General features: G+C 68.3%; 105 protein-coding genes and 2 pseudogenes (2 of these 107 cut by a window edge). 56 read left to right on the plus strand and 51 right to left on the minus strand.

The genetic code is table 11. The features are described from left to right. Positions 1–1353, minus strand: partial view of a phytoene desaturase family protein gene (locus tag ACAG26_RS07470; RefSeq protein ID WP_370480827.1) — the 5' portion only. 204 nt of this gene lie to the left of the window's left edge; 1353 of the gene's 1557 nt are visible here — the first part of the coding sequence; it begins with the start codon at positions 1351–1353; its stop codon lies off the left edge, out of view. Positions 1354–1404: 51 nt separating this feature from the next. Then, a complete protein-coding gene (locus ACAG26_RS07475) occupies positions 1405–2007 on the minus strand; it encodes a TetR/AcrR family transcriptional regulator (protein ID WP_370480830.1) in 603 nt (200 codons plus the stop codon). Between the two features lie 79 nt (positions 2008–2086). Between ACAG26_RS07475 and ACAG26_RS07480 the strand changes: the two genes are divergently transcribed. Further along, positions 2087–2575, plus strand: a complete 489-nt coding sequence (locus tag ACAG26_RS07480) for a DUF2834 domain-containing protein (RefSeq protein ID WP_370480832.1) — start codon at positions 2087–2089, stop codon at positions 2573–2575. A gap of 52 nt (positions 2576–2627) precedes the next feature. Here ACAG26_RS07480 and serS read toward each other — a convergent pair whose 3' ends face one another. Next, a complete protein-coding gene (gene serS, locus ACAG26_RS07485; RefSeq protein WP_370480834.1) occupies positions 2628–3887 on the minus strand; it encodes a serine--tRNA ligase in 1260 nt (419 codons plus the stop codon). 124 nt (positions 3888–4011) lie between these two features. On the opposite strand from serS, the gene ACAG26_RS07490 reads away from it, so the two are divergent. Genes ACAG26_RS07490 through ACAG26_RS07500 form a run of 3 tightly spaced genes read left to right on the plus strand, consistent with a single transcriptional unit; the run spans position 4012 to position 5928 of the window. Further along, positions 4012–5328, plus strand: coding sequence for a septum formation family protein (locus ACAG26_RS07490; protein WP_370480835.1), 1317 nt, complete (start codon positions 4012–4014; stop codon positions 5326–5328). A gap of 4 nt (positions 5329–5332) precedes the next feature. After that, positions 5333–5683, plus strand: coding sequence for a metallopeptidase family protein (locus ACAG26_RS07495; RefSeq protein WP_370480837.1), 351 nt, complete (start codon positions 5333–5335; stop codon positions 5681–5683). Between the two features lie 53 nt (positions 5684–5736). Then, on the plus strand, positions 5737–5928 hold the full coding sequence (locus ACAG26_RS07500) for a hypothetical protein (RefSeq protein WP_370480839.1): 192 nt from the start codon (positions 5737–5739) through the stop codon (positions 5926–5928). A 4-nt stretch (positions 5929–5932) separates the two neighbouring features. Here the strand turns inward: ACAG26_RS07500 and ACAG26_RS07505 are convergent, their stop codons facing one another. Both ACAG26_RS07505 and pheA read right to left on the minus strand, forming a co-directional pair. Then, positions 5933–6622, minus strand: coding sequence for a histidine phosphatase family protein (locus ACAG26_RS07505; protein WP_370480841.1), 690 nt, complete (start codon positions 6620–6622; stop codon positions 5933–5935). Then, the gene (gene pheA / locus ACAG26_RS07510) at positions 6619–7551 is read right to left on the minus strand and encodes a prephenate dehydratase (RefSeq protein ID WP_370480843.1); all 933 of its coding nucleotides are present in this window, start codon (positions 7549–7551) and stop codon (positions 6619–6621) included. Before pheA ends, ACAG26_RS07505 begins: the two co-directional genes overlap by 4 nt. Before the next feature lie 95 nt (positions 7552–7646). On the opposite strand from pheA, the gene ACAG26_RS07515 reads away from it, so the two are divergent. The 4 genes from ACAG26_RS07515 to ACAG26_RS07530 all read left to right on the plus strand — a co-directional run bounded on the left by ACAG26_RS07515 (position 7647) and on the right by ACAG26_RS07530 (position 11123). After that, positions 7647–8435, plus strand: a complete 789-nt coding sequence (locus ACAG26_RS07515; RefSeq protein WP_370480845.1) for a DUF2470 domain-containing protein — start codon at positions 7647–7649, stop codon at positions 8433–8435. Between the two features lie 84 nt (positions 8436–8519). Then, positions 8520–9275 (plus strand): CPBP family intramembrane glutamic endopeptidase, encoded by a 756-nt coding sequence (locus ACAG26_RS07520; RefSeq protein ID WP_370480847.1) that lies wholly within the window; start codon positions 8520–8522, stop codon positions 9273–9275. 10 nt (positions 9276–9285) lie between these two features. Further along, the gene (locus ACAG26_RS07525) at positions 9286–10413 is read left to right on the plus strand and encodes an LCP family protein (RefSeq protein WP_370480849.1); all 1128 of its coding nucleotides are present in this window, start codon (positions 9286–9288) and stop codon (positions 10411–10413) included. A 164-nt stretch (positions 10414–10577) separates the two neighbouring features. Next, a complete protein-coding gene (locus ACAG26_RS07530; RefSeq protein WP_370480850.1) occupies positions 10578–11123 on the plus strand; it encodes a ferritin in 546 nt (181 codons plus the stop codon). Between the two features lie 3 nt (positions 11124–11126). Here the strand turns inward: ACAG26_RS07530 and ACAG26_RS07535 are convergent, their stop codons facing one another. The 3 genes from ACAG26_RS07535 to ACAG26_RS07545 form a co-directional block, all read right to left on the minus strand. Next, on the minus strand, positions 11127–11945 hold the full coding sequence (locus ACAG26_RS07535; RefSeq protein ID WP_370480851.1) for a glycerophosphodiester phosphodiesterase: 819 nt from the start codon (positions 11943–11945) through the stop codon (positions 11127–11129). A gap of 5 nt (positions 11946–11950) precedes the next feature. Beyond that, positions 11951–12964 carry a DUF4328 domain-containing protein gene (locus tag ACAG26_RS07540; protein ID WP_370480853.1) on the minus strand — a complete coding sequence of 338 codons (1014 nt, stop codon included), beginning with the start codon at positions 12962–12964 and terminating at the stop codon, positions 11951–11953. A 150-nt stretch (positions 12965–13114) separates the two neighbouring features. Beyond that, positions 13115–13453: a rhodanese-like domain-containing protein gene (locus ACAG26_RS07545; RefSeq protein WP_370480855.1), complete on the minus strand. Its 339-nt coding sequence runs from the start codon at positions 13451–13453 to the stop codon at positions 13115–13117. A gap of 399 nt (positions 13454–13852) precedes the next feature. Here ACAG26_RS07545 and ACAG26_RS07550 point away from each other — a divergent pair, with 399 nt between their 5' ends. The 9 genes from ACAG26_RS07550 to rraA all read left to right on the plus strand — a co-directional run bounded on the left by ACAG26_RS07550 (position 13853) and on the right by rraA (position 19339). Further along, on the plus strand, positions 13853–14005 hold the full coding sequence (locus ACAG26_RS07550; RefSeq protein WP_370480856.1) for a hypothetical protein: 153 nt from the start codon (positions 13853–13855) through the stop codon (positions 14003–14005). Between the two features lie 148 nt (positions 14006–14153). Further along, entirely contained in the window at positions 14154–14777 is a 624-nt protein-coding gene (locus ACAG26_RS07555) for a superoxide dismutase (protein ID WP_370480858.1), read from the plus strand. A 150-nt stretch (positions 14778–14927) separates the two neighbouring features. Further along, positions 14928–15461: a peptidase gene (locus ACAG26_RS07560; protein WP_370480860.1), complete on the plus strand. Its 534-nt coding sequence runs from the start codon at positions 14928–14930 to the stop codon at positions 15459–15461. Between the two features lie 463 nt (positions 15462–15924). Further along, positions 15925–16323 carry a transcriptional regulator gene (locus ACAG26_RS07565; RefSeq protein WP_370480861.1) on the plus strand — a complete coding sequence of 133 codons (399 nt, stop codon included), beginning with the start codon at positions 15925–15927 and terminating at the stop codon, positions 16321–16323. Between the two features lie 109 nt (positions 16324–16432). Next, positions 16433–17086 carry a DUF6474 family protein gene (locus tag ACAG26_RS07570; protein WP_370480863.1) on the plus strand — a complete coding sequence of 218 codons (654 nt, stop codon included), beginning with the start codon at positions 16433–16435 and terminating at the stop codon, positions 17084–17086. A gap of 4 nt (positions 17087–17090) precedes the next feature. After that, positions 17091–17750, plus strand: a complete 660-nt coding sequence (locus ACAG26_RS07575) for a YcnI family protein (RefSeq protein WP_370480865.1) — start codon at positions 17091–17093, stop codon at positions 17748–17750. After that, the gene (locus tag ACAG26_RS07580) at positions 17747–18268 is read left to right on the plus strand and encodes a copper resistance protein CopC (protein WP_370480866.1); all 522 of its coding nucleotides are present in this window, start codon (positions 17747–17749) and stop codon (positions 18266–18268) included. The genes ACAG26_RS07575 and ACAG26_RS07580 overlap by 4 nt, the downstream gene beginning before the upstream one ends. Positions 18269–18385: 117 nt before the next feature. After that, entirely contained in the window at positions 18386–18853 is a 468-nt protein-coding gene (locus ACAG26_RS07585) for a nucleoid-structuring protein H-NS (protein WP_370480868.1), read from the plus strand. Between the two features lie 12 nt (positions 18854–18865). Continuing rightward, a complete protein-coding gene (rraA, locus tag ACAG26_RS07590; RefSeq protein WP_370480870.1) occupies positions 18866–19339 on the plus strand; it encodes a ribonuclease E activity regulator RraA in 474 nt (157 codons plus the stop codon). A 34-nt stretch (positions 19340–19373) separates the two neighbouring features. Here rraA and ACAG26_RS07595 read toward each other — a convergent pair whose 3' ends face one another. Together ACAG26_RS07595 and ACAG26_RS07600 are read right to left on the minus strand one after the other, a co-directional pair. Beyond that, entirely contained in the window at positions 19374–20291 is a 918-nt protein-coding gene (locus ACAG26_RS07595) for an endonuclease domain-containing protein (protein ID WP_370480872.1), read from the minus strand. Between the two features lie 121 nt (positions 20292–20412). Then, the gene (locus ACAG26_RS07600; RefSeq protein ID WP_370480873.1) at positions 20413–21882 is read right to left on the minus strand and encodes a flavin-containing monooxygenase; all 1470 of its coding nucleotides are present in this window, start codon (positions 21880–21882) and stop codon (positions 20413–20415) included. A gap of 77 nt (positions 21883–21959) precedes the next feature. Here ACAG26_RS07600 and ACAG26_RS07605 point away from each other — a divergent pair, with 77 nt between their 5' ends. Both ACAG26_RS07605 and dinB read left to right on the plus strand, forming a co-directional pair. Beyond that, complete coding sequence (locus tag ACAG26_RS07605; RefSeq protein WP_370480875.1) at positions 21960–22607, plus strand: TetR/AcrR family transcriptional regulator; 648 nt, start codon at positions 21960–21962, stop codon at positions 22605–22607. A gap of 31 nt (positions 22608–22638) precedes the next feature. Next, positions 22639–23841 (plus strand): DNA polymerase IV, encoded by a 1203-nt coding sequence (dinB, locus tag ACAG26_RS07610; RefSeq protein WP_370480877.1) that lies wholly within the window; start codon positions 22639–22641, stop codon positions 23839–23841. Between the two features lie 16 nt (positions 23842–23857). Here the strand turns inward: dinB and ACAG26_RS07615 are convergent, their stop codons facing one another. Further along, the gene (locus tag ACAG26_RS07615) at positions 23858–24289 is read right to left on the minus strand and encodes a hypothetical protein (protein WP_370480880.1); all 432 of its coding nucleotides are present in this window, start codon (positions 24287–24289) and stop codon (positions 23858–23860) included. A gap of 11 nt (positions 24290–24300) precedes the next feature. Continuing rightward, on the minus strand, positions 24301–25305 hold the full coding sequence (locus ACAG26_RS07620; RefSeq protein WP_370480882.1) for a PHP domain-containing protein: 1005 nt from the start codon (positions 25303–25305) through the stop codon (positions 24301–24303). A gap of 38 nt (positions 25306–25343) precedes the next feature. Between ACAG26_RS07620 and ACAG26_RS07625 the strand changes: the two genes are divergently transcribed. After that, a complete protein-coding gene (locus tag ACAG26_RS07625; protein ID WP_370480884.1) occupies positions 25344–26186 on the plus strand; it encodes an LLM class F420-dependent oxidoreductase in 843 nt (280 codons plus the stop codon). Positions 26187–26702: 516 nt separating this feature from the next. On the opposite strand, the gene ACAG26_RS07630 is transcribed toward ACAG26_RS07625, so the two are convergent. The 3 genes from ACAG26_RS07630 to ACAG26_RS07640 form a co-directional block, all read right to left on the minus strand. Then, positions 26703–28169, minus strand: coding sequence for a glutamate synthase subunit beta (locus tag ACAG26_RS07630; protein WP_370480886.1), 1467 nt, complete (start codon positions 28167–28169; stop codon positions 26703–26705). Then, a complete protein-coding gene (gltB, locus tag ACAG26_RS07635; protein WP_370480887.1) occupies positions 28162–32748 on the minus strand; it encodes a glutamate synthase large subunit in 4587 nt (1528 codons plus the stop codon). The genes ACAG26_RS07630 and gltB overlap by 8 nt, the downstream gene beginning before the upstream one ends. Before the next feature lie 655 nt (positions 32749–33403). Further along, positions 33404–33715, minus strand: a complete 312-nt coding sequence (locus tag ACAG26_RS07640; RefSeq protein WP_071029150.1) for a WhiB family transcriptional regulator — start codon at positions 33713–33715, stop codon at positions 33404–33406. Positions 33716–34049: 334 nt separating this feature from the next. Between ACAG26_RS07640 and ACAG26_RS07645 the strand changes: the two genes are divergently transcribed. From ACAG26_RS07645 to ACAG26_RS07655, 3 genes are all read left to right on the plus strand, one after another. Further along, on the plus strand, positions 34050–34430 hold the full coding sequence (locus ACAG26_RS07645) for a nuclear transport factor 2 family protein (RefSeq protein ID WP_370480888.1): 381 nt from the start codon (positions 34050–34052) through the stop codon (positions 34428–34430). 131 nt (positions 34431–34561) lie between these two features. After that, positions 34562–35674 carry a MinD/ParA family protein gene (locus tag ACAG26_RS07650; RefSeq protein WP_370480890.1) on the plus strand — a complete coding sequence of 371 codons (1113 nt, stop codon included), beginning with the start codon at positions 34562–34564 and terminating at the stop codon, positions 35672–35674. Between the two features lie 37 nt (positions 35675–35711). Next, complete coding sequence (locus ACAG26_RS07655; RefSeq protein ID WP_370480892.1) at positions 35712–36776, plus strand: FHA domain-containing protein; 1065 nt, start codon at positions 35712–35714, stop codon at positions 36774–36776. On the opposite strand, the pseudogene ACAG26_RS07660 reads toward ACAG26_RS07655, so the two are convergent. Together ACAG26_RS07660 and eccA (ACAG26_RS07665) are read right to left on the minus strand one after the other, a co-directional pair. After that, positions 36773–38077: pseudogene (locus ACAG26_RS07660) on the minus strand (MinD/ParA family protein); the annotation flags it as partial. The gene ACAG26_RS07655 and the pseudogene ACAG26_RS07660 sit on opposite strands and share 4 nt — an antisense overlap. A gap of 39 nt (positions 38078–38116) precedes the next feature. Then, positions 38117–39934 carry a type VII secretion AAA-ATPase EccA gene (gene eccA / locus ACAG26_RS07665; protein WP_370480894.1) on the minus strand — a complete coding sequence of 606 codons (1818 nt, stop codon included), beginning with the start codon at positions 39932–39934 and terminating at the stop codon, positions 38117–38119. Between the two features lie 240 nt (positions 39935–40174). On the opposite strand from eccA (ACAG26_RS07665), the gene ACAG26_RS07670 reads away from it, so the two are divergent. From ACAG26_RS07670 to ACAG26_RS07730, 13 genes are all read left to right on the plus strand, one after another. Beyond that, a complete protein-coding gene (locus ACAG26_RS07670; protein ID WP_370480895.1) occupies positions 40175–40447 on the plus strand; it encodes a hypothetical protein in 273 nt (90 codons plus the stop codon). A gap of 31 nt (positions 40448–40478) precedes the next feature. Further along, on the plus strand, positions 40479–40910 hold the full coding sequence (locus ACAG26_RS07675) for a YbaB/EbfC family nucleoid-associated protein (protein ID WP_370480897.1): 432 nt from the start codon (positions 40479–40481) through the stop codon (positions 40908–40910). An 83-nt stretch (positions 40911–40993) separates the two neighbouring features. Continuing rightward, a complete protein-coding gene (locus ACAG26_RS07680) occupies positions 40994–41248 on the plus strand; it encodes a hypothetical protein (protein ID WP_370480901.1) in 255 nt (84 codons plus the stop codon). A 6-nt stretch (positions 41249–41254) separates the two neighbouring features. Next, positions 41255–42646 carry a hypothetical protein gene (locus tag ACAG26_RS07685; protein ID WP_370480903.1) on the plus strand — a complete coding sequence of 464 codons (1392 nt, stop codon included), beginning with the start codon at positions 41255–41257 and terminating at the stop codon, positions 42644–42646. Positions 42647–42657: 11 nt separating this feature from the next. Continuing rightward, a complete protein-coding gene (locus tag ACAG26_RS07690) occupies positions 42658–42945 on the plus strand; it encodes a PE family protein (protein ID WP_370480906.1) in 288 nt (95 codons plus the stop codon). A gap of 67 nt (positions 42946–43012) precedes the next feature. Beyond that, on the plus strand, positions 43013–44095 hold the full coding sequence (locus ACAG26_RS07695) for a PPE domain-containing protein (RefSeq protein WP_370480909.1): 1083 nt from the start codon (positions 43013–43015) through the stop codon (positions 44093–44095). Then, a complete protein-coding gene (locus ACAG26_RS07700) occupies positions 44092–44904 on the plus strand; it encodes an ESX secretion-associated protein EspG (protein WP_370480910.1) in 813 nt (270 codons plus the stop codon). The genes ACAG26_RS07695 and ACAG26_RS07700 overlap by 4 nt, the downstream gene beginning before the upstream one ends. 71 nt (positions 44905–44975) lie before the next feature. Beyond that, positions 44976–45248, plus strand: a complete 273-nt coding sequence (locus ACAG26_RS07705) for a WXG100 family type VII secretion target (RefSeq protein ID WP_370480912.1) — start codon at positions 44976–44978, stop codon at positions 45246–45248. 36 nt (positions 45249–45284) lie between these two features. Then, the gene (locus ACAG26_RS07710; RefSeq protein ID WP_370480913.1) at positions 45285–45578 is read left to right on the plus strand and encodes a hypothetical protein; all 294 of its coding nucleotides are present in this window, start codon (positions 45285–45287) and stop codon (positions 45576–45578) included. Between the two features lie 303 nt (positions 45579–45881). After that, positions 45882–46205, plus strand: coding sequence for a hypothetical protein (locus ACAG26_RS07715; protein WP_370480914.1), 324 nt, complete (start codon positions 45882–45884; stop codon positions 46203–46205). Between the two features lie 89 nt (positions 46206–46294). Then, on the plus strand, positions 46295–47635 hold the full coding sequence (locus ACAG26_RS07720) for a hypothetical protein (protein WP_370480915.1): 1341 nt from the start codon (positions 46295–46297) through the stop codon (positions 47633–47635). A 119-nt stretch (positions 47636–47754) separates the two neighbouring features. Continuing rightward, on the plus strand, positions 47755–48627 hold the full coding sequence (locus tag ACAG26_RS07725) for a hypothetical protein (protein WP_370480916.1): 873 nt from the start codon (positions 47755–47757) through the stop codon (positions 48625–48627). Positions 48628–48725: 98 nt separating this feature from the next. Then, positions 48726–49409 (plus strand): ESX secretion-associated protein EspG, encoded by a 684-nt coding sequence (locus ACAG26_RS07730; RefSeq protein ID WP_370481198.1) that lies wholly within the window; start codon positions 48726–48728, stop codon positions 49407–49409. Between the two features lie 10 nt (positions 49410–49419). Here the strand turns inward: ACAG26_RS07730 and ACAG26_RS07735 are convergent, their stop codons facing one another. From ACAG26_RS07735 to ACAG26_RS07770, 8 genes are all read right to left on the minus strand, one after another. Further along, entirely contained in the window at positions 49420–50958 is a 1539-nt protein-coding gene (locus tag ACAG26_RS07735) for a hypothetical protein (RefSeq protein WP_370480918.1), read from the minus strand. Between the two features lie 38 nt (positions 50959–50996). Beyond that, positions 50997–51392: a hypothetical protein gene (locus tag ACAG26_RS07740; RefSeq protein WP_370480920.1), complete on the minus strand. Its 396-nt coding sequence runs from the start codon at positions 51390–51392 to the stop codon at positions 50997–50999. A 126-nt stretch (positions 51393–51518) separates the two neighbouring features. Beyond that, a complete protein-coding gene (locus ACAG26_RS07745; protein WP_370480922.1) occupies positions 51519–52364 on the minus strand; it encodes a hypothetical protein in 846 nt (281 codons plus the stop codon). Between the two features lie 25 nt (positions 52365–52389). After that, positions 52390–53064: a hypothetical protein gene (locus tag ACAG26_RS07750; protein ID WP_370480925.1), complete on the minus strand. Its 675-nt coding sequence runs from the start codon at positions 53062–53064 to the stop codon at positions 52390–52392. Positions 53065–53102: 38 nt separating this feature from the next. Further along, a complete protein-coding gene (locus ACAG26_RS07755) occupies positions 53103–53747 on the minus strand; it encodes a hypothetical protein (RefSeq protein ID WP_370480927.1) in 645 nt (214 codons plus the stop codon). A 38-nt stretch (positions 53748–53785) separates the two neighbouring features. Beyond that, entirely contained in the window at positions 53786–55303 is a 1518-nt protein-coding gene (locus ACAG26_RS07760) for a hypothetical protein (protein WP_370480929.1), read from the minus strand. Positions 55304–55306: 3 nt separating this feature from the next. Beyond that, positions 55307–56383 (minus strand): Imm61 family immunity protein, encoded by a 1077-nt coding sequence (locus tag ACAG26_RS07765; protein WP_370480931.1) that lies wholly within the window; start codon positions 56381–56383, stop codon positions 55307–55309. Next, positions 56383–59613 carry an alpha/beta hydrolase gene (locus tag ACAG26_RS07770; RefSeq protein ID WP_370480933.1) on the minus strand — a complete coding sequence of 1077 codons (3231 nt, stop codon included), beginning with the start codon at positions 59611–59613 and terminating at the stop codon, positions 56383–56385. The genes ACAG26_RS07765 and ACAG26_RS07770 overlap by 1 nt, the downstream gene beginning before the upstream one ends. 1797 nt (positions 59614–61410) lie before the next feature. Between ACAG26_RS07770 and ACAG26_RS07775 the strand changes: the two genes are divergently transcribed. Continuing rightward, a complete protein-coding gene (locus tag ACAG26_RS07775) occupies positions 61411–61986 on the plus strand; it encodes a hypothetical protein (protein ID WP_370480934.1) in 576 nt (191 codons plus the stop codon). Positions 61987–62157: 171 nt separating this feature from the next. Here ACAG26_RS07775 and ACAG26_RS07780 read toward each other — a convergent pair whose 3' ends face one another. The 6 genes and pseudogenes from ACAG26_RS07780 to eccCa all read right to left on the minus strand — a co-directional run bounded on the left by ACAG26_RS07780 (position 62158) and on the right by eccCa (position 74171). Continuing rightward, on the minus strand, positions 62158–62445 hold the full coding sequence (locus tag ACAG26_RS07780) for a WXG100 family type VII secretion target (RefSeq protein ID WP_370480936.1): 288 nt from the start codon (positions 62443–62445) through the stop codon (positions 62158–62160). 3 nt (positions 62446–62448) lie between these two features. Beyond that, a complete protein-coding gene (locus ACAG26_RS07785) occupies positions 62449–62883 on the minus strand; it encodes a YbaB/EbfC family nucleoid-associated protein (RefSeq protein WP_370480937.1) in 435 nt (144 codons plus the stop codon). 384 nt (positions 62884–63267) lie between these two features. Then, positions 63268–64668: pseudogene (locus tag ACAG26_RS07790) on the minus strand (AAA family ATPase); the annotation flags it as partial. A gap of 2542 nt (positions 64669–67210) precedes the next feature. Further along, complete coding sequence (gene mycP / locus ACAG26_RS07795; RefSeq protein WP_370481200.1) at positions 67211–68647, minus strand: type VII secretion-associated serine protease mycosin; 1437 nt, start codon at positions 68645–68647, stop codon at positions 67211–67213. After that, a complete protein-coding gene (gene eccD, locus ACAG26_RS07800; RefSeq protein WP_370480939.1) occupies positions 68644–70137 on the minus strand; it encodes a type VII secretion integral membrane protein EccD in 1494 nt (497 codons plus the stop codon). Before eccD (ACAG26_RS07800) ends, mycP begins: the two co-directional genes overlap by 4 nt. After that, the gene (gene eccCa / locus ACAG26_RS07805) at positions 70134–74171 is read right to left on the minus strand and encodes a type VII secretion protein EccCa (RefSeq protein WP_370480941.1); all 4038 of its coding nucleotides are present in this window, start codon (positions 74169–74171) and stop codon (positions 70134–70136) included. Before eccCa ends, eccD (ACAG26_RS07800) begins: the two co-directional genes overlap by 4 nt. A 93-nt stretch (positions 74172–74264) precedes the next feature. Between eccCa and eccD (ACAG26_RS07810) the strand changes: the two genes are divergently transcribed. Next, positions 74265–75749, plus strand: coding sequence for a type VII secretion integral membrane protein EccD (gene eccD / locus ACAG26_RS07810; protein ID WP_370480944.1), 1485 nt, complete (start codon positions 74265–74267; stop codon positions 75747–75749). Between the two features lie 10 nt (positions 75750–75759). Here eccD (ACAG26_RS07810) and eccB read toward each other — a convergent pair whose 3' ends face one another. Beyond that, positions 75760–77265 carry a type VII secretion protein EccB gene (gene eccB / locus ACAG26_RS07815; RefSeq protein WP_370480946.1) on the minus strand — a complete coding sequence of 502 codons (1506 nt, stop codon included), beginning with the start codon at positions 77263–77265 and terminating at the stop codon, positions 75760–75762. A gap of 113 nt (positions 77266–77378) precedes the next feature. On the opposite strand from eccB, the gene eccE (ACAG26_RS07820) reads away from it, so the two are divergent. The 6 genes from eccE (ACAG26_RS07820) to ACAG26_RS07845 all read left to right on the plus strand — a co-directional run bounded on the left by eccE (ACAG26_RS07820) (position 77379) and on the right by ACAG26_RS07845 (position 83542). Then, positions 77379–79085 carry a type VII secretion protein EccE gene (gene eccE, locus ACAG26_RS07820; RefSeq protein WP_370480948.1) on the plus strand — a complete coding sequence of 569 codons (1707 nt, stop codon included), beginning with the start codon at positions 77379–77381 and terminating at the stop codon, positions 79083–79085. Between the two features lie 6 nt (positions 79086–79091). Then, the gene (locus ACAG26_RS07825; protein WP_370480949.1) at positions 79092–80807 is read left to right on the plus strand and encodes a sensor domain-containing protein; all 1716 of its coding nucleotides are present in this window, start codon (positions 79092–79094) and stop codon (positions 80805–80807) included. Continuing rightward, positions 80804–81595 carry a sensor domain-containing protein gene (locus tag ACAG26_RS07830; protein WP_370480951.1) on the plus strand — a complete coding sequence of 264 codons (792 nt, stop codon included), beginning with the start codon at positions 80804–80806 and terminating at the stop codon, positions 81593–81595. Before ACAG26_RS07825 ends, ACAG26_RS07830 begins: the two co-directional genes overlap by 4 nt. Before the next feature lie 94 nt (positions 81596–81689). Further along, positions 81690–82508, plus strand: a complete 819-nt coding sequence (locus ACAG26_RS07835; protein ID WP_370480953.1) for a DUF5336 domain-containing protein — start codon at positions 81690–81692, stop codon at positions 82506–82508. Positions 82509–82871: 363 nt separating this feature from the next. Continuing rightward, on the plus strand, positions 82872–83180 hold the full coding sequence (locus ACAG26_RS07840; RefSeq protein WP_071027449.1) for a hypothetical protein: 309 nt from the start codon (positions 82872–82874) through the stop codon (positions 83178–83180). A gap of 35 nt (positions 83181–83215) precedes the next feature. Beyond that, complete coding sequence (locus ACAG26_RS07845; RefSeq protein WP_370480955.1) at positions 83216–83542, plus strand: hypothetical protein; 327 nt, start codon at positions 83216–83218, stop codon at positions 83540–83542. Positions 83543–83621: 79 nt separating this feature from the next. On the opposite strand, the gene ACAG26_RS07850 is transcribed toward ACAG26_RS07845, so the two are convergent. From ACAG26_RS07850 to ACAG26_RS07905, 12 genes are all read right to left on the minus strand, one after another. Then, on the minus strand, positions 83622–84188 hold the full coding sequence (locus tag ACAG26_RS07850) for a hypothetical protein (protein ID WP_370480957.1): 567 nt from the start codon (positions 84186–84188) through the stop codon (positions 83622–83624). Positions 84189–84232: 44 nt separating this feature from the next. Continuing rightward, entirely contained in the window at positions 84233–86269 is a 2037-nt protein-coding gene (locus ACAG26_RS07855) for a protein kinase (RefSeq protein WP_370480959.1), read from the minus strand. A 217-nt stretch (positions 86270–86486) separates the two neighbouring features. Beyond that, entirely contained in the window at positions 86487–88349 is a 1863-nt protein-coding gene (gene eccA, locus ACAG26_RS07860; RefSeq protein ID WP_370480961.1) for a type VII secretion AAA-ATPase EccA, read from the minus strand. An 8-nt stretch (positions 88350–88357) separates the two neighbouring features. Continuing rightward, positions 88358–89899 carry a type VII secretion protein EccE gene (gene eccE / locus ACAG26_RS07865; RefSeq protein WP_370480963.1) on the minus strand — a complete coding sequence of 514 codons (1542 nt, stop codon included), beginning with the start codon at positions 89897–89899 and terminating at the stop codon, positions 88358–88360. Continuing rightward, positions 89896–91545 carry a S8 family serine peptidase gene (locus ACAG26_RS07870; protein WP_370480965.1) on the minus strand — a complete coding sequence of 550 codons (1650 nt, stop codon included), beginning with the start codon at positions 91543–91545 and terminating at the stop codon, positions 89896–89898. Before ACAG26_RS07870 ends, eccE (ACAG26_RS07865) begins: the two co-directional genes overlap by 4 nt. After that, a complete protein-coding gene (gene eccD / locus ACAG26_RS07875; protein WP_370480966.1) occupies positions 91542–93020 on the minus strand; it encodes a type VII secretion integral membrane protein EccD in 1479 nt (492 codons plus the stop codon). The genes ACAG26_RS07870 and eccD (ACAG26_RS07875) overlap by 4 nt, the downstream gene beginning before the upstream one ends. Then, positions 93017–94018 carry a CpaE family protein gene (locus ACAG26_RS07880; protein ID WP_370480968.1) on the minus strand — a complete coding sequence of 334 codons (1002 nt, stop codon included), beginning with the start codon at positions 94016–94018 and terminating at the stop codon, positions 93017–93019. Before ACAG26_RS07880 ends, eccD (ACAG26_RS07875) begins: the two co-directional genes overlap by 4 nt. 69 nt (positions 94019–94087) lie before the next feature. Further along, positions 94088–94921 (minus strand): ESX secretion-associated protein EspG, encoded by an 834-nt coding sequence (locus ACAG26_RS07885; RefSeq protein ID WP_370480970.1) that lies wholly within the window; start codon positions 94919–94921, stop codon positions 94088–94090. 63 nt (positions 94922–94984) lie between these two features. Continuing rightward, positions 94985–95287 (minus strand): WXG100 family type VII secretion target, encoded by a 303-nt coding sequence (locus tag ACAG26_RS07890; protein ID WP_071029028.1) that lies wholly within the window; start codon positions 95285–95287, stop codon positions 94985–94987. A gap of 35 nt (positions 95288–95322) precedes the next feature. Beyond that, complete coding sequence (locus ACAG26_RS07895; protein ID WP_071029029.1) at positions 95323–95637, minus strand: hypothetical protein; 315 nt, start codon at positions 95635–95637, stop codon at positions 95323–95325. A 170-nt stretch (positions 95638–95807) separates the two neighbouring features. Beyond that, positions 95808–97076 (minus strand): amidohydrolase, encoded by a 1269-nt coding sequence (locus ACAG26_RS07900; RefSeq protein WP_370480973.1) that lies wholly within the window; start codon positions 97074–97076, stop codon positions 95808–95810. Positions 97077–97170: 94 nt separating this feature from the next. Next, the gene (locus ACAG26_RS07905; RefSeq protein WP_370481202.1) at positions 97171–98169 is read right to left on the minus strand and encodes a phosphotransferase family protein; all 999 of its coding nucleotides are present in this window, start codon (positions 98167–98169) and stop codon (positions 97171–97173) included. Between the two features lie 130 nt (positions 98170–98299). Between ACAG26_RS07905 and ACAG26_RS07910 the strand changes: the two genes are divergently transcribed. From ACAG26_RS07910 to ACAG26_RS07945, 8 genes are all read left to right on the plus strand, one after another. Beyond that, positions 98300–98797 carry a metallophosphoesterase gene (locus tag ACAG26_RS07910; protein ID WP_370480976.1) on the plus strand — a complete coding sequence of 166 codons (498 nt, stop codon included), beginning with the start codon at positions 98300–98302 and terminating at the stop codon, positions 98795–98797. 58 nt (positions 98798–98855) lie between these two features. Further along, on the plus strand, positions 98856–98984 hold the full coding sequence (locus ACAG26_RS07915) for a hypothetical protein (protein WP_370480977.1): 129 nt from the start codon (positions 98856–98858) through the stop codon (positions 98982–98984). 32 nt (positions 98985–99016) lie between these two features. Beyond that, the gene (locus ACAG26_RS07920; protein WP_370480980.1) at positions 99017–99151 is read left to right on the plus strand and encodes a hypothetical protein; all 135 of its coding nucleotides are present in this window, start codon (positions 99017–99019) and stop codon (positions 99149–99151) included. Between the two features lie 114 nt (positions 99152–99265). Next, entirely contained in the window at positions 99266–99970 is a 705-nt protein-coding gene (locus tag ACAG26_RS07925) for a response regulator transcription factor (RefSeq protein WP_370481204.1), read from the plus strand. Further along, positions 99948–101456: an ATP-binding protein gene (locus ACAG26_RS07930; protein ID WP_370480982.1), complete on the plus strand. Its 1509-nt coding sequence runs from the start codon at positions 99948–99950 to the stop codon at positions 101454–101456. Before ACAG26_RS07925 ends, ACAG26_RS07930 begins: the two co-directional genes overlap by 23 nt. 44 nt (positions 101457–101500) lie before the next feature. Next, on the plus strand, positions 101501–103372 hold the full coding sequence (locus tag ACAG26_RS07935; protein WP_370480985.1) for an ArnT family glycosyltransferase: 1872 nt from the start codon (positions 101501–101503) through the stop codon (positions 103370–103372). A gap of 44 nt (positions 103373–103416) precedes the next feature. Beyond that, positions 103417–104679, plus strand: coding sequence for a glycosyltransferase (locus ACAG26_RS07940; RefSeq protein WP_370480986.1), 1263 nt, complete (start codon positions 103417–103419; stop codon positions 104677–104679). After that, positions 104676–106568 (plus strand): ArnT family glycosyltransferase, encoded by a 1893-nt coding sequence (locus tag ACAG26_RS07945; protein ID WP_370480989.1) that lies wholly within the window; start codon positions 104676–104678, stop codon positions 106566–106568. The genes ACAG26_RS07940 and ACAG26_RS07945 overlap by 4 nt, the downstream gene beginning before the upstream one ends. A 184-nt stretch (positions 106569–106752) precedes the next feature. Here ACAG26_RS07945 and ACAG26_RS07950 read toward each other — a convergent pair whose 3' ends face one another. From ACAG26_RS07950 to ACAG26_RS07970, 5 genes are read right to left on the minus strand one after another with little or no spacing between them, the layout of a single operon-like run. Then, the gene (locus tag ACAG26_RS07950; RefSeq protein WP_370480990.1) at positions 106753–107724 is read right to left on the minus strand and encodes an NADPH:quinone oxidoreductase family protein; all 972 of its coding nucleotides are present in this window, start codon (positions 107722–107724) and stop codon (positions 106753–106755) included. Beyond that, on the minus strand, positions 107724–108323 hold the full coding sequence (locus ACAG26_RS07955; RefSeq protein ID WP_370480992.1) for a TetR/AcrR family transcriptional regulator: 600 nt from the start codon (positions 108321–108323) through the stop codon (positions 107724–107726). Before ACAG26_RS07955 ends, ACAG26_RS07950 begins: the two co-directional genes overlap by 1 nt. Beyond that, the gene (locus ACAG26_RS07960) at positions 108320–109618 is read right to left on the minus strand and encodes an acyl-CoA dehydrogenase family protein (RefSeq protein WP_370480994.1); all 1299 of its coding nucleotides are present in this window, start codon (positions 109616–109618) and stop codon (positions 108320–108322) included. The genes ACAG26_RS07955 and ACAG26_RS07960 overlap by 4 nt, the downstream gene beginning before the upstream one ends. An 11-nt stretch (positions 109619–109629) precedes the next feature. Continuing rightward, positions 109630–110391 carry an SDR family NAD(P)-dependent oxidoreductase gene (locus ACAG26_RS07965; protein WP_370480996.1) on the minus strand — a complete coding sequence of 254 codons (762 nt, stop codon included), beginning with the start codon at positions 110389–110391 and terminating at the stop codon, positions 109630–109632. 1 nt (position 110392) lies between these two features. After that, positions 110393–111442, minus strand: coding sequence for a phosphotransferase family protein (locus ACAG26_RS07970; protein WP_370480998.1), 1050 nt, complete (start codon positions 111440–111442; stop codon positions 110393–110395). A gap of 90 nt (positions 111443–111532) precedes the next feature. On the opposite strand from ACAG26_RS07970, the gene ACAG26_RS07975 reads away from it, so the two are divergent. Then, positions 111533–112174 (plus strand): histidine phosphatase family protein, encoded by a 642-nt coding sequence (locus tag ACAG26_RS07975; protein ID WP_370480999.1) that lies wholly within the window; start codon positions 111533–111535, stop codon positions 112172–112174. Further along, positions 112171–113226 carry a phosphotransferase family protein gene (locus ACAG26_RS07980; RefSeq protein WP_370481001.1) on the plus strand — a complete coding sequence of 352 codons (1056 nt, stop codon included), beginning with the start codon at positions 112171–112173 and terminating at the stop codon, positions 113224–113226. The genes ACAG26_RS07975 and ACAG26_RS07980 overlap by 4 nt, the downstream gene beginning before the upstream one ends. A 3-nt stretch (positions 113227–113229) precedes the next feature. Here ACAG26_RS07980 and ACAG26_RS07985 read toward each other — a convergent pair whose 3' ends face one another. Beyond that, positions 113230–113559: a lipopolysaccharide assembly LapA domain-containing protein gene (locus tag ACAG26_RS07985; protein ID WP_370481002.1), complete on the minus strand. Its 330-nt coding sequence runs from the start codon at positions 113557–113559 to the stop codon at positions 113230–113232. A 204-nt stretch (positions 113560–113763) separates the two neighbouring features. On the opposite strand from ACAG26_RS07985, the gene ACAG26_RS07990 reads away from it, so the two are divergent. Further along, positions 113764–114285, plus strand: coding sequence for a putative glycolipid-binding domain-containing protein (locus ACAG26_RS07990; RefSeq protein ID WP_370481206.1), 522 nt, complete (start codon positions 113764–113766; stop codon positions 114283–114285). Here the strand turns inward: ACAG26_RS07990 and ACAG26_RS07995 are convergent. Beyond that, on the minus strand, positions 114248–115192 hold the full coding sequence (locus ACAG26_RS07995) for a prephenate dehydrogenase (protein WP_370481209.1): 945 nt from the start codon (positions 115190–115192) through the stop codon (positions 114248–114250). The two genes, ACAG26_RS07990 and ACAG26_RS07995, sit on opposite strands and share 38 nt — an antisense overlap. Positions 115193–115311: 119 nt before the next feature. Here ACAG26_RS07995 and ACAG26_RS08000 point away from each other — a divergent pair, with 119 nt between their 5' ends. Next, positions 115312–115343, plus strand: the 5' portion of a protein-coding gene (locus tag ACAG26_RS08000) for a tRNA adenosine deaminase-associated protein (RefSeq protein WP_370481003.1). It continues 490 nt past the right edge of the window; only the first 32 of its 522 coding nucleotides appear in the window; the start codon lies at positions 115312–115314; the stop codon falls past the right edge of the window.

The following is a 115343-nucleotide window of genomic DNA, read 5'->3' on the forward strand; positions in this document are numbered from 1 at the left end:
GAACATGGTGCCCATGTGCTTCGGCGTGAATGTGGTGTGCCGGATGATGCTGCGCTCGAAATTGGGTGCCAGCCGGGTGATCTTGTCGATCACCCGCTGACCCATCTCCGTTTTCATCTGGCCGTAGGAGCCGGCCTCGATCGGAAACCAGAGCGCGAACGCCGACGCGGCATGCTTCCCCTGGGGTGCCAGGTCCGGGTCGTGCAGGGAGGGGATCTGCAGCACGACGGTGGGGTCGGCCGGCACGATCCCGCGCCGCGCACCCTCCCACTGGTGTTGCACTTCCTCGGGTGTGCAGAAGATCCCCAGCGAGGCCTGCAGGTCGGGGTCGTTGAGCGCCGTATACGGCGGCGCGAAGGCTGGAGGCTCGTCCAGCGCAAAGTGCATCTGTAGATAGCTGCCGCGGTGGTCGATACTCGCGTAGCGGGCGCGGATGTCGGCGGGCAGCGCGTCGGGATCGATCAAACCGGTAACCGTGACATCGGGGGCGATCGCGGACACCACCACCGGCGCGGTCTCGTTCTGCTCGGATTCGGTGCGCACTCCACGCACCCGACCCTCATCGACGACGATCTCGGCCACGTGGGTGCGCAACCGCAGTTCTCCGCCGGCATCCTCGAACTGCCGATGCAGATGCGCGGTGAGCGCACCGATGCCGCCGCGCAGCTTCTTCATCAGCACCGTGTTCGCGTCAGGGACACCGAGGCCGAAGGCCAACGCGGCGGCGCTGCCGGGTGTGGCAGGCCCGCGATAAATAGTGTTGACGGCCAGCACGGTGAACGAGCCGCGGATCGCCGCGTGCTTGTCCCGGTCGGGGAAGTAGCGGTCCAACACGTCGGTGACCGAACCGAACAGCATGTCGTCGATGCTGGAGCGCTCGAATTCGTTGGTGGCGCAGGCGTACATCTCGTCGAGGGTCTTGGGCGGGCTGCCGGCCTCGAAGCGGCCCAGTGCTCGGGTGGGCGCTTGGCTCCAGGCCAGCAGTCCGGCCATACCGTTGACGGCGTCGGCGCCGTGCACCTCGTTGAGGTGTGTCAACAGTTTCATGGGGTCGGTGTACTGGATCAGCGGGTCGTCGCCGACACCGCGCAGCGCCACCGACATGACGTCCAGGTCGATGCTGTCCAGGGTGTCCAGCCCCAACTCGGCGCTGACCGCCGCCGAGGTCGGGAATTGCACCGAGCCGGCGATCTCGAACCGGTAGCCATCGAATAGCTCCACGGTCGAGGCCATTCCCCCGGCATAGCGTTTGGATTCCAGGCACAGGGTGCGCAACCCAGCGCGCTGCAGGATGAGCGCCGCGGCCAGCCCGTTGTGTCCGGCGCCAATGACGATCGCGTCGTAGTCGGTCATCGCTTCACCCTTTCCCGGATGGGGGCAGGCTGGCACGGAACCAACAGTTTGTCAATTGTGACGAAACTGCTGGGGGTCTCGCAGGGAGTCGAGCGCGGTCCGGCACATCCGGGCCAGTTCGGCCAGTGAGCGGTCTTCGCCGAGCATCCAAACCTCCATCGCGCCGAACACCGCGGCCGCGATGCAACGGGCCGTCACCGTCACGCGCAATCGGTCGTCGGCCGTCGGCGGTGCCTGCCTGCGTAAGCGTTCGGCCACCGCGTCGGCGAAGTCGGCTTCGACCTGTCGGATGTGCCGCACGATCCGGTCGGGGTCGAGTTCCTCGGCGCGCAATGCGGCGATGCGGGTCACGGCCTCAACGTCGTAGGGGAACGCGAAGATCGCCGCCTGCACCGACTCGGTGATCGACTCGCTGGAGGGTCGTGCGGCCAGCGCGGTGCGGAACCATTGCAGGCCGGCATCGTAGTCGGCGAACAGCAGGTCGTGTTTGGAGGTGAAATGCCGGTAGAACGTCCGCAGCGAGACGCCGGCGTCAGCGGCGATCTGCTCGGCGGAGGTGTCCTCGACACCCTGGGCCAAGAACCGAACCAGGGCCGCTTGGCGCAGTGCTTCGCGGGTGCGTTCGCTGCGTGCGGTCTGCGGCGGTCGGGCCATGCGGGTAAACGTACCGCAGCCCCGCCGTTCCCAGAATGACAATATTGACAAAACAAGGGCGGTCGACGACACTGCGCAGATGGTTTCGCTTCTCGTGCATGCAGTGCTGGGAGTGGCGGTGATCGGCTGGATCGTCGCGTCCAACCCGGGCGTTTTCGCCCGACCGTCGCGGGGGGCGGCGTTCTCGCCGCTGGAATGCGTGTACTACCTGGTCGGTATCGCCTCGATCGTGCTGGGCTGGTACTTCAACATCCGCTTTGTGCGCGAATACGCCACCGGGGCCGGCAATCCGATCTGGGGGCCGGGCAGCTGGTCGGATTACATCCGGCTGATGTTCACCAATCCGGCGGCCGGGTCGGCCAGCCAGGACTACACGATCATCAACGTCGTTCTGCTACCGCTGTTTAGCATCGTCGACGGGTATCGGCGTGGGCTGCGACGGCCGTGGCTGTATTTCGTGTCCAGCCTGTTCACCAGCTGCGCCTTTGCGTTCGCGTTCTATTTCGCGACGATCGAACGGCAGCATCGGCACGCCCAGTCCCCCAAGGCCGCGGTGCCGAACCGCTAACGGGTCAACCGCGCGGCCGGCGGGTCAAGGAGTTGAACCCGCCCCACCCACATCAGCGCGCCGGCTCCAATACCTCTACCCCCACGTACGGCACCAGTGCCGCCGGCACCCGCACACTGCCGTCGGGCTGCTGGTGGTTCTCCAGAATCGCCACCAGCCAGCGGGTGGTGGCCAGCGTGCCGTTCAATGTCGCCGCGATCTGCGGTTTGCCGTTGGTGTCCCGATACCGGGTGGCCAGCCGCCGGGCCTGAAACGTGGTGCAGTTCGACGTCGAGGTCAGCTCCCGGTAGGTGCCCTGGGTGGGCACCCACGCCTCGCAGTCGAATTTGCGCGCCGCCGAGGAACCCAGATCCCCGGCCGCCACGTCGATCACCCGATACGGCACCTCGATGGCCGCCAGCATTTGGCGCTGCCAGCCCAACAGCCGGTCATGCTCGGCCTCGGCGTCGCCGGGCTCGCAGTAGATGAACGCCTCCACCTTGTCGAATTGGTGCACTCGGATGATGCCGCGGGTGTCCTTGCCGTGGCTGCCGGCCTCCCGGCGAAAACACGATGACCACCCGGCGTAGCGGCGCGGCCCGGCAGACAGGTCCAAGATCTCGTCGGCGTGATAGCCGGCCAGCGGCACCTCCGAGGTCCCCACCAGAAACAGGTCGTCGGCCTCCAGCCGGTACACCTCTTCGGCGTGCGCCCCCAAGAACCCGGTGCCGGACATGATCTCCGGGCGCACCAGCACCGGCGGGATCATCGGGGTGAAGTCGTTGTCTACCGCCAGCCGCACCGCCAGCTGCAGAAGCCCCAGCTGCAGCAGCGCGCCGCGGCCGGTTAGAAAGTAGAACCGGGCCCCGGACACCTTGGCGCCGCGCGCCATGTCGATCAGCCCCAGCGATTCGCCGAGTTCCAAGTGATCGCGCGGGTTGTCGATCGCGGCCGGTTCCCCGACCACGTCCAGCAGGGTGAAGTCGTCCTCGCCGCCGGCGGGCACCCCGTCGATGATGACGTTGCCGATCGCCATATGGGCGGCGGTGAACGCCGTCTCGGCCTCGGCCTGGGTCGCCTCGGCGGCCTTGACCTGGTCGGCCAACTCCTTGGCCCGCGCCAACAGCGCGGGCCGCTCCTCGGGCGAGGCCGCGCCCACCGCCTTACTGGCGGTCTTCTGCTCGGCGCGCAGCGCATCGGCCGTCGACACCGCGGACCGCCGGGCGGCATCGGCGGACAGCAACGCATCCACCAGTGCTGGGTCCTCGCCGCGGCTGATTTGAGAGCGGCGAACCAGGTCGGGGTCTTCGCGCAGCACTTTGAGGTCGATCACGGCTGCTAAACCTACCTTTGGGCGCACCCGGAAGCTGCCGCCAGGTAGTCGGCGCGGCCGCCGGACACAACCTCATCACGCTACATACGCATCAGTTGTCACACGACCCTGCGCGCCTGCCAGAATGGAAGCGATGTCGCAGGAAGCTGACCAGGAAGATCGACCGCCCGACCCGCCGCCACGGCGGTCGGCGCGGTTCGCTTGGCTGCACACCCTCCAGGCCACCTCGACCCGGCGGGCGCTGCTGCTGACCGCGCTGGGCGGGTTGTTGATCGCCGGTGTGGTCACCGCGGTGCCCATGGACGACTCGGGCCCGTTGGCGCCGGTGGCGCACACCGGCGGCAAGACCAGCGAGGCGTTCAAGCACGCCACCAGCGGCAACTGCCTGATGTGGCCGGATAACACGCTGGACGCGGCGACCGTCGTCAACTGCGCCGACGAGCACAAGTTCGAGGTCGCCGAATCGGTGGACATGCGGACCTTCCCCGGCTCGGAGTACGGGCCCAGCGCGGCCCCGCCGTCGGCCAACCGCATCGAACAGATCACCCAGGAGCAGTGCGAGCCCGCGGTGCGCCGCTACCTGGGTGCGCGGTTTGACCCGGTGGGCAAGTTCGTCACCAGCATGCTGTGGTCGGAGCCGGCGTGGCGTCAGCACGGCGAACGCCGGATGCTGTGCGGCCTGCAGCTGCCCGGACCCAACGGGCAGCAGGTCGCCTTTAAAGGCAAGGTGGCCGACCTGGACCAGTCCAAGGTGTGGCCGGCCGGCACCTGCCTGGGCATCGACGCGACCAGCAACCAGCCCACCGATGTCCCGGTCGACTGCGCCGCGCCGCACGCCATGGAGGTCACCGGCACGGTGAACCTCGCCGAGAAGTTCCCCGACGCGCTGCCGCCCGAGCAGGAGCAGGATGGCTTCATCAAGGACGCCTGCACCCAGATGACCGACGACTACCTGGCGCCGATCCAGCTGCGCAGCACCACGCTGACGTTGATCTACAACACCATCTCGCTGCCGAGCTGGTCGGCCGGCAGCCGCCAAGTCGCCTGCAGCATCGGCGCGACCCTGGGCAACGGCGGCTGGGCGGCGCTGCTCAACAGCGCCAAGGGGCCGCTGATGATCAACGGCCGCCCGCCGGTGCCGCCCCCGGACATCCCCGAGGAGCGGCTGAACCTGCCGCCGATCCCGATGCAGGGCAACGGCGGCGCGTCCTCATCGAACAGCTCGAACAGTTCGAACGGGTCGAACAGCTCGAACAACCAGGGCAACCAGCACCTGCCGCAGCGTCCCGCCCAGCCGGCGCCCCAGCCGGCCAATCCGCCGGCCGCGCCACCGCCGCCGGCCAACCCGCCGGACGGGCCACCGCCGGCCCCCGAGGCGCCACCAGCGGCGCCGGAGCCCCCACCGCCACCGCCGCCGGCCGAACCGCCACCGGGCGGATAAGCCGGTGGCCGTCCGGATGGACCCGCGCCGGTTCGACGAGCTGGTCGCCGATGCCCTGGACCTGATCCCGCCCGACCTGGCCGCCGCCATCGACAACGTCGTCGTCTTGGTCGAAGACCGCCACCCGGACGAACCGGACCTGCTGGGACTGTACGAGGGCGTGGCGTTGACCCACCGCGACTCCAACTATGCGGGGTCGCTGCCGGACGCCATCACGATCTACCGCGAGGCGCTGCTGGACGTGTGCGACTCCGATGAGGAGGTCGTCGACGAGGTGGCCATCACGGTGATCCACGAGATCGCCCACCACTTCGGCATCGACGACGACCGGCTGCACGAACTGGGCTGGGGCTAGCCGGCCGGGCGTGGCACCACCGGCGTGTCGGTGCCGGGTGCTACAAACGGGCCATGGACAACGGCTGCCGGGATTGTCGGGCGGGCCTGGAGCACTGCCACGGCACCATCATTCGTCACGCACTGCACCGCGCGGAGTGCACCGAACCGGACTGCGTCGCCCCCGAACTGATACCGCACACCTTCGTGGTGGACTGCGAGGCGGTGGGCTGCGGGTGCGGCGAGCCCTTCGCCGTGGCGGTCTGAGGGCTCAGCCCATCGGGTCGGTGCTGGACTGCACCGCGTCGGCGACCGGGGTGGCGCCGGGTTCCGGATAGAACGGCGGGGTCAACTGGCCCCACTGCACGCAGCTCCACCGGCCGTCGGTGATCGGGGCCAACACCACCGATTCGGCGTTGCCGAGGTGGTGGTCGACGACGAAGCTGCCGTCCACCCCGGCCAACACCGCCGCCGCCAGCCGGATCGCCGCCCCGTGGCTGACCACGACGATGTCGTCGGTCCAGTCGGCGTCGTCGAGGTAGCGCATCCGCAGATCGGTCAGCACCGGCACGTAGCGGTCCAGCACCTGGTTTCCGGTCTCCCCGCCGGGCAGCGGCGTGTCCAGCTCGCCCTCATGCCAGCGCTGATAGATGGCGTTGAATTCGGCGATGGCCGCGTCGTCGCTGCGGTCCTCCAGCTCGCCGACCTGCACCTCGTGGATGCCGGGCAGTTCGTGGACGGTCAGGTCCACGGCGGCGCCGATGTCCGCGGCGGTTTGCGCCGCGCGGGTGGCCGCCGAATGCGCCAGCAGCCCGGCCCGCACGTGGCCGTTGCGGGCGAACGCCCGGGCCTGATCGTGCCCCAACGGGGTCAGCTCGCTGCCCGGCGGGCGGGTGTCCAGCCGGCGGTCGACGTTGCCGTAGGACTGGCCGTGCCGCAGCAGCACCAGTCGCCCGCTCATTGCCCGACCTCCTCGGGCTTGCCGTCGCGCAGCCGCGCCAACCACCGCGCCGCCTCGTCCACCTGCGGCGGCAGCGCACCGGCGGCGGCGCCGGTCGGCCAGGAACCTAGATAACGCACATCGGCACAACGACGGTGCAACGCTTTTAGTGCCTCGGCGACCGCGCTGTCGTCGATGTGGCCCACACAGTCCAGGAAGAACAGGTAGGTGCCCAATTCGGTACGGGTGGGCCGCGATTCGATCCGAGTCAAATCGATGCCGCGCATCCCGAACTCGGTCAGCACCGCCACCAGCGCGCCCGGCGCGTTGTCGATCCGCAGCACCACCGACGTCCGATCCGCCCCGGTGCGCTCCGGGGGCGGGCCCGGCGCGCCGACCAGGACGAACCGGGTGCGGGCGGTGGACTCGTCGACGACGCCGTCGGCCAGGCTCACCAACCCGTACCGGGTGGCGGCCAGCGCGGTGCTCACCGCCGCGTCGACCCCGCCCTCGGCGACCCGCTGAGCCGCGGCGGCGTTGGAGTTGGCCGGCACCACCTCGGCGCCGGGCAGGTGGGCGGCCAGCCAGCGCCGCACCTGCGCGGCGGCCACCGGATGCGCGGCCACCGTGCCGATTTCGGCGGGGCCGCGGCCGGGGGCGGTGACGATGGAAAACACCACGTCCAGCGTGGTCTCGGCGAACACCTGCAGCGGTGAGCCCATCGCCAGGTTGTCCTGGGTGGGCAGCACACCGCCCTCGATGGAATTCTCGATCGGCACGCACGCATAGTCGGCGGCGCCGTCGCGGACGGCGTCCAGGGCGGCCGGGGTGCTGTCCAGCGGCACCGGCCGCACCGGCTCGGAGCCGGGGACCAGGCCGGCGGAGGTCAGCTGCGTCAGCGCCGCTTCGGTGAAGGTCCCCTCCGGGCCGAGATAGGCGATGCGAGCCACCCTGCAACCCTATCGGTCGTCGGCCCCGCAGAGCCCTTGCGCCGCTCCGCCAGCCCTAGTTAAGTTAGGCTTACCTCACTGACGAAAGGTGGCCGATGTCACTCTCCACGGGAACCGCCCCGACCACTGCCGAACGGATCCGCAGCGCGTGTGTCCGGGCCGACGGCGCGCTGCTGGCCATCGAGGGATACGAGCCGGTCGCCACGTCCGTGCATCACCTGTTGGGCGACGGGTCATATGCGGTGGCGGTTCCGGCCGACGGCGCGCTGGCCGCCAACATCGGCGACGTCGAGGTGCCGGCCATGTTGGAGCTCACCGACTATGCGCCGTTGCCGCTGCGGGAACCGGTGCGCGCGCTGGTGTGGCTGCGCGGCCGGTTGCGGCGGGTGCCGGCGCCGACGCTTCCGGCCCTGCTGGACCGGATCGCCGCCGAGCACCCGCACCCGGCGTTGCTGCAGGTGGTGACGCCGCGGTCGGGCACCGACCTGGATACCCCGCTGGCCCTGCTGCGCCTGGAGATGGATTCGGTGGTGGTGGCCGACGCCACCGGCGCGGAGTCGGTCGGGGTGGACGCGCTGCTGTCGGCCCGGCCCGACCCGTTCTGCGCGATGGAGACGTGCTGGCTGCAGCACCTGGAGCAGGTTCATCCGGACGTGATCGCCCGGTTGGCGTCCCGGCTGCCGGGGCGGTTGCGGCGCGGTCAAATCCGCCCGCTGGGGCTCGACCGCTACGGGGTGCGGCTGCGGGTGGAGGGCGCCGAGGGCGACCACGACGTGCGGCTGCCGTTTCCCGAACCCGTCGACGACATCACCGGCCTGGGCCGGGCCATCCGGGTGCTGATGGGCTGCCCGTTCCTCAACGGTCTACGCGCCCGGCGGTTGTGAATCAACGTTCATTCTGTGTGTAGGGCGCACTTGTGCGAGTAAGCGGCGCCGTGGACGCAAAGTCAACGACGCTACCGTGTCGGGGTGAGTACCCCGGCGGGCGCCGAGCGGCGCGGGCTGCGCATCGAGATCGGTGTCGTGCTGGCGGTCACCTACGGACTCAGCGCCGTCACCGCGGTGCTGCAACTGTCCGACGCGGTGCTGCGCAACCTCAGCGCCCAGCGCATCCCGCTCAACCCCAAGCGGTCCTACTTCGACCTGATCGACCTGGGCCTGAACCTGGCCTGGGCGGTGCAGCTGATCGCCTGGGGCGGTCTGGCCCTATACCTGTTGTGGCGCAGCGGTATCGGCGCGCAACGCATCGGGTTGGGCCGATTCCGGTGGCGCGCCGACCTGCTCGGCGGCGTCGGCCTGGCCGCCCTGATCGGCGTGCCGGGGCTCGGGCTCTACCTCGTCGGGCGCTGGCTGGGGCTTAACGCCGAGGTCGTCCCCTCGGGGTTAGGCGACACCTGGTGGCGGGTGCCCATGCTGGTGGCGGCCGCCTTCGCCAACGGGTGGGCCGAAGAGGTGATCGTCGTCGGCTATCTGCTCACCCGGCTGCGCCAGCTGAAGGTGAACCCGGCCGTGGCGCTGGCGTGCTCAAGCCTGCTGCGCGGCACCTACCACCTGTATCAAGGATTCGGCGCGGGGTTAGGCAATCTGGCGATGGGCCTGGTGTTCGGCTACGTGTGGCGGCGCAGCGGGCGGCTGTGGCCGCTGGTGATCGCCCACGGCCTGATCGACACCGTCGCCTTCGTCGGCTATGCGCTGTTGTCCGCGCACCTGAGCTGGCTGCGGTGAGGCCGCCACAATGGATGCGGTGAACGGCAACGGGGGAGTGCAGCCGCGCGGATCCCGGCCGCAGCGCCCGGAACCCCCGCCGATGCTGCGCCGCGACCCCGGTCACCGTCGACCGCCGCCACCGCGGCCGACCGCGCCGCCACCGCCGCGACCGGTCGCGCCGAAGCCCCGCCGCAAACGCCGGTGGGGTCGCCGCCTGGTCGCCGCGCTGCTGCTGGGCGCGGTGCTGGCGGGGGTGAGCGTCGTTGCCGGCGGCGCCTGGGTCGACACCTCGCTGAACCGCAGCCCGGTGCTGACCGGCTACCCGGACCGCCCGCCCGCCGGTCACGGCACCACCTGGCTGCTGGTCGGTTCGGACAGCCGGCAGGGACTCACCGCCGAGCAGCAGGCCGAGCTGACCACCGGCGACGACCTGGGCAACGGGCGCACCGACACCATCCTGTTGGTGCACGTGGCCGCCGGGCCGACCGGCGCGACCACCATGGTGTCGCTGCCCCGCGACTCGTATGTTCCGATCCCCGGCTACGGCCGGGACAAGATCAACGCCGCCTACGCGATGGGCGGGGCACCGCTGCTGGCCCAGACGGTGGAGCAGGCCACCGGGCTGCGGCTCGATCACTACGCCGAGATCGGCTTCAGCGGCTTCGCCGAGCTGGTCGACGCGCTCGGTGGGGTGACCGTCTGCCCCAGCGACCCGATCACCGATCCGCTGGCCGGGATCGACCTGGCGCCGGGCTGCCAGCGGCTGGACGGCCGCACCGCGCTGGGCTTCGTCCGCACCCGCGCCACCCCGCGCGCCGACCTGGACCGGATGGTGCACCAGCGGCAGTTCATGGCGGCGCTGCTGCAGCGGCTCACCGATCCGACCGTCTGGCTCAACCCCCAGCGCTGGTACACGGTGCCCCGCGCGGGGGTGGCCGCGCTCAGCGTCGATCAGGACGACCACGTGTGGGATCTGGCCCGGCTGGCCTGGGCGCTGCACGGCGCGACCACCACGCTCACCGTGCCGATCGGCGAGTTCACCGACAGCGACGCGGGCGCGGTTGTGGTGTGGAACCACCAGGCCGCCGCCGACCTGTTCGACGCGCTGGCCGCCGACGCCCCGGTGCCCCCGGATGCATTCGACGGCCAACCGTAACCAATCCCGACTGCGCGATTTCATCCGCAACACGCCGCGGCGGGCGTATGAAATTGCACACTCGCCGCCAATAAAACCTAGCCTTGCTTAACTTAGGCAACGCTGTCCTGACTAAGTATTACCTTGGGTGACAACGCATCTGAGCTGGGCGTACCGTACTGGGCATGAGTGAACGCGATGCCCAGAAGACGAAATTCCACGCACTGCTGCAGGAGCAGATTTACAACGAATTCAGTGCTGCGCAGCAATACATCGCGATCGCGGTTTACTTCGACGGCGGCGATTTACCGCAATTGGCGAAGCATTTCTATGCTCAAGCCGTCGAGGAGCGCAACCACGCGATGATGATGGTGCAGTACCTGCTGGACCGCGATGTCCACGTCGAGATCCCCGGGGTGGACACGGTGCGCAACCAGTTCGACGCCCCCCGCGAGGCGCTGGCGTTGGCGCTGGATCAAGAACGCACGGTCACCGAACAGGTCAGCCGGCTGGTCGGCGTGGCCCGCGACGAGGGCGACTACCTCGGCGAGCAGTTCATGCAGTGGTTCCTGCGCGAGCAGGTCGAGGAGGTGTCGCTGATGACCACGCTGGTCCGGGTCGCCGGCCGCGCCGGGGACAACCTGTTCGACCTGGAGAACTTCCTCGCCCGCGAGGTCGGCACCGTCTCCGCCGAACCGGGGGCGCCGCGCATCGCCGGCGGCGCCCGCTAGCCCCTAGCCGCAGGACCCCGGCCCGCCCTGAAGCCAGGCTTTGGTGCGGGCCGGGTAATGGGTGGCCATCCAGGCGACACCCACCTCCCGGCAGAAGTCGACGTCCTCGAACTGGTCGACGGTCCAGCAGTACAGCGCCCGGCCCTTGGCGGCGGCGCGGTCGACCAACTCGGGATGCTCGCGCAGCGTCGCGATCGACGGCCCGACCGCGGTGGCCCCGACGGTGGTGGCGGCGCTGCCCCCCAGATACCGGGAGGCTTCCCCGAGCAGCACGGTCGGTAGCAGCGGCGCGGCGCGCCGGACGCGCCACACCGCCGCCGCGGAGAACGACATCACCACCGCGCGGGACCGATCCGCGGAGGCCGGCGACGCGATGCCGAAGCGTTGCAGCAGCGCCAGCAGCTTGCTTTCCACCAGCCCGCCGTAGCGGACCGGATGCTTGGTTTCGATGAACAGCTTCACCGGCCGGTTCCAGTCCAACACCAGCGATACCAGCGCATCCAGCGTCAGCAGCCCGGTGTCTCCGGGTGGGCCGTCGCGCAACCGGCTGTCATGCCAGCCGCCGTAATCCAGTTCGCGCAGCTGCGCCAGCGTCATCTCGCTGACCAGCCCGGCGCCCGACGAGGTCCGGTCGACCCGGCGGTCGTGCACACACACCAGGTGGCCGTCGCGGGTCAACCGCACATCGCACTCGACCCCGTCGGCGCCCTCCTGCAGTGCCAGGTCATAGGCGGCCAAGGTGTGTTCGGGCCAATCGACCGAGGCGCCGCGGTGGGCGACCACATAGGGGTGCCCGGTGAGGACCCCATCGGTCGACGCCATGGCCCTTATGCTGCCGGTTCCTGCTGCTCGGACTCAAGCGACTCACCCGCAGCGCTTGGTTCCGATACGGCCGGTGCCGCGTCGGCGACCACCACCCAGCGGTGCACGGGCCGCTCGACCGGGCGACGCTCGAATCCTTCGAAGACCCGCGCGACGGCGACCGTCGCGACCAGGGTCAGCAAATACGCCAGCGTCATCGCCACGGTGTTGTTCGCGATGCCTTGGGCGTCACGAGCAAAGCTGGTGAGGGTGGCGAACGTGGAGGTTGCGGTGCCGAGCAGCGCCGCCACCCACCACGCCCAGATCGGTTGGCGCAGCCGCGTGTAGTGGTCTTCGGTTTTCGCCAGCTCGATGAGATAGACCAGGGCCCACACCATTGCGAGCAGGGGCAGCAAACAGACCAGCAGCGCCAGGATCAGCAGCCAGTGGCTCGGCGGCTCGTCCGGGAGGGCGAAGAGGATCGCGATGATCCGCGCGGTCACTAGCGCATAGACCGGGGGTGCCAGGCAGCCGAGCCGCACCGCCCAGGTCGCCCGCGGATCGAGATGGCCGCGGTGGGCGAAGGCCGCCGCACGTCGGGCGATCAGCCACCGGGTCAGCACCACCGCGGCGGCGATGGTCAGCAGCGTCGCCGCGACGCTGGCCAGGATCCCCAACCACAGTCCCGCCCCGGCCACCAGCGGATGCAGCAAGGTGTTGCGGTTGATGACCAGCAGCACATAACGCACCACGTACGCGAACACGGCGATGCCCAGCGCCAGGGTGGCCGCCAGCAACATCGCCCGCACCAACGCCGCCGACGGCCCGCGCTGCGACACCGCCTCCGGCGGCGCACTCCCCGTCGTGACCGAGTCCACCAGGCCCCACCGGGGGATCGCGGTGTAGCGCGGAGTGGGACCAAGCGGGCGGCGCTGACGGCACGGCGGCGGGGGCGGGCCGGGGCGCACCGCGATCCACCGGAAGCCGGTCGGCAGTTGCGCCCGCGGAGGCTGCCCGGACGGGCCCCACCGCGGGTTCACCGGCGGCGCATCCGTCCGCGGCGCGAGCAACGCGCCGCGACACCGCGGGCACCAGCTGCGCTGTCGATCGCGCACGTTCCACCGCGTGCCGCACTGGGAGCACACTTGGATCACCGCACCAGGGTAGCCGGGGCGCGGCCGGCCGGGAGGTCAGACGGTGCCGGGACGCCCGTCGTCGGTGATCACCGGCCGCCCGGCGGCGGCCCAGGCCAACATCCCGCCGCTGACGTTGACGGCCCGGTAGCCGTTGCGATGTAGAAACTGGGCGACCCGCTGGGACCGGCCGCCGACATGGCAGATGACATACAGCTGGCCGTCGCGGTCGAGCTCGTCGAGGCGCGACGGCACTTCACCCATCGGGATGTGCAGCGCGTCGGCGGCGTGGCCGCGCTGCCACTCGTCGTGCTCGCGGACATCCAGCAAGACGGCCGGCGCCTGGAAGCTTTGCGGCAGGCCGGCGACGTCGGCCTGCGTGACCCCATCGTCCATGGGCTCGATCTTGGCATGCGGCGCCCGGCCGTGCACGAGCACGCCGCACCAGCTACCTAGCGGTATCCACAGTTTCCACAGGTTTATCCACAGTGCGGCCGTCGACCAGGCCGGGTGATGAGCGCGGATTCTGTGGCCGTGCTGAGCTCCGACTGTGGATAACGAAACGGTATCGAAGCACTTCGATCAACAGCTCTGCGAGCGCTGAGCGAAATGGATTGCCTCGCTAAGCATCCGGTCGGTCGAACACATGGTCGCACGCCGTCGGACGCCGTCGCCGGGGCAAGAGCACACCGGATTTTTCCTTGCGGCGCGGCGCGCGCTATCATCGCGGACACACGAAGCAGTTGTGACACATCTCACTGAGAGCGAGTTATGCGTGCAGGTCAAGGTGGCATGATGGCGGCACAGCCGATTGGTCCGCGGTCGTCGTCGGGGCACTGGTCGCTGGGGTCTCCGACCTACAACCACTCGTACCTGCTGGCCGGTTTGCGCGCCGGTTTGATCGCGCTCGTGTTATTGGCGATTTTCGCCATCATCGTTTTGTTCTGAACCCGCGCCGAGCGGGTAGCCACGTAACGCACCCGTTGTTGCGGTGTGCGCGGCCATGGAGCAATGTTGACCGCGTACAGCCCCCGACGCGGACCGCTGCGAGCGGAACGCCAGATGCAGCCCGCTATCGATTGAAGGAAGGAATCTCGTGACTGAATACACCTTGCCGGATTTGGACTGGGACTACGGAGCCCTAGAGCCGCACATCTCGGGTCAGATCAACGAGCTTCACCACAGCAAGCACCACGCGACCTACGTCAAGGGCGCCAACGACGCCATCACCAAGCTCGAAGAGGCCCGCGCCAAGGAAGACCACTCCGCGATCCTGCTGAATGAAAAGAACCTGGCGTTCAACCTGGCCGGCCACGTCAACCACACGATCTGGTGGAAGAACCTGTCACCCAACGGTGGCGACAAGCCGACCGGCGAACTGGCGGCCGCCATCGATGAGGCGTTCGGTTCGTTCGACAAGTTCCGCGCGCAGTTCCACGCCGCCGCCACCACGGTGCAGGGCTCGGGCTGGGCGGCGCTGGGCTGGGACACCCTCGGCAATAAGCTGCTGATCTTCCAGGTGTACGACCACCAGACCAACTTCCCGCTGGGCATTGTTCCGTTGCTGCTGCTGGATATGTGGGAGCACGCGTTTTACTTGCAGTACAAAAATGTCAAGGTCGACTTCGCAAAAGCGTTCTGGAATGTCGTGAACTGGGCGGACGTCCAGGACCGGTACGCCGCCGCGACCTCGAAGACCAAGGGGCTGATCTTCGGCTGAACCAGTCCGATAGGGCCTGGCTGGGGCGCCGCGCGAACCGCGCGGCGCCCCGTCTGTTTCCCGGACCCGATGCCCGTCGTGTCTGCTTGCACGCCCCCGATCCGCGGCGCATGCTGGATAAACAGACCCACGGGGTGTCGCGGAGGACCAATGGAAACTGGGTCAGGCCGGGCGATTGAGATCGCGCCATTTCATTCCCACGGTGCCTTAAAAGGCTTCGTGATTTTTGGTCGCTGGCCGGACTCCACAAAGGAATGGGCGCAGCTGCTGATCGTCGCCGTCCGGGTGGCGTCATTGCCGGGATTACTCTCCACCACAACAGTATTCGGTGCTCGCGAGGAGTTGCCCGAGTCTCCGCCGCCGGACACGGTCGGGTTGGTGCTCGCCGAGGGCACCGTGGTTGGTGAATCCGCCATTGCGCCAGGGCATTTCGCCGAACACCAGCCGCCCGCGCTGCTGATGCTGCACCCCCCGTCGGAAACCACCCCGTCCCTACCCGAGTGCTACGGCGCGGCGTCGGGATGTGTGCTGCTGCCCGGGCTCCCGCATCTAGGCCTCGAGCATCGGGCCGCCTGGGTGGAGGCCGAAGCCGACGGAACCGTGACCTCGATGGTGAGCCGGGTGGGTGTCGACCCGATCAGCGATCCCGATACCGCGATTCTGGCCATGCTCCTTGCCGCATAGCGCCTTTCGGCGCCACGGTCGGCATGGGCACGGTTGCGGTCGAGCTGGCACTGGCTGCCACGCGCCCTGAGGTACGCCGCGTACCGACACCCGCGGGCGGGTCGGCCGGGCGACGGACTTGCCCGGAACCCGCCGCCGCAGCAAAGCCGGGTTTCGGCGCGACGAACATTGACGGTAGGTTGCCCGACGAGGACCCCTAACCAGCGCTGGTCGACCAACCAATTCTCGGTGGCCGACCGCGCGCCCGTGGCAGTGCCACGATTCTCTTGGTGCAGTTTGTATATATCGTGTTTGCGCCGGTCGACATTCTCATCGCGGGCCGGCGCCGACCCGCTGGGCCGTACGGGAGAATTCTTTCCTGGTTTGCACTTGGTTGGGGGCACAACTCTCGCTACGATAAGCAGCAAATACATGCTTGGATTCCTCTGCTCTTGTTCTTCGAACCCCTTTGGAGGTCATATCGATGAGCACGACGTTCGCCGCCCGCCTGAACCGCCTCTTTGACACGGTGTATCCGCCGGGGCGCGGCCCGCATACATCGGCGGAGGTGATCGCAGCACTGAAGGCCGAGGGCATCACGATGTCGGCTCCCTACCTGTCGCAGCTGCGTTCGGGCAACCGCACCAACCCCTCGACGGCCACCATGGCCGCATTGGCGAACTTCTTCCGCATCAAACCGGCGTATTTCACCGATGACGAGTACTACGAAAAGCTCGATAAAGAGTTGGCCTGGCTCGACAGCATGCGCGACGAGGGGGTGCGCCGCATCGCCACCCGGTCCATCGGGCTGTCCCCGGAGGCGCAGCAGGACATCGTGGCCAAGGTCGACGAACTGCGCCGCAAAGAGCACCTCGACGCGTAGTCGCGCCGGTGCCGCGTCGACCTGACGGCGTGTCGTGGGCGCGCTGCGATTAGGGTGGGCTCGATCCACGGCCACGCAGCGTCGACGAGATACCGGGGAGGCAGCCGGGATGGGCCTGTTCAAGCGAAAGAGTCGCGCGACCCGTCGCGCTGAGGCGCGAGCGCTCAAGGCCCGCGCCAAACTCGAGGCCAAGCTGGCCGCGAAAAATGAGGCGCGGCGACACAAGGCCGCGCAGCGTGCCGAGACCAAGGCGCTCAAGGCGCAACTGAAGGCCCAACGGGACAGCGATCGGGCCGCGCTGAAAGTCGCCGAGCATCAACTCAAGGCGGCGCGTGAGGGAAAAGTGCTGTCGCCGACCCGGATCCGCCGCGTGTTGACGGTGTCCCGGCTGCTCGCCCCGATCGTGGTCCCGGTGGTCTACCGGGCCGCGATGGCCGCCCGCGGGCTGCTTGATGAACGGCGGGCCGACCGGCTCGGGGTCCCGTTGGCCCAGATCGGCCAGTTCTCCGGGCACGGGGCCCGGTTGTCGGCCCGCATCGCCGGAGCGGAGAAAACGCTGCAGCTGGTGCAGAACAAGAACCCCAAGGACGCGGAGACCAAACAGTTCGCGGCCGCGATCACCGAACGGCTGACCGATCTTTCCGCGGCCGTCACCGCCGCGGAGAATATGCCGTCGGCGCGGCGCCGCGCGGCGCATGCCGCGATCGCCGAACAACTCGACGGGATCGACGCGGACCTGATGGCGCGACTGGGGCTGGGCTGAGGTCGTGCGCCGCCGGCTGAAGCTGCGCTCGCCCCGCACGGTGCGGCGGGTCGCCGCCGTGGGCGCCGCCACCCTGTGCCTAGGGTCGACGATCGGGGTGGCGCCGGCCTGGGCGCACGTGCATGTCAGCAGCCCCGGTGCGGTCCGCGCCAGCACCGCGATGCTGACCTTCCAGGTGCCCAACGAATCCGAAACCGGCTCCGCCACAACCGAGCTCGTCGTCACCCTGCCCGACGTGGCGTCGGCGCGCACCGAGACCATGCCGGGGTGGGCGGCCAAACTGGACCGCGACACCGCCGCGGGCACCGTCCGGTCGGTGACCTGGACCGCGATCCCGGGCGGCGGGATCGGGGCAGACCAGTTCGGACTGTTCCGGATCTCGGTGAAGCTGCCCGACGCCGACAGCGTCAGCTTCGCCGCCACCCAGAAATACGCCGACGGAACCGTGGTGCGCTGGGATCAACCACCGCTGCCCGACGGCGGGGAACCCGAGCACCCGGCGCCCGTGCTGACACTGGCGCCGGGGGCGCAGTCGCCCGCGGTTGGCGCCGACCGGGCCCAAAGCGCCGACCCGTCGGATAACGCGGCACGGTTGCTGGCCGGGGCGGCGCTGCTGGTGGCCGCACTGGCCGTGACCGTCGCGATCACCCGCCGCCGCACATGACCCGCCCGGCGCGCGTCGCGACGGTGGTCCTGCTGCTGGCGATGATGCTGTTCGGGGCGACCGGCGTGGCCGCCGCGCACGCCGTGCTGATCGCCACCGACCCGGCCAAGGACGCCGAGCTGGCCACCGGGCCGGAGGAAGTCAGCGCCACCTTCAACGAGAGCCTGCAACCCACGTTCGCGGCCATGACGGTGGTGGGCCCCGACCACCACCTGTGGCAATCGGGGCATCCCCGGGTGCAGGGCGCGATCGCCAGTATTAAGGTGCGCCCGCTGGGGCCGGCCGGCGTCTACACGGTGCATTACCGGGTGACCTCGGCCGACGGGCATCCGGTCTCGGGGGCGTGGTCGTTTCGGCTGACCGTGCCCGGTACCGGCCAGCCCGGGCCGGCGGTCTCGGAGCCGGGGCCCGCCCCCACCGGGGGTTCCGGCCGCCAGATCCCGATCTGGCCGTTTGCGGTCGGGGCGATCGTCATCGTCGGTGCCGGTCTGTGGGCGGCGCAGCGCAGATCGTCGTGACCGCGGTGCTCGCCCGGCCGGGCAGATTAGCGGTCCGTGCTGGGCTGCGGGCGTGTGCTGGCATGATGGGGATCGCTGCCGGTGTACGCGACGAGGAAACCACAAAGGAGTAGCCGCATGGCAGACTCGCAGGACCAGCCCGACAACGGACCCGACGCTGCGCCGGAGCCGCCCGAGCCGCAGGCGCCGTCGGACAAGCCGGCGCCGGAGCAGGCCGCGGAGCCGCCGGCGAAGAAGACACCGGCGAAGAAGGCGCCCGCCAAGGCCGCGAAGAAGGCCCCCGCCAAGAAAGCACCCGCGAAGAAAGCGGCGAAGAAGGCCCCCGCCAAGAAGGCGCCGGCCAAGAAGGCCGCACCCGGGATCGACACCAACGGCTCCGCCGAGCTCGCGGCGGCAGCGAAAGAGACTGCCGCGCAGGCGAAATCGGCAGTCGATGCGGCGAACAACCCGGTCGCCCGGCCCGCCGCGCTGCCGACACCGGTCGCCGGCCGCTCGCCGGTGACGCCGGTGGTCGCGGTCGCCGTCGGCCTGCTGGTGCTGCTGCTGATCCGTCAGCTGGTACGCCGCGCCGGCGACGACGCCTGACCGGGCGCCGCCGTGACCGTGACCTTCCGGCCCACCGCCGACCTCGTCGACGACATCGGGGCCGACGTGCGCAGCTGCGATCTGCAGTTCACCCAGTACGGGGGCCGCGAGGAGTTTGCCGGCCCGATCCACACCGTGCGCTGCTTTCAGGACAACGCGCTGCTGAAATCGGTGCTCTCCGAGCCGGGTGGGGGCGCGGTGCTGGTGATCGACGGCGCCGGATCCCTGCACACCGCGCTGGTCGGCGACGTGATCGCCGAGCTGGCCCGCAGCAACGGCTGGGCCGGGCTGATCGTGCACGGGGCGGTGCGCGACGCGGCCACCCTGCGCACCCTCGACATCGGGATCAAGGCGTTGGGCACCAACCCGCGCAAAAGCACCAAGACCGGCGCCGGCGACCGTGACGTCGTCGTCGAACTCGGTGGTGTCACCTTCGTGCCCGGCGAGATCGCCTACAGCGACCACGACGGCATCGTCGTGGTCTAGTTTCCCGTCTTCCTCTTCGTCGCGAGTGGCATTCTCACGACGCGACGCGCCGACGCAACGTCGCGAGGGTGCCACTCGCGGGCGGGCCGGCCCATCCGGCGGCGCACATCGCCGTGTCCACCCGGGCGATAAAGGTCGCCTCGCGGTAGCGGAGCAGCTCGGCGGTGACCCGGATAATCACCCAGCCCAGCGCGAGTAGCGCCGCTTGTCGGTCGATATCACGCTGGCGCTGCTTCGGGTCGGTCCAGTGCTGCGGTCCGTCGTACTCGATGCCGACCTTGAGCTCCCGATACCCCATATCGACCCGGGCCACGAACTCGCCGTACTCGTCGTAGACCATGATCTGGGTCTCGGGCGGCGGGAAGCCGGCGTCGATCAGCACCAGCCGGGTGCGGGTCTCCTGAGGGGATTCGGCACCGCCGTCGACCAGCGGTAACCGTTCGCGCAGAGGCTTCAGCCCGCGCACACCGGGATGTGCTGCCATGACCGCCTCGACATCGCCCACCCCCACCCCGGTGGCATTCGCCAACGCGTCGAGGCGCTGCACGGCGTGCAGCCGCGAAACGGTGCGTCGCCCGATGTCGAAAGCCGTTCGTGCCGGGGTGGTTACCGCCATACCGTCGACGGTCGTCCGCTCCTCGGGTGCCAACGTGTCGCGATACACCCGCACCCGTGGCGGTGGATTGCGGTTGACGTAGACCAGTTCGGCGTCCAACGCCGAGCTCACCCACTTCGTCCCGAGCAGCGCCGCCGCCGAATTGCCGGCGACCACCCCGCGGCGCCGCGACCACAACCAGGCCGCCCGGGCCCGCTGGCAAGCGGTCAGCTCCACGCCCCACGGCGCATAAACGCCGGGGTAGACGGGCGTGTACAGCGTGCGCATCGCCCGCTCGGGGATCGCCTTGGCCGCCAGCACCTCCGAGCCAAGAAACGGCCATGCCGGTTCGTGCATGGCCGGAGTCTGGCACACCGCGCCGGAAACGCCCGACGCCCGTTAACAGGCGCCGCGAGTGGCACTCTCACGACGCGACACGCCGAGGCGGCGTCGGGAGAGTGCCAGTCGCGGGAAAGAACTACGCCGCGACGGCCGCGCGGTGGGTGGTGAAGTGCAGCGCCTCGTCGTCGACGCGGCCGCGGCGGATCAACCCCAGGTCCAGCAGGTAGTTCTGCTTGAGCCGCCACGGGAAGTGCGAACCGGCCTTCGGCAGATAGTCCAACGCCCGCAGCACATAGCCCGGGGTGAAGTCCATCAGCGGCCGCTCCTCCACCGAGTCGCCCGGATGATCGGGCACCACGGTGTCGAAGCCGTGGGCGTCCATGTAGTTGAGCAGCCGGCAGACGAACTCCGAGACCAGGTCGGCCTTCAGCGTCCACGACGCGTTGGTGTAGCCGATGGTGAACGCCAGGTTCGGCATCCCGGTCAACATCAGGCCCTTGTAGCACATCGTCTCGTGGAGTTCGACCGGCACACCGTTGCGCCGGATCTCCGCGCCGCCGAACAGCTGCAGGTTCAAACCCGTTGCGGTGATGATGATGTCGGCCTGCAACTCCTCGCCGGAGCTGAGCTTGATGCCGGTCTTGGTGAACGTGTCGATGGTGTCGGTGACGACGTCGGCCTGGCCCTTGCGGATGGTGCGGAACAGGTCGCCGTTGGGGGCCAGGCACAACCGCTGATCCCACGGCTTGTAGCTCGGGCCGAAGTGCTTCTCCACGTCGTAGCCCGCCGGCAGTCGCCGCTTGGCCATGGTCAGCAGCGTTTTGCGCATGTAGTTGGGGAAGCGCCGGGACAGCTGGTACTGCGCGGTGGAGAAACCGATCGCCTTCCACCGGTTGACTACGTGCGCGGCCCGCGGCGGCAGCAGCCGGTTGGCCCGCTCGGCGACCGGGTCCACCAAGGGCAGCGACCCGATGTAGGTCGGGGAGCGCTGCAGCATCGTCACGTGGCCGGCGCCCGATTTCACCAGGGACGGGATCAGCGTCACCGCGGTGGCGCCGGACCCGATGACGACGATCTTCTTGCCCGCGTAGTCCAGATCCTCTGGCCAGTGCTGCGGATGCACGATGGTGCCCTGGAAGTCCTCGGCGCCGGGGAACTTCGGCGAGTAGCCCTCGTCGTAGTTGTAGTAGCCGCTGCAGGCGAACAGGAACGAGCAGGTGATCTCGCGCTGGGTGCCGTCGCTGTCCACGGTGACCGTCCAGCGGTTGTCGGCGTCGGACCAGTCGGCGGCCACCACCTTCTGGCGGTACCGGATGTGCTGGTCGATGCCGTTCTCGGCGGCGGCCTCCTTGATGTAGGCCTTGATCTTGTCGCCGTCGGCGATGGACTGCGCGGACTCCCACGGCTTGAACCGGAAACCCAGCGTGAACATGTCGGAGTCGGAGCGGATGCCCGGGTAGCGGAACAGGTCCCAGGTGCCGCCGAGGTCGGCGCGGCGCTCCAGGATCACGTAGCTCTTGGTCGGGCAGCGGTCCTGCAGATGCCAGGCGGCGCTGATGCCGGAGATCCCGGCGCCGACGATGACAACGTCGAGGTGTTCAGTCATGGGACCAACGGTATCAACACAGTGTTGAATTGGTCAACAGAGTGTTGATTTTTTCAACATGGAGTAAGGTGGCGGTCGTGACTACCGCCAGCCCCGCCCGCGCCACCCGCGGTCGGCGTTCGACGCGCCCGTCGGGCGACGACCGGGAACTGGCCATCCTGACCACCGCCGAACGGCTGCTGGAGCAGCGCCCGCTCGCCGACATTTCGGTCGATGACCTGGCCAAGGGCGCCGGCCTGTCCCGGCCCACGTTCTACTTCTACTTCCGCTCCAAGGACGCCGTGCTGCTCACCCTGTTCGAGCGGGTGATCGTCGAAGCCGACTCCGCGTTGGAAGCCATGGCCGCCAACCCGCCGTCCGACGTGAAAGCCCTGTGGCGCACCGGCATCAACGTCTTCGTCGAGACCTTCGGTGCGCATCGGGCGGTCTCGCTGGCCGCCGATGCCGCCCGCACCAACGCCGACATTCGCGATCTGTGGTCGCGGTTCATGCAGAAGTGGGTGGGTCACATCGCGGTGGTGATCGAAGCCGAACGCGCCCGCGGCGCCGCGCCGGTAACCCTGCCGGCCCACGACCTGTCCGCCGCGCTGAACCTGCTCAACGAGAGGATGATGCTGGCCACCTTCGGTGACGAGCGCCCGGCGGTGGCCGACGAACACCTGCTGGACACCCTGGTGCACATCTGGGTCAGCAGCGTCTACGGCGAACCGTCGCTCACGAATTAGCCCGCAACCTGTCGCACCGTGATGCGAACATATGTTCGTGTCGGGTTTGGCGACCATCCTGCATGCGGACCTCGACGCGTTCTACGCGTCGGTCGAACAACGCGACGACCCCGCGCTGCGCGGTCGGCCCGTCATCGTTGGCGGCGGAGTGGTACTCGCCGCCAGCTACGAGGCGAAAGCCTTCGGGGTGCGCACCGCGATGCCGGGGACTCACGCCCGGCGGCTGTGCCCGCAGGCGGTGGTGGTGCCGCCGCGGATGTCGGCCTACACCCGCGCCAGCGAGGCGGTGTTCGCGGTGTTTCGCGACACCACACCGCTGGTCGAGGCGGTGTCGGTCGACGAAGCGTTTCTCGACGTGACGGGCCTGCGCCGGGTCGCGGGGGAGCCGGTGCAGATCGCGGCACGGCTGCGCGCCCAGGTCCGGCAGCGGGTCGGGCTGCCGATCACGGTCGGGATCGCCCGCACCAAATTCTTGGCCAAGGTCGCCAGCCAGGTCGCCAAACCCGACGGGCTGCTGCTGGTGCCGCCCGAGCGGGAGTTGGCGTTCCTGCATCCGCTGCCGGTGCGGCGGCTGTGGGGGGTGGGCGCGGTGACCGCGGCGAAACTGCACGCCCACGGCATCGACACCGTCGCGCAGGTGGCCGAACTCAGCGAGGCGACGCTGGCGTCGCTGGTGGGCGGCGCGATGGGCCGCCAGTTGTACGCGTTGTCGCGCAATGTCGACCGGCGGCGGGTGCAGCCCGGGGTGCGACGGCGCTCGGTGGGCGCCCAGCGGGCACTCGGGCGGGCCGGCAACCGGATGTCAGAGCGCGAGGTGGACGCCGTGGTGATGGCGTTGATCGACCGGATCACCGGTCGGATGCGCACGGCGGGCCGCACCGGCCGGACGGTGGTGCTGCGGCTGCGGTTCGACGACTTCGGCCGGGCCACCCGCTCGCACACCCTGCCGTGGGCGACGTCCTCGACCGCGCCGATCCTGGCCGCCGCCCGCGACTTGGTGGCCGGGGCGGCCCCGCTGATCGCCGAGCGCGGCCTGACGTTGATCGGGTTCGCGGTGGCCAACATCGACCGCGCCGGTGCCCAGCAGTTGGAGTTGCCGTTCGACGCGGTCGACCAGCCCGCCGTCGACGAGGCGATCGACCGGATACGCCGCCGCTTCGGCAAGCCGGCGCTGATTCGCGCGGCGCTGCTGGGCCGAGATCCCGGCCTGGAGATGCCGCACCTACCCGACTGACCCTGGCCGCCCGCCGCTAAACCAGTTGGGCGGCAATGAAACCGGCCAGCAGCACGGCGAACCCGCCCATCTCACCGGCGATGAGGGCGAACATGCCGAGGTGCAGACCGCGGGTCGGATGCGCGAACTGGTTGGTGGTGTCACGCGCGGCGCCGTGCGCGATGTAGCTGGCGATGGCGGCGACGAAAAAGAACACCACCAGCATCGCCGCGGTCAGGTTCACCCAGGTCGGCCAGCCGCTAAGTTCCACGAAGACCGCGATTAGCAGTGTCGCGAACGAATAGAGCAGCGCGGCGCGGTGCGCGATGTCCACGTAGGGGTGCGCGAGGTGGTTTTCGGCGGTGGCCATCTGCCGGTATTTCCAGACGCCCAGGCCCAGCGCCAATAGGAAAATCAGGCCGGCCGCCAGCAAGGTGATGACCGTGTCGATGCCCAGGTCGGCGCGCACGCTTCGTGAGTTTATGACGCCGTCCAGGCCAACAGTTCCTCGGCCGGCCAGGTGTTGACGATCCGGTCGGTCGGCACCCCGGCCTCGAGCGCACGCTGCGCGCCGTAGCCCAGGAAATCCAGCTGGCCCGGCGCGTGCGCGTCGGTGTCGATACTGAACAGGCAGCCGATCTCCAACGCGAGGTTCAGCAGCCGGGTGGGTGGATCGCGGCGCTCCGGGCGGGAATTGATCTCCACCGCTGTGCCGTGGTCGCGGCAGGCAGTGAACACCTTCTCCGCATCGAACTTCGACTCGGGCCGGATGCCGCGGTTGCCGGCCACCAGCCGCCCGGTGCAATGGCCCAGCACGTCGGCGTGCCCGTCGGACACCGCGCGGACCATCCGGCGGGTCATCGACGCCGCATCCATCGACAGCTTCGAGTGCACGCTGGCCACCACCACGTCCAGCCGCTGCAACAGCTCCGGCTGCTGATCCAGGCGGCCGTCGTCGAGGATGTCAACCTCGATGCCGGTCAGGATGCGCATCGGCGCGAACCGCTCCCGCAGCCCGTCGATCACGTCAAGCTGCCGGCGCAACCGGTCGGGGGAGAGGCCGTTGGCGATCGTCAGCCGCGGCGAATGATCGGTCAGCGCGCAGTACTCGTGGCCCAGTGCCGCTGCGGTCGCCATCATCTCCTCGATCGGCGCCGACCCGTCCGACCAGTTCGAATGCAGATGCAGGTCCCCGCGCAGCGCGGCGCGGACCTCGCCACCGCCGAGATCCTTGGCCGCGGTGCGCAATTCGACCAACACATCGGGTTCGCGGCCGGACCACGCCTGGTCGATCACCGCCGCGGTCTTCTCCCCGATCCCGGGTAGGGACTGCCAGCTGTTGGCCCGGCCGTGTCGGTCCCGTTCCGTCGGGTCGAGCGCCTCGACGACGTCGGCGGCCCGCCGGTAGGCCATCACCCGATGGGAGTCCTCGCGGGCCCGGTCCTTGTAGTAGGCGATCTGCCGCAGCGCGGTCACCGGATCCATTCCCCCAGTGTGCCGCACCCGCGAGTAGCCTGAAGCGAGTGCGATTCGCCTTCAAAACCTCACCGCAAAACACCACTTGGGCCGACATGCTCGCCGTCTGGCAGGCCGCCGACCAGATCGATGTCTACGAGTCCGGCTGGACCTTCGACCACTTCTATCCGATCTTTTCCGATTCCGCCGGGCCGTGCCTGGAGGGCTGGACCACGCTGACCGCGCTGGCCCAAGCCACCACCCGGCTGCGGTTGGGCACCCTGGTCACCGGGGTCCACTACCGCCATCCGGCGGTGCTGGCCAACATGGCCGCCGCCCTCGACATCATCTCCGGCGGTCGGCTCGAGTTGGGCATCGGCGCCGGCTGGAACGAGGAGGAGTCCGGCGCCTACGGCATCGAATTGGGCAGCATCAAAGAACGCTTCGACCGATTCGAAGAGGCCTGCCAGGTGCTGACCGGCCTGCTCAGCCAGGAGACCACCGATTTCGACGGCAAGTTCTATCAGCTCAAGGGGGCGCGCAACGAGCCCAAGGGGCCCCAGCGCCCACACCCGCCGATCTGCATCGGCGGCAGCGGCGAGAAGCGCACCCTCAAGATCACCGCGAAATACGCCCAGCACTGGAATTTCGTCGGCGGGACACCCGCGGAGTTCGCCCGCAAGCGCGACGTGCTGGCCGCGCACTGCGCCGATATCGGCCGCGACCCCAAGGAGATCCTGCTCTCGGCGCACGTGCGGTTGGATCCGGACCGCAACTACGCCAAGGTGATTGACGACGCGGGCGCATTGGGCGCCGAAGGGTTGGACCTGGCCATCGTGTACATCCCGGTGCCCTATGACCCGGCGGTGCTCGAACCGCTAGCCGAGGCCATCCGGGATTCTGGGCTGTAACCGGCTCTTGTGGCGTGGATCGGGGCCAGGCGGCATGACCTGATTCTCTCCTCCACGCCAAGGTCAGACGCGGCCCCGGTGCGCGTCGCATCCAGAGGTAACGAACCGGCAAACTACCGCGCGGATCGCGGCTGGCGCGGCTATGCCCCGAAGCGCAATAGCTCGTCGGTGGTCACCAGGCGTTCGTGCTTGGCGGGAAACTCGCGGCTTTTGACCGGGTGCCGTAAGAATGACCAGGCCATTCGCCCCACCCGCGATAGGGCTATCGGGTTGATGTGCACGACGACTACTCCTGCGGTCGGTGTTGCTGATCTGGGCCCGCATACCGCACTGCCCACACCGCGTTATTAGACACCTGTCGCTTGGCAAACAGCTCGCGACGCGCCGATAAATAATCGGATGATTCTGGTGAGGCGATTGTGACTGAAGTGATTGGCGCGAGCAGGCGCAAAAGCCCCCATTTCGGATCGCGAAAGGGGGCTTTTGCGTCTGCTCGCGGCGGAACGGCGACGCGAGTTAGCGCTGCGGCAGGTCGGTCGGCTTGATCGGGGCCGGCAGGGCGGTGCGTCCCATCAGGTAGCGGTCCACCCCGGCCGCGGCGGCGCGGCCCTCGGCGATCGCCCACACGATCAGGGACTGGCCGCGGCCGGCGTCGCCGGCCACGAACACCCCGGGCACCGAGGTGGCGAAGTTGTCGTCGCGAGCGACATTGCCGCGGTCGGTGAACTCCACCCCCAGGTCGGTCAACAGGCCCGGCTTCTCCGGCCCGACGAAGCCCATCGCCAACAACACCAGGTCGGCCTCCAGCTCGAAGTCGGAGCCGTCGACCTTCTCGAACTTGCCGTCGCGCATGGTCACCTCGTGCACCTTCAGCGCGGTGACGTGCCCGTCTTGGCCGACGAACTCCTCGGTGTTCACCGAGAACACCCGCTCGCCGCCCTCCTCATGCGCCGAGGACACCCGGAACATCAACGGATAGGTCGGCCACGGCGTCGACTCGGCGCGGGTGTCCGGCGGGCGCGGCATGATCTCGAACTGGTGGATGTTGACCGCACCCTGGCGGTGCGCGGTGCCCAGGCAGTCCGCCCCGGTGTCACCGCCGCCGATGATGACGACGCGCTTGCCCTTGGCGGTGATCGGCGGTTCGCCGTCCGGGCCGAGCACATCGTCGCCGGCCTGCACCTTGTTGGCCCACGGCAGGTACTCCATGGCCTGGTGGATGCCGTCCAGCTCGCGGCCGGGCACCGGCAGGTCCCGGCCGGCGGTGGACCCGTTGGCCAGCACCACCGCGTCGAAGTCTTCGCGCAGCTGGGAAGCGGTGATGTCGACGCCGACGTTGACCCCGGCCCGGAACACGGTGCCCTCGGCCTCCATCTGCGCCAGCCGGCGGTCGACGAAGCGCTTCTCCATCTTGAACTCGGGGATGCCGTAGCGCAGCAGACCGCCGATCCGGTCGGCGCGCTCGAACACCGTCACCGCATGCCCGGCGCGGGTCAGCTGCTGGGCGGCGGCCAGGCCGGCCGGCCCGGAGCCGACGACGGCCACGGTCTTGCCGGTCGACGTCTCCGGCGGCAGCGGCACCACCCAACCCTCATCGAAAGCGTTCTCGATGATGTCGTATTCGATCTGCTTGATGGTGACCGGATCCTGGTTGATCCCCAGCACGCACGACGCCTCGCACGGCGCCGGGCACAGCCGCCCGGTGAAGTCCGGGAAGTTGTTGGTCGCGTGCAGCCGTTCGATGGCGTCGCGCCAGCGACCGGTGCGCACCAGGTCGTTCCATTCCGGGATCAGGTTTCCCAGCGGACACCCGTTGTGGCAGAACGGGATCCCGCAGTCCATGCAGCGGGTGGCCTGCTGCTGCAGGGTGGAGTGCGGGAAGTCTTCGTAGACCTCGTTCCAGTCGCGCAGCCGCAATTCCACCGGCCGCCGCTTGGGCAGCTCGCGTTCGGTGTAGGTCAGAAAGCCTCTGGGATCAGCCACGGGCCGCCGCCATGATCGCGTCGTCGGCATTGGTGCCGGCGGCTTCGGCCTCGGCCATCGCCTGCAGCACCCGCTTGTAGTCGCGCGGCATCACCTTGGTGAAGTGGCGCTGCTGCGCCGGCCAGTCCGCCAGGATGCGTTGGCCCACCGCGGAATCGGTGGCGTCCACATGCGCCTGCAGCATCCCGTACAACCACTCCCGATCGTTGTCGTCGAACTCGTCCAAATCCACCATCTCGGTATTGAGGTTGGTCGGCAGCGTGCCGTCCGGGTCGTAGACATAGGCCACCCCGCCGGACATGCCGGCGGCGAAGTTGCGGCCGGTGGGGCCCAGGATGACGACCTTGCCGCCGGTCATGTACTCGCAGCCGTGATCGCCCACCCCCTCGACCACCGCGTGGGCGCCGGAGTTGCGGACCGCGAACCGTTCGCCGACCACCCCGCGCAGGAACGCCTGCCCGCTGGTGGCGCCGAACAGGATCACGTTGCCGCCGATGATGTTCTCCTCGGCCACGTAGCTCTCCGGGGCGTTGTCGGAGGGCCGCACCACGACCCGCCCGCCGGACAGCCCCTTGCCGACGTAGTCGTTGGCGTCGCCGTAGACCCGCAGCGTGATCCCGGCGGGCAGGAACGCCCCGAAGCTGTTGCCGGCGGACCCGTCGAAGGTGATGTCGATGGTGCCGTCCGGCAGGCCCTGCCCGCCGTAGGCCTTGGTCACCTCGTGGCCGAGCATGGTCCCCACGGTGCGGTTCACGTTCGAGATGGTGGTCGAGAACCGCACCGGTGTGCCGGAATCCAGCGCTTCGCGGCTCATCACGATCAGCTGCTGGTCCAGGGCTTTGTCCAGGCCGTGGTCCTGGCGCGAGCTGCAGTACAGGTCCTGGTTCATAAACGCCGACTCCGGCTCGTGCAGCACCGGGGCGAGGTCCAGCTTGTGCGCCTTCCAGTGCGCCCGGGCCAACGTGGTGTCCAGGGCGCCGACCTGGCCGACGGCCTCGTTGAGGGTGCGGAAACCCAGCTGCGCCAGCAGTTCCCGGACCTCTTCGGCGACGAACATAAAGAAGTTCTCGACGAATTCCGGTTTGCCGGTGAACCGTTCGCGCAGCACCGGGTTCTGGGTGGCCACCCCGACCGGGCAGGTGTCCAGGTGGCAGACCCGCATCATGATGCAGCCGGTGACCACCAGCGGGGCGGTGGCGAAACCGAATTCCTCGGCGCCCAGCAGGGCGGCGATCATCACGTCGCGGCCGGTCTTGAGCTGGCCGTCGACCTGCACCACGATGCGGTCGCGAAGTCCGTTGAGCAGCAGCGTCTGCTGGGTTTCGGCCAGGCCCAACTCCCACGGCGCGCCGGCGTGCTTCTGCGAGGTCAGCGGGGTGGCGCCGGTGCCGCCGTCGTGCCCGGAAATCAGCACCACGTCGGCGTGCGCCTTGGACACCCCGGCGGCGACGGTGCCGACCCCGTTCTCCGACACCAGCTTCACGTGGATGCGCGCGGCCGGGTTGGCGTTCTTGAGGTCGTGGATCAGCTGCGCCAGATCCTCGATGGAGTAGATGTCGTGGTGCGGCGGCGGCGAGATCAGGCCGACGCCCGGGGTGGAGTGCCGCACCTCGGCGATCCACGGGTACACCTTGTGGCCGGGCAGCTGGCCGCCCTCACCGGGTTTGGCGCCCTGCGCCATCTTGATCTGGATGTCGGTGCAGTTGGTCAGGTAGTGGCTGGTGACCCCGAACCGGGCCGAGGCGACCTGCTTGATCGCGCTGCGCCGCCAGTCGCCGTTGGGGTCGGCGTCGAAGCGGGAGACGTGTTCGCCGCCCTCCCCGGAGTTGGACCGCCCGCCCAGCCGGTTCATCGCGATGGCCAGGGTTTCGTGGGCTTCCGCGGAAATCGAGCCGTAGCTCATGGCGCCGGTCGCGAACCGTTTGACGATCTCGCTGGCCGGTTCGACCTCCTCGAGCGGCACCGGCGGGCGCACCCCCGCGCGGAACTTGAGCAGCCCGCGCAGCGACGCCATCTTCTCGCTCTGGTCGTCGACCAGCTTGGTGTACTCCTTGAAGATCGAGTACTGGCCGGTGCGGGTCGAGTGCTGCAGCTTGAACACCGTCTCCGGGTTGAACAGGTGGTATTCGGCGCCCTCGCCCTCGCGGCGCCACTGGTACTCGCCGCCGACCGGCAGCTCGCGATGCGCCCGCTCATCGGGGCGGTCCAGGTAGGCCAGCGCATGCCGGGTGGCGACGTCGGCGGCGACGTCGTCCAGGGTGATCCCCCCGGTCGGGCAGGCCAGCCCGGTGAAGTACTCGTCGAGCACGTCCTCGGAGATCCCGACCGCCTGGAACAGCTGCGCCCCGGTGTAGGACGCCAGCGTCGAAATGCCCATCTTGGACATGACTTTCAGGACACCCTTGCCGGCGGCCTTGATGTAGTTGCCCAGCGCGGTCTCGCGGTCGATGCCCTCGATGACACCGCGGTCGAGCATGTCCTCGATCGACTCGAACACCATGTACGGGTTGATCGCCGCAGCGCCGAAGCCGACCAGCGCGGCCATGTGGTGCACCTCGCGGGCGTCGCCGGATTCGACCACCAGCCCGATCTGGGTGCGCAGCCGCTCCCGCACCAGGTGGTGGTGCACGGCCGAGACGGCCAGCAGCGACGGGATCGGCGCCAACTCCTCGGTGGACTCGCGGTCGGACAAGATGATGATCCGGGCGCCGTCGGCGATCGCCGCCGACACCTGGGTGCGCACCTCATCGAGCGCGGCGCGCAACCCGGCACCGCCCTCGGCGACCGGGTACAGGCAGCGAATCACCTGCGAGCGCAGGTTGACTCGGCGCCCGTTGACCTCGGCGTCCGGGTCGAGGTTGATCAGCTTGGCCAGCTCGTGGTTGCGCAGGATCGGCTGGGACAGCACGATCTGGTGACAGGAGTTCTCGGTCGGGTTGAGCAGATCACCCTCCGGGCCGAGCGCCCCCTGCAGGCTGGTCACCACCTCTTCGCGGATGGCGTCCAGCGGCGGGTTGGTCACCTGGGCGAACAGCTGCTGGAAGTAGTCGTAGAGCATCCGGGGCCGCTCGGAGAGCACCGCGATCGGGGTGTCGGTGCCCATCGACCCGATCGGTTCGGCGCCGGTGCGCGCCATCGGCGCCACCAGCAGGTTGAGCTCCTCGTAGGTGTAGCCGAAGGCCAGCTGCCGCAACACAATCCGGTGATGCGGCATCCGCGCGTAGTCACCCTGCGGCAGCTTGTCCAACGGGATCAGACCGGTTTCCAGCCACTGCTGATACGGGTGCTCGGCGGCCAGTTCGGCCTTGATCTCCTCGTCGGAGACGATGCGGCCGGCGGCGGTGTCGACCAAGAACATCCGGCCCGGCTGCAGCCGGATCCGGCGCACCACCTTGGCCGGGTCCAGATCCAGCACCCCGGCCTCGGAGGCCATCACCACCAGGCCGTCCTCGGTGACCCAGATGCGGGACGGCCGCAGGCCGTTGCGGTCGAGCACCGCGCCCACCACCGTGCCGTCGGTGAACGTCATCGACGCCGGGCCGTCCCACGGCTCCATCAACGAGGCGTGGTACTGGTAGAACGCCCGGCGGGCCGGGTCCATCGACTCGTGCCGTTCCCACGCCTCGGGGATCATCATCAGCACCGCGTGCGGCAGGCTGCGACCGCCCAGGTGCAGCAGTTCGAGCGCCTCGTCGAACCGCGCGGTGTCCGAGGCGCCCGGGGTGCAGATCGGGGTGAGCTTCTCGAAGCCGTTCGGCCCGAACACCTCGGTGTCGATCAACGCCTCACGGGCCCGCATCCAGTTTTCGTTGCCGGTGACGGTGTTGATCTCGCCGTTGTGCGCGATCCGCCGGAACGGGTGCGCCAGCGGCCAGGACGGGAACGTGTTGGTGGAGAACCGGGAGTGCACGATACCCAGCGCGCTGGTCAGCCGGTCGTCTTGCAGGTCCAGGTAGAACGCCTTGAGCTGCGGGGTGGTCAGCATGCCCTTGTAGACGAACGTGTTCCCGGAAAGGCTTGGGAAGTAGACGGTTTCGCGGCCCGGACCGTCCTGGCCGGGGCCCTTGGTGCCCAATTCGTGTTCGGCGCGCTTACGGATCACATAGGCCCGACGCTCCAGGGTCATACCGGAGGCGCCGGCGATGAACAGCTGCCGGAAGGTCGGCATCGCGTCGCGGGCCAGCGCGCCCAGCGACGAGTCGTCGGTGGGGACATCGCGCCAGCCGAGCACCTGCAGTCCCTCGGCCTCGACGATCTTCTCCACCGCCGCGCACGCCGCGGCCGCGTCCTTGGAGGACTGCGGCAGGAACGCGATGCCGGTGGCGTAGCTGCCCTCGGCCGGCAGGTCGAAGTCGACCACCGAACGCAGGAAGGCATCGGGAACCTGGATCAGGATGCCCGCCCCGTCGCCGGTGTGCGGCTCGGCGCCCTGAGCGCCGCGATGCTCGAGGTTGACCAGCGCGGTGATGGCTTTGTCCACGATGTCGCGGCTGCGCCGGCCGTGCATGTCGACGACCATGGCCACACCACACGCATCGTGCTCGAATGCGGGGTTGTAAAGCCCGACTCGGCTGGGCATTCCCACCTGACCCTTCACAAAAGACTGTCTGCGCGGCATTGACAGAAGATCCGCAACGCCGCATCCCGGAGGCAGCGGGCTGGGCCCCTTCGGTCTTGTCTGTTCATCGTCCGCCGGTGACGATCGCCCGGTCAGAGATTCGGCCGTGCAGCGCTGAACGGTGGCTCTAGTCCCGGTCTCGACAAGCCTTAAAACGATATGACAAAACCCGGCTGACATGCCAACTTAGCCAATGGTAGCCGCCCGCCGGCAGTGCCGAATTTCACAGCGCACCCGCCACGCGGCGGGAGCGGCCCGATCACGCCGCCCGCCTGCGGTTTTCTGCCCGGTGAGGCCGCTGTTCGGCCCGCAATCCCGGCCGGGTTGCCCCGGCGACGGCGGTGGGAACCGACGGTGCTTGTGGGTGATCACCTGCTGTGATGGCACGTCCAGTGCTGATCCGCGTGTCGCAAGGTGATATCGGTCACGCTGAGCGTTTTTCCGAAGTTGCGGGGCCGGCGACGTGGGCGAATCCGCGTAAATTGGGGTGGTTGTTCAGAAAAGCTAGTGGTTGGGTCCGGGGCCATGGCCACCCCTCGACGGTGCTGCACCGCAAGTCATGGCCCCGGACCCCCGCCGGCCGGCTCGGCACGGAGCCGGTCCCAGCGGTTTTCCGTTAGTCGGTTACCGGCGAGGCTGAGCGGCGACGCTTCTGCCGCACCGGGTAGCCGCCCCGCTCGGCCAGGGATTTGAGCTGACGCAGTGCGAAGGTGCGTCCCCGCCCCGCTTCGGGAATGACAATCCCGGCCCACAGCCCTTCCGCGCCCGGGGTCTCGTACGCGTCTCGCGCGCACAGCCAGCGTCGCGGGCAGCCGCGGCAGATCGCCTTGGTGGCGTCGTCGGTGGCCGTCATCCACCGGTCGGGATCTTGCACGCAGGCGCCAACGACGTCGTCGAGCATCCGTGGGTCAGATGAGGGGCTGGTCATCGGCGTTCCTTCCAACGGGGGAGCAATGCGAGAACCGTAGCATTCAAACTGAAGCAACGCAACTAGAGATTGCAATATCGACGTCGGGCAAAGAAGTGTCGCTGCCTGCCGGCTGGTGGTGGTATGGGGCGACAGGAACACTTAACCTACTTAATTACCGGAGTTTACCTGGAGTTATAGGGTTCGTCGCCGACGGTGCGCGGCCGGATTCCGCCGCCGCGGTGGCGCGGCGGCGCGGATCGGCGCAACGCATTGAGACCGTAGCGTCGGTACGGAAACGCGGTGCGCTCTACGATGCGAGTGCTACGGCTACCACCGCACCACGGAGGTTCTGATGGGGTTGGCCAAAGACGACGTGCGTGCCGTGATCGACGTCTACCTGCGGGCATGGATGACCCAAGACCCCGACCTGATCGTGACGGTCTTCACGCCGACCGCGATCTACCACGAACGGGTGTTGGGCGAGCCGATCCGCGACGCAGCGGGAATCCGGCACTACTGGCAAACCAAGGTCGTCGCCGAGCAGGCCAATATCGACGCTGAGCTGCTCAACCTCTACCTCGACGGAGAAACGGCCATCGCCGAGTGGGAGGCGCGGTTCGACGACCTGGTCGAAGGCCGCCGCAAGCGGATGCGCGAGGTCGCCATCCTCGAGTTCGACGGCAACCGGATCGCCAGCCTCCGCGAGTATTGGGCCTCTGAGCAGCTGAAATGACGCTGCGCGGGCGACCCGTGCCCGGCTAGGGGTGGCTTTAGTCGATACTAGGAGCCGATGCCTGGCTCCGCCCGGTTGGCTCACCGCGGCCGCCGCGCTGTCGGGCAGCCTGCAGATCCACCGAGGGACCCATGAATCAAAGCGACGACTTTTTGCGAGACCGGCTGGGGTACGCGCCGACCGGCGCGCCCCCGGCACCAGCGCCGTATCCCCAGCCGGCGCCGGACCAGCTGCCGCAGCCCCCCGCGCCGCCGCAGCCGCATGACGGCAGGCCGACCGATCAGTGGACCTACGGGGAGATCCAGCCGGTGCCCGCAGGCCCGCCGCCACGGCCCCGGCCGGGGCGCGGCTGGCGGCGTTTCCTGTTCGCGGCCACGTTCGGCCTGGTCAACCTGGGGCTCTCCCCCGCCGAACGCCAGGAGGCCGACTTCGCGGCGACCATCGTGTCCGCCTTCCGCGGCAGCTACAAGGTCGGTGTCCTCGGCAAGGGCGGGGTGGGCAAGACCAGCGTCGCGGCCAGCGTCGGATCGATCTTCGCCCAGCTGCGGCGCGCTGACCGGGTGGTGGCCGTCGACGCCGACACCGCGTTCGGCCGGCTCTCCAGCAGGGTCGATCCCGGCGCGCCCAGTTCGTACTGGGATCTGGCGACCGATAAGAACCTGGAGTCGTTCGCCGACGTCAGCGCCCGGGTGGGCAGCAACGCCGCCGGGTTGTACGTGCTGGCCGGGGAGCCGGCGACGGGGCGGCGCCGGGTGATCGATGCCGCGCTGTACCGGGAGGCCGCGCTGCGCCTGGACCGGCACTTCACCATCTCCATCATCGACTGCGGTTCGACGATGGACGCCCCGGTGACGCAGGAAGCGCTGCGCGACCTGGACGCGTTGATCGTGGTGTCGTCGCCGTGGGCGGATGCGGCGTCGGCGGCCGCCAAGACCATGGAGTGGCTGGCCGACCGCGGCCAGACCGATCTGCTGCAGCGCACCGTCGTGGTGCTCAACGATTCCGACGGGCACGCCGACAAGCGGACCCGCTCGGTGCTGACGCAGCAGTTCCACAGCCACGGCCAGGCGGTGGTCGAGGTGCCGTTCGATCCGCACCTGCGGCCCGGCGGCGTCATCGATGTGGCCAGTGAGATGGCGCCGGTGACCCGCGCCAAATTCCTGCAGATCGCCGCGATCGTCGCGCAGCACTTCGCCTCCCGCCCCCCGCGCGAGAGCAGCTCCACCAGCGCTGAACAATCGTGACCCGGACGTCCTCGCCGGGCCGATACAGTTACTGACGATGACCGAACCCCACTACCCGAAAACCCTCACCGTGCGCTGCGACGGTGCGGTGTACGCGTTTGCGCCGGATCGAGACACGGTGGTGATCGGCCGCGGTGATCAGGCCGACGTGCATGTGGGTGACCCGCGGATCTCCCGGGCGCACGTGCGACTGGAGCCCCGGCGGGGGCGGTGGTTCGCTGTCGACAACGGCAGCCTCAACGGTATCTACGTTAACGGTGAACGCCGGGATTCGGTGGAAATCTACGACGGGCTGCGGTTGTACGTGGGCAGCCCGGACGGTACCTACATCGACTTCGCCTTCGATGAGGACATCGAGATCACCGAGGTGGTGCGGACCCGGGGCGGCCTCGACGACACGACGGAAACCGACATCGACCCGGGGGTGCTGCGGGCCGGGGCGGCCGCCGCCAGCCGCCGCCGGGAACTGGAGATCACCCAGCGTAACCTCGCCAAATACAAGATCATTAACGCCGGCGCGTTGATCGCGTTCGAGAAGGGCCGCAGCTGGCCGCGGGAGCGGACCCGCGCCAAGCTGGAAGAGGTGCTGCAATGGCCGGCGGGCACCATCGAGCAGATCCGCAACGGCGGCGCCGTTCCGGGCACCGAGTCGGCTCACCCGTCCGATGAGGGGCAGGCGTCGCTGATCGTCGACGCGGCCGAGGTGGCGATGAAGACCTTCGCCGCCGCGGTGGATGCGTTGCCGTCGAGCGACTCGCCGGAGTTCTCCGAGCGGATCTCGGTCATCGTGGCGGATCTGCGCGAGCTCGAGGATGTGGTGGCCCGCGCGGCGCGCCGTACCCAGGGCGCCCCGGCGCTGGCGTTGACGCTGTCCGCGGTGCGGCGCCGCTACGACGAGCTGATGAAACGGGCCGCGGCCGCACCGGGCGCCACGCTGGGGCAGCGGCTGTATGCCGCCCGGCGCCGCGCGGATTTGTCGGTGGCGGAGACGGCGAATGCAGCCGGGTTGCCGCCGGAGCTGATCGCGGCGGTGGAAGCCGAGCAGTCGGTATCGGAGACCGACGCGTCGCGGATCAATGCGTTGATCGACCAGTTGGGCTAGGTCTGCGAAATCCGGTCGGTGCGTTTGGTGGTGTGCGCGAATCCGTCGGCCAGCGTGGCCGCCAATTCGAGGAATGCCTGACGGGTCTTCCAGCCCAGCAGATCGAGCACCACCTCGGAGCCCTGGGCCAGGTGGTCGTCGAACGGGATGACGTGCACGGCACGGACGCGGGCCAGGAACTGGCTGGCCAGCAGATCGATGTCGACCGACATCTTGCCGGGGCGGGCCGCACTGACCACGACCGTCGCCCCGGGCACCAGGTGCGCATAGCCGTGGTGCGCCAACCAGTCCAGCGTCGCCAGCCCGCTGCGGGCGGCGTCGATCGCCGGGGAGGCGACCAACACGATCGCGTCGGCCTCATCGAGCACACCGGTCATCGCCGAGTGCACCAGCCCGGTGCCGCAGTCGGTGAGGATGATGTTGTAGAACCGCTGCAGCAGCCGGATGACGATGCGGTAGTCGGCTTCCGAGAACGCCTCCGAGGTCGCCGGATCCCGTTCGGAGGCCAGGATTTCCAGGCGGCTGGAGTTTTGCGACGTGTGCCGCCGGATGTCGGAGTAGCGGAAGATCTCCTCGTCCAGCAACAGGTCGCGGACGGTGGACCGGCTTTGGTCCGGGCCGCGCTGGGCGAGGGTGCCGAAGTCCGGGTTGGCGTCGACCGCGATGACCCGGTCGCCGCGGATCGCCGCGAAGGTGGAGCCCAGCCCGACCGTGGTGGTGGTCTTGCCGACGCCGCCCTTCAGCGAGAGCACCGCGATGCTGTAGTCGCCGCGCACCGGCTGGTCCACCCGGGCCACCAGCCGTTTGTGGGTGTTCTCCTTGTCGGACTCGCCGGGGTTGATCCCAGTGATCCGGTGCACCGCCTTCCGCCACCCGGCCTGGGGGGCCGGCCGGGCCCGGCGGACCAACCCGAGTTCGCTGTGTGACGGCATGTGCGGTTGCCGCGTCGCCGGGCCTTCGGGTGTTGCGCTGGTAAACGGCGTTGCGACCGGCGGATACATCGCACCCGGGTCGGGTCCACGCTCCGCTGGCGGCGGCATCGGTCGAGGCAGCGCCGTCGGATGCGGGCCGGTGTTTACCGGAGCCCCGTTCGGCTGCGGGTAGGGAGGCTGCGGCGGGTGGTCAGCACCCGGACCGGGAGGTGGAGCCGGTGGCGGCTGGGGTGGCCGCGGCGGGGGAGTCTGCTCGTTGTGTGGGGCGAGCGGCGGAGCCTGCGGGGTCGGCGGGGGCGCCAGGTTCCGCGGTATCGGTATCGGCGTGGTGTCGAGTTCGGTGATCGCCAGGTGGGGGTTGGGCGGCGGCCGACGGTCGTCGAATTCGGTCACTATAGGGCTCGGCTTTCAGGTGCGGCTCAACATGCCCAGCACGCTTTTCAGCGCGGCGCGCATGTCCTCGGCTTCGATACGCATCAACTCCGCTTCGTCGAGGTTCTCGACGCTGGCGCCGTGGTCTTCGCTCAGCCGATACTCGCGTTCCTCCTCGGCGGACTCGATCACGTTGCGGACGAACCGTCCGTTACCGGCCAGATCGATGCGGCGCCGCACCTGCCCGGAGTTATCGGTCGACTCGGTCTCGTAGAGGGTTTTGCACGCCTCGACGAGTTCGTCGTAGGCCGCCTCGGACAGTTCGGAGTCGCGGGACTGTGCGATCAACCGGCCGATGTCGCCCAGCTCGGTCGGGTCATACGAGCTGAACCGAACCCGCTTGGTGAACCGGGACGCCAGACCCTCGTTGGAAGCCAGGAAGCGATCGATCTCCGCGTCATACCCGGCGATGATCACCACCAGGCGCTTGCGGTCGTTTTCCATCCGGGCCAGCAGGGTGTCCACCGCCTCACGGCCGAAGGCGTCTCCCCCGGAGAGGCCAGTCTGTACCAGCGTGTAGGCCTCATCGATGAACAGCACCCCGTCCATCGCGGAGTCGATCAGCGCGTTGGTCTTGATCGCCGTGCTGCCGAGGTGTTCGCCGACGAAATCGCTACGCGTGGCCTCGACCACGGCCGGGGTTTTCAGCAGGCCTAGCCCGCAGTAGGTCTGGGCCACCACACGGGCGATGGTGGTCTTACCGGTTCCGGGCGGCCCGGTGAATACCAGGTGCAAGCTGCGCGAGCCCGCGTTGAGGCCCTTGTCGCCGCGGACCTTTGCCAACTTCGCCGCCGACGTCAACTTGGCGACCTGTAATTTGACGTCGGCCAGGCCGATCTGGCGGTCCAGTTCGGCCTGCGCGGCCCGCAGGTACTCGTTGCTACGTTCGGCCAACCCCTCGGCGTCGACCTCGTCGCCGGTGCGGGCGGTGCTCGGATCCCACTTGTTGGTGCGGGAATCGATGGTTTCCTTGGTGGTGACGATCAGGCGGTACTTCGGATCGTGCAGCGCGGCCGCGTTGGCCTCGAAGCCGGGCTCTTCGGAATAGATCCGCTCAAAGATCTCCCGGGCCTCGGGTTCCTTGCCCATTTCCCGCAGCGTCAGACCCTTGCAGAATTCGGCCGCGCGCCGCGCCGCCGGTATTGGACCTTCGATCGCCTGGTCGAGGCGGCGGATACCCTCCCCGAACAGGCCCATCTGGGCGCACGCCGAACCCACCATCAGATGCGCGCCCGCGGCGATGTACTCGTCGGTGAATGACGCCGAGCTGGCCAGCGCCGTCAACACGTCGGGCCAGCGCTGCGTGGTGAAATGCAGCACCGCCCGGATGTAGGCGCAGATCTCGGTGGATTCCGCATCCCCGCCGGGCATGGACCGCCGCAGCACCTCCAGTTCGTCGAGCACCTTTTCGGCCTCGTCGTAGTCTTGGCCCTGAATCATGCTGGCCGCATATGCCAGCCACACCTCGGTCAAGGTGCTCAGGGTGTAGTCCAAATACAAGCCGGTTTCGAACCGGCCGCTGAGGGCGTTTCGGGGCAGCCCGAGTCGCCGCTGCTCGCGGAACAGGTTGGCCTGGCTGGTGCGGTACAGGTTGTAGAGCACTTCGGGGCTAGTGTCGCCGGCGGCGGCGCGGCCCAGCCAGGCGTCGGCCATCTCCGGGTCGTACTCGGTGGCCCGTTTGAACGCCATGGCCGCGTATTGCGCGTCCCGGTCGGTCTCTAATCCGTCGATCGCGATGCCGAGCGACAACACGCCCGCGTCAAAGACCCGCTTCGCGTCCTTGGTGCCACTCATCCGTTGGTGTTCCTCACTAAAGTCACCGAATCATCCCCGCCGGACTGAAAAGTTGGGGCGGGGCGCCAGCTCGCGAACTCCCCGCCCTGTCTGTACTGGTCGCGCGGTTCATAGCATTGTACTAACTTTAAAGTCGTGCCACCTCGCAACATTACGTCGCAGCCGACCCCGGGGCGCAACCCTGGGCAACCGGGTTTCCGGCAGGGCGCGGCCCGTTCGCCCAGCGGCAGCATAGCGGTGGTGACCACCAAGCGGGGGTTGCCGACGGCACTGAAGATCGATGCGCGGGAACTCAAGAAATCGCCGCAGCAACTGGCCGATGAAATCATGGCGCTGTGTCGGCTGTCGGCGATGCGGGCGCAGGTGGCGCACCGGCGCGACATGCTGGAGCGAGGGTGTAGCTCCTCGCTGATCAGCGATATGAAGTTGGCGACCGAGGAGGAGCTGACCAAAGCCGAGGAAGAGCTGCTGGGCGAGGACGAACTCCCGGCCAGCTGGATGAGGTCGGTGTGATCACCTGCGGCATTCGCGGGGAGCGGCGCCCATGACCAGCCTCGCGCAGTCGCTGATGGCGCGGATGAGGAAGCAGCGCGACCTCATGCAGGCGCTCGGTGAGCACTGCAAGTCGATTTCGGTGCGGGTGACCAGCCGCGACCAGTCGGTGAGCGCCGAGGTCACCGCGTCCGGTGAGATGACCGGGCTGTGGCTGGGTCCCTCGGCCACCCGGCTGGGTGCTGACGCGCTGGCCAAGCTGATCGTCGAGACAGCTCAGGCGGCGTCCCGGCTCGCGCTGGAGCGGCAGAATTTCCTGATCAAGGAGTTCAACAGCCGCATGGCCGAGCTGCAGGAAACCCCGTTGACATGCTGGGATGGCAGCACGTTTGTGCCGAACCAACTACCGGGGATTCCGGTACCCGAGCAGGACCCGCCGATCGGTAAAAATCCCGCGTCAACGGGTCCGCGGCGGCGGTTATAGTAGCTAAACCATTGTCAGCCGCATTTGCGGCGCGGCTTCGGGAGGGAAAGATGTCAGAAAATCTACACACTGAGCCTGCGTTCATGAGTGCGATGACCGCCGCACAGCAAGGTGTCTTCTCGGCAATCACGGGCGCGTTCTCGGCGATTACCCCGACGCAGCTGTCGGGGTTCGCGACCGCCGTGGGGCCGATCGGGGTGGCGAATATGATCCCCGCGTTCTTCGAGGCGACCAGCAACAACGTCACCAGCGGGATGTTGTCGGCGGTGAATAATTCGCTGTTGGGGGCCGGCACCCAGGCTGCGCAGTCGGCCTTTGTGAAGCTCGATGAGGCCTAGCCGCAAATGGCCGCCACAGAACCTGGCGTCCCGCAAGCGCCTAGTCAGGCCGCGTCCTTAGCCCCGCCGGCGTTTCCGTCGTCGCCGTCGGGCGTTGTCTACGATCCGGCGCCGGCCATCAACGCGGTGGAGCACGGCCTGAAGGACTGGCTGAACAAGCCGGTCGAGGACGTTTTGAGCGAGCTGGGTCTGGATCCGCGGGATCCGCATCCCGCCGATGCGGCGGCCAACGCTGCCGGCGCCGGGATGGGCGGACCCGGTGGGGCCGGCATGATCGCCGGGATGATGGCGCCGCTGGTCGGCATGCTCGGCATGGTGGGCAATGGCTTGACCCAGGGGCTCAACCCGCAGCAGATGTTCCAGCCGGTCATGCAGGCGTTTCAGCAGGGTGCCCAAAGCCTGCAGGGGCTGATGGGCCAACTGGGCCAGGGAGCCGGGGGCGGCGGATGGTCGGGCGCCGGCGCCGCCGGGCACGCCGCCAAGACCGCGGCAAATCTGGGGAATCAGGCCGCGATCGGGGCGCAGGGCGCTGGCCTCGCCGGCCACGGCACGACGGCGATGGCCAACGCTGCGCAGGGCTATTCGCGATTGACGGAGCTCCTTGAGGAGTGTCACGAACGGTTACAGGAGCTGAGCGGCGAGGTGCCGTTCAGTTTGCCGGGCATGGGTGAGACGGTGGGTGAGACCGCCGGGAGAATGGGCGAGCTCATCGGCGAGTTGGAATCCACGCTGACGGCGCAGGCGGGTGCCACCGCCGCCACCGGCGCCCCGGAAGCGGTCACCGGGGCCCCGACAGAGCTGATGGGGATGCTCGGCCCGATGCTCTCGATGGCGATGAGCATGGCGGGGCCGGCGATGCAGGCGGGCATGATGCCGATCATGATGGGCACCCAGCTCCTGACCCAGGGGGTCCAGGCGGGCACGCAGGCCGGGACCCAGATGATCTCGCAGATGAGTCAGGCCGCCGGGCAGGGTGCGTCCGGCGCCGCCTCGGCAGCCAGTACCGGGGGAGCCCACCTCGCCAGCGCGGCGTCCCGCGCTGCGGGCGCGGGCGCCGGCGGTGGCGCCGGCATGGCCACTTCGGCGGCACGAGCACTGGCCCCGCCACCAGGGTCGCCGATGCTGCAGAACGAGTCGGCGGCGTCAGCGACGCAAGCGGCCGCGGCCCGGCCGGCGGTCGGCGGCGCCGGGATGGGCAGCGGCATGATGGGCGGCGCCGGCATGGCCGGGGCCGCCGGCAACAAGGCGGGGGCCAGCAACGGCAGCCACACGTCGGCGTCGTTCTTGCACACCTCGGACCAGGGCGGGGAGATCGTTGGGGATCTCGGCACCGTCGCGCCGCCGGTGATCGGCGAAGCCGATCCCCATGCGGATCCCGATGTTGAACTACGAATCTAAGGAGTACGGACATGGCCGAGAAGAGTGACATCTCAATCCGACCCGGTGAGGTCGGTGACGTGACCAAGCAAATCGACGAGCTGGCCCAGCGGGTGCAGCACGTCATGCAAACCGAGGCGCCCAACCTCACCGTGGTGGCCTCGGGCCGCGACGAGGTGTCGCAGCGGGTCGCCAAAACGACCAACGAGGTGCACGCCTCGTTTACCAAGGCGTCGGATCAGGCCGCTACTGAGATGACGGAAGTGGCGGCGACGCTGCGTGGGCACTCGGGACGGATCCAGGAGACGGACCTAGCCTGATTCGCCGCAGCAAATGGTCAATTTCGGTTCGGGTCAAGTGAACTAGGTAGAGGGGGGAGGTCGCAGCATGGGATTCACCAATGTGGTGTGGGAATCGCGGAGCACTGAACAGCTGGCGCGCGACCTCACCGACGGCCCCGGCCCCGCCTCCGTCGGCGAAGCCGGGGCGGCCTGGATCCGGGTGGCCAACGAGCTCGCCCGGGTGTCCGCCGACTACGACAAGATCATCGAGCGGTTCCAGGCCTCATGGCGCAGCGACGGCTCCGACGCCGTGGCCCGCAAGCTGGTGGAATTCGGGAAGTGGCTGCAGGCGTTCGCCCTGAGCGCCGCCGGTAATGGGCAGAAGATCGAGGAAGCGGCGGTCGCCAACACGGTCGCAATCTTGTCCATGCCGAGTGTGTCGGAGGCCATCGAGGCCAAGGCGACCCAGGACATGATGGCGTCCCTGGGGGCCTACAACGGCGCGATCCTCAACGGCACCTTCGCCGAGTTCGACGAAGCCGCCAACGCGGACCAAGCGGACGCCGCCACGGTGATGACCCGCTACGAGGACGCCGTCGCCGACTTCGCCGAACCGTGGGAGCAGCCGCTGCCTCCGCAGGTCGTCAACGGTGACGCGCTGAAATCCGAGAAAGACGGTAAGTCCGGGGGCAAGGGCGGCGGCGGCCACGGCGGTGGCGGCGGCAAGGCGCCGCGCCAGCTGACGCCGATGATGGCGACGCCGATCAAGACCAGCGAAGAAGCCAAGGATCTGAAAAAGACCCCGTTCAACAACGGCGGGTCGGGCAGCGGCGGCGGGATGGGCCGTGGCGCCTACGGTCCGATGGGGGCGATGGGGCGCGGCAACAACCAGGAGCGTGAACACGAGTCGGTGCGGCCGGCGACCCCGATGGAGGGCGGCGGCGAGCCGGGGGCGGGCCTGTCGGATAGCGCCGGGCAGTCCTGGCTGCCGGCCGCGCAGCAAAACGATGCGCCGTTCACCGTGTCCAATGTCAGCTGGGGGCCCAACACCGCGATCTTCGATGAGCTAGCCGCGCCGGAGCGGACGGTGGAGGGCTTCGCCGACGAACCGGAACGCACCCTGCAGCAGGTGTCGGACCGGTGGGTGTCGCCGCCGGTGATCGGCGGGGATCGGGAGGCGAGCCGATGACCACCGCCGCTCTGTCGCAGTTCACCGTCACCGACGACGAGTTGCAGGCTATCGCGGCACGGATCGGGATCCAGAGTTTTCCGGCCGTCCTCGGTATCCGGCCCCGGCACGGCACCGTCGAGATGCTGACTGCCGCGCTCGACCACGCCACTAGCACCCTGGTGTCGCGTGGCCTGATCACCGACGGCGAAGTGTCGGCCGATCTGGTGCCGTTGCTGCAGGCGCTGCAACGGCCCGATCGGGAGCTGGCCATGCGGCTGGTCACCCCGGAAGGTATCGCCCGGCTGGCCCTCGTGCGGCGCGGCAAGCGGGCGGTGCTGGCGCGCCGAGTCGGCAACGAGATCATGCTCCGGGTGATCGACGGGGATGCGGGCCTGGACACGGTGACCCGCGCGCTGCTCGCGGAGCTGCCGCCTGCCGAGGCCGCGCAGGTCACGCCGGTGGGTGCGCCGCTGGAGACGATGAGCCAGAACCTGAGCGGGACCCATGATCCCGCGCAGCTGGCCGACCGGATCCGGGCCTTAGGTGCCGAACCGCGGGCGGCCATGCTGCTGGGTTCGGCGCTGGCGTCGCGCGCCGCGTTCGCCGAGATCGTCTATTACGCGCTGTCGGCCGACGACGACCGGATTTCGCGGCGGCCGGCGGCGGTCGGGGTATTTTACACCAAACGCGGCCGCATTATCGGCGCGCCCAGTGCCTCGCCGAGCGGGCAATTATGGAGCACATTAAAGCCCGGTTCGGATCACGCGATCGGACAGGCGGTTGGCCAGCTAGTTGAGCTTTCCGATGACCGATGGGGGGCGATGTAGTTCACCATCAAAGGATCGAGAACACCCACCAACCTCGGTAACCGCAAGACAATATTTCAGGAAGGATAGCAATGGGATCACCAGGTGCGATTGATGTCGATGTTGATGCCGCCCACAAGGCGTATCAAGATATGGAGAGCAAGAAGGACGATATACAGACCTGCAGCCAGCACCTGGACCAGGCTGTTTCAGACATTCGTCAGCATTGGCACAGCACGGAGAAAGCGCCGCCGTTCCACAATGCGATGGAAGAGATCAAATCGGCGTTCGATCAGCAAGTTCAGCAATTGATGGGCCACATCGATCATTCGCGCTCCGACCTATCGCACATCAAGGGCTTCTAGTAACTCCAGTCCTAATTTTGAAAGGAAACCGCAGCAATGGGTGACGTACTTTACGACTATCAAGGCATGGAAACGTGCCTGGCGGACGTTAACAAGTCCATCGACAACGTGAACCACGCCATGACCGATGTCAACCAGATCATTATGAGCCTCGAGGAAGTTTATAAGACCAAGTCCGTGGCCGAGGCGCAGACCGCTGCCTACCGGCAGGTGCTACAACAGATGCAGGACCAGGTCCTCGATCCATTGACGCAGCAACGCGACTACGTGCAGCACTGCATGGACGAGGCGAACGAGGGTGATACGGCCCTGGCAAAGGGCTGGAGTTAACCGGTTTTTGGCTTCCGCTGACTCGTCGAGTTCCTACCGGTCCGATGACAACGACTTCGCTGCGGCTGGGTAAAGCTTGCTATGTCGCGCGGAACTGCCGCGGGCGAGGCAGGACCATAGGGCGGCGGTGTCGACGCAAAGACCAGCTCACTTGCGCGACCAGGCGACGTAGGTATGGATCGGCATTTGGATCAGGGAAGACGCGCCCGATCCAAATGCCGACGCCGCCGTAACAGCTGGTGAGAGACTGCAGCGCCGTGCCGACGAAAATCCGACGGCGGAATCTAAAGAAAGGGGTGCGAAGTGACTGGAGAATCCATAACGGACTTGTCCGATGGGATCAAGGGGATGCGAGACACTCTGCGAATACAGCTGACGCTCGAGCAGAAACAACTCGTCTTAGACAGCATTACAACGCTGAAGGATACCCTATCGCCGAAAGTTAACGAAATCGATCGCTTGAACGGTTATGGAAATGTTGGAACATTCCGTTCGGCCAACGATACGAGAACTGCGTTGATCGCCGATGGCGATGCTATCAAGAAATTGCTTAGCGACTATGTCTCATACCTCGATGAGTTGCACACCACCCTCGACAAGTGCATCACTATACTGTTGCAAAAGTAACCCCTGGATCAGCATTGTATGCTAGACATTTCGCTCATCTCGGAGGTCGTAGCTAGCTCATGTGCAAACCACCCCGCTGGGTAAATGTTTTGGACCACAAGGTTTTCGGTGGTTCCCTTATGCGCCATCAGGACGTCACGGATGTCGGTGACCTCCATCTCAACGATCTCGCAAACAACCCTGGCCAGCGAGTTAAGCCAAACCAAGACATTCAGGTTGAACATATTCCCGACAAAGATACGTTCATGTTTGGATACAACGCGTTCTCTGGCGCGGATGACGAGACTGAGATAACACACGACTTCGAGAGTTCGTGGAAGACTATGTCGGCGGCAATCGGAGATGCTAGCTTCAATTTCCGCAGCTTCCTCACCGGCCTCGCCGAAGACCCTGATTGGCAAAGCAAGACTGCGCAGGCGGCCGCGCAGAATGCCATAAATTCATTGGACACCCTGGTTGCGGCCAAGGATAGCGCGAATGTGATGAGTAAAATAGTACAAGCGTTCGGTCACGTCATACACGAAACGAAGCATGCATTTACTCAATACAAAGGTGATTACGACAGTCAAGTCACGGATAATAGTTGGGGAAACAACGCTGAAGACAACAAGACGGGCTGGGACCAGTATGCCATGGCAGTATTGCGCGACAAGAAATACAAGCCGAACATAGAAGATCTTAACAAGTACCATCCGGACTTGAGCGGCGTTGCTGCCCCACCACCACCTGGGCCTTCGGCGGTGCCGGGCGGCACCGGAGGCCCCAACGCTGGCGGAGCCGGGGGCGGGCCGAGCGCACCGAGTGGCCTAGGCGCACCGAGCATTCCAAACTTGCCGACCGGCACGCCTGCGGTTCCGAACCCAGCCAAAACAGGTCTGCCTGGTGGGGCGCCGAATATTCCGGCGAAAGCGGCATCAGATGCCACAAAGGCTGCGGGCAGTGGCCTATCCAACGCCGCAGGGCAGGCAGGTAATGCCGCTCAGAAGGCGATGAGCCAGGCTATGAAGGAGGCCCAGAAAGGTTTGGCCCGTCCCCCTGAAGGCGTCTTGGGTCTGGGACCAAAAGGTCTCAGCGGCGCTAGCAAGACTGGAGCAGGCGGCGCAACCCGAGCAGGTGGGGGTGGGGGACGCGGGCCTGCCGCAGCCAAACCTGCCAATCCAAAGTTGGCGACGCCCACGAGGGCCGCCGCCGCGGCAACTACCTCAGCGTCGCGCGCCGGTCTCGGTGGATCAGGTGCGGCTGGGGCTGGCGCACCTGCGGCAGGAAACCGTGGCTCCACGGTCGGCGGAGGGGTGCACAAGGCGAACAAGGCGTTGCGTAATCGGAAAAACGGTCAAGAGGTCGCTGGTGACGCCGCCGCGGTCGCCCCAGTGCTCGGCGAGGAATCGAAGGACGCCGCCCCCCCCAAACCGGGGACGTCGTCCGCGTGACATTTCTGCAGTCGGTGGCGCTGCTGCTGCCCCCGGCGCGTCCGACTTCTGTCGCGGAGGTAGCGTCTGCTCCGGAATGGCGCGGGGTGTGTGAATACCCCGGCCGATCCCCAGTTGAGATGGCAATCGAAGCCGGCACCGCCGCCATGTCTGCGGCGACTGCGGCGCCCGGTGACGTGCGGTGGGTAATCCACGGCGGCACCAGTCTCCAAGGCGCCGTGGGCTGGCCACTGCACCACGCGATCCAGCACGGTGTGGTTGGGGCGCAGGGCAATTCGCTGGAAGTGAAGCAATACTGCGCGGGGGGCTTGACATCATGGCTGCTGGCCTCAGGTCTACTCGATCCGAAGGGCGCCGCTATCTGTACCGGCGCCGACAATTGGTCATGGGGTGACAGGTTCGTTACTTCCAGATCTGACGGAGGCGAACCCTTCTCCGATGTCGCCCACGCTGCGGTGCTGTCGACCCAAGATGGCTTCGCGCAGATTCTAGGTTCTGGAACTGCAAGCTGTCCCAGCCAAGCCAATGCATGGCAACCGCGTGAGCCGTTCTGGGAAAGCACCACCCTCGACGATTATCGTCGTACCTTCTCCTGTGCAGCAGAAGCTTGGAAAGCCGAGTGGGCGCAGGATTCGTTTCGAATGCTCGTCGACGCGGTAGAGACGGCAATGACGGCTGCACGGATCAGCCCGCAATACGTAACGCATTTCGTGCAACCCGCGGGCAGTGGTGGGCTCTACCGCTCCTTAGCAAGGACGATCGATCTACCGTGGTCGGACTCGCTGTGTGAGCACTACCTTGATTGCGGCTACCTTGGTACGAGTTCGGCGGTAGCCGGGATGATGCACTTCGCTAAGGCCGGTGATTTCGCGGCTGGTTCGATTGCACTACTTTTAGCTGTCGAATATCAGATGAGCGCCACTGCGGTAATTTTGAGAATAACTCGCCGGCCAAAGATATCGGTTAGTGATGTGATAGGAGTCGCCTCATAGCTGAAGTAGACATGCGGAAAGTTGGAAGCATCGATTTGGCGGATCTCAGCGTCATAAATAGGTACGGCGGGCGAGATTTCCTACCTTTCCCCTTCTTGGTGACCCAACCTAATACATTCATCTTCGCTGATGATTACGATGCCCATGCCGCCGCTGTCATGGATCGTTATCAACATGGCGATCTGCGAGTATTCCGGCAGTGGGTGCAGGGATACGTCGCTGCGGATGTCCGTGTTGAGTGCCGTGTATTGTATTCGTCAAAGGGTAATCCGGCTATCAGAGCGCTAGCGCATCGGATGGATGAGAACGGCTTTTTCGCGACACAAGGCGGTGACGATGTAATCGATGTATATTCCCTATCGCCATATGATCTGGGTCCGGCGGTTGCAGGCGTTGCCGCGCTGACTAAACCTGGCGGCCGTGAAGAAATTCAGATTCCCGGTGAGCTGCTCCCTCGGGCATGGACGGAGGCGGAACGGCCCGATGATGCCGAACCTTTCTCTGTTCGGGTCCAAGCGGTCAGCCCGGCAACGACGACTATCAAGGCGAGCGCTTTCACCGCGACCGCAACAGTGCAGAGCCACTGGCTTCCTGTCCGATCATGGGGGTTTGACCACGGGAAGAACGCAGCTGTGTGGGTAACTGTCGAAAATGATGGTGACTATATTTGTCGGCCGGGAACCAACGGCGCAACGCCGATGACCAAGCGCCTTCTGACTTCTCGAATCGATGAGCTGATTGCGGAAGACGTAGCCAGCCTGCGTGAGGTATTGGGTCGATAACTTGCACGGCTCAGCTCGGGGGGCGCAGCCCGACGATGCTATCGCCGGGGTAATTGCGTTGGATGAGACCGGTGCCGACTTTCCAGACTGATGCACGTGCCGGGGTCTCCCAAAGGGTGTGACAGTCTGACGTGTTAATAGCTTGGATTGTGGGCTCATCCTCATGGGTGCGGACCAGGATAACTTCGCCGTCAGAGGCGACATAGCCAAAGCCAAGGTCAAGCTGGCAGATTGCACCGGGCTCGCCGGTCAAAAGGTCCCACTGCTGCCAGCTAGTGGGTACGGCGGATTCGCCGGATTGTCGGACATAGATCTTGGTGCCGATTGTCTTGAAGTCGGTGGACATCTCGTGGGCGGGGATCTTGGCGATGACTTTGCCATTGGCCGTGTAGACGTCATATTGGGATTCGGCGAGCACTGTCGGCATCCCAGTATTCGCCATCGGAAATGCTAGTTCGGCAGGATCGCTAGTATGTTCGGTGGCGACCAACCGCCCATTGGTGTCGTAGAACGTCACACCCGAAGATTTGTCGCCGACGTATTGGTAGGCGAACCCACCGTTGTACACCACCGCTTCGTGCAGGGTCGTTCCCGGCGGCGGCGCCGGGGTCAAATCAGTGCCGTCAACTACTGAGAACACCCGATATGTCTGGGTATGGCCGGAGTGGTCCTCAGCAGGGAATTGGACCGCAATCGTCAAGGGCGGGATATCGCCGACCTGCAAGCGATCTCCAGTATTCAATGTTCCGCCGCCAGGCACGAACCATGTCAGTTCGGCATGAGGGCCGATCCCATATACACCCTTGCCCTTCACGGCGGCGACGAGCCGAGACGCACCCCGGTAGTCGCCGACAGCCGCCAGTATCGGACCAGCTCCTGGAACGCCCTGGTACAACAGGTCAGTGGGCCCGGTGAATGTCACGGCACCACGGTCGAGGTCAATCACCCAGACCGACCGCTGGTCCCCGCCCGCAGTGACGCACAGCCCGACCGATGGACCGTTGTTGTAGCAATTCGCTCCGTACGCGCTGTAGAGGCCGGGCAGCGGGACCGGGGCGAACAGTCGCGCGCCGGTGGCCGTGTCTAGGCCGTAGACCCAGCTGATCGGATCGGCGCAAGAGGATCTACAACTGGTCACGAAGTACGCTTTGGTGCCACTACTGGCGAACAGGTCGCCGACCATCACGTCGGGCGGCAACCCGATGTCGTCGGGGGTGACCTTCCAACTTGGTATCGGTTGGCGGCCCAGCGGAAATCCCACCAAAAGGTCCTGAGGGGTGCCGATCGGCGCCGCCGGTAAGTGCGCACCGCCCTGATGGGAACGCCATATCGCCAGACCGCCAGCGGCTAGCACAACAACTAGCACCGCCGCCGCACCGGCGGACCACCAACGCCGCTTGTGGGTGCGTCGTGCGACGCCACGCTCGTCGCCGCCAACGATCGCCCCGCTGCCGGCACCTACCGTCGATCGGGGTTCCTCGCCCGGCATCGCCGCGCCGTCCTGTTCCACCCACCGGAAGCCCTCCGGCGGCCAGGCCGATCCCGACATGCTTGCTTATCCCTTCGCTGTCAGATGGACGCCTGTCGTCACGACACCCGCACCCGATCGAAACCACATACTCGAGCCTCGCCACCACGGATTCCGATGACGACTACCGCACCACTATCAATCCAGAACGCATCTAACCGCCACTCCTGTCCGTCACGAGCCAACGTGCCCGTGGCGACGACACGCCCGTAGATCGATTGGGTGCCATTCTCGATCTGCGCGAACTCATCGGCGAAGGCACCCGTACACGACAATGCCTTGAGGTTGGCCAGGTGGCCCGCATCGTGTTCACGTACCCATACCCGTGTGGTGTTCTCAGCTACCGCGCGAGCTTGCTCATCGGACATCGCTTCGCTGGCTGCCATTGCTCGCAGCGTCGCCCCATCATCGCGACCCGCGATCGACACCACCAACATGGCGGCCGACCCGATCATCGTCAATCCCCACAACCAAAACGAAACCTGATGCCGACGGCGGTGGGGTGGCGCAGCAGGCCCCGGGGACACCGCCCGCCGAGTCCCACGCAGCCTCACCACCGCAATCTCACCCCTTCCCCGGATTTAACCGGGCATCAAATCGTAATCGCACATCCGCAGTACGCCGCCTTCGTCAACCAACGTCGCATTGTTATAGAAGAACGCTCCGTGCGCTGCCTCGAACCCCCGCTTCGCATGTTCACTTAGAGGTCGAAGACGTTCGGCAATCTTCACCGACACCTCCGACCCCTCATCGTGGAAATCCATGATCGCCTCGGGGAAGACCAAACGCTGATCGTTACCCCGATGCTCAAATGTCGTGACCATCGCCGTCAACCGCTCAGAGGGGTTAGTGCACATCATCATGCGTAACGCAGCGGTGTCGCTGCGATTTTCTGCGTCGAACCACCTCATCAGCAGTCCGAAGGATTCCTGTTGGCGCGGCGGCGGTGACGGCACGGCAATCATCGCCACCCGGGGAGGAGGTGACCACCGCCATCCCACCGCGAACACCACCGCCGCGGCGGCGAAACACACCAGCGTGACCGTCATGAATACACGCCGCAGCCGTCGCTGCCACGCCCGACGCATCTTCCCGTGGGCAGGCACCAATGCGGCAGGTCCAGTAGCGTCGGTATCAGTGCACGCAGATAGGCGACCGTCCGCGTGGCAATCCAGTACTAGCCGCTGCCAGGACATACCAGCCTGCGCAGCCCGACGATGTTGTTCCGCCACAACACTCAACGTGCCAGCCGACACCGGCAGCGGCAGCGATCCGGCAGATGTCATCACATAGGCAGCGGCTACTGGTGGTTGGGACGCCGGCGCGAACTCGGCGTGCAGCTGCGTCCATCCAACCGGCGCCTCGGACAGCAGGAGCTTGACGGCATCCTCGATCAACGCGCGGTCACCGTCGGGAAGCCCAGCCACCGGGTTAGCGTATCGGACCCCTGCTCTACACGCTTTCCGGTAGCGCCAGATCAGGTCGGTAGTGGCACAGCCAGGCGCCGATGACACCGCCGGTCCAGTTCTCCTCGAACTCCGCGGGAAAAATCAAGCAGCGGTCCGAGTTGTGTGGTTGACCGTGCTGCAGCTGGGAGCCGTACAGGCGGTCATGGATCTTCAGTTTCCGCTGCGATGCGGTCGGGAGCGGCGAGACGGTGCCGTGCCCGATGATTCCCCATGCCATCACCGTGTGGGAGTGCCGCGTCGCGGTGTTGTAGGCACCGGCCATCGGGTTCCACGCCAGCAGTCTGCCCGCCGGCAGCGCGGAGTTGCGATATTCGAACCTCAGCAGCTGGCTCCAGGGCATGTCGATCACGACCGCCTCGTCGTAGCGGCGTAATCCGTTGGGGGTAAGTTCCAGTCGCTGCAACTGGCCGTAGGTTCGCCGCAATTCGTTGCGTTTGCGCGCCCACACCCGCACCACGCTGGCCACCGAGATCACGGTGGCCGCACCAGCCCACACAGCGGGGGTGTTCGGGAACATCAGGCCCACTACCACCGCCACTACTAACCAGACGAACAACGCTTGGAAGATGATCAACGGCGGCGCCCGGAGCATAGTGGCGTCGGCGTCGCGGTTGCACCGCAACTCGATCGGCTGGCTGAAATCGGTTGGCAGCGTCATCGTCGCCCTCGCATCGGCCCAGGATAACGGCAGGACCGTCAATCGTTGCGTTGCGCCTCGTCGGCGGCGAATTGACGGCAGGCTTCTTGCAGCGGACCGAAGCCGACCTCGGTAATGCGGCCGGAGTCACCGACCAAGAAAATCGGTCGGTAGCGGGGTGGGTCGGGTTTGGATCGCCGGTTGCGTCGGGTGGTGGGCGGTGGCACGGAGATGACCCAGCCAGATTCGAACCGGTCTGCACGCATGGAGTTCAGGGCGGAAGGCGTTCCGCCGGTGTGGCGGAGGGCCCATTGTTCCAACGCGACGAGAGCTTGCTCGCCGGTGCGAGGCTTTCCGTCCCAGCCCTCGGGGACGACTAGAGTGGCCGCCGGCGGTTCACGATCGCGGCGCGACGCCCACTGAAGATGTGTGAGCCAGCGGCTGATACTGCCGCCGATGCCCGCCCATGCCGCCGCACCAACGGCGAGGGCGATCCACGGGTAGTAAAACGTCAACCCCGACGAGTAATACGCACGCATCGCCCCAGCGACATACACCCCGGCTGCTGCGCTCGGCGGAAGAAAGACCGCCGCGACTACCAGCAGGCCAGCCAACGGCGGCGTGTCGCGGCCGAAGTTATCGCTCATCATGGCCGCGAAGGGAGCCATGGCGATGACCGCCACCACGGCGGGGGCGATCACCACGAACCCGGCGATCGTCAGGATGGTGTCGAGGGTCGGACTCATCTAGTCAGGCCGGCCAGGCTGAGTTGATTGAGGGCGGTGTCAAGATCGGGGTCGCGGTAGGCGGCGAAGACGGCGGCCAACAATTCGTGGGTGGCGGCGCGTTGGGCCGCGGCCAACAGCAGCCGCTGGCAGGCATCCTCGACGCCGGGGCCGGCGACGGCAGCCATGGCGGTCACGGTTTCTTGTGGGGTCCAGATCGTGGGCAGTGGGTCGTCGAGTTCGTCGAAGGTGTCGGTGGCCCCGCGCCACCAGCGCCCGTCGGCCCACCAGTAGCAAAAAGTCAGCAGCCCGTTTTGGTTGCGGGTGTTCAGTACGGTGTCGTTGACCCATTCCGGTGCACCGCAATACAGGTCCGGGAGCGGCTGATGGTTTTGGTAGGCGGCGGCCAGCAGCGGCGAATTCCACTGGCCCCCGGACAGCACCGCGCGATCGCCCGGCAACACGTATAGGGTGGCGCCGCTGCGGGCGTCGGATTCATACCAGGCCATCCCGAGTGTTATCCGCGGCCCCCATTGGGAGCGTGCCCCGACAGCGACTGCGGCCAGCACCGCCCAGCGCGTCCAGGTGTCGGGCAGCGGTTCGATGTCGTCGGTGTCGACCGGCTGGCGTCCCGCGGCGTGATCGGCGGCCACCGCGGCGGCGGCCTGGGCGGGGGGGCGGGCCTGCGCGGTCGGTCCCGCCAGGTAGCCGGCCAGCCACACCGGCAGGGCCGGGCGGGGGTAGGCGGCGACGTCGGCGCGGTAGTTGTCGGCGGGTTGCAGCTGATCGTCCGGGAATGGCTGGTCGCCGTAGTCATATGTGACACGCAGCCGGCCCCGACTCGTGACGGTCATGATCAGCCGCCACCACGGGCCCGCCGACATGCCCGCGCTGACGCGGCGTTGTTCACGCGCCCGCGCGACGATCGGCTCCGGAACCGTGACCGGCTGAGGCCCGTTCGCCGTGAGGAACTCGCAGGCGGCGGACCCGGCGCGCACCGTGAGCGCGAACACGGCGGTGAACTCCCGCCATCCGGGCGGACCCAACATCGCCAACTCCTGGGCAATTGGGTCCAGCATCGCCGAGGCGTGCGCTCCGATTTGTTCGTCACGGGCCGCGGCTGATTCGTCGGCGGGTGCGGCATCGTCGACGATGCTGAACCCGCGCGCCGCGGGGCGACGGCCCGACCCGGCTGCGCCAAACGCGTCGGCGAACTGCGCCAAGACCTCGCCGGAATCGGTGCTAGCGGTCTGACGGGCCAGCATCCGTTCCTGGTCGGCGAAGCGTTGCCGCGCCACCTGCGGAGGTATCGACGACGAGACCTGCTCGATCCGGCCGGAATCACCGATCAAGAACACCGCCCGGCCCACGGGCATGTCCAAGAACGACATCGGATCATTCGTATCTAACTCGACGGGGGCATAAACCGACCAGCCGGTTTCGAACCGATCGGCGACCAAACCGGTCGTCGGATAGTTCATCCCCGCACCACGGACGTGTTCGGTCACCGAGGCGATGGCAGCAGCAGCGTCCATGCGCTAGCCACCCCTCGTCTGGTTGAGCAACGCCAAGCATTGGGCAGCGATCTGATCCGCATTGGCCGGGCTCATCTGCCACCGCTCGGCGTCAGCGCCGTAGAAGAAGTGCGCCTGCCCGGTGGCCGTACGGCGGTCGTAGGTGACGACCGCAGCGTTCCAGCGCCGCTCCAGCGGCAGGTTGCCGCTATCACGGATCCGGGCCAGTGCTTGCTCGATGCTTTGCTCGGTCGCCTCGGTCACGCCGAAGGGCACCGAGAACGGCGTCGCCGGGCGCCCGAACCGAAACCCCGAGCTTCTGGTGAATCCCTCACCGACATAAAAGAAGTACACATAGCCGTCCCACGACTCATCCCGGCGGATCGGCGGCTTCGGGTAATCCCATGACCGCCGGTGCGCGATCACATCTTCCGCAACACCGTTGACATACTCATCGTCGGCGATCAACCCGACTAACTCAGCCACATCCGCCTCCAACACCCCCTCGGGAAGCGGACGTGTCGGCGCCGGGCTCTTCGTACGTGGTGGACGCAACGTAAACAATGGTTGGCCATCTGGACTCTCATACGATGTCTTAATGTCAGCCACGGTCGAATTCAGGTACAGCGACATCAGGACTAAGCTGCCAACTCTCATAGGATCTTGCCGACCGATGGCCACCGCTTCGCCGGAGGGATCGATCAACGCGTGGCGGTTCACCCCCCCAAACCCCAAAACCCGAACGTGAAACCCGGGCTGCACGTCCTCAGCAGTGCGCGGTCTGAGGAGCCTGGGCAGGCGCCGAGCACTACGTATATCCTCTCCGAAATCTCCCAGGAAGTACCGCTCCAGCACAAGCTGCGACCGGGCCCCGAACTCGAACTGCTCACGGCCCATCCGCTCGGAACTGGTTACCACCAGCCAACCATCATCGTTGACGGCGATGAAGTAGATAATCTCCCCGCCGCGATTTGAGAAGAATGGGCGCCCCTTTACGAAGTCTCGCCAGCGATCATCCGTATCCGAGGCAGGGCTGAATTCGAACCCGGCCGCTGCGGCCCATTCAACCAACTCGGTCGAGAACTCGATAGCGGTGGGCATCAGGTCGGTCCCCCTTCGGCGAGTATCGGGTATCCGGATTCAGGGTCGACGAGCTCACTGACCGGCACAATTTCACCCGCGTTGTCGATGATCCGGACCTGCAATCCGCCGCCGGGTTGTCCGCAGCCGGGTGCGATTTCCGATACTTCTATCTTCCACCCGGCCGGTAGATCCTGCAGTGTGAAGGTGCTGTAGGGGTCTTTGAGCGAGTCGACGTGCATGGCGCGTTGTTCCCAGCTTGCTGGATGACCGCCCTCCATTACTCCAAGATACTTGCCTGCGGATTGACCGATTCGGTCCAGATAAGGCCCATAGTGGTTGACGAATGCCTGCGCATCGGTGTACAGAACCCGCGAGCCGGGTACCGCACCGTCGTTGCCGGGGAAGTTCATCCAGTGGCTGCCACCGGGGCCTTCGGTGTTGAACCGCGCTTCGTATTCGCCTTGCGTGTAGGCGTTCCCGTGCTCGTCACGGCCGAACAGAGCGCTGGGGTCGCGGTACATCGCTGCAACTTCGGAGTTCATCCGGGCCGGGTCGGTCGGGTCGTGCGGGTAGCTCCAATGCTTGCCCAGCGGGTCCCCGTAGTGCGGGTCGATGCCCTCGGGGTGGTCCTTGCCTCGGAACCATTCCTGACCCACGTCGTGGGGGTGTCCGGCGCGCACCGGATCGCTCAGGGGGGCCAGCGTGCCCTGGTGTAGGCGCTCCCCCATATCCAGGCGATGCTTAATCTCGCGGGTGGGCAGGCGTCGGAACCTCTGATGCTCGTTGTTCTCGAAGTTCACCCGGTCGTAGTACACCTGCGCGCCGTGCTGGTCGAAGACGTCATATTTGACGATCACATGTTCCGGGTCAGCACCGGGCGGCTTCAGATCCACGGTGACCTCGACGCGGGCGCCGTTCTTGATCCAGGAGGCCCACTCGTTTTCCATCTTCTTGTAGACGGGGTCGTTGAAATGCTCGGATTGCCGGAACAGGTTGACGCCGCCTTGATCCAGCAGGAACCGGAATCCGATGACATGCCCGCCGTGGAAGCCGAGCCGACTGAGCAACCGCGTCAGTTTGTTCTCGGCGTGCGGTCGGTCCACACTCTCGTACACATCGCGCAGCACCGCCTTCACCCGCGCCGTTTCGCCGTCGGTCTGGATGTAGCGGGCCTCGCTGCTCCCCACCGCACGGTGGGTCTCGGTGACGGCGTGTGCCGGGAAGTCCGGGTGGCTGCCCGGCGGGTACTCGACGACGTGCTCGGCACGGGATACAGACACCGACCGGCCGGTGCTCTTCTCGATGATTTCTGCGGGATGTCCGGGGCCGTGGGATTCCAGGCGGTGTTTGCCGGCGACGTCACCGACACCCTCGGCGGCGCGCAGTTCACCATGCCGGCCGGTCAACGGATCAACCGGGTTGCCGTGAGGATCGAAGTAGCCCACCGCGGTCTTCTCGACCGCGTGCTGCCCCCAGTGCGGTGGCCAGCCCGACCGCACCGACGTCCCGTCCGGTCGGTGCTCGACCAGGTGGATCTTGCCGTTGTGGTTCTCGGCGGTGTAGGCGTGGCCGCCCTGCTCACCGGCGCCGGCCCACTTCGACGCCAGGGTCGCTGACGCCCCGTCGCCGTGCTGCAGCAGGGTGTCGCGGACTTGGTTGTAGTCGTGCTCGTGCGCCTGCGATCCCAACGCCTCGAATAACTTCCGCGCCGGTACACCCTGCGGTCCGGGCTCCGTCTCCAGGTGGACGTCTCGCCCGTACTTTCCCGCGTGGTAGTCGGCGACATCGTGCGCGCAGCGCCCAGTGTCGGCGAGCTCGTGGGGAGTGGTTGTGCTGGGGTCGTCGTGTCCGATGCCGGGACCGTGCTCGTCTGATGACCCGAGCGCTCGGTCGGAGTCGTCCCCATATTTCGCGTGCCAGGTGGGATCCCAGGGCTTGGGTTTGCCGAGTCCCTCGTCGAACTGCAGCCGGCGATCGATCGCTGGTTCGTGCTTGCCGGACGGCCAGCTGGGAGGGCTTTCGGTGCGGTGGCCTTCGAGGGTGACGCGCTCTGGGTGGCCCGCCGCGATCCGGCCGAAGTTGGCCAGCGATTCGCTGCGCGCGTGCGTTGTCGGGTCGAAGCTGTAGTAGGCGGTGTGCGTGCCGAACGTTGCTTTGGTGTCCATATGGGCCGGGAATTCGGCAGCGATGCGGGTCGCGCCCCACGACGCCATCGCAGGGTCGTGTCCCAATCCGAATCCGAGGAACCGCCCCGAGCCGGTGCCGCCGATGGTGGTGATCCAGTCGCGCGACGAGGATGCGACGAACACGTTCTCCCCGATGCCGAAGTCGCTGGCGTGGCGCAGCGGGCCAGCACCCGGCGAGCCAGCCAGGGTGACGGTGCGGACGTGATCCGCCAGCCGTCCGTCGTGGCCGGCGAAGCTGGTTGTGGTGGATCCGTAGGAATGGCCGAACACATGGTTGTCGGAGAAGTGGCTGCCGTCGCCGGCGCTGGCATCACGGGCGGCGTTGAACGCGGAAATGTCGCTGTGCAGAATGTTGCCGCCGGCGCGCGCCAACTTCGAGTGGCCGACGTCCCAGAGGCCTTTGAAGAATCCCTGCGGCGCGTCGTAGCCGATCCAGGCGATGGAGGTGGCTTTCGCGTTTGGGTTTTCCATCAGGACCGACGCCAGATGGTTGCGCGCATTGGTCAGGTTGGTTCCGAGGCTGTCGATCGTCGTTGAATAGCCGGGCACGTGCCAGGACACCGAATCGGCGTGGTGCGGGTCGTGGCCAATGCTGACCACCATGCGACCGTCCCCGCCGAAGGCGTGGGGCTCAAACGCCAAGATGTGCACTTCGTGGCCGTGTTCGTCGGCGTAGCGATGCACCTCGTCGAGCGCGCGGCGCAGCTCGTCGTAGCGTTTGAGCTCTTTGCGTTCGCTGCGGTTGAGGCGCTCGCCAGCATCTTTGCGGGATTGCAGTTCATCGCGGAGCAGATTCAGCGTGTGCTCGTTGGCTGCCGTGTGTGCGCTTGGCGGAATGCCCGCAGCATTGCCGATCTCGTGCGGGTAGGTGTCGATCAGTGCGCGCTGTTCCTCACCGCTGAGCTGTCGCCACCAGTGCGCGTTGTCCTTGGCGCGTTGCTCGCCGAACATGGCATCGGCTAGGTGATGGCGCACCTGATCGGGTGAGACGGGCGGGATCCGTTTCCACAGCGCCTCATTGGCGAGCTGGCGCGACCGTTCACGGTTAGGTTCAGACGCCACCTCACGCCAGCGCCCACCCGGATCCACCGGATGAGCGCGGTCGCCGGGGTGCGATCCATCGGTAGGCGGGCTGCTGTCGTCGCCGTGGCGCCGCTCGGACTCGCTGACCCCCGCGCGCCGTTCGTGAGCCGAATCTGCGGGCGCCGCTCCACGATCCGGGCCGCCGGCACGTGGCGGCTCTGGGCCGGCGGACTTTCCAGCGGGCCGCACTGTGCGGACGTGCTCGCCGACAGCCCCGGACCCGACGTGCGGCATCACCGGGACGACAGCGACCGGGGGAATCGCCGCATCGGTCGGTGAGCCCGCGTCGGGATGGCGAGAGTCCGGCGACGTGGAATCGTCGTCGTGCTTTGTGTGTTCAGGCTCGGACTCCGCGGCCTGCCTGACCGGTGTGTCCGAACCGTCGGCGGGGCGCGGCTGCGCCGGCTCATCGGTCATCGGGTGCGGGTCGCGGGCCCCCTCGTGTCCCGCCTCGCGGGCCGGCTCCGCGGCGTCGCTGGCGGTGTGGCGACCCGAGGTTGTCGGGTCTGCTGGTTGCCGGGTATCGGTGGTTGGCCGCACGGCGTCAACCGGTGCCCGATCCGCTGGCGGGCGGGTATCACGCGGTGCGGGTTGGCCGTCGCGCGCGGGTGATTGGGGCTCCCGTGCTGGGGGCTGCCCGTCGCGCGCGGCGGGTTGCGCGTCGCGGGGCGGTGGTTGTTCGGTGCGCGGTGTTGCCTGTCCCTCGCGGGTCGGTTGGCCGTCGCGCGGTGCTGGTTGCCCGTCCCGCGGCATTGGTTGAGCGTCGCGCAACGGCGGTTGCCCGTCCCGTAGCGGCGCGTCGTGCGGTATGGCGCGCTCAGGCGCGGATCCTGGCCGGATCGAAGTCTCGGCGCCAGCCGATGCCCGAATCGTTTCGGAGCCCTGTGCGGGCTGCCCCGCAACCGAATCCGTCACTCGGGTGACCGGTGCTCCAGCCGGCTGGGCGGGGGATGTCGCTCCCTGACCCTCGCCCGGGCGTCCCGCCGTCGGCGTCGAACCGCTCTGGGAGAGACCGGCTTGGCTGGGGGAGCCGGCCGCCGGCGTAGCGGCGGGTGTAGGGCTCGACGGGCTCGACGTCGGACTTGCCGGAGCCGAAGTCGCACCGCCTGGCGCCGTGCTTGTGCCGGCGCCGGTTGCGGCGGCGGGTTGTTGGGCGGCAGCGCCGGTGTCGGCCGGGGGAGTGTGCGGGGCCGCGCCACTGACCTGGCTCGGGGCGCTCGGGTCAGCCCGGGTGCCGCTCGACTGAAGTCCCGCATCGCCGGCCGGCCCGCCCGGCTGCGCGGACGTACCTGAGTGTGGCGCATCAGGCGAGGTCGAGGCACCATTGGCTGGGTGGGGGGCGCCCTCGCTGCCGTGTGGTGATGCAGGAGCCGACCCTGCCGGCCCGTGACCGGCGGCGTTTGTCTGTGCCGCCGTGGAGCCGGGGGTGGCTGTCTCGCTGCCGTGCGGCGACGCGGGAGTCGAACCGGCCGGGGCGTCGGCGCGCGTGGCCGTTGTGCCGTCGCGGGGGCCAGCAGCGGTTTGGCCGTTGGGCGAACCGCGAAGATTCGCCGGATCGGGTGCGCTGGGACGTCCGCCCGCTTCGGTCGAGCCGCCGCCGTGCGCGCCGTGGACGCCCCCCGACACCGCGCCCATACCCGCCCCGCCGAAGATCGAGGCGGCGTCCATTTGCCCGCCAAATGGCACCGCTGCCGCCGCACCGGCCGCGTTGCCTGCGACGCCGGTGCCGTACCCGCTGACCGCGCCCTTGACTCCCCGCGTCAGTGCGCTGCCTTCGTGTCCGAGCGCCTTACTGAAGCCGCGACCGACCACGTCGCCGACGGGAGCCCCGACCGCTGCACCCCCCACGGTCAGCCCGAACTGTTTGGCGTCAAAGCCGTGGCGGTGTCCTTGGCCCATCTGCAGACCCTGGATTGCGGCTTCCTGCACGCCGGCGATGACGACTTCCCGGATCAGCCGCTGCACCATGGTTCTGGTCAGCGTGGTGGCGAGTTTCGAGGCAATCTGCTTGATCAACGCCGCAACGATTTGCCGGACCGCAGCCATCGTGATCGCCTCGATCACGGGTACCTCGGCCAGCGACGCGCCGAACGTCTCGGGTGCCTCGGCGAACGCCAATGCGATTTCAAATGCGGCGATCGCCAGGGTAGAGAGAATCTGGATCTTGGTGTACTGGATTTCGGTGCCACAGTCCTCGGCGAGTTCACCGGCCGCGTCCATCGCCTCGGCGAGTTTGTCCATCGAATATTCGCCGTCGAACAGCATGGCAAACTGTTCATCGACGGGATGCGCTGTCTGCCCAAACAGCACCGACGAGGTTTCCGAGCGCACCCGGTTCAGATCCGGGATTAGGCCAGATAGGTCTTCTGCGGCTGCCCGCCAATCCGCAGCGATGCGCCACATGGCCGATTCCGACCCCTGCGGCCACTCCGACCCCGCCAGATATGACACCCACTGCAACGGGCCGGGGATCGTAATATCCCCCACGTTCAGAACTCCCGGTCGGTCACCGACCGACCCGCGCTAGACATCCTCAAACGTGTCAGCGGTGTTCTTCAGACCCTCTGCATAGCTGTCGAGCAGGTCGGTCTTGGCGTCGATGGAGCCCTGGACCCAGTTGACCTGTGCCAGATATCCGTTGCCGCCGTTGGCGAACTGGTCACCGATCTTGTCGTTGCCCCAGGCGGCACCTTCGCCGCTGAGTTTGCCCTGCAGTGAGGACATCACGGCCTTCAGCCGGGAGCTGACATCGGCCAGGTCCCGCGACGTCGCCCGCAAATCATCGGGTTTGACGTGCAGCGGTTCGGTCATCGGTTATCTCCTCACCGTTGGGTAGACGGTCGGTTCATCCCAGCCGTTATCGTCCTCCGCTGACGGTACGGCCCCGTCGTCTGCATGGAGGTCATCAAACAGCGACCTAAGGTCGGGTGCACCGTCGACAATGTCAGACAGCGACGGAAACTTCTGCCGGGCTTCCCGCAACGGCACCATCAGTTCTGCGGCGCGGGTGTTGACATCACGGGCGGCGGCCTGCGCGGCGGCGGTGATGTATCCGCCTAGGTCGGCGAAGTCGAATTCCTCGAGGTAGAACTCATCGATGACGGTCTTGATCACCTTGCCGTGCGCGTCGACGGACACCTCGACGGTGCCGTCGGCCGCGGTGGCCAGCGCGGTCAGCGCGGCCTGCTTCTGCTGTATCGCGGCCAGCTCGCCCATCTGCTCCTGAACACGCGCCAGCACGTCCTCCATCTCTTGGTGTGCCGCGTCGTTACTCATTTCCTATTGCCTCCATATCACCGCGTCTTCACCCGGCAAGACGCGACGTCCGACTCAGTATGGCAGACGATGCGGCGGCCCTCTAACGGCAAATTTTGCCGACGGCGCGTCGGCTGTTCCGCATCGTCCCTGGTCAGAATGGCGGATAAAACGGGCGTCCGCGGTTGCTGCCGGGCTGCTGCAATAGCAGGTCATCGCGTTCGTGGGCTTCGTTCCGCCGACGCCACCCCTTCGTCGACCCGCCACCACCGCGTGACACCGGCACTGACATCTTCGACTAAAACTAAAACCACGGCGCGGCCGTTACCGACAGCCAGACGCGAGCAGTGCGGCCAATGGTGTTGGCTGAGTTGGTCGTCACGCCTGTTCGCGTGGCGCTCTTAGCCGTCCGAAATCCTCTGCCACCGCCCCGGCCAGGTCGAGGTAGGCGTCCATGGTCGCGGGTTTGAGTAGTCCGAGGTCGACGTCGGCACCTTCGCTGAGATGCGGGTCGAAGGGGATCAAATGCACGGAGCGGCAGCGTGTTTCGAAATGCTCGTAGAGTTTACCGAGCTTCAACGCCGCCGAGCCGGGCCGGGAGGCGCTCAGCACCACGTGGGCGCCGCGCACCAATCCCGAGTGTCCGTGTTGCATTAACCAGTCCAAGGTGGCCGAGGCGCTGCGCGCGGAATCCATGGCCGGTGAGCTGACCAGCACGATGGTGTGCGCCATGTCCAAGACAGCGGACATGGCCGAGTGCATGATGCCCGTGCCGCAGTCGGTCAAGATGATGTTGTAGTAGTGCCGCAAGATGTCGACGGTGCGCCGGTAGTCGGCGTCGCCGAAGACTTCGGAGACCGCCGGGTCCTGTTCGCTGGCCAACACCTCGAGCCGACTGGTGGCCATCAGCGTGTGGTTGCGCACGTCGGCGTAGCGGTGGATATGCGGATCCGAGAGCAGGTCACGCACGGTGGATCTGGTCGAGGAGTCCCGGACCCGCTCGGCCAGCGTGCCGCGGTCGGGGTTGGCGTCGACGGCGATCACCCGGTCGTGGCGCACCATCGCCAACGCCGACCCCAGCCCCAGTGTGGTCGTGGTCTTCCCGACGCCGCCCTTGATCGACAGCACCGCGATGCGAAAGTCCCCGGAAATGGGTTGCCGGATTTGCGCCAGCAGGTGTTCGCGCCGGCGCTCCTTACGCGACGGGCCTAGGTTGACCTGCCCGGCGGTGGCCTTGTGCACCGTGCGCCGCCATCCGGCCTGCGGGGTGCGCTGATGGCGGTCGGTGAACTCGGCCTCGTCCAGCGGTGGCGGTACCCGGAACGCTTGCGGCGGGCGGTAATTCGGTGGTGGTGCCACCGCGTGTGGCGGCGGTACCCAGCCCGGCGGCGGCGCGGGCCGCTCCGGTTCGCGCCGGGGCTGCTCACCGGATTCCGGTGGCGGCGGCGGACGCCAATCCGGCGGGGGCGGGGGGCGCCGCCCGGGCGGTGGTGGTGGCCAGCCCGGTGGCGGTGGCCACCCAGGCGGTGGCGGGTAGGGAGGCGGTGGGGCCCCGTGCGCGTCCGGTGGCACCGGAGGTGGCGGAGGGTATGGGCCTGGCGGCCGGAAAGCCGGCGGGGGTCCCGACGGGGGCGGTGGAGGTCCGGGTGACCTCTCCGGTTTGCGATGCTCGCGGGGGGGCTCGGGCGGGGGAGCGAAGTCCTCGGGCGCGGACGCCGGCCCGTCGGCGCCGAACCGCTCGAACTCCACCGGAACCATGGCGGTCGGCATCTGCCACGGCGGCAGCGCGAGCTTACGGGCCGAGGACCGTTTCGCCCGACGTTCGCTCGCAGGAGTGTCCTGTTCGGATTCGGACCTAACCGACGTCTCTACCTCGTCGGACGGCGGTGCCGCCGGCGCTTCGTCCCAATCGGTGGGTGGCTGCGTGCTGTCGATCGGCGCAGCGGCATCCGGCGGCGTTGCGTCGTACTGCTGTGCCATCTCGGCATCGGCGGGCGCTGCGACCTCGTCGGGTGCGTCAAAGTCTGGGAGAGCCGCGGCGTCGGCCGGCTCGTCGAGGTCGCTGGGAGCATCACTGTCAGCTAGCGGCTCGATGTCAGCCCGCGGTTCGACTTCTGCCGGTGGTTCTGCGGGGGGTGACGGCGCTTCCGCGGAAAGGTCGTCCGGAGCTGGCTCACGGGAGGCGAGCTGGGACCGCTTTGCCTCCATCGCCTCGAGAAGGGCGGCTGCCCGCAGTTCAATCTCATCGAGATCACGCGGCTCCGACTGCTCGTGCTCAGCATGGTCAGACGCCGACAACTCGGACTCTGATTGCCCTTCCGGCTCGGTCCACACGTCCGAGTTCGCTAGTCGGGGTCGATCCCACAACGGGGAAGTAGGTTCTGAGGCGGGCGGTTTGGATTCTTCAGGAACCGCGAATGCCGGTGGTTCCGCTTCCGCTATCGGATCAACGGGTGTACCGGTAGGAGACTCCGGAGTGGACGGCTCCGGCCACGACGGGAGCTCCGGCCGCGACGCATCTTCGACCGAGGTTTCGGGCGGCGAACTGAGATCAGGCTGCGAGCCACCGAAAGTTGCCCCCTCGGGTGCTGGCGGCGCAAGCTCCGGCTCCGTTAATGGGTCCGGATTGGCCGACGTGTCAAGGTCTGGCAGCTCGTGCTGGGGCACCCCCTCAGAAGCCTGCTCTGCTGAATCCAGCCGTTGCGCGGGTTCATGCTCCCATGCGTCGTCGGCTTCTGGGAGCTCAGCACTCGGTATCTGGCCGACGTCCGGGAGTGGCGACTCGGGCACGGGCTCCGAGCCCCACTCCTCGGTAACCCACGACTCGGGAGCGAACGGAGGTGCGGGCGGGTCCGCAGGCGCGGGTGTGTCGTCGAGATGCTCAGGGGTCGATGATTCGGCTTCCGGTTCGGCCATTGCTGTCATGCCGAGATCCGCTGGGTCAGGACCCGGCTGCGCGAAGGCGGACAGCGCGGGTTCTGGTGCGGCGTCGGCTGCGGGTGCGAGTTCTGGCTGCGCTTCGGCATTCGGGGGTGGCTCAGCCGCGGGCAGTGGGCCGAAGTGGGGTAGCTTCGGCTCGGGAGCGAACGCGTCGAAGGCCAGTGGCTCGGACGCAGGCGTTGGCGCATCCGGAGCCGACTGTGCGGCCTCCAGCCACCGTTCTTGCTCCGGTTGCGACGCATACTCGGGAACGGCTGCATCGACGGTAGGAGGCGCGGATTCGGAGTCCACGAGCGCGTCGGGGCTCGGCGGGGCGGACTCGGGAAGCGGCGTTGCCAGATCTGGCTCCGGCACGACACCAAGGTCCGGTTCCGCGGTCGGTTCGGGCGCCGATTGCTCAGCGGCCGGGACTTCGGGGTCCAGCCAGGACGCCAACTCCGGCGGCGGCTTCGGTTCCCATGGTGATTCGGCGGCCGCGCCATCGTCGAGAGCCGGTGGCGCCTCCTGGTCTGTGGCGGGCGCAGACGATTCCGGCGAGCCGGGGACATCCGCCGCTTCGTCGTCGGCCGCTGATTCGGTCGGTTGGTCGGCTGGCGCCTGCTCGGGCGCTTCCTCGACCGCGCCATAGCCCGCCCACGGGTCCTCGGGTTCGGGCGCGGGCTGAAACCCCGCGCCAGCCGAGGCTGGTTCGATGGACGACGCCTCGTCGGGCGCCAGGACGTGTTTAGGATGGCTCGGTGGAGGCGCACCCGGCGCCTCCCCGACCGGCGCTACGGGCTGCTGCTCCGGTGGCGCGGCCCGGCGTGAGACCCGTACCCCGCGGTCGTAGGCCACCTGGACCCGCTTGGGTCGTGTTTCCGCTGCGGGCGCTGATTCCGCTTCATCGGTAGCTGTGGGTGCGGCAGGGGGTGGATCCTGGCCGCTGACCGGCTCCGCGGAGCCCGTCCGCCCACGCCCGTTGGCGGGCCGTTGGTCGCCCGCCTCCACCGACTCGGTATCGGCTACTGCCTGGCCTTTTTGCCGTCCACGCCCGAGGCGCACCCGCCGACGCTGACTCTCTTCAGGTAGCCAGGGCGGACGCGCCAGCGACCCACGGTCATCTTCAGCAGGCCTTTGCTTGGGCAACGTCCCCCCTTTCGGTTCCGAGGTGCATATATGCCGTTATGGTACGTAGCGTCGGGCGCGGCTTACCAATTCGAGGCTCCCACACATTCGACGGGCTCACGACGCGAATTTCCGGGTTGCTTGCCCGCCTCGACGTGAGCTTCCGCGGCCCAAGCGGCTGGTGTGACGGGCGTAGGCCGCGGGCGTTGCCGGGTGCGTTGTGGCGGAAAACACACTCAGCCGCTCGACCGTCTGGATCACGGCAACAGCACCTCCGCTACCGCGAGAAATCCGGTGTATCCATTTCCACGTCGGAGGCTTCGGGATGCCGCCGGCGGCGGGTCACCGCGAGCGCCCAGGCCACCCCCATCAACACCACGCTGCCGGCCGCCACCGAGAACACGATGATGCGCGCGCGCTGACTGGCCGGATCGACGCGCGTCCGCCCGGGAATTTGCTTTCCAGCGTTGGGGTCGGGCAGCTGGCTGGGTGCGGGAACCTCGTAGGTCAACGCCGCGACGGGGTCGATCACCCCGTACCCGGTGGCCGCATTCGGTCCGGCCCCCGGGGTGTGCGCGGTGCGTTTGATCAGGTCCATCACCTGACCGGCATTCAGTTCCGGAAACCGGGACCGGATCAGCGCTACCAGGCCGGAGACGAACGGCGCCGCGAAACTAGTCCCGTTGATCTGCGTCAACACCCCTTGAGAGTCCGGTTCGGCATTAGTCAGCCCGGCGTTATACGGGTCCAGTGATGTGATGCGTTCGCCGGGGGCGGCCACCGCAACCCAGGGCCCCCGCAGGCTGAAATTCGCCGGTTCGGCCGATGGAGTCACCGCGGCGACGGCCAACACGTAGTCGGAGAACCAGGCCGGGCTGGCGATCGTGGTCACCGAATCCCACCCTTTTTCCAATGCCAGGTTGGGGTCGGTCATGGTGTTTTGGGTGGCACATATCCCCGGCCCACTCTTTTTGTCCACGTTCCCGGCGGCAGCGACCACCACGACGTTGTGTTCGAAGGCGTTGCGAACCGCCCGGCCCAGTGCTCCGTCCTTCGTTCCGGCTCCGACCGGGGTGCACGACACCTCCGAAAGGTTGATGACCGTCGCCCCCAAATCCACTGCGCGGGTGATCGCGTAGGCCAGCGTTAGCGTGTTGCCATAACCCGGTGAGATCGCGTCGGGGTCGTCGCGTTGATTACCGCCGGAGCCCTCGATGCCAAACACGGAGCTGTTCTGCCGGATCGACAGGATGGTCGCCTCGGGGGCGACGCCGGCGAAGGAGTCGAGCGGGCTGGGTGTGGCGGCAATGATGCCCGCCACCAGGGTGCCGTGCGCGTCGCAGTCTTGCAGTCCGTCGGTGTTGGAGACGTAGTCGCCGCCGCCTTCCAATACCGGCAACCGCGGATGCCGGTTCACCCCGGTGTCGATCACCGCAACCTTTTGGCCAGCGCCGCGGGAAAACTGCCACGCGCGGGTGTAGTTGAGCATGGCCTCAGCGCTGGTTTGCACGGAAAAGTCGGTATGCGGCAACAGCCCGGTCGGGATACCGCAGATGTTCTTCAGCTCGGTGGGCTCGGGGGGCCCGACTGGTCCAGAAGGCGGCGGTCCCGGCTCCACCACCGGCGGTGCAATTGCCGACGCCGGCGGCGGCGCAACCCCCGCCACGAACGTCAGCACCGCCACCGCCGCCGCGCAGCGCTGGGCGGACCTCACCACCACGGGCCCAGTCGTTCGTAGACGCCGACGACCCATAGCGCCAGCGGGAGCAGCGCCGCGACCCCGGCATACTCCAGGTAGGACAGCAGCGTCGCCGGCCGCTGGAACCTGCCGCCGGACGCGCTCAGCCCGGCCACAGCGGCACCGACCGCGATGGCTAGCACCACGCCCACCGCGACGACCGGGATCGGTGCCAGCCCGCGTTGTGCCATCACGCAGGTGATGGCGACCAGAACGATGGCCGGCGCCGCCAGCCCGGCGCGTTCCACCCAGGTGTCCGGAACGCGGCTGTGCAAGCCCAGTACCGCCGAGCATGTCAATGCGAAGGCGAACGCCGCCCAGCGGACAACCCCGGCGTCGCGCAGAAGCACCGTATTGGCCGCGGCGACGGTCGCCGCCAGACCCGTCAACAGGGCCGAGCGGGTCAACGCCGCCGAATGCACTTTGGCCCAGACCTCTTCCGCGGTGGGGATCGCCGCGCCGGAATCGTCATCCCGGCTGGGTTTCGTCGACGGCGGCGATTCGAAAGGGTTCTCGAAGGCGTATTCATCGCGATCCCCGTCGGCATCAACGGTCGGTGTCTCGAAGCGGTCCAGGCGGGCCGTCAACCGCGAAACCATCGAACAGGCCAACGTCGCGGTCACCGCCAACGTCACGCACACCACATCGACCCGCAGGCCAAGCGCGTGGCTCAGTACCGCGACGCCGCCTAACCCGGCCAGCACCGAACTGGCCACATACGCCCAGTGCCCGGTCCCGATCACTCGGTAGTAGATGAGGTTGAGCACGAGCACCACTGCGCAGGCTGCGGCCACCCCGTAGTTGCTGAACCGGGTCAGCACTACCCAGGCGATGGCCGCGGTGATCGGGATCGCCGCCCAGCCCATCACAGCGGCGACATCGTCGAGCCCATAGGAGCGATGGGCGATAGCAGCCACCCCGGCCAGCGCCACCGCCACCACTGCGGCCACCCCGACGATCACCACGCGCTGCGCCGCGAACGCCGGGTGGACCAGACAGAACGCGAACGCCACGGTGGCCAGGTGGGTGCCGACGAACGCTATCCAGCGTGCGGACCGGGCGTCCCACGCGGCGTAAGCCGCTTTGTTTAGCCGGGCGGCGGCGTCGACGACGTCGTCGTAGAGGCTGGGCGGTGATAGCGCCCGCTGCGACGTCAACCGCAGCAACTGGCCGTTGACCACTCCGGCTTCGCGCAGGGTTTCCTCCGGCCGCACCTCGGTGCCGGTGTCGAACCGGCTGAGCACCCAGAAGGTGCGCCGCTGGTCCTTGGCTGCCGGATCCTCATCGTCGTGCGGGACGTCGCGGGATCGGACCAGCCGGGCCAAGTCCGGGACGAAGCCCGACACCGGGATGTCCAGCGGTAGCGCGATATCCAGCTGGGTGCGGCCACCGAACACCGACACCCGGATGCGTTCGGGCGCGGCCGAGATCACCCGAACCTCGTCGAGTTCGCTGAGGCCGCTCACAGGTCAGGCATCCTGGATAATTGGATTACTCCGCTTCGCATGCTGCGCGAGACCAACATCCCGCGGCCCGGCGGCATCTGGGTGGCCTTGTGTCCGAACAGCGCACCCTCCTCCTTGGACCCACTCATCACCAGCGCGTTACAGGACAGGTCTCGCAACCGCCCGATGATCTGGTCCATCATCGCCCGACCGGCGCCGCCGCTGCGGCGGGTGACGATGACCCGCAGGCCGATATCGCGGGCCTGTGGCAGGTATTCGACCAGCGGACCGAGCGGATGATTCAGCGAGCTGCCCGAGATCAGGTCGTAGTCGTCGATCATCACGAACAAATCCGGTCCCGACCACCAGGAGCGATCCTTGAGCTGCTGCTGGGTGATGTCGCTGGGTGGCAGCCGCTGCGCCAAGGATTCCGCGAGCGCCTTCATCAGCTCTGCGCACGACTGCGACGCGGTGGCGTAGCCACCCAGGTAGTCGTTGTCGACCACGCCGAGCAGGGAACGGCGGAAGTCGACCAGGATAATCTTGGCTTCCTCGGGGGTCGCGTTCTCCATCACCCCGGCGGCGATGTTGCGCAGCAGACCAGACTTGCCGCATTCGATGTCGGCGAACGCCACCAGATGCGGTTGTGCGTCGAAATCGAGGACGACCGGCTGCAGTTCCTCTTCGCTGATGCCGATCGCGATCCGCGACTTGTTGAGCATTCCCGCGTTCCGCGCCGCCCGCACGACAGCGTCCCGGTCCACGTTGTGCGGCAGCATTCGCACCCGCTGGGCTTGTCGGTTGCCGTAGTGCGTCCGGACCGCCTCGACCGAGGCCGACACCCCGGTCGGCAGATCTTCGACGTCGGAGCTGGAGTCCAGCCGCGGCAGCGCGATCAACGAATGCAGCCGCTGCGCGGTCATGCCGCGACCCGGCCGGCCGACCGGCACCAGTTCGGCGAACTTGCGACCCACGTCGCTGTCCAGCGGATCACCCAGCCGCAGCTCGATGCGGGTGCCGAGCATGTCCTTGACCGCCGCCCGGATCTCAAACCAGCGGGACGCCGAAATAACCAGGTGTACCCCGTAGGACAGGCCTTGGATCGCCAGCGCCTGCAGTGTGGGCTCCAGCATCTCGAAGTCGCTGCGGATCGAGGCCCAGCCGTCGATCACCAGAAACAGGTCGCCGAACTTGTCGCGGCTCAACGGATCCTGGGCGGCCACCTGCGGCGGCAGGGTGGCCAGCCGCGCTTTGCGCTGGCGGAAGTCCTGCATCGATTCGATGCCGAGATCACGGAACAGCAGCTCGCGAGATCGCAGCACGCCGGACACCTCGGCCACGGTGCGGCGGATGCCGTCGGCGTCCATCCGGCCGGCCACCCCGCCGACATGCGGCAGGTTGACCAGGCTGGTGAGCGTGCCGCCACCGAAGTCCAGGCAGAAGAACTGCACCTGTTCGGGGGTGTGGGTGGCGGCGGCCGACATGATCAGCGTTCGCAGCGCGGTGGACTTGCCCGATTGCGGACCGCCGACCACCGCCATATTGCCTTGGGCGCCGGACAAATCGACCATCAACACGTCGCGGCGCTGGTCGTAGGGGCGGTCGACCAGACCCATCGGCATCCACAGCCGGCCGTTGACGTTCTCCGGGGCGTCCCAGTTCGGCGCGGGCAGCAACTGGTTGACTGCGGGGCTCTCATTCAGCGGATCCAGCCACACCTCGTGGGCGGGCCGGCCGTGTCCGCGGAGCCGGGACACCACCATGTCCAGCAGCGTCGTCTTAGTCGGCGATGACGACAGCTCCGGTTGCTCGACGTCCGGTTCATCGAGTTGTGCCGGCGCGGGCGGTGGATCGTCTTTTTTCACCGGGGTGGCGGTGAACAGCTTCGGGGCCAGCGCGCCCAGCTGCTTGACCCGGCCGCCGGTCTGGGCGGCGGACCGGCGCGGCCGGACGTACTCACCGGAGACGTAGCAGGTGTTGAACCGAAGCGGTTCGGACGCATCGCACTTCAGGTACGCCGAGCCGGGGACGCTGGGCAGGTGGTACGCGTCCGGCACGCCGAGCACGCTGCGGGACTCGCCGGCGGAGAACGTCTTGAGCCCGATCCGGTAGGACAGGTGCGAATCCAGCCCGCGCAGCTTGCCTTCCTCCAGGCGCTGCGAGGCCAGCAGCAGGTGTACGTGCAGCGACCGGCCGAGCCGACCGATCATCACGAACAGTTCCGCAAAATCCGGCTTCTGCGACAGCAATTCGGAGAACTCGTCGACGATGACGAACAACGCCGGCAGCGGGTCCAGTTCGGCGCCGTTGGCCCGGGCCCGCTCGTACTCGGTGACGTTGGGAAAGTTGCCGGCCTTGCGCAGCAATTCCTGGCGTCGGTTCAGCTCACCGGCCAGGGCGTCGCGCATCCGGTCGACCAGGATCAGCTCGTCTTCCAGGTTGGTGATGATCGCCGCGACGTGCGGTACCCCGTCCAAGCCGAGGAAGGTGGCGCCACCCTTGAAGTCGACCAGCACCAGGTTCAACGCATCCGGCGAATGCGAGGTGATCATCGACAGCACCAGGGTGCGCAGGAACTCCGACTTACCCGAACCGGTTGCCCCGATACACAATCCGTGCGGACCCATCCCGGCCTCGGCGGACTCCTTGATGTCCAGCTCCAGCGGCAAGCCGTTGGGGGTGTAGCCGATCGGCACCCGGAGCCGTTCCCGCGGGGTGCGCCGCCGCCACACCTGCTCGGGCACGATCTCGGCGGCGTCCGCGATCTTCAACAGGCTCATCAGGCCCGGGTCTTCGGCGCGGGTGTCCGACTCCAGGCTGACCATGTGCGCGGCGCTGGCCAGTCGGTAGCGACCGATGCGCCGCGCGGTGGCCTCGGCCTCGGCGACGGTGATGGTGTCCGGGGTGGCGAACCGCTCCACCCCGACCGCGGTCCGCGCCCCCACGTCGTCGCCGTCGACGACCAACTGCAGGCCCCGCCGCGCGGCAAGCCCGTCGGCTGGGCCGTTGAGGTCCAGGATCGTGGCGCTGTCCAGCCCGGCGTCGGTCATCAACCGCTCATCGCCGGTGATGTAGCCGTCGTCGAGCACCACCACCAGCTGCTTGAGGCCCTGGGCGGGTTCGGCGTTGCGGGTGAACCGGCCCCGCTGGCCCAGGTCGTCGTCCAGCGACCGTTCCAGCAGCGCCAGGGTCGGAAACAGCAGCCGCATCGGGCCCATCCCGTCGCGGGCGGTGTCGTGTTGGGCGTGCGGCAGCCACTTGACCCAGCTCCAGTTCTCCCCGTCCGGGTTGGCGGTCACCACCGCGACCTGTACGTGGTCGGGCCCGTGGAATGAACACAGTTCCAACACCATGGACCGCACCAGTTGCTGGGCCAGCTTGCGGTCACCTTCGAAGGTGATGGCAGGGAATGCGCGCAGCGACACCGCGGTGGGCAGCGCGTGCACCACCGAATGGGTCTTGACGTAGCGGCGCAGCGCCACCGTGGACACCGGTTCGAGGTCCTCGGGCGGGCCGGTCTCGGGTGCCAGCAGCCGGGTCGCTAGCCGATGGGTCCCGACCCCGACGCGGACGTGGCAGAAGTCCGGATCACTGGGCCGGCGCTCCCACATGCGGCGGGTGCCGACCACGTCGGCCAGCGCCCGCGGATCCGGGTGACTCCACTCCAGCGCGGTGCGTTGCTGCTCGCCGGTGGCGTCGGACTCGTCGCGCAGGTTCGCCAGGTAGCTGAAGTAGTCCTTGCGCTCTTCGTTGAGCTCGGCGGCGGCTTTGCCCTGCCGACCGCCGCCCCCCATGAACATGCCGGCCATCGACATGATCATCATCATCGGGAACACCAGGAACATGGGGTTTTTGGTCAGGTCCCGGCCGCCGACGGTCACCATCAGCGCGATCATCCCGACGACGGCAACGATCATCACGAACGGCATCAGCTTCATCAGCAGGTTGCCCGGAATTACCCGGGGCACCTCCGGCGGCGGCTGCAGGTTGACCTCGCCGCCAGGCATCCGCGGCAGGGAGACCCGCAACCGGCGCGGAAAGGGTTCGGTACTCACCGCTGGTTTCTCCCGTGAACTCGCCGACCAATACATGCGGCATCCCCGGGTATTGTCGCAGGCAAGCAAATGCACCGGAGGAGGCCGATTGCGTTGACTCTACCGCCGTCATTGTCCGAACTTGACGCGGAATCCCAGCCGGAACTCGAGCTGAGCCGCGTCGCCTTGGTGGTGGGCGGGCTGCGGATCGACGTGGGGTTACCGCCGAACGTCAGCATCGGCAACTTCATCGACGACGTCGTCGATATCGCCAACGAGCAAATCGCCATCCGACCCGAGCTGGCCGGTATCGAGTTCGATACCACCGAGGGGAAGTGGACCCTGGCCCGGCTCGGGGCCGACGCGATCGATCCCAGCCGCTCGCTGACCGAAGCCCATGTCTACGACGGTGAGCTGCTGGTGCTCCGCGAGATCGGGCAACCGGTCAGCCCGCTGCTATTCGATGACGTCGAGGACATCGCCGAACCATCGGAAAACCCGGTGGCGGGCTGGCTGTCCCGCGATGCCCGGCTGGTCATCTGCTTCGGGGTGGGAGTGGTCGCCGCCGTCACCGCCGCGCTGCTGTTGCCCCGGCACGCCGACGCCGTCTACCTGCCCGCGACCGCGCTCGGCCTCGGGGTGCTGGGCGTGATCATCGCGTGTGTGTACGCCTACCGTTCGGCGGGGGCCCGCCGCTCGGAGTGGGTGGCCGCGGCGGCGACCCCGCTGGTCTTCGGCGGTTCGCTGTATGTGGTGCCGGACGGGTTCGGGGTCAAGGCGCTCCCGATGGCGTTCGGCCTGACCGGGCTGACGTCGCTGGTGGTGATGCTGCTGTCCGGTCGCGGGCGGGCGCTCCACACAACGGTGATCGCGCTGGCGGCGATCGGCGGGGTGGGAGCGACGGTGGAATTGTTGTGGGACCCACCCCCGCGGGCGATCGGCGCCGTGATGGCCGCCGTGTCGGTGGTCGTGGTGTACCTGTCGCCGCGGGTGACGATCCTGCTGTCGAAGTTGCCGATCCCGCGGGTGCCGACGGCGGGGGAGCCGCTCGACGACATCGAAACCCAGGGTGGCACCACCGTGGAGGGTGTCCAGGCCGTCGGCAAGCAGATCATCCCCACCGAGGAGGGCATGATCGCCCGCGTGCGCCGGGCCAATCAGTACCTGACCGGCATTCTGGTCGCGGCGGCGATCACCGCGTTTGTGGGCTGCTACCTCGCCGTCGACGTCAGTGCCGGGTTCTACTGGCAGGGTGCCGCGTTCGCGTTCGTGGTGGCGACGGTGCTGTGTTTGCGCGGCCGCAGCCATCACGATCTGGTCCAGTCGGCCACGCTGATCGGGGGCGGGCTGGCGGTCGCGCTGATGGCGATCGTCAAAACAGCGGCCTGCGTCGAGGGTTGGCAGCTGAACGCCACCCTCGCGTTGGTGGTGCTGCTGGCATTGGTGGTGGCCTGCGGGGTGATCGCCCCGCGGTTGGAGTTCTCCCCGGTGATGCGGCGTCAGGTCGAGATCCTGGAGTACGTCGCGATCGCGCTGGTGTTTCCGCTGTGCTGTTGGATCATCCGGCTGTACGCGATGTTCCGGGAACTGCGGATCTAGGCGCCTCCGGTTAGTGCTTGGGTGGGTCTACCTTCAAGCCGGCCGGGTCCGCGGCCATGCCGTCGTGGGCGACCAGCGCCGCCTCCTGGGACAGCTCCGGGCCCGGCGGCAACAGCGACAGCACCGGCCATGGCGCGAACTGGGGCAGTTCCGCATCGCTGTCCGGATTCTTCACGCCGGTGACGCCCAACGCGGCGGCGGTCGGCAAATCCTTGATGAGATAACGCAGCCCGGTGTCGGCAACATAAAACAGTCGGCCCATCGCGCGGCTGTCCACATCGCCCCCGGTGGCCTGGACGAACTCCCCGCTGCCCGGTTTGAGATACACCGAATCCAGGCCGGGACCGTTGCCGTCGGCCGTGGCCAACCGGACCGGCTGCGCTCCGCTCGGCATGGGGAGACGATGGCCGACCAGCAGCCGGGTAGTGGCCTGTGCGGCGGTGTTGGCGCGCTGCCAGGACATGCACATAACCCGTTCCGGCTCCAAGTTGACGATCTCGGGCGACACCGTCGGATAGTGGTCGACCGGCAGCTCATGCACCACCGGCACGCCGCTCACCACCGCGGGTGCGACCTCCTGAGTCCCCGCTGCCGGGATCTCGGGATTGCTGTAGCGGATGATGTCGGCGGTGGCCGCCGAGATCGGTTGCAGCCCGTCGCGCAGCACTACGTAGAGCTGTTCGCCCTTGGAGTCGACGGTCTTGATGATCGAGCCCACTCGATAGGCCGGCGGGACCGACGGGATGGTGGCGCCGACCCCGCTGATCACTACCGGACGGATCGGCCCGACCAGGGGGAACGCGTTGAGCAGGCCCGGCGAGATCGGACGCGGGAAGGTGCCTTGCAGGTGCAGTGCGTTGACGACGATCGGATCCTGCGGGTCGACCGGCGCCCGCACCCCGTTGTAGATCAGATACACCGTCTTGCCGTCGGTCGCGGCAACCATCTGGGCGGGCGCGGCGGCGCGGATGTCGTCGTTGAGCACCGGATCGTTCGCTAAGACCGTGGTCTCGATGCCGGCCATGCCGGTGCCTTTGGCGACGTCGGGGGTCTGCACCGTATCGCACACCGTCCAGGACGACTTCCCCAGATCGTCGCCGGGGCGGATGCTGGCGGGGGCCCCGATGATTCCCACCATGGGGCCGCGCGGCGTGTCATTTAGCCATTTGTCGTCGACCTGTTTGGGCGTATCGGGTTGCCCGGTGATCAACCGGGCCGACGTCACATTTAGCACCGGGTGGACACGATCGCCAATCTTCACGAATAGTGCGCCACTGGATTTGCTGAGCAGTATTTGTGCATTTCCGATATTCGGGCTCGGTTTGAAGAACGCGAGCACCCCGCACGCCCCGGTGATAAGTACCGCCATGACCACACCCACCATCAGCGACCGGATTTGGCCGCGCATCGGGTCGTGGATCATTCGAGAGTCGGCGCGGATCAATGCGTGCTCTAGGCGCCGCAGCAGGAACCGATAGCCGTTGACCTGTGCGCGCGTGGTAACTTGCGCTGGCATCACCGCTCCCATCAGCATCGGTCCCGTACCGAAGCATCGGTAGCGTACAACAGGGTCGCGGGGGTAACGGCACACAAGTTGTGACCTCCACGCAGCGAATTAGGAAGCCGACTGTGCCTGGTCGTCGTGCCGTGGAGCCTCGTCGTCGGGGCAAGAAGTTGCCGGAGCCGAGCCAACTGCGGGCGACGGCCGATATCCGCGCGCAACGATTGCTCCCGCTGGTTGACCTGCTGTTGCTGCAATTGCTGGTCGCGGTCGGGCTGGTGGCGGCCCTGGTTATCGGGTTCCCCGGCTGGCAGGGGGCCGCGGTCGGACTCGCGGTGGCGCTGCTGGTGGTATTTCGCTTGCGCGGAACGACGCTGCCACGCTTAATCGCGTTGCGGTTGGGCTTTGCGCGGGAACGGCGGAAGAGGACTCAAAAAAAAATTCCCGCCGAGCCTTTTGACGTGCCCATGGCCGAGGGGTCCCTTATCGGCTTCCGGTGGGACGGCAAAACGCTGTTATCGCTATTGAAAATTGAAGAAAACCCTCAGGCGATGACGGTCATGGAGCCGGGGGTGACGGTGTCCGGGGAAACAGTCCCGGTGCACGCCCTGGTTGATTGCCTGCAACAATTCGACATCACCCTGGATTCGATCGACGTGCTGAGCCAGGGTGCCCGCTCACACGGCCACAGCGAGGTGGCCGCCGTGTACGACGCGGTGCTGGGGCCGTTGCCGGCCATCGCCCAGCGCAGCGTGTGGATCGCCATCCGGTTCGACCCGTCGCGGTGCGCCGATGCCGTGCGCCGACGCGGCGGCGGCCGGGACGGGATTTTGCGGACCGCCACCACCGCGACCCGGCGGGTGGCCAACCGGTTAACCGAGGCTGGCTTGCGCTCCCGGGTGTTGACCGCCAGCGAGATCAGCCAGGCCACCAACCAGCTGTCCGACGGGGTGAACCTGGCCACCGTCGAGGAAACCTGGCGCAGCTGCCGGGAGGGCCGGTTCCGGTTGCGCAGCTTCGCGATCAAGCCGGCCATGCTCACCACCGCAGGACTTGGCCTGGTGTGGACCATCCCCAGCTACTCCACCACGGTGTGCCTGTCGTTGCGCCGCGGCGGCCACGACCTCACCCAGATCCGCGGGCTGGCCCGGTTCGACACCCACGGTCCCGCCCGCATCTCCTTGCGTGGCCTGACCCATCTGCGCGGTTACCAGTTCTCGGCGCTGGCGACCAGCCTGCCGGTGCCGCAGCCGCAGCGGCAAATTGAGCAGTGGGCGTTCGCGACCGGCGAGACCGAGCTGCACCAATTGGCCGTCCCGGCATCCGGATGCGGCCAGGTCATTGGCGCCGACGACCACGGCCGGGCGGTGGCGTTGCCGCTGTTTGGGCCCCAGATCAGCCGGGTCGAGATCGTCGGCACCTTGCACCTGGCCCAGCAGGCGGTGTTGCGGTCCCTGGCGCTGGGGGCGCGGGTGCTGGTGCATAGCCGGCGTCCGGGCCTGTGGCGCGACATGGTCGACGAGGTCGATGATCACGACCTGCTGTGGGTCGCCGACTTCAACCGTGGTGCCATGCAGGCGGGATCCGAGCGCAACTATTCGGTCGAGATGTTCGACGGGGTGCCCGAGCAGTCGGTGCGGGTCGGGGTGACCAGCATGCTGGTGCTTCCACCGCGGTCCGCGGTGAACCCGAACGCCGATGTCGCGTTGGAATTGCTCGATATGGACACCGACACCGTCAAAGTGAGCACCCGGGCCGGCTCCTCGGTGGTCACCATGGTCGCCACCGACGAAGAGATGCGCTACATCAAAGCGTCATTCGACGCCGAGGATTAGCACCGCATGCTCAGCGTCGGATCACTGATCGCCGGGTACCGGGTGGAGCGGGTGCTCGGGGCGGGCGGCATGGGCGCGGTCTACCTGGTGGCCAACCCGGAATTGCCCCGCCGCGAAGCGTTGAAGCTTCTCTCGACCGAGTTGTCACGAGACGAGGGCTTCCGTGCCCGGTTCGTCCGCGAAGCCGACGTCGCTGCACGGCTGGAACACCCGAATATCGTGCCCATCTATCGGCGCGGTCAAACCGACGATGGTCAGCTGTGGATCGCGATGCAGTTCGTCGACGGCTCCGACGCCGACGAGGCCCTGCGGAGCGGGAACATGAGCCCGGAGCGGGCCATTCACATCGTTGGCGAGGTTGCCAAAGCATTGGATTACGCCCACCGGCGCAACGTGATTCACCGCGATGTCAAACCGGCGAACTTTTTGTTGTCGGGTCCGAGCGGTCCCGAGGAGCGAGTGCTGTTGGGGGACTTCGGTATCGCCCGAGCATTTGATGACGCCAGTCTGACCGGCACCGGCGAGGTGATGGCTACCGTCTCCTACGCCGCACCCGAAGTCATCGCCGGCGATCCGCTGGGTCCGCGCGCGGACCAGTATTCGCTGGGCTGTGCACTCTTCCGGATGCTCACCGGCAAGGCCCCGTTCGCCACCGCCGGGGCACAGGCCGCGGTAATGATGGCCCACTTGACCAAACCCCCACCACGGGTCGGTGAGCAGGCGCCCTGGCTGCCGCCAGCGCTGGACGGTGTGATTGCCACCGCGCTGGCCAAAGACCCGGCCCAACGGTTCGGTACCTGCGCCGAGTTCGTCGCGGCCGCCCAAGCCGCGCTGCAGCCGCCCACTCCGGATGGTGAACCGACCCATCGCATGGCGTCGAGCCAATCGCCGCAGCGGCACACCCCACCGGCCTACTACGCAACACCGGGGCTGCCTACCCAACCGCACCCGCATAGCCCGCCCATCGCGCCGACCCAGCAGTACGCCCCACCGACCGTGCAACCTCGGCGGCGCCGCACCACGATCCTCGCGGCGATGGCCGGTGTCGTGGTGGTTGCCGCCGGTGCCATCACCGCGATCGCCTGGCCATCCGACAAGCCCAAACCGACCGAGGCCGCGTCCACGACCACCACCACGACAACGAGTCCGCCACCACGAGTACCCGCGACGGCGTTGCCCGGTCTCCTGCTCAGCGCCGACGAGGTCAGCAGCATTATGGGGGTGCCGTTGCAGGGCGGACCGGTCGGCGACAGCTTGGTTGACGGTCGCCAGTTCACCTCGGTGACAGATTGCGTTGGCGCATTTACCCCTGCCCAGGTCGCCACTTATGCGGGTACTAAGTGGACCGCCGTCCGCACCCAGGGCTTGGACCAATCGGCCACTCCAGATCAAGGTGGCGCGGCTGTGATCCAGGCTGTCGTCGCGCTACCTACCCCAGACGTAACCAATTACGTGTTCATGAACCAGTCGAATCAATGGCAGGACTGTGCGGACCGCCCCGTCACGTGGAGGTCCGAGGAGTGGACCCTCGGCCGGGTGAACCACGTCAACAGCAACATGGTGACCCTCACCATGACTCTACGAGGCGGCGCGCTGTCATGCGGGCGGGCACTGGCAACGCAGGAAAGCATCCTCGCCGACGTCAAAGTCTGCCACCCGGGCGAGATCATCACCCAGGCCAGCGACATCGCCGCCAGGATCGTGGCCAAGGTTCCGGAGTGAGTGAGCCCGTTGTTGCCCGTATCGGACGGGTTGCGTCCGCGCTGCTGATCGCGACGCTGGTGACGGGTTGCGTGCGCGGGGTGGACGGTACGGCCAAGCCGGCCGCGGGCCTGGTGCCGAGACCGGTGACCGGGCAAGCCATCCAGCAGGTGCTGCCCGATGCCGGGCAACTATCCCAACTGCTCGGCCAGTCGATCGTCGCGGACGACATTAGGGAACCCCCGAAATTCGGCGGGATCGACGATATGCCCAACGGCGTCTTCGCGTCCGCAAAAAATACGCCCCGCGAATGCGGCGGAGTGGTCGGGTTGTTGCAGCAAAATCCCTACCGAGGCTCGACCGTAAAGAATTTCATCGAGCATGACTTTGCCAGCGGACGGAGTGCTCGGCCGGTGAAGGTGGCGGTGGTCTACGCCGGCGTTGTCGCGCTGGCGAAGGCTGCCGATGCCGACGAGCTGTTCGGGACGTTCTCCCAACAGTGGACCGGCTGCGACGGTAAGACGATGAGCATCTTCAAGCAGGACGGCACGCTGAACCAAACCCGCAAAATCATTAGTGTGCGGGCCGCCGATTCGGTACTGGTGGCGAACTTCCAAACCACGTCGAGCGACGGCTACATGATCATGACGTCGCATGCCTTGGCCGTCCGGGTGAACTGCATTGTCGAGGTTGAGGTTGGCTTCCAAAACGAGTACCAGTCACCTGTGCTGGCCGGAACGGGTAACCCCGACACCAGCGCCCTGCAGATCGCGCACACGATGATCGACAAGGTCAGCGAATTGAGTTAACGGACCCGCGGAAAAGTACCCGATGATCCCTGCCGTGGTGCGTTAGCGTAAACACGGTCGCCCCGATGAGGGGTTTACAAGCTCAGGAGTGATCATGTCTTACCGGTCTGGCGATCAGGGCTACTATTCGGCCGAGCGCACCGGCGGCTACGGCGCCTACCAGCAGCCGTCGCCTCGGTCGGACTCGTCACCGCCGCTGCATCGCTACCTCAGCCTGGGGGTGGTAGCACTCGGCTTGGCGTCCTACCTGGTCAGCTACGCAGCCGTGCTCGATGTCGGAGATACCGGCTGGGGCGTCCGCTTTGCCGTGCTGGCCGGCCTGCTGGCTGTGTTCGGCCTGCTCCCCCGGCAGACGCCGAACGGCAAGGTGACCGCAGCGCTCGCCGCGGCCGGCTTCCTGGACGCACTGTCCGGTCTGATCACCCCTCCCGAGGCCAGCCATCCCGGCTGGGCCCTGACCGTCATCGTGGTGCTCAACGGCCTGCAGGCAGTCGCCGCCGTGGCTGCGCTGGTACTGCAGGCCGGCGTCGTCGGCCAGCGGGCCTCCCAATCCGAATACGACGCCTACGCCGACTACTACGCGCAGGCGGCCCAGTACTACGGACAGTACGCACAACAACAACCCCACACCGACGAGCTGCGTCGAGGCGGGACGGTTCAGGCGCAACAAACACACCAGGCTGCCGCACGGCAGCCGCAGCAGGCCGCCGCGTCACAAGCCGGCAGCTATGCGGAGTATGTCGGGAACTATGGCTCAGACCCGACTCATGGTCGGGCACCCGCACACCCCGACCAGCAGGCCGCACCGACCGGGCCGCAAGCCGGATTGCCGAGTTTCGGCCAGGCCCAGGCCCCCGCTCAGCAACATGGTTCCGGTGTGCATTCGGAGCACCGGCCGACCGCACCCCAGTGAACTGTGCAAACGTTCTGCGGGTGGGCGCAGGTCGCGGCTTCGTAGCTGCCAATTTTTCCGCGCGAACCCCCTACGGGAGTCTGCTAGCCTCATGTGCTAAGGCCGACCAGAGGCGCTGACTGCCAGCTGGAACGCCTCAAATCGAGACGTTTCGAGAAACGAGGGGGGCTCTTATCGGGTTGGCATATTTCGGCGCCATCCCTCTCAGCTAAACGGGAAGTGGGTTACCCCCAGCGAGGGTGGCGGCTGACAGGATCAAGCAGGCGGTTGGCCAGCCAATTGGCGACGTCAGCCGGAGGATCAGCTACGTAACGTATCTTTCCGATCGCTACAAATCATCAGTCCAGGACAAGGGAGGACGAAATGGAACACTCATCAGCCGTCGGCAACGACCATGACAATGACAGCGGACTCGCAGTCAGCGTGCCGGAGGCCTTGGCCGCGTTTAGGGTCGCACGTCAGCACGCGGAGAATGCCGACCGGATCTTCCGCAGCATCGAAGACGAGCAGCACGCAATGGCGGCAAACTGGAGCGGAAGCGCTCACGGTAGCTACATGAACGCGTCGATGAGCTACAACGATGAAGCGTCCGAGATCACCAAGGGGCTGTTCAACTTCATCACCGTCAGCGAAGAGGGCGTGCAGCAAATCCACTCGCACGACGACGCCTAAACACAGACCACATCTGATCTTAAGGAGACGAAGCAATGACAGATGAGATTCACTACGGCAAAGCGGCGTACGGGAACCTGGATGAACTGGCGAGCCACGGGGCGAAACTGGATGCTGCCACCCAGGAACTGAGCGAGGCGTTCCGTACTCTCTACGGTGTTTTCAGTGGTCAGGGTGCGGGTGCGGTCAGGCAGGTCGAGATGGCCGTTGGTCAAAACCTGCAGGACTGGATCGCCCGGCACAACCAGCAGACGCAGCAGGCGGTCGATCAGCACGACGCCATGGGGCACCAGGACGCGGCCGTGCGCGATGCCGTGTTGGGCAGCTACGGCGGCGGTCGCGGCGGGGTCTCTAGCGCGTAGTTCCCACGCTCGGCTCGCGGCCGCGGCATTGTTCGGAGTCTCACAAGACTTCAGATGATGTCGCGGCCGCTGTCGTTTGTCAGGGCACCAGGCGTTTGCACAGCCCGCTCATCGCGTGGGCGGTGGTGCGGGCCACGGTGATCGCATCGCCGCTGGACTCGTCGAACGCCTTGTACGCCGTCGATAGCGTGCCGAGGGAGTCGACGGTGGTGTGGGCCATCTCGGCGAGGGCCTGGGTGGAGCCCGGCGCAATCGCCTTGTTGAGCGCATCGGCAGCCTGATGGAACAGGTCACCGGCGTGCTGGACGGCGCCGGTGCGGTCCGGGTCGTCGCGCACCGACGGCTCCAAGATGGTGGTGCCCTGCGGGATCACCGAGAGGACATCGGCCGCCTCGTTGATGAGTTTTCCGGCCTCGTCCCAGCCGTGACAGGTTTGCCGGTCGGCTTTCGCCGTGGGCAGCGGTGCCGCCGGCGGCGGTTTTTGCGGGGTGACGGTGACGGTGGCCGGCGCGGCGGCGTCCGCGCGGTGACCTGTCAGATATCCGGTGCCGAGGCTGGCCGCCACCCCCGCCACCACGGCACCCGCCGCGGCCGCGCCAACGAGCGCCGGCCAGCGGCGCGGAATCCGATAGAGCTTTCCGGCCATCGAATGCGAACCCCCTCAGGCAGCCAGCGGTAACCCGCGGAAGCTTAGCGGATTTCCTCGGCGAGTCTGTCGACCAGGGACGTGTTGAGGTAGGCGGTGGCGGCCGGGCCGCCGGTGTTCAGCGCGGCGATGGTGGCCGGATTGTCCACGATCACCAGGGTCACGCTGGCGGCGGTGAACCATCCCGGCAGCCCGGCGAACCCGCCCGAACCCGCGGCCGGGTCGCTGCGGCACACGATGACGACATCGGTCTTGAACGCGTCGTATTCGGTTTGGGACCGGCGTTGCACGATGACATCCGCCGGGCCGCCCGGTGTGCGCTGGAAAGCGCTGTTGTAGGTGAAGCCCAAACCCTGCAGGTAGCCGGTGGGCGGGGATTCGCGCACCGCGACGGTGGTTTCGTTACCGGTGTAGTTGATGACCGTGATGCTTTTGCCGGTGAAGTTCGGGTGCTTCATCCGCACCTGGGTCAGTTGGTTGGCGGCGTCGGCGATCACCGATTTCGCCGCGTCGTCTTTGCCGAGAATCTTGCCGATCCAGGTCAGCTGCGCCTGCCAGTTCCAGGAGGCGCCCGCGTCGGCGGGCCGGGTGATGGTCGGGGCGATCGAGGCGAGCTTGGCGTAGGTGGCCTGATCCAGGTCACCGCTGTCGATGATGACGTCGGGTTTGGCGGCCGCGATCGCGGCCGGGTCCACCGCCGGCAGCACCGCGGGGTTGGTGTGCGCCAGATCCTTCTCCCACGTCGGCATCTGCCCTTGCGGGGCGGTCAGCACGACGGGCTGCACCTTCAACGACAGCACCCCGTCGGCGTCCCCCGGTCCCAGCGCCGCCACCGCGTGGGGCCGCTGGTCGAGTTTGACGGTGCCGAACGCGCCGGTGAAGGACTGCGCCTGATAGGGCGCCTCCTTCTCGCCGCGGCCCATCAACGCCACCGCCGTGACCGCGGCCGCGACCACCGCGACCACGGCCACCAGGGCGGCGATCAGCCACGTCCGGCGCCGTCGTTTCGGCGGCTGCGGCGCCCGCAGCTGGGCGGGCGGCTGCAGCCCCGGTGGCGTGAAGTGCCCGGAGGGATAGGTGATCGCGGTGCGGCCATCGGGGGGCTGCGTCGGCATCCCGCGGGTCCCCGGCGGTGGGGGCAGCGCCGACGTCGCCGACGGCGCCCCGGTGCGTCCGGTCTGTGTGGGCCAGCTGGTCGGCTCCGGTGACGCCGCACGCCGGTCCGGGGCGGGCAGTGGCTGGCCGGCCAGCGCCGCGGCCGCCGCGGCGGCCAGGGCGCGGCCGCTTTGGTAGCGGTCGGCCGGATCCTTGGCCATCGCGGTGGCGATGACCTCATCGATCGCCGGCGGCAACCACGGCGCCAGTTCGGTGGCCCGCGGCGGCGGCTGAAACACGTGGGCCATCATGACCGCGCTCATCCCGGTCAGATGGCCGTACGGGGTGCGCCCGGTCAACAGCCGAAACAGCGAACACCCCAGCGAATACAGGTCGCCGCGCGCGTCCACCCGGTGGCCTTCGATCGCCTCCGGGGCGGCATACGAGGCGGTGGCCACCAGGGACCCGGTGGCGGTCAACCCGGTGGCGTCGTCCAGGGCGCGGGCGATCCCGAAGTCCGCCAACAACACCCGCTCCTGATCGCCCGGTTGACCGGACAGCAAAAAGTTGGCGGGTTTGATGTCGCGGTGCAGCAGGTTGCGGGCGTGCGCGTAGTCCAGCGCCTTGCCGACCTCGGTGATGATGTGCACCGCCCGCTCGGCCGGCATGCCCCCGCCGTGCAGTTCGGCGTTCGCGTCGGTGCCGTCGACGAACTGCATGGCGATCCACAGCTGACCGTCGTCGGTTTCGCCGCGGTCGTGGATGGTGACGATATTGGGGTGGTTCAAGGTGGCGGCCAGGTCGGCCTCCCGGATGAACCGGGCCCGAAACTCGCTGTCTTGGGACAGCTCGGCCGACAGCACCTTGAGCGCGTCGCTGCGGGGCAGGGTGCGGTGCCGAGCCAGGTAGACGGTGCCCATACCGCCGGACCCCAGCACCCGTTCGATGGTGTAGCCGGCCAGTACCGTGCCCGGAGCCAACGTCATCGGCGCTTCCCCGACCTGCGACCGACGGCCACCAGCACCTCTCGTCCGTATCGTGCCCACATAGTTACTACCGGCGATAGAAGAATCTACCTGCCGCTTAGCAATGTACCGCCCACATTTTTGCCTGGGTGGTTAACGTCGTTGAGTCTGCGCTGATGGCGAGGTCCACTCGAACTTTGTCGCCGTAGGCGCAGAGTCACTCGCCGCAGCGGCATGGTCAAATCGTGATCGGCAGGTTCTTTTCGGCGCAGGCGGCAATCACGGCGGCGGTGACGTCGCTCTTCCGCAGGGTTTCCAGGTCCGTCACCGTCACCGACCCTTTGGCGCTGCGGTGCTGGGCGGCCACCCGGGAGTCCCGCAGCCGTTCGGCGCGTTCGATGACGTTGCGGGCGAAGCGCCCGTTTTGCATGACGTCGATGCCGTGGCTGCCGTCGGGCGCCCGGTAGCCGCGCAGCCGGGCACAGGCGGTGTTCAGCGCCGCCCGGGCGGCGGGTTCGACGACGGTGGCGCGCGGCTCGCCGTACCGGATCGCGATTTCGACCAGCTCGTCGGGGCTGTAGGACTCAAACCGCAGCTTGCGGTTGAACCGACCCGCCAAACCGGGGTTGACGGTGAGGAATTCGTCGACCTGCCGCTCATACCCGGCGCCGATGAAACAAAAGTCGAACCGGTGCACCTCGAGTGCGACGAGCAACTGGTTGACCGCTTCCATGCCGATCATGTCGGGGCGACCGTCTTGGTGGCGCTCCACCAGCGAGTAGAACTCGTCCATGAACAGGATCCGGCCCAGCGACCGGGTGATCAGCTCGTTGGTCTTGGGCCCGGAGGCGCCGATGTGTTCGCCGCAAAAGTCGGCGCGCTTGACCTCGATGATCTCCGGATGGCGCACGATGCCCAGCCCGGCGTAGATCTTGCCCAACGCCTCGGCGGTGGTGGTCTTGCCGGTGCCGGGCGGCCCGACCAGCAGCATGTGGTTGGTCTGATTGGTCACCGGCAGCCCGGCGGCCAGCCGCAGCGCCCGCACCTCGATCTGGTCCTCGAGTTCGGCCACCGCCCGCTTGACGTCGGCTAACCCCACCTGGTTGTCCAGCAGCGCCCGGCCTTCGGCCAGCAGTTCGGCGCGCCGCTCGTCGTCGTGCTCATCGCGGCGCTGCTGGCGGGACTGCTCGGTGGTCACATCCCATTTGTCGGTGCGGCTGTTGATGGTTTCTTCGTCGGTGACCACCAGGCGCACCGCGGGGTCGGCCAGCGCCTGCTTGGCCGGTTCGATGAGCGCGCCGTTGATGGTGGCCTTCGACAACCAGATCTCGGCCCGATCCTCCTCGCCGAGCTGGCGATGCGCCATGCCCCGCACGTACGCCAGATCGGCGGCGATCAACGGGAAATCGTTGGGATCGATCGCGGTGACGGCGGCATCCGCCACCCGACGCGCCTCGCGCGGCAACGCGTGGCGGTCCGTGCGAACCTCCACGCGCTGCACCCACTCCAACGCGACCCGCGGTTGCCCCAGATGGGCTGCGGCGTGCGCGGCCAACGCATCGGTGGCGGCGGTGACCGCCGCCATGATGATGGCTTGCGGTGGCAGCACCGTCGCGGCGATCGCGATCACGTCCGGCCAGCGCTGGGTGACGAACATCAGATAGGCCCGCAGGTATTGCTGCCATTGGTGGTTTTCCCAGGTGTCCAGCAGCGACGCATCCGCCAGCAGCGTCCCGGCCGCCGCGTACTGGCTGTCGTCGACCAGGGCGCTGGCCAGCGCCAGCCCGGCGTGCGACGCCTCGGTCACCGAGATGGACAGGTACGGCCCGGCTTTGATCGCCGCCGACAGGTGCACCCCGAGCCGGTTGGTCTCCCGGTGCAGCCGGGAACCGTATGCGTAGAGCTGCTGCAGGGTGGTGAGGGCGTCGTCGCCGGCGGCGATGCGGCCCAGCCACGCGTCGGCCATCGACGGGTCAATCTCGGTGGCCTCCGCGAACCGGGCCCGGGCGGCGGCCACGTTGGCGTGGTCGGTGTCCAACAACGCCATCGCGTCGTCGAATCGCTTGCGGGCGGCGACGGTGCTGGTGGCGCTGCTGGTCATCAGCGGACCTACTCCACCGGTTCGAGTTCGACGATCCGGGGCGGCGTCAGCGGCGTGATCGGCTCGGCCGACACGTAGCGGTTCTCGGCGCGGAACAACTCGATCTGCACCGGGTACACCCGGCCGCCGGCCGTGACGTCCACGGTGCCCGGACCGGTTTGGCTGATCAGCACGTCGGCGGGGGCGCGGCCCGGCGCGCCGGGCTCGCCGATGGTGATCACCGTGTTCGGCCGCGGCGCGGGGGCCAGACTGCCGTCGGTCACGCTGACGGTGGTGCCGGCGACCGGGCGAACGCGGTCACTGACCACCAGGTCCGGCATCCGAACGCTGGCCCAGCGCCGCGGGTCCCGGGTGTGCACCGTAAGCCGGTCGCCGATCGCGACCAGGCGGATCAGGATCCGTTTGGCCACCGCGTCGTCGGCGGCGAGGTGCACCCGGGTGGGCTCGCCCGGGTCGTCCAGCGGCAGCAGCAGCCGGTTGCCGGCGCCGGACTTCCCGAGCAGCACCCCCGACGGTCCGACCGGCACCGGCAGCGGACCGCTCAGCACGCCGCGACCGACCCCACCCAGCGCCGGCCGCGGACCGCACAGGTGGCCCGCGATCGCCGCCGGCTGTTGGCCCGGCAACGTGTGCAGCAGCACGCTGGGCGGGCTGACCGGCGGCTGCGCGGTCTGCACGGTCACCGTCGCGGTCACGGTGCCGTCGCCGAACACGGTGACGTTCTGGACGATTCCGTCGGCCCGCAACGTCCAGGCTTGCGCCAGCTTCGCCGCGGTGATGTCGTCGGCACGATACCGGTAGGTGGTCAACCAGCCGGTGTCGCCGCGCACCGACCCCCACCGCCGCCGCGCGGCCCCGTCCAGCGCCGCGCTGCCCAGCCGTCGGTCCATCTCGACGATGTCGGTGGCGGTCGCGACCTTGGCGCGGATCCCCTGCCGGCGCAGGGCCGCGCCGATCCGTTGCGCCGCGGCCAGCGCGGCGGTCCCCACCGAGGCGCGCCACCGCAACGCCTCGACGTTGTCCAGCGCCGCGACCCGCACCACAAGCCAGGTCGCCCGGCGCCCGGCATACGGTGGGGTGCCGATCAACGTGTCGTACACCCGGGCGTAGTCGCCGGTGCTGCGGCGCCGGGCCCCGACACTGACCACACTGATCGAATCGATTGCCAACCCCAGGCTTTGGTGCAGCAGCGGCAGCAGGTCGGCGATATCGAGGGTGTTGTCGGTGTGGGTGGCCGTCGACCCGGTGAACAGGGTCGCCGCATGCGGCTTGCCCAACACCTGCACGGCCACCGCCGCGACACCGTCCTGGAATCGCACCCCGCCGCCGGCCCGGTCGTTGGCCACCGTCAGAGGTGCCCGCAACACGATCGGTTGCGCGCGCCGCAGCCACCGCAGCAGCCACGCCCACGGTTGGGCGCCGCGCCAGCGGACCGCGCCGACTGCCACGCCGATCACCAAACCCGCTGCGGCACCGGTGTATCCGCCCACACCCCAGCAGGCCAGCCCGGTGGCCAGGACACCGAGGATGATCACCAGTCGGACGGTCATCGGGCCCGCCGGATCCGGGCGATCAGCGCCGCGCCCAGCACCCCGGCCGCCACCACGCCGGCGAACACCAGCGCGACGGTGCGGGCCCGGTGATCCGGTGGCGGCGGTGGGGCGGCCGGGGTGATGATCCTGTTCTGCGCGCCCGGGGGCAGGCGCGGACCGGTGGGCACATCGAAGGTCAGCGCCGCCACCGGGTCCACCACCCCGTAGCCCACCTGGTTGTCGACGCCGCGGGGCGGATTGTGCGCGGTCGCCACGATCCGGGTGATCACCTGGTGCGCCGACAGGTCGGGGAATTTCGCGCGCACCAGCGCGGCCACCCCGCTGACGTAGGCGGCCGAGAAACTCGTCCCCCAAAACGGCATGGTTTTGTCGCCGGGCCGGATCGGTGGGTAGGCGTTGACCGGGCCACCGGTCTGCGGGGACAGCCCGATGATCCCGACACCGGGGGCCGCGGCGGCCACCCACGGCCCGGCCAGGCTCTTGCCGATCGGGGCACCGGCGTTGTCGACCGCACCGACCGACAGCACATAGTCGGCGAACCAGGACGGCGACGACACCGTCTTGACCTGGTGCCAGTCCCGCGGATCGGACGGATCCAGCGGGTCGAAGGACGGGTTCTGCGCGCACTCGTCTTCGCCGTCATTGCCGGCCGCGGCGACGACCACCGCGTCCTTGACGATGGCGGCATACCAGACGGCGGCGCCGATCACCCCCTGATCCAGCGGATCGGCGACCGGCACACACGAGGTGACGCTGACGTTGATCACCTTGGCGCCCAGGTTGGCCGCATGCACGATGGCGCTGCCGAGGGTGGCGACGGTGCCCGCCTTTTTGCGGGCCTGGGTGTCGCCGGGGCCGGGATTGACCAACTCGTAGGCCCGGGAGGACTGCCGGATGGAGATCAGCACCGCGTGCGGCGCCACCCCGGCGACGCCGTCGGGCGCATCGGTCGGCGGTGGCGGCACCTCGGGATCCTCGGGCTGGCCGGGCCTCGGATCGCCGGGGGCGTTGGCGGGTTCGTCGGGTGGCGGCTCCGGCGGTGGCGGCGGGGCCGGGGGTGGTGGCGCGGTTTCGGTGATCGTGACCGGGGACGGCGGCGGTGGCGGCGCCGGCGGTGGGGGTGGCCCGGCCGGGGGTGGCGGTCCCGAGCCGGTCCGCGCGCCGGGCGGTGGCGGAAACGCCGGGCCGGGCGGCATCGGCGCCGGCATGGCGCTGCCCTGCGGCGCGGCGCCGATCACCGAGGCCACCACGGTGCCGTGGGCGTCGCAGTCGGTCAATCCGTCGCCGCCCATGATGTAGTCGCCGCCGGGCACCACCGGCAGCCGCGGACTCGGTTGGACACCGGTGTCGATCACCGCGACCGGCACCCCGGTGCCGGTCGAGTACTGCCAGGCGTGCCGAACGTTGAGCATGGTGAACCCCGGTGCGGTGATCGCCACATTCGGGTCGGCCACGGTGATGGTCTGGGCGCAGATGTTGCTTTGCCGCATCGGCTGCTCCGGGCCGGGTGTGCCGTCGCCGGGCACCCGTCCCGGATCCACCCCGGGCGGCGGAACCGACTGCGCCACCGCAAGGTTGGTTAGCGCGGCAACCACCAGCATCGTCGCCGCCAGTGCCGAGGTCCGGCGCGCCGGGCTGGTCATCGCATCCGCACCCAGGCGAACAACCCGCCGATCCACGCGGCCAGCGGCAGCGCGGCGATGATGGCCGCCAGTTCGATCCATTCGGCGGCCATCCGCACCAGCGGGGTGAACTTGGTGATCGGCACCAGCAGCCCCGCGGCCAGTCCCGCGCCGGCAAACCCGGCCAGGACCACCGCTGCCCACACCACCGGCTGCGCGGACTCGGGTGGCTGGTGCACCACGAACTTGACCACCGCCACGCACACCGCCGCCGCGGCCCCGCACACCAGGGCCACGGCCTGGCGTTTGTCGGCGTAGGCGCGGCCGCGGCTGATGAAGATGACCACGAACAGCGCGACCAGCACCGCGGCGGCCACGCTGTGGCGTCGGCCCGGCATCAGGGTCGCCCACGCCGCGGCGGGCAGCGCCACCGCGGCGCCCACGCAGATGCCGGTCAGCACGTTGTTGGCGCGCTGCGCCGCGGCGGCGATGCGGCGCCCGCGCGGCGTGGTGTCCGGGTCGGCGGTGTCGTCGGCGACCGACACCGGCTCCACCGTGTCGGCGGGCAGGCCGTCGCTGCGCCGGAACAGGTCCCGCCCGGTGACCGACCCGAAGTGCGGCGGTCGAATCCGGGCGCACCACAACGCGATGTTCGGTGCCATGGTCAGCAACACCAGCAGCGCGATCAGCGTGCCCATGCCCAACCATTGGGCCGGGACCGGTCGCCACATCCGGGCCGCGGCGACCGCGCCGCCCAGGGCACACAGCGTGACGACCGCGGCGGCGGCGTGGACCAGCCGCCCGGTCAGCGCGGCGACCCCGCAGGCCAGCACCGCCACCGTCAGCGCCGCGATGAACACGTGCGGTGACCCCAGTGCGCCGGGCGCCGCGGCACCGAGGCTGACCGCGAGCAACGGGATTGCCAGCCAGGCGAATCCGCCGAGCATGTCGGTGCGGTGCGGCCACCAGCGCCACACCGCTGCGGCCGCGCCGACGGTCAACAGCCCGGCCGCGCCGGTGACGATGCTGGCCAGCGGGGTGTCGGCGGCGGTGCGGTGGCGCAGCGCCAGCCCCAGCAGCGCCGCCGCGGCCATGGCGAGGATCGCCGCCGCGGTGTGGGCGGCGGTCGCGGCGGTGACGGGTTCACACAGTTGCTTGCCGATCCGGGCCAGCCCGGTGGACAGCGACTCGTATTGGGGTTCGAACGATTCCCCGTCGACGGCGGGCGCCAGCACCAGGGTGTCGCCGTCTTCGACGCCCAGATCATCGAGGGTCTTGGTGACGTCGAGTCGCACCCCGTTGGCCTTGTGCAGTTCGTAGCCGATATCGGCGTCCAACCCACCCAACCCGCGCCGGGTGAGCTCGTCGTTGAGCAACTCGACGATGTTGTCGATGAACGTCTCCACCGGCACCGACGCCGGGTACACCTGCGAGACCAGGTGCTGCCCGCAGACCACCGCGACCGCGCAGCGTGCCGGAAACGCAACTTTCGTCATCTCGGCCGTTCGGCGTCCGGGATGTACTTGTCCGCGACGGCGGCGGTGATTTCGAAGAGCCGCAGCCGGCTTTTCCGCCGCAGTTCGTGCCGGGTGTCGATGATCCCGCCCTTGGCCAAATGCGGATCGTAGGGCATGAATTCCACGCTGGCACCGGACTGGGCGAAGCGTTCGGTCAGGTAATCGCGCGCGTCGGGATCGTATTTGTTGCGGCTGTCGTTCAGAATGACCATGCTGCGGGACACCAATTCGTGGTGCCCCATCGACCGCAGCAAATCGATCGAGCGGGTCACCGGCAGCGAGGTGTCGGCGGTCAGCCCGGACACGAACACCAGGATGTCGCAGGCGTCGAACACCGCCTTCATCACCGGGTGCTCCAGATCGTCGGAGGTGTCGACGACGATGATGGTGTGGGTGCGACGCAGCCGGGACAGCACCCCGCTGAACATCGACGGCACCAGCGGGCGGGGTTGATCCGAGGCTCGGTTGCCGGCCAACACATCAAGACCGATACCGTTCTGCCCCAGGTGCTCTCGGATGTCGGCATAGCCCTGCACGTCGGTGTCGTTGAGTACCGCCGCGTAATCGCCGGGCGGGGTCTCGTCGATGCGGCCGGCCAACGTGCCGAACCCCGGCGCGGCGTCGACGGCCACCACGTTCTCCGGGCGGCATTCCCGAAACACCGCGCCGATACACGCCGTCAACGTCGTCTTACCGACCCCGCCCTTACCGGAGACCACCGCGATGACGAACTGTTTGCGGATATGGCGGCGGATCCGCTCCTGCAGTTCCCGGTAATGGCGTTCGGCCGGCGATTCCCCGAAATTCACACCATGAAACGTGGTGAGATAGGCGACCCGGCGCCATCCCGAACCAGGCGGAATTTTGCGGGGCGCCACCAAATCCGAGATGCGCAGCGTATCGGACACCGAATCGTGCGGCACCCGCGGGGTCGGAGCTGATTTCGGGCCGCGCGGGCCTCGGTCCGTCGAATCCATTGCCTTCTTCTGTCGATCTGCCAGCGTGCCGTTACTAACCTTCAGACTCATGTGGACCGAACCCTTTGCTCACACAACTTTTCGGTAGGAAAACCATTTGTCGTTCGCGGGCAGCCGCCGCAGCAGCTGGTTGACCGCGCCGCCGATGTGACGTGACGTCCCCGGCGCGAGGATCATCCAGTTCTTGCCGGCCGACCGGACATGTTCGGCGACCACCCGCCCGGCCGGGGTGTCCATGATGGTGACCACGGTGTGTTCCACCTGGGCACGGGTGGGCCGGCCGGTTTCCAGCCCGGATTGAATCGCCACGATCGCGGCCTGCGCCGACCGCTGCGGATCGCTGGCCAGCATCAGCAGCTGCAGCTGGTCACCGTCGAGTCGCTGGGCGGTCAGAAACGCCCGCAGGCTCTCGCGGCTAGTCACGGTGGCCGCCAACGCATCCGCGTCGACGATGACCGGCCGCAGCGGTGCCGGTGGCAGCCTGCCGCACAACCGCTGGAGCTGGGTGTCGATCACGGTGTCGGCGGTGTCTTCGGCGGCGGCGGTGCCCGCCCCACCGATGCGGACCAGGTCGTCGGAGCGTTCCATCACCACCCACCAGCGGGCGAATCGGGCCAGCAACACCCGTGCGGGTGGATTCTCGCCCAGCAGCCGCAGCTGGATGAGCAGGGCGATATCGCGGCGGGCGATGACGGTCAGCCACTCCACCACGGTGGGGTCCACCACCCCGGCGTCGTCGATCACACCGGCGCTGTGCAACGCGGCGCAGACCGGATGCGCCAGCGCGAGCGGTTTGGTTTCCACGCTGGGCAGGATGGGACGCAGCGCCAGCTCGGGGGCCAGCGCCTCAATGCCGGAGAGCACCTGCAGTGCCCAGAGGCCGTCGACGGTGGTCGTCAGCACGTTGTCCCGCAATGCCCCCGCGGGGGGTAGGGCGTGCGCCTCAGGTCGGCGCGGGCGGCGCCGTTAGCCGAAGATGCCGTTGAAGCTGTGGGCGCTCATCAGGTCGGTGGCTTGCGCCGAGTCGACGGCGTAATCCAGGGCCTTGCTGTGTAAGCCGACGGCGTCGCCGAGCTCCGCCAATCCCTTCAGCATCAGCGTTGCCCCGTCGCGCAACGCGTTAGCGCCTTCGCCGGTGAACGGCTCCAGCCGGTTGATCAGGCTCACGATCTGATCGTGGTGGTCGAGCAGCTGCGCTGAGTTCCCGGCGAAACCGACGGACACCGCACCGATATGACCATAGTTGTAGGTGATGTCAGCAGCACCCATGGTCGTCGCTCCTCACAAAACAATTGTCGCGGTGGTTAAGTCGCGATGCTGCCGAGCACGTTCTCGAACGAGTGCCCCGCATCGATCACTTGCTGGTCCCAGAAGCTCAACGTCACGCCCATCGCGTGGGCCATCTGTTGACCGCCGTTAATCACGTCCCGAAGACCTTGATTGATCCGCTCCGCCGTCAGCTGCGATTTGACGGCGGCGTCACCGGAAAACGATCCGGCGGCAACGACATCCTCGTGGCTGTTGAGCGTATTCATGGCAACGGCCTGCGCCTCGGTCATGATGTTGGTTAGCGTCTGCTGCGCCTCCGCCAGCAGCTCCGGGGGTACCCGTGGCGGCATTGGATTCTCCTTAGATATACGGAATCCCTGAATCGGAATGCGCTTGAGTGTAGACGCGTATCTGCCGCTGTCACTTCACCTTTGCACAGGCAATCGATTGACAGTTACCCCAGCCGTCACGGCGTTAACTCCCGCCCGTCCCGCGGTCGTCTCAGGCCCGCCCGGCGCGGTCAGCCCGCGGCGCCGAGCAGATCCAGCATGGCGTAACTGGCGACCTTCGTCCCGAACGGAATCGCCGCGAGATCCACCACGTAGTCCGGGCTGTGCGGCGAATACGGGAACAGTTTCCCGGTCGCGGCGGCCTGAGCGTAGACCCCCGGATCGGCGACCCCGACAAACAAATATGCCAACGGCACATCGCTATGCGGGCCCTTGAGCAGATGACAGTCCTCCGAGCCGCCCAGCGGGGGTAGCTCGGTCACGACGTTGCCCGTGCCGATCGCCCCACCCAGCGCCGACGCCACCCGATCGGTGAGGTCTGCGTCGTTGACCAGGGGAGTGGACCCGCCGCGCATGGTGATCACCGGCAACCGGTCCTCGGGCATGCCGTAGCTGCGGGCGATGCCCTCGCTGATGGTCTTGATCCCCGCGAGCAGCTGCTCGCGGACATGCGGCTGAAACCAGCGCAGGTTGACCTTCAGCAGCGCCTGATCGGGGATGACGTTGTAGCTGGAGCCGGCCTGGATCGCTCCGACGGTGAGCACCGCGGTGTCGTTCGGGGCGATGCTGCGGCTGACGATGCTTTGGAACTCGACGACGGCCAGCGCGGCCATCAGCACCGGGTCCTTGGCCAGTTGTGGCATCGACCCGTGGCCGCCGACGCCGTGGAACACGATGTCGAGCTGGTCGGTGCCGGCCATCCGTTCCCCGCCGACGGCGGCCAGCATGCCCACCGGCACCGGGGCGGTGTGCATGGCCAGGAAGTGGTCGGGTTTGGGAATGAAGTCATAGAGTCCGTCGTCGACCATGGCCCGCGCGCCGGCGATCAGCTCCTCGGCGGGCTGACCGATCAGCACCGCGGTGCCCGACCAGGAATCGGTCGCTTGCGCCAGCACCTTGGCCATCCCCAGCATCCAGGTGGCGTGGGCGTCGTGGCCGCACACGTGCGCGGTCGGCGTCTCGGTGCCGTCATCGCGGGTGACACGTTTGGTGCTGGCGTAGTCCAGGCCGGTGGCCTCCGCCACGGCCAGCGCATCCATATCCGCGCGGTACATCACGGTGGCGCCGGGACCGTTCTCCAGGATCGCCGCCACGCCGGTGCCGCCGATGCCGGTGGTCACCGTGAACCCCAGGTCGGTCAGCGCCTGCGCGACGATGCGGGCGGTGCGGACCTCGGTGAACCCCAATTCGGGGTTGCGGTGAATGTCCTTGAACACCTCGATCAGGCGGGGAGTGTCGGAATCAACAAGTGCGGCAACGCGGTCTTGCTGCTCAGGCATGGGCAGACTCCCTTCGTAGCGCCGAGATCGACGTTTGCGGGCGAAAGTTCGAGACGGCGCCTCGGAAACGTCGATCTCGGTGCATCCGGGGTCCTCACGGCCGGCCCTCCATCAGCTGGTGCGCCCGCTCGAACAGCCGCAGGGTGGCCCGGTGCAGGTGCTCACCGACCTCCTTGGGGGCTTTGCCGGCGCAGGCGCGCGCCCAGGTGCCCTCCAACACGATGCCGAGTTTGAAGCAGGCCAACACCGTGTACCAGGTGACGTGGCTGAGGTCGCGGCGGGTGTTGGCGGCGTAACGCTCGATCAGGTCGTCGGGGCCGGCCACCCCGTCGCTTTCCAGGAAGGGGTGCTCGAGCACGCTGGACCCGTCCCGGCCACGCCAGGTGGCCAGCAGCCAACCCAGGTCCAGCAGCGGGTCGCCGATCGTGCACATCTCCCAATCGACGATGGCCACCACCTCGGGCCCGGTGGGGGAGAACATCACATTGGCGGCGTGGTAGTCGCCGTGCATGATGCCCGGGGTCCACGACGTCGGTTGGCCGCGCCGCAGCCAGGCCGCGACCTCCGCCACGCCCGGGATGTCGGGTCCGGGGTAGTTGTCGAGTTCGGAATAGGATTCCAACTCCGAAAGCCAGCGCGGCACTTGGCGTTCCAAAAATCCGTCCGGCTTCCCGAAATCACCGAGCCCCACCGCGACGTGGTCGACGGCGCCGAGTTTGGCCAGCGCGTCGGCCATCGACAGCCCCATCTGGTAGCGCACCGCGGGATCGCCGGCGTGCAGCGGCGGCAGCCCCTGGCCGGCGTTGAACCCGTCGATCGGCTCCATCAGGTAGAAGACCGCGTCGCCGAGCACCGTCGGGTCCTCGCAGCGGGCGATGAGCCGCGGATGCGGCACCTCGGTGCCGGCGAGGGCGGCCAACACCTGCGTTTCCCGCAGGATCACCGTGTTGGAGCGGGGCCGCAGGTGCCGCGGCCCACGCCGCAGCACGTAGGACCGGCCCGATCGGGTGAACCGCAGCATGATGTTCTGGGTGCCGCCGGACAGCTCGGTGACGTCTTCCAGCGGGCCTTCGCCGAGGCCCTGCGTCGACATCCACGCCGCGATAGCTTCCGGGTCCACCCCTGAGAACTTACCGTGGAGCGATGACCCCACCCGTGATGCTGCGACCGTTCAAGGCGTTGCAGGCGATCATGCCGAAGCTGGCGGCGCTGCTGCAGCAGTCGTGACCGCGCTGCTCTTGACCGCCGATACCCATGTGCCGCGGCGCGCCCGCGATCTGCCGGCGCCGCTGTGGGACGCGGTGGCGCGGGCCGATGTCGTCCTGCATGCCGGGGACTGGGTCGACGTCGGCCTGCTCGACGCGCTGGAGGCCAGGGCGGCGCGGCTGATCGCCTGCTGGGGCAACAACGACGGCGCGCAGATCCGGGCGCGGCTGCCCGAACGGGCGGACGCGACGCTGGGCGGGCTGCGCTTCACCGTCGTGCACGAGACCGGGGCGGCGGCCGGCCGCGAAGCGCGGATGGCGCGGCGCTACCCGGACACCGACGTGCTGGTGTTCGGCCACAGCCACATTCCGTGGGACAGCACGGCCGCGACCGGTCTGCGGCTGCTCAACCCCGGGTCGCCGACCGACCGTCGCCGCCAGCCGCACTGCACCTTTATGACGGCGGCGGTGCGCGACGGCGCGTTAACCGATGTCGTCCTGCACCGGCTGGATTGACCTGGGGTTTCGCCGTGCTCCGGGGTGGGTAGGCCACCGACTGACGGGAGGTGGACGCATGACTGAGCCAGACCCCGCGGTGCCCGCCGAACCACCGGAGCCCGCCAGGCCGGCCGAGCCGCCGGAACGGCTGGCGCCCGAGGAAACCCCCGAACGGCTCACCCCGGCCGAACCGCCCGAGGAGTAGAGCCACCGCAGACGATTCGAACGGAGGGTGCTATGCGCGCCGAAGAAGGCGACGAATCGATCAACGATTACGCCGACGAAGCAGAAAAAGCCAAGAGCAACGTCGCTCCGGAGGCGTCGTGGTGGCACAAGCTGTGGCGGTCGCTGACGTTTTGGCGCGGCCGCTAACGCAGCACCGTTCACAGCGGGCGCATAGGGGCGGCACAGTATCGGCCCATGCCCATGCCCATGCCCATACTGAAAGTCATGGTTGAACCCCACACACCGGCGGAACGTGTGGTGATGCGTCGCGCCGACGGCAACCCGATCAATGTGCTGGTGGTCGACGACGAGAACGTGCTGGCCGAGATGGTGTCGATGGCGCTGCGCTACGAGGGCTGGAACGTCACCGCCGCCGGGGACGGGGCCGCGGCGATCGCGGCCGCCGGCACCGCGCGCCCCGACGTGGTCGTGTTGGACGTGATGCTGCCGGATATGAGCGGGCTCGACGTGCTGCGCAAACTGCGCACCCAAAACCCGCAGCTGCCGGTGCTGTTCCTCACCGCCAAGGACTCGGTCGAAGACCGGATCGCCGGGCTGACCGCCGGCGGCGACGACTACGTCACCAAACCGTTCAGCCTTGAAGAAGTGGTGCTGCGGCTGCGGGCGCTGCTGCGACGCACCGGGGTGACGACCGCCGACAGCGGCGCCCAGATCGTCGTCGGGGATCTGGTGCTCGACGAGGACAGCCACGAGGTGACCCGGGCCGGTGAGCCGATCTCGTTGACCTCCACCGAGTTCGAGTTGCTGCGGTTCTTGATGCACAACGCCAAGCGGGTGCTTTCCAAGGCGCAGATCCTGGACCGGGTGTGGAGCTACGACTTCGGCGGCCGATCCAACATCGTCGAGCTGTACATCTCCTACCTGCGTAAAAAGATCGACAACGGTCGCGAACCGATGATCCACACCCTGCGCGGCGCCGGCTATGTCCTCAAACCCGCCCGGTAGCGGGCGGCGGGTCTGGTCGCTGCGGGCCCGGCTGCTGGTCGGCCAGATCGTGCTGCTGGTCGCCGTGTGCGTCGGGATCGGGGCGGTGACCGAACTGGCCCTGCACCAATACCTGGTGGGCCAACTCGACCACGAGCTGCACAAGGCCGCACACCGCTCGGCCGACCTCTACGGCGTGCCACCCCCGCCACCCCCGCCGCCGCCGTGGCGGCACCACCATCACCCGGTGCACCGGCCCGGTCCGGGGCCGATGTTCCTGGACGCGCCCGGTCAGCCGCTCGGCATCGTCGCGGCCGTCGTGGACGACGGCGTCACCGTCGACGCCGGCTATCTGACCGGCCAAGGCGAGCGCGGCGCGTTGACCGACACCGCCAAGGCGCAGCTGAGCGCGCTGGCCGGCAGCCGCCGGCCGGTGACGCTGGACGTCGACGGTCTGGGCCGCTACCGGGTGGTCGCCGCGCATGCGCGGCGCGGCGGCGACGTCATCGTCACCGGGTTGCCGATGACCAAGGTCGACGACACCATGATCCGGGTCCTGCTGATCTTCGCGGTCGTCACCGCGGTCGTGGTGGCCGCCGCGATCACCGTCGGCATGCTGCTCATCCGGCGCGCGCTGGCGCCGCTGACCCGGGTGGCCCAGACCGCCGGTGAGGTGGTCAACCTGCCGCTGGACCGCGGGGAGGTGACGCTGCCGGTGCGGGTGCCCGAACCCGACGCCAACCCCTACACCGAGGTGGGCCGGCTCGGGTCGGCGGTGAACCGGATGCTCGACCACATCGCGACCGCCTTGTCGACACGGCAGGCCAGCGAAACCCGGGTGCGCCAGTTCGTCGCCGACGCCAGCCACGAACTGCGCACCCCGTTGGCGGCGATCCGCGGCTACACCGAACTGGCCCAACGCATGCGGGACGACTCCGACGCGGTGACCCACGCCATGAGCCGGGTGGCCTCCGAGACCGAGCGGATGACCCACCTGGTGGAGGATCTGCTGCTGTTGGCGCGGCTGGACTCCGGTCGTCCGCTGCAACGCGAACCGGTGGACCTGTCCCGGCTGGCGGTGGACGCGGTCTCCGATGCGCACATCGCCGGCCCGGATCACCAGTGGAAGCTCGACCTGCCCGCCGAGCCGGTGATCGTCGCCGGCGACGAAGCCCGGCTGCACCAGGTGCTGACCAACCTGCTGGCCAATGCCCGCGTGCACACCGGCCCGGGCACCGTGGTGACCACCCAATTGGCCACCGAACCCACCCACGCCGTGCTGCAGGTGATCGACAACGGTCCGGGCATCCCCGAACAGCTGCAGCCCGAAGTGTTCGAGCGGTTCGCGCGCGGCGACACCTCCCGGTCCCGCAAGGGCGGCAGCACCGGGCTGGGCTTGGCGATCGTGGCGGCGGTGATCAAAGCGCACCACGGCACCATCGAGGTGCACAGCACGCCGGGCCACACCGAATTCACCGTGCGGCTGCCGCTCACAGCCGGCGCATAGCAGCCGCCCACCGTGCGCCCACCACGGCCGGTGAGGATCGAGGGGTGACGATCACCGCGCCCCGGCAACTGGCGGCGCGCGCGGAGGAATCGCGGCGCCCCCGCGGCGCGGTGATCGTCCTGCTCGCCGGCACCGCGCTGCTGTACCTGTGGCGGCTGTCGGCCAGCGGCTGGGCCAACAGCTTCTACGCCGCCGCCGCCCAGGCCGGCGCCCAAAACCCGGTCGCGTTCCTGTTCGGGTCCAGCGACGCCGCCAACGCGATCACGGTGGACAAGACCCCGGCCGCGCTGTGGGTGATGGCCGCCTCGGTGCGGCTGTTCGGGCTTAACTCGTGGAGCCTGCTGGCCCCGCAGGCGCTGGAGGGGGTCGCGGCGGTCGGCGTGCTGTACGCCGCGGTGCGCCGGGTCGCCGGCGCTCCGGCGGCGCTGCTGGCCGGGGCGGTGCTGGCGCTGACCCCGGTGGCCGCGTTGATGTTCCGCTACAACAATCCCGACGCGCTGCTGGTGCTGCTGTTGGTGGTGGCGGCCTACTGCGTGCAGCGCTCCCTGGACAACGGCGCCAGCGCGTGGTGGCTGCCGGCGGCCGGCGCGGCGGTCGGGTTCGCGTTCTTGGCCAAGATGCTGCAGGCCTTCCTGGTGCTGCCGGTGTTCGCGGTGGTCTATCTGGTCGCCGCGCACCCGCCGCTGCGCACCCGGCTGCGCCGGCTGGCGGGTGCGACGCTGACCCTGCTGGCCTGCGCCGGCTGGTATCTGCTGCTGGTCGAGCTGTGGCCGGCGTCGTCGCGGCCCTATATCGGTGGATCGCAACACAATTCGATCCTGGAACTCACCCTCGGCTACAACGGGCTGGGCCGGTTGACCGGTGATGAGACCGGCGGATTGGGCAACACCAACTTCGATGTGGGCGCCGGGCGGCTGTTCGGGCCGGCCATGGGCGGCCAGATCGGTTGGCTGCTGCCGGCTGCGGTGATCACGATCGCCGCCGGGCTGTGGCTCACCCGCCGCGCGCCGCGCACCGACCCGACGCGGGCCGCGCTGCTGTTGTGGGGCGGCTGGCTGATCGTCACCGGTGCGGTGTTCAGCTACGCCAACGGGATCGTGCACTCCTATTACACGGTGGCGTTGGCGCCGGCGATCGCGGCCGGTGCCGCGCTCGGTGTCGAGCTGCTGTGGCGGCACCGGCGTGACGCGCGGGCCGCGGGCACGCTGGCGGTCGTGGTGATGGTCACCGCGGGCTGGGGTTACGTGCTACTGGACCGGACCGCGTCGTGGCTGCCGTGGCTGCGGGTCGCCGTCGTGGTCGTCGGCGTAACCGTCGGGCTGCTGCTGGTCGCCGCCGGCCGGCTGCCGGTCGCCGCGGCACGGGTGTCGGCCGCGGCGGCGGTGCTGGCGTCGCTGGCCGGCCCGGTCGCCTACACGCTGGCGACGGTGGCGGCCCCGCATGGGGGCGCGGTGCCGTCCGCCGGACCCCGGGTGCAGCGCTGGCATGGCCCGCCACCCGGCCCGATCGACGGCCCGCCCGGTCCGCCGTTCGCGCTGCTGGCCGCGCCCACACCCGGCCCCGCCCTGACCGCGGCGCTGCGCGCCGACGCCGCGCGCTACACCTGGGTGGCCGCCGCGATCGGGTCGAACACCGCGGCCGGCTACCAGTTGGCCAGCGGCGCACCGGTGATGGCCGTCGGCGGCTACAACGGCACCGACCCGGCGCCGACCCTGACCCAGTTCCAGGACTACGTCGCGCAGCACCGCATCCACTACTTCATCGGCGGCGCCACGGTGGGACCGATGCACGGAACGCCCAGCGGCAGCGACGACGCCAACCGCATCGCGGGGTGGGTGGCGGCGACCTACCCGGCGCGCACCCTCGACGGGGTCACCATCTATGACCTGTCCCCCGGATTCACAGCGGGCGCCTAGCAAGCGCCAATTCGCGCCCCACGCCCGGCGGCCAGCATCGAGGTATGACCAGCTTCGCCCCGACCTCCGACACCGCGAACTTCGGCATCCGCCCCAACGCGGCCCTGAGCGCCGCGCAGCGCGGCGTCCCCGTGCTCGACGTGGTGGTTCCGGTGTACAACGAGCAAGCCGCCCTGGCCGATTCGGTGCGGCGACTGCACCGCTATCTGTCCGAGCAGCTGCCGTTGACCTTCCGGATCACCATCGCCGACAACGCCAGTACCGACGCCACCCCGGTGATCGCCGACGCGTTGGCGGACCGGTTCGCCGAGGTGCGTACGGTCCGGCTGGAGCAAAAGGGCCGCGGCCGCGCCCTGCACGCGGTGTGGTCGGCCTCCGACGCCCCGGTGCTGGCCTACATGGACGTCGACCTGTCCACCGATCTGGCCGCGCTGGCGCCGCTGGTGGCGCCGCTGATTTCCGGGCATTCGGACTTGGCGATCGGCACCCGGCTGGGCCGCGGATCGCGGGTGGTGCGCGGAATGAAGCGGGAGGTGATCTCGCGCTGCTACAACCTGATCCTGCGCTCGACGCTGGCGGCGCGGTTCAGCGACGCCCAGTGCGGATTCAAGGCGATCCGCTCGGATGTCGCGCAGCGGCTGCTGCCCCATGTGCACGACACCGGCTGGTTCTTCGACACCGAACTGCTGGTGTTGGCCGAGCGCAGCGGACTACGCATCCACGAGGTGCCGGTGGACTGGATCGATGATCCGGACAGCCGCGTCGACATCGTCGCCACCGCGCTGGCCGACCTCAAGGGCATCGCCCGGCTGCTCAAAGGTTTTGCCAGCGGCCAGATCCCGGTGCAGGCGATCGGTGCCCAGTTCGGCAACCGTGCGGGCGCGCCGCGATCGCTGCTGAGCCAAAGCGTGCACTTCGCCACCATCGGCGTCTGCAGCACGCTGGCCTACCTGGCGTTGTTTTTGCTGCTGCACCCGCTGGGCGCCCAGTGCGCCAACCTGATCGCGCTGTTGGCCACCGCGGTCGGCAACACCGCCGCCAACCGGCGGTTCACCTTCGGGGTGCGCGGCCGCGCCGGTGCGGGCCGCCATCAGCTGCAGGGCCTGGTGGTGTTCGGCATCGGCCTGGCGTTGACCAGTGGTGCGCTGGCCGTGCTGCACGGCGTCACCGACCCGTCCCGCGCGGTGGAGTTGGCCGTGCTGGTGTTCGCCAACCTGGCGGCCACCGTGTTGAGATTCGTGCTGCTGCGCGGCTGGGTGTTCCACCCGCGACGCACCGGGGTGCACACCGTGGAGGTCGGGAAATGACGTTGATGGCGCAGGCGGCACCGAAGACGATAACGGTCCCCGCCGCCGACCTGCCGCGACCGCGCTGGGTGCGACCAGCACTGTGGGTGCTGTTGGCCGTGACGGCCGTGCTGTACCTGTGGGGGCTGGGCGCGGCCGGGTACGCCAACGAGTTCTACGCCGCCGCCGTGCAGGCCGGCACCCAAAGCTGGAAGGCGCTGCTGTTCGGTTCGCTGGATCCCGGCAACGCGATCACCGTCGACAAACCGCCGGCGGCGATGTGGGTGATGGGCCTGTCGGGTCGGCTGTTCGGCTTCAGCACCTGGTCGATGCTGGCGCCGCAGGCGCTGATGGGCGTCGGCGCGGTGGCGCTGCTGTCCGCCGCGGTGCGCCGCACCAGCGGCGCGGCCGCCGGTCTGCTGGCCGGGGCGGTGTTGGCGCTGACCCCGGTGGCGGCGTTGATGTTTCGGTTCAACAACCCCGACGCGCTGCTGGTGCTGCTGCTGGTTGCGGCCGGCTACTGCGTGATCCGCGCGCTGGACGGATCCCCGTACCGGTGGGTGGCGCTGGCCGGCGTCGCGCTGGGCTTCGCCTTCTTGACCAAATTGCTGCAGGCCTTGCTGGTGGCCCCGGCGCTGGCGCTGGTGGTGTTGGTGGCGCTGCCGGGCAGTGGCTGGCTGCGGCTGCGCACCCTGCTGGTCGGCGCGACCACCATGACGCTCTCGGCGGGCTGGTATCTGGCCCTGGTCAGCCTGTGGCCCACCGGTTCGCGTCCTTATATCGGTGGCTCCACCGACAACAGCCTGCTGCAGCTGGCCCTGGGCTACAACGGGGTGGGCCGGGTGTTCGGCGGCGACGGCAACCCGGTGCGCGGCTCCGGCGGCGGGCCGGGCGGTGGTCCCGGCGGGTCGCCGATGTTCGGCGGCGGTCCGGGGATTGGCCGGATGTTCGGGGCGTCCATGGGCACCGAGATTTCCTGGCTGCTGCCGGCGGCGCTGATCGGGCTGATCGCCGGGCTGTGGTTGCTGCGCACCGCGGCCCGCACCGACCGGACCCGGGCCGGCCTGCTGCTGTGGGGCGGATGGCTGGTGGTCACCGCGACGGTGTTCAGCTTCATGCGCGGCATCATGCACCCGTACTACACGGTGGCGCTGGCCCCCGCGGTCGCCGCGGTGGTGGCGATCGGCACCCGGGAACTTTGGCTGCGCCGCCGGTCGGCCCCGGCGCGGCTGGCGCTGGCCGGCATGCTGGCGAGCACCGGGGTGTGGAACTTCGCGCTGCTGGACCGCACCCCGCAGTGGCTGCCCTGGCTGCGCTGGGTGCTGCTGATCGCGGCGGTGCTGCTGGCCGTGCTGCTGGCGGTCCGCGGGTATCGGCTGGGACGCTACCGTGTCGCGGTGGCGGTGGCCGGGCTGCTGGTCGGGTTGGCCGGCAGCGCCGCCTACACCGTCGACACCGTCGCCGGCAGCCACGCCGGCGGGATCCCGATCTCCGGTCCCGCCCGGTCCGAGCACGGGCCGCGCCCGCCGGGACCCCCGCCCGGGGCGGGCGCCGACAACCAGGCGCTGCAGGCATTGGTGCGCGCCACCGACAACCGGTGGGCCGCCGCCACCATCGGCTCGCACACCGCCAGCAGCCTCGAGCTGAACACCGGCACGTCGGTCATGGCGATCGGCGGTTTCAGCGGCGGCGACAACTCGCCCACCCTGGCCCAATTCCAGCGGTACGTCGCCGATCGTCAGGTCCGGTACTTCGTCGACGATGATGGCCCCGGCGGTCCGGGCGGTCCGGGCCACCACCGCCGCCACGGCGACGACAACGGGGCGGCCGCCCAGATCACCGCGTGGGTCAAGGCCCACTTCACCGCGCGGCGGGTGGGAGACGCCACCGTCTACGACCTGGCCGGCTAGGCCGCGCTGGGGCCGCCGCGAGCGTGCGCGGTTGTACGGCCATCCGGTCGAAACCTGGCATTCTGCGCACGTTCGCCGGCAATATGGGCGGGCCCCCGAAGTCCCGCTGACCGCTGTGGGTTTGAGATTGCGGCGAGGGCTGCGATCCACCGGCGATCGCAACCCGGGGCGCATCTCAACGACCTCAGTCGACGTCGATGATGACCTTGCCGACCGCCTTGCGGTCGGCGACGTAGCGCAGCGCGGCCCCGGCGTCGGACAGCGGGAACCGGGCCCCGATATACGGGGTGACCCGGCCCTCGGCGAACAGCTGCGCAAGCTCGGCCAGATCGCGGTCGTTTTCCGCCGGATGGTCGGTGGCAAACGTGCGGATTTCCATGCCCTGCACGGTGACGCCCTTGAGCATCACCAGATTCAGCGGGATCGCGGGGATCGACCCGGCGGCGTAGCCGAGCGTGACGAAGCGCCCGCCGCGGGCCAGGCTGCGCAGCGCCGGCTCGGCGTAGGCACCGCCGACCGGGTCCAGCACCGCCTGCGCGCCGTCGCCGGTGATCTCGCGGATGCGGGTCTTGAGGTCCTCGCGGTCGTAGTCGATGACAGCCTCCGCACCGCGTTCGGTGCACACCGCCAGCTTCTCCGGGCTGGACGCAGCGGCCAGCACCCGCGCACCCAGCGCCACGCCCAGATCGACAGCGGCCAGGCCCACACCGCCGGCGGCGCCCAACACCACCACCCAATCGCCCTGCGTCACTTGGGCGACCGAGCGCAGCGCGTGATAGGCGGTGCGGTAGGTGACCCCGAACCCGGCCGCGGCGGCGTAGTCGATGCCGTCGGGTATCGCGCTCACCGACGCGGCGGGCAGCAGCGCCTGCTCGGCGAACGCGCCCACGAACGAGGTGCCGACCACCCGGTCACCCGGAGAGAACGCCGCCCCGTCGCCGGCCGCGATCACGTCGCCGGCCAACTCGCTGCCGGGCGTGAACGGCGGCGGGATCTTCAGCTGGTACTTGCCGTCGATCAACAGCACGTCGGGGAAGTTGACCGCCGCGGCGCGCACCCGCACCACCATCGTGCCCGGTTCGGGCGTCGGGTCTGGAAGCTCTTGCAGCACCAGGTCTTCCGGTGGTCCGTACTGTTGGCACACGATCGCGCGCATCAGGCTCCCAGTCCTCGTAGACAGAAAGCCACCAGATGGTCGACATCGGCTCGCTTCGGCTGGGCGGTCCCGCCCAGGTAGCGGCGCATGGTGGCCAGCGTGCAGGTGAAAACGGTGTCCGCGTCCCGGCCCGGGTCGGCGCCGCCGAGCGCTGCCACCGGCCCGGTGAGCAGGTCGCGCAGTGGCGCCAGGATCGCGTCGTCGGAGACCCCGGCGGCGGTCAGCTGCGTGCTGGCGGCCCGGCTCAGGCTCAACAGGTGCGGATCGGACACCTGCGCCACCGTACCGCGGATCCACCGGGCCACCTTCCCGGCCGGGGTGGGCTCCTTGGCCAGCTGATGCTGCAGATAGGAGACGACGATCGCGACGCCGCGTTCCATCACCGCCTGGAACAATTCCTCCTTGCCGGAAAAGTAGCGGTAGAACGCCTTGTTCGACGAGCCGGCCTCGGCGACGATGTCGGCCACCCGTGGCTCGTCGGGCGCGACCCGTTCCAGCACTGTCACCGCGGCCGCCAGGATGCGCTCCACTTCGGCGGTGGCCTGCTGTTGACGCTGATCGAGTGCCCGGTGGACGGCCGCGTCGACGCGGGTCGTCACGGCAGCGCTGGGACGCGGTCGACCAGATCGCCGTACTTGGCCCGGGCGGCCTCGATGCGGTTGTCCAGGAATTCGCTGGGCCACTCCGGGTCCTCGGCGTCGTAGTCCTTGAGCAGCAGCCGGGCCAGATTCACTTTGTGCGCCTCGGTGGGCCCGTCGGCCAGGCCCAACGCGACGCCGCCGAGCAGCACATTGGTCAGCGGCAACTGTTCGGTCAGGCCCATCGCGCCGTGCACCTGGATGGCCCGCAGCCCGATCGACTTGAGCACCTGCGACGCCAGGATCTTGCACACCCCGATCTCGGCGCGGGCCGCCTTCTCATCACCGGTGTCGATCAGCCATGCCGCGTGCAGCACCGTCAGCCGGAACGGGATCAGCTCGGCGTAGGAGTCGGCGATGAACGCCTGCACCAACTGTTTGTCGGCCAGCGAACTGCCCTGGGTGAACCGGCTTTTGGCGCGCCGGGCCATCATGTCGATGGCGCGCTGGGCCACCCCGATCGAGCGCATGGCGTGATGCAGCCGACCGCCGGCCAGCCGGCTCTGCAGGATCAGGAAGCCCTGGCCGGGCTCGCCGAGGATCGCGTCGGCGGGCACTCGCACGTTGTCGTAGTGCACCAGCGAATGCCCGGCCTCGTGCGGATGCGACCCCACCAGGTGGTGGGTGGCCTCGATGACCAAACCCGGGGTGCCGGCCGGGATCAGGAACGTCGAGGCGCCCCGGTGCACCGGGACTTCGGGGTCGGTGATGGCCACCACGATGAAAAATGACGCCACCGAGGCGTTGGAGGAGAAGTACTTTCGCCCGGTGATCACCCACTCGTCGCCGTCGCGGACCGCCTTCGTGGTGAACACCCGCGGGTCGGCGCCGCCCTGCGGTTCGGTCATCGAGAAGCAGGAGAAGATCTCCCCCGACAACAGCCCGGCCAGGTAGCTGTCCTTCTGCTCCTGCGTGCCGAACCGGGCCAGGATCTCGGCGTTGCCGGTGTCGGGCGCCTGGGTGCCGAACACGATCGGCGCCCAGCTCGACCGGCCCAAAATCTCGTTGATCAACGTCAGCTTGACCGCGCCGAAACCCTGCCCGCCCAGCTCGGGACCCAGGTGCGGGGCCCACAGCCCCTGCTCGCGCACCCGGTCCTTGAGCGGATCGACGATCCGGCGGCGCTGCTCGTCGAGCGGCAGGTACTCGCAGCCGGGAAACAGCACCTCCAGCGGTTCCACCTCGTCGCGGACGAACGCCCGGATCCAGGCCAGTTTGGCCTCGAACTCCGGTTCGGTGGAGAAATCCCATGCCATGTGTGCTCCTCTCAGGGAATGCCGCCGTCGGCCCGCACGATCGAGCCGGTGGTGAAGCTGGACGCGTCGGACATCAAGAACAGTGCGGCGCCGACGATTTCGGCGGGGTCACCGGCGCGCTGCAGGGCGTGCTGGCCGAACGGGTTCACGTCGGTCGGGAAGTTCCACGCCTTGGAAATATCGGTGAGGAACGGGCCGGGCATCAGCGTGTTGACCCGCACCCGCGGGCCGAACGCCTGCGCCAGCGCCTCGGTCATCGCGTTGAGTCCCGCCTTGGACGCCGCGTACGGGATGAACGACGGGTGGGGGCGCAGCGAGCCGTGGGTGGACACGTTGACGATCGATCCCCGCCCAGCGGCCACCATCCGCTCACCGATCAGCGCCGACAGCCGAAACGGGCCCTTGAGGTTGAGGTTGACCACCGCATCGAACAGCTGCTCGGTGACGTCGGTCTGCTTGTCGTACACCGGGGACATGCCGGCGTTGTTGACCAACACGTCGACCCGGCCGAACCGCTGATAGACCGCCTCCACCAGGCCGTCGAGCTGGTCCCAGCGCCCGACGTGCACCGCGTACGGCAGTGCGGCGCGGCCGGTTTCGGTTTCGATCTCGGCCGCGGTGGCCTGGCAGGCGTCGAGCTTGCGACTGGCGATCACCACGTCGGCGCCGCAGCGGGCGGCGGCCAGCGCCATCTCCCGACCCAAACCGCGGCTGCCGCCGGTGACCAGCACCACCCGATCGGTCAGGTCGAACAACGTATCGGCATAGCCCATCTCAGCGTCCCTTCGCCGGCAGCGACCGGGCCAACTCGGCGGCGCGGGCGATGAGCTGCGGAATCATCGGCCCCATCGCGGCCGCGACCGCAGGGTCAACCTTATTGCTGGTCACCGACGCCGCATAGGTCTTTTCCAGCACGATGCCCAGTTTCCAGTTCGCCAGCACCAGGTAGTAGTCGATGTTCTGCGTCGACAGCCCGCTGATCTGCTCGTAGTGCGCCAACAGTTCGCTGCGGGTCGGCATCCCGGTCAGATCCGCGTAAAAGCCGTTGGTGCGCGGGTTTTCCCCGTCATAGCCCAGCAGCGCCCACCCGACGTCGAGCAGCGGATCACCGATCGTGGTCATCTCCCAGTCGACGATCGCCACCAGCCGCGCCGGCGCGCCGTGCGCGTACATCACGTTGGCGAACTGGTAGTCGCCGTGCATGATGCCCGGGGTGTAGTGCTCGGGCCGGTTGCGGCGCAGCCAGTCCGCGGCCTCATCCAGGCCCGGCAACTCCCGCACCCGATAGGTGTCCAGGAACGCCAGCCACCGGTCGACTTGGCGTTCATGGAAGCCGTCCGGACGGCCGAACCCTTCCAGGCCCCGGGCCCGCCAGTCCACCCGGCCCAGCTTGGCGGCGCCGCCGACCAACTCGAACGCCAGCCCGCGCCGGGCCGCCACGTCGGTGTCGAACGGCGCCGGCCACGACGCGCCGGTGGAGTTCCACCCGGGCACCTCGGCCATTACGTAAAACGGCGATCCCAGCAGCTCGTCGGTGTCGTCGGCGGCGATCAACGCCGCGTGCGGCACGTCGGTGCCCGACAACGCGCGCACCAGCCGGATCTCGCGGCGCAGCCCGTCCAGCCGGGCGGCGTCGGCGCGGGCGCCGGGCATCCGTAGCACCATCGACTCCCCGCCGCGCCGCACCCGGTACAGCGCGTTCTGCGAGCCGCCGGTCAGCGGCTCCAGCACCGGCAGTTCGCCGTCGCCGGGCGCCCCGTTGGCGTCGAGCCAACGCCCCAGTGCCGCGGCATCCAGCCGGGCCCCGTCCGCAACCTCCACCATCCGCACTCCTCACTCTCGATAAGGAGAATAGCATTCTCCATGCGTAGCCGGGGTGCTGCCGGCCGCCGGCGGAGGCCATAAGGTGACACGATGCAGTTGCTTTTGGTCCGCCACGCGTTGCCGCTGCGCAGCGCGCACGGTGAAGGCTCCGATCCCGAGCTGTCCGACGTCGGCGTCGAGCAGGCGCAGCGCCTCCCGCCGGCGTTGGCGCGGTTCCCGGTCACCCGGGTGGTCAGCAGCCCGCAACGCCGCGCCATCCAGACCGCCGAACCCCTCGCCGCGGACCGCGGCCTGACCATCGACGTCGACGAGCGGTTCGCCGAGTACGACCGGAACCTGCACGCCTACGTCCCGATCGAACAGATCCGCGACGAGCAGCCGGAGGCCTGGGCGCGGATGGCGGCCGGTCACCTGCCCGCCGGGGTGGACGAAACCGCGTTCTGCGCTCGGGTCAACGCCGCGGTCGCCGACGTCGTCGCCGCCGCGGATCCCGACGACACCGTGGCGGTGTTCAGCCACGGCGGCGTGATCAACGTCGTGCTGCACCAGATCCTGGGGACCACGCGGCTGCTGTCGTTTCCGATCGACTACGTGTCGGTGACCCGGCTGCTGTATTCCCGCTCCGGCCAGGCCACCGTGGTGACCACCAACGGCACCGAACACGTGTGGGACCTGCTGCCACGCAACCAGCGCCTGCTCGGTGATGAGACGGCTGGTAGACAAGTCCAGTGACCTCCTCTGCACCGGGCCGGCTCGCCGGACTCGATTTGGCCGCCCTGGATCGGCATCTGCACGCGGTCGGGGTGGCGCGATCCGGTGAGTTGCGCGCCGAGCTGATCGCCGGCGGCCGCTCCAACCTGACCTTCCTGGCCGCCGACGACGCGTCGCAGTGGGTGTTGCGCCGCCCACCGCTGGCCGGACTGACCCCGTCGGCGCACGACATGGCCCGCGAATACACCGTGGTCGCCGCGCTCGCCGACACCGCGGTTCCGGTGGCGCCGGCGGTCACCATGGTCAACGACGACACGGTGCTGGGCGCCCCGTTTCAGATGGTGGAGTACGTGGCCGGTCGGGTGGTGCGTAGCCGGCGCGAACTGGAGGCGCTGGGCGACGCGGCCGCCGTCGAATCCTGCGTCGACGGTTTGGTGCAGGTGTTGGCCGACCTGCATGCGGTGGACCCCGAGGCCGTCGGGCTGGGCGACTTCGGCAAGCCCGCCGGTTACCTGGAACGGCAGGTGCGGCGCTGGGGGTCGCAATGGGATCTGGTGCGGCTGCCCGACGACCCGCGCGACACCGATCTGCGCCGGCTGCATGCGGCGCTGGCCGAGGCCGTGCCGCCACAGAGCCGGTCCTCGATCGTGCACGGCGATTACCGCATCGACAACACCATCCTCGACGCGGCGGACCCGGGCCGGGTGCGGGCGGTGGTGGACTGGGAGATGTCGACACTGGGCGACCCGCTGTCGGACGCGGCGCTGATGTGCGTGTACCGCGACCCGTCGCTGGACCTGATCATCGACGAGCAGGCGGCCTGGACGTCGCCGCTGCTGCCGCCGGCCGACGAACTGGCGCACCGCTATTCGCTGGCCTCCGACCAGCCGCTGGCGCACTGGAACTTCTATATGGGGCTGGCCTACTTCAAGCTCGCCGTGATCGCCGCCGGCATCGATTTCCGCCGCCGCCAAGCCGGCAACGGGGGCGCGGAGGAGGCCAGCTCGGACCGGGTGGGGGAGACGGTGGCGCCGCTGATCGCCCGTGGGCTCAGCGCCCTGTCCGGCTCCTAGCCGTTATCGGCGGGCGGAGAGTTTCTTCGCGGCCCGGCGCAGCTGGTAGATGCGTGCGGTGCCGACCAGCACGGTGATCAGGCCACCGCCCACCGCCGCCAGCAGGATGGCCACCCCCAGCGGCAGGGTCCAATGCCAGCCCAGGAACGTGAACGGCGCCGAATCCGGGTTTTGCGTGATGAAGATCAACAGCACGATCAGGATCAGGAAGCCCAGGATCAGCGAACTCCACAGGCCCGCGGCGCGGGTATACGGGACCGCTGGTGGGGATGGCGGCGGCGCGGCAGCGGCGTCGGGCTCGGGGTGAGGGTCGGGTGCGGGATCGCTGCTCATGATGCCATCCTTACCGCTTCCCGCGGAGAAATAAACCAGATCGCCGCGGACACGCCGACCAGACCGGCACAAGCCGGCCAGGCGGCCACGCTGGGCAGGACCAACCCCGTCGCTTACGGTAAACGAGTGAGTCCAGCCTCCTCCGATCCGACGCCGAGCACCTGGCCGGCGATTTTGACCTGGCGGGCCCCCGACGTCGCCCGGATGGAGTCGGTGCGGGTGCAGTTGTCCGGTAACCGGATCAAGGCCTGGGGGCGAATCGTCGCCGCGGCCACCGGCCCGCACCCGGCGTTTAGCGCCTACTACGACCTGCAGACCGACGAATCCGGCGCCGCCAAACGGCTCGGGTTGTCCGTCACCACCGCCGAGCGGGAACGCCAACTGTCCATTGCCCGCGACGAGGAGAACATGTGGCTGGTGACCGACACCCGCGGGGAATCCCGGGCCGGCTACGACGGTGCGCTGGACATCGACATGGTGTGGAGCCCGTTTTTCAACGCGCTGCCGATCCGCCGCGCCGGCCTGCATGAGCGGGCGGGGGCGGTGACCCTGCCCACCATTTACCTCAGCCTGCCCGACATGGCCATCACCGCGGCCATGGTCAGTTACAGCAGCGCCGCCGGGGGCGGAAAGATCAAGCTGCGCTCGCCGGTCTCCGACACCACCGTCACCGTCGACCCCGACGGTTTCATCGTGGACTATCCAGGACTGGCAGAGCGGATCTGATCACCCCGCCGGCCCGGCCCGCGGCGGCGAGCTCCTGGCGCCAGTTGTCCGCGCCGATCACGACGGTGATGATCTCGTGCCGCGGAAAGCTCTCGTATCGGATGCGCGCGGCATGGCCGGCCTCCACCAGCTCGGCCACCGAGCCGGCCTGGGTCAGTGACTCCCGCGCGTGGCTGAGCAGTTCTAAGGCCCGATCCAACGCGGGCAGCAGCTGCCCGGTGTTGGCCTCGCACATGGCGCGCACCAGATCCGGTGCGGTGCCGGCCACCCGGGTGCCGTCCCGGAACGAGCCGGCGGCCAGCGCGAACGCCAGCGGAACGTCGCCGGCGGTGACGGCCAGGGCCTCGGCGAGCAGGTGCGGTAAGTGGGAGATGGCGGCCGCGGCGGCATCGTGCTCATCGGATCGGGCCGGCACCACCACCGCCCCGCAGTCCAGCGCCAGCGCCGACACCGTCGACCACACGGTGGGGTCGACGTGGTCGTCCACGCTGAGCACCCACGGTGCGCCGGTAAACAATTTGGCGTTGCCGGCCGCCCACCCCGACTGCGCAGTGCCGGCCATCGGGTGTCCGCCGACGAACCGCGCCCGCAGGTCGGCCGCGCTGACCTCGTCGAGCACCGCGCTTTTGACGCTGGTGACATCGGTCAGCGCACAGTCGGGCGCCGACCGTCGGATATGGGTGAGCAGGATCGGCAGCGCCGGCACCGGAACCGCCAGCACGATCAGCGCGCCGGTCGCGGCGGCCCGCGCCAGGGCGTCATCGAGGTCGACGGTGGCGTCGAAACCGTCGGCGGTGGCGGCCTGCACCCCCTCCACCGAGCGGTTGTAGCCGAAGACTTCCCGGCCGGCCGCGGCGGCCGCGCGCAGCACCGAGCCGCCGATCAAACCCAACCCCAGCACGCACACCGGTGTCTTTGCCACCCCTCCAGGTTGGCACAGCCCGCGTCGGGCCGGGCGTCCGCGGTGCGCCGAGATGCCGACGATCGGCTGGTCAACGACGTAGTGGGCGACTAGCGTAGGCGCCCATGGGAACACAGCAAACCTCGGCGCAGGGCCG

Source organism: Mycobacterium sp. pUA109 (assembly GCF_041287095.1).
Taxonomy (GTDB): Bacteria; Actinomycetota; Actinomycetes; order Mycobacteriales; family Mycobacteriaceae; genus Mycobacterium.

Excerpts from the sequence above, each read along its gene's own strand:
- ACAG26_RS07950 (WP_370480990.1), bottom strand. The coding sequence starts at position 107,724 with ATGCGCGCGATCGTGTGCCAACAGTACGGACCACCGGAAGACCTGGTG.
- ACAG26_RS07975 (WP_370480999.1), top strand. The coding sequence starts at position 111,533 with ATGCAGTTGCTTTTGGTCCGCCACGCGTTGCCGCTGCGCAGCGCGCAC.
- ACAG26_RS07985 (WP_370481002.1), bottom strand. The coding sequence starts at position 113,559 with ATGAGCAGCGATCCCGCACCCGACCCTCACCCCGAGCCCGACGCCGCT.
- ACAG26_RS07480 (WP_370480832.1), top strand. The coding sequence starts at position 2,087 with ATGGTTTCGCTTCTCGTGCATGCAGTGCTGGGAGTGGCGGTGATCGGC.
- dinB (WP_370480877.1), top strand. The coding sequence starts at position 22,639 with ATGTTCGTGTCGGGTTTGGCGACCATCCTGCATGCGGACCTCGACGCG.
- ACAG26_RS07620 (WP_370480882.1), bottom strand. The coding sequence starts at position 25,305 with ATGGATCCGGTGACCGCGCTGCGGCAGATCGCCTACTACAAGGACCGG.
- ACAG26_RS07650 (WP_370480890.1), top strand. The coding sequence starts at position 34,562 with ATGAATCAAAGCGACGACTTTTTGCGAGACCGGCTGGGGTACGCGCCG.
- ACAG26_RS07725 (WP_370480916.1), top strand. The coding sequence starts at position 47,755 with ATGGCAATCGAAGCCGGCACCGCCGCCATGTCTGCGGCGACTGCGGCG.
- ACAG26_RS07965 (WP_370480996.1), bottom strand. The coding sequence starts at position 110,391 with ATGGGCTATGCCGATACGTTGTTCGACCTGACCGATCGGGTGGTGCTG.
- ACAG26_RS07850 (WP_370480957.1), bottom strand. The coding sequence starts at position 84,188 with ATGGCCGGAAAGCTCTATCGGATTCCGCGCCGCTGGCCGGCGCTCGTT.
- ACAG26_RS07780 (WP_370480936.1), bottom strand. The coding sequence starts at position 62,445 with ATGACCGAACCGCTGCACGTCAAACCCGATGATTTGCGGGCGACGTCG.
- eccD (WP_370480966.1), bottom strand. The coding sequence starts at position 93,020 with ATGACGAAAGTTGCGTTTCCGGCACGCTGCGCGGTCGCGGTGGTCTGC.
- ACAG26_RS07905 (WP_370481202.1), bottom strand. The coding sequence starts at position 98,169 with ATGTCGACGCAGGGCCTCGGCGAAGGCCCGCTGGAAGACGTCACCGAG.
- eccB (WP_370480946.1), bottom strand. The coding sequence starts at position 77,265 with ATGCCAGCGCAAGTTACCACGCGCGCACAGGTCAACGGCTATCGGTTC.
- ACAG26_RS07490 (WP_370480835.1), top strand. The coding sequence starts at position 4,012 with ATGGAAGCGATGTCGCAGGAAGCTGACCAGGAAGATCGACCGCCCGAC.
- ACAG26_RS07550 (WP_370480856.1), top strand. The coding sequence starts at position 13,853 with ATGGCGGCACAGCCGATTGGTCCGCGGTCGTCGTCGGGGCACTGGTCG.
- ACAG26_RS07580 (WP_370480866.1), top strand. The coding sequence starts at position 17,747 with ATGACCCGCCCGGCGCGCGTCGCGACGGTGGTCCTGCTGCTGGCGATG.
- ACAG26_RS07870 (WP_370480965.1), bottom strand. The coding sequence starts at position 91,545 with ATGACCAGCCCGGCGCGCCGGACCTCGGCACTGGCGGCGACGATGCTG.
- ACAG26_RS07680 (WP_370480901.1), top strand. The coding sequence starts at position 40,994 with ATGAGTGCGATGACCGCCGCACAGCAAGGTGTCTTCTCGGCAATCACG.
- ACAG26_RS07600 (WP_370480873.1), bottom strand. The coding sequence starts at position 21,882 with ATGACTGAACACCTCGACGTTGTCATCGTCGGCGCCGGGATCTCCGGC.
- ACAG26_RS07760 (WP_370480929.1), bottom strand. The coding sequence starts at position 55,303 with ATGGACGCTGCTGCTGCCATCGCCTCGGTGACCGAACACGTCCGTGGT.
- ACAG26_RS07530 (WP_370480850.1), top strand. The coding sequence starts at position 10,578 with ATGAGTGAACGCGATGCCCAGAAGACGAAATTCCACGCACTGCTGCAG.
- ACAG26_RS07925 (WP_370481204.1), top strand. The coding sequence starts at position 99,266 with ATGCGTCGCGCCGACGGCAACCCGATCAATGTGCTGGTGGTCGACGAC.
- ACAG26_RS07525 (WP_370480849.1), top strand. The coding sequence starts at position 9,286 with ATGGATGCGGTGAACGGCAACGGGGGAGTGCAGCCGCGCGGATCCCGG.
- eccA (WP_370480894.1), bottom strand. The coding sequence starts at position 39,934 with ATGAGTGGCACCAAGGACGCGAAGCGGGTCTTTGACGCGGGCGTGTTG.
- ACAG26_RS07880 (WP_370480968.1), bottom strand. The coding sequence starts at position 94,018 with ATGGATTCGACGGACCGAGGCCCGCGCGGCCCGAAATCAGCTCCGACC.
- ACAG26_RS07895 (WP_071029029.1), bottom strand. The coding sequence starts at position 95,637 with ATGCCGCCACGGGTACCCCCGGAGCTGCTGGCGGAGGCGCAGCAGACG.
- ACAG26_RS07765 (WP_370480931.1), bottom strand. The coding sequence starts at position 56,383 with ATGCCCACCGCTATCGAGTTCTCGACCGAGTTGGTTGAATGGGCCGCA.
- eccA (WP_370480961.1), bottom strand. The coding sequence starts at position 88,349 with ATGACCAGCAGCGCCACCAGCACCGTCGCCGCCCGCAAGCGATTCGAC.
- ACAG26_RS07585 (WP_370480868.1), top strand. The coding sequence starts at position 18,386 with ATGGCAGACTCGCAGGACCAGCCCGACAACGGACCCGACGCTGCGCCG.
- ACAG26_RS07825 (WP_370480949.1), top strand. The coding sequence starts at position 79,092 with ATGCTCAGCGTCGGATCACTGATCGCCGGGTACCGGGTGGAGCGGGTG.
- ACAG26_RS07855 (WP_370480959.1), bottom strand. The coding sequence starts at position 86,269 with ATGACGTTGGCTCCGGGCACGGTACTGGCCGGCTACACCATCGAACGG.
- eccE (WP_370480963.1), bottom strand. The coding sequence starts at position 89,899 with ATGACCGTCCGACTGGTGATCATCCTCGGTGTCCTGGCCACCGGGCTG.
- ACAG26_RS07655 (WP_370480892.1), top strand. The coding sequence starts at position 35,712 with ATGACCGAACCCCACTACCCGAAAACCCTCACCGTGCGCTGCGACGGT.
- ACAG26_RS07535 (WP_370480851.1), bottom strand. The coding sequence starts at position 11,945 with ATGGCGTCGACCGATGGGGTCCTCACCGGGCACCCCTATGTGGTCGCC.
- ACAG26_RS07945 (WP_370480989.1), top strand. The coding sequence starts at position 104,676 with ATGACGTTGATGGCGCAGGCGGCACCGAAGACGATAACGGTCCCCGCC.
- gltB (WP_370480887.1), bottom strand. The coding sequence starts at position 32,748 with ATGCCCAGCCGAGTCGGGCTTTACAACCCCGCATTCGAGCACGATGCG.
- ACAG26_RS07645 (WP_370480888.1), top strand. The coding sequence starts at position 34,050 with ATGGGGTTGGCCAAAGACGACGTGCGTGCCGTGATCGACGTCTACCTG.
- ACAG26_RS07990 (WP_370481206.1), top strand. The coding sequence starts at position 113,764 with ATGGAGTCGGTGCGGGTGCAGTTGTCCGGTAACCGGATCAAGGCCTGG.
- ACAG26_RS07570 (WP_370480863.1), top strand. The coding sequence starts at position 16,433 with ATGGGCCTGTTCAAGCGAAAGAGTCGCGCGACCCGTCGCGCTGAGGCG.
- ACAG26_RS07560 (WP_370480860.1), top strand. The coding sequence starts at position 14,928 with ATGGAAACTGGGTCAGGCCGGGCGATTGAGATCGCGCCATTTCATTCC.
- ACAG26_RS07640 (WP_071029150.1), bottom strand. The coding sequence starts at position 33,715 with ATGACCAGCCCCTCATCTGACCCACGGATGCTCGACGACGTCGTTGGC.
- ACAG26_RS07940 (WP_370480986.1), top strand. The coding sequence starts at position 103,417 with ATGACCAGCTTCGCCCCGACCTCCGACACCGCGAACTTCGGCATCCGC.
- ACAG26_RS07835 (WP_370480953.1), top strand. The coding sequence starts at position 81,690 with ATGTCTTACCGGTCTGGCGATCAGGGCTACTATTCGGCCGAGCGCACC.
- ACAG26_RS07500 (WP_370480839.1), top strand. The coding sequence starts at position 5,737 with ATGGACAACGGCTGCCGGGATTGTCGGGCGGGCCTGGAGCACTGCCAC.
- ACAG26_RS07505 (WP_370480841.1), bottom strand. The coding sequence starts at position 6,622 with ATGAGCGGGCGACTGGTGCTGCTGCGGCACGGCCAGTCCTACGGCAAC.
- ACAG26_RS07740 (WP_370480920.1), bottom strand. The coding sequence starts at position 51,392 with ATGATCGGGTCGGCCGCCATGTTGGTGGTGTCGATCGCGGGTCGCGAT.
- ACAG26_RS07750 (WP_370480925.1), bottom strand. The coding sequence starts at position 53,064 with ATGACGCTGCCAACCGATTTCAGCCAGCCGATCGAGTTGCGGTGCAAC.
- ACAG26_RS07915 (WP_370480977.1), top strand. The coding sequence starts at position 98,856 with ATGACTGAGCCAGACCCCGCGGTGCCCGCCGAACCACCGGAGCCCGCC.
- ACAG26_RS07475 (WP_370480830.1), bottom strand. The coding sequence starts at position 2,007 with ATGGCCCGACCGCCGCAGACCGCACGCAGCGAACGCACCCGCGAAGCA.
- ACAG26_RS07900 (WP_370480973.1), bottom strand. The coding sequence starts at position 97,076 with ATGCCTGAGCAGCAAGACCGCGTTGCCGCACTTGTTGATTCCGACACT.
- ACAG26_RS07840 (WP_071027449.1), top strand. The coding sequence starts at position 82,872 with ATGGAACACTCATCAGCCGTCGGCAACGACCATGACAATGACAGCGGA.
- ACAG26_RS07700 (WP_370480910.1), top strand. The coding sequence starts at position 44,092 with ATGACCACCGCCGCTCTGTCGCAGTTCACCGTCACCGACGACGAGTTG.
- ACAG26_RS07675 (WP_370480897.1), top strand. The coding sequence starts at position 40,479 with ATGACCAGCCTCGCGCAGTCGCTGATGGCGCGGATGAGGAAGCAGCGC.
- ACAG26_RS07970 (WP_370480998.1), bottom strand. The coding sequence starts at position 111,442 with ATGGTGGAGGTTGCGGACGGGGCCCGGCTGGATGCCGCGGCACTGGGG.
- ACAG26_RS07930 (WP_370480982.1), top strand. The coding sequence starts at position 99,948 with ATGTCCTCAAACCCGCCCGGTAGCGGGCGGCGGGTCTGGTCGCTGCGG.
- ACAG26_RS07515 (WP_370480845.1), top strand. The coding sequence starts at position 7,647 with ATGTCACTCTCCACGGGAACCGCCCCGACCACTGCCGAACGGATCCGC.
- ACAG26_RS07735 (WP_370480918.1), bottom strand. The coding sequence starts at position 50,958 with ATGTCGGGATCGGCCTGGCCGCCGGAGGGCTTCCGGTGGGTGGAACAG.
- ACAG26_RS07710 (WP_370480913.1), top strand. The coding sequence starts at position 45,285 with ATGGGTGACGTACTTTACGACTATCAAGGCATGGAAACGTGCCTGGCG.
- ACAG26_RS07695 (WP_370480909.1), top strand. The coding sequence starts at position 43,013 with ATGGGATTCACCAATGTGGTGTGGGAATCGCGGAGCACTGAACAGCTG.
- ACAG26_RS07785 (WP_370480937.1), bottom strand. The coding sequence starts at position 62,883 with ATGGAGGACGTGCTGGCGCGTGTTCAGGAGCAGATGGGCGAGCTGGCC.
- ACAG26_RS07920 (WP_370480980.1), top strand. The coding sequence starts at position 99,017 with ATGCGCGCCGAAGAAGGCGACGAATCGATCAACGATTACGCCGACGAA.
- ACAG26_RS07595 (WP_370480872.1), bottom strand. The coding sequence starts at position 20,291 with ATGCACGAACCGGCATGGCCGTTTCTTGGCTCGGAGGTGCTGGCGGCC.
- ACAG26_RS07890 (WP_071029028.1), bottom strand. The coding sequence starts at position 95,287 with ATGGGTGCTGCTGACATCACCTACAACTATGGTCATATCGGTGCGGTG.
- ACAG26_RS07705 (WP_370480912.1), top strand. The coding sequence starts at position 44,976 with ATGGGATCACCAGGTGCGATTGATGTCGATGTTGATGCCGCCCACAAG.
- ACAG26_RS07685 (WP_370480903.1), top strand. The coding sequence starts at position 41,255 with ATGGCCGCCACAGAACCTGGCGTCCCGCAAGCGCCTAGTCAGGCCGCG.
- ACAG26_RS07565 (WP_370480861.1), top strand. The coding sequence starts at position 15,925 with ATGAGCACGACGTTCGCCGCCCGCCTGAACCGCCTCTTTGACACGGTG.
- ACAG26_RS07690 (WP_370480906.1), top strand. The coding sequence starts at position 42,658 with ATGGCCGAGAAGAGTGACATCTCAATCCGACCCGGTGAGGTCGGTGAC.
- ACAG26_RS07845 (WP_370480955.1), top strand. The coding sequence starts at position 83,216 with ATGACAGATGAGATTCACTACGGCAAAGCGGCGTACGGGAACCTGGAT.
- ACAG26_RS07545 (WP_370480855.1), bottom strand. The coding sequence starts at position 13,453 with ATGGACGATGGGGTCACGCAGGCCGACGTCGCCGGCCTGCCGCAAAGC.
- ACAG26_RS07960 (WP_370480994.1), bottom strand. The coding sequence starts at position 109,618 with ATGGCATGGGATTTCTCCACCGAACCGGAGTTCGAGGCCAAACTGGCC.